The sequence below is a fragment of the Microcoleus sp. AT9b-C3 genome (genome assembly GCF_036705485.1).
Classification (GTDB): Bacteria; Cyanobacteriota; Cyanobacteriia; order Cyanobacteriales; family Microcoleaceae; genus Microcoleus.
In genome coordinates this window covers 1-115,343 of record NZ_JAUBUR010000022.1, presented here as the reverse complement: position 1 = coordinate 115,343, position 115,343 = coordinate 1, and the positions used below count along the sequence as shown (strand labels likewise).

Genomic DNA, 115,343 nt, shown 5'->3' with positions numbered 1-115,343 from the left:
ATTGGGAGTAGTCATACATAAGTAATGATGCGATTTGATGTAAGCCGCTTTGTGGAGATGAAAGGCCAAAATCACTACTTGTTTCCCAACTACCAATTCCCCATTCCCCATTCCCCATTCACCATTACTACTCACAAATTTCCAATTCCCAATTACTACTCACCAATTCCCAATTAGAGATAATTAAATCTAATTCTTAACTTTTTAGCTAAACATACGGGAATCCCCACACGCTTGTCGCTTCGATTAGTGTGGGATGAAAGGCGCGTTTCGCTGTGGATGACGAGACAAACAAACTCTTTATTCGACGGCTCTATTTTGTCCTTCAATATACTTTTTTAAGTATTCCACTGTGATGCCACCACAGGAAGCAATAAAATATCCATTTTTTCCATAAAATTATTAAAGATATCCTTAAGTCTTGCTAGCAGTGAATCAGTCAGCACTTTCCGTCGATACTTGGTGGTAAACACTGGCACTTGAGGTTAGAAACCTCTCTGGCTTTATGGATAAAATGTTCACTCAGGTACTTGACACTAAATAAGGTGTTCTGGTACAGTAACACTAATTGCTGAGTAGCGACTGCAATTTAATATTTGCCACTCAATGAGAACTTCTTATCAGTATCGATTACGTCCAACAAAGTTACAAGCCATGGAGATAGACAGATGGCTGTCAATGTTGTGTGCACAATACAACTATTTGTTAGCAGATCGATTTAATTGGTACGAGCAAAACCGTTATTCCATCAATGCGTGTCCGCTAGTTTGCTACTTGCCTGAACTGCGAGACAATCCAGACTACTACAGTCAGAAAAAGACGTTACCTAAACTCAAAAAAACTCATCCTTGGTATGCCGGAATTTATTCTCAAGTCCTCCAAGATGCAGTTAAGCGAGTCAAGGTAACTTTCGATCGTTTCTTAAAAGGTGATAGCGGAAAGCGTAGTGGTAGACCTAGATTTAAACCACGCAGTCGTTACCGCACGTTCACTTATCCTCAAGTTAAAGACGGTTGCTTACAAGATAGCTTAATCAACTTGCCGATGCTGGGAAAAGTTAAAGTTATTTTACACCGTTCCATACCTGATGGATTTAAAATCAAAACCGTCTCTATTACCAAAAAAGCTGATGGCTACTATGTGACTCTCAGCTTGGAAGATTCAACAGTCCCTGAGATCAAACCAGATTTCAATCCTCAAAAGATTGTGGGAATTGATGTTGGGCTGAAGGATTTTTTGACAACATCAGAAAACGAGACTGTTGCAATTCCTCAACATTACCGCAAAGCTCAAAAACGCCTGCGAACTATTCAGAAGCGAGTCTCGCGTCGCAAAAAAGGCAGTAACCGCAGGCAAAAATCAGTTAATCAGCTAGGAAAGTGTCATAAAAAAGTAGCGGACAAGCGTAAAGACTTTCATTTCAAAACCGCTAACAATCTCTGGAAAAAATATGATGTTGTTGCAGTTGAAGACTTGAATGTCAAAGGACTTGCTCGTACAAGACTAGCTAAATCTGTGCTGGATGCTGGGTGGTCAAGTTTTCTGTCGATTCTAACAAATAAAGCCGTAAATGCTGGTTTGTTGGTAATTCCAGTAAGCGCTCATAACACTTCACAAGATTGTTCTAGTTGCGGTGAAAAAGTACCAAAAAAGCTGCATGAAAGATGGCATGACTGCCCGAATTGTGGATGTAGTCTTGACCGCGATCATAATGCGGCTATCGTGATTAAAAATAGGGCGGTGGGTCATCCCGTTCTTAAAGCTCAGTCAATGTCCGAAGCAATAGCTGGAGTCGCTGAGAAGCCTGCACCATACTGTACTCAGTTGGTGTAGGAGTATGTCACATAATATTGTTCTGCTTCCGACCAATTCAGTTGCAGCAACCAATCATCTCCCCATGTCAGCTTGAGACTCGGCTTAATTGCTTCCACGCCCAAAGCGGTAATAATCTGCGCTGCTACAGCTTTCGCCAGTAGCGGCGGTACAGAATTTCCGACTTGGCGAAAACCGTGCCATTTTGTAACGTGAAATCTAAACCAGTCAGGATAGGAATGCAGTCGCGCAGCTTCCCTGACTGTAATGCACCGAGGGGCGATCGGGTGAATCGGCCTCGGCGAAGTATAAGCCCCCCTCGCCCTGTCGGTTCCAGCCCTGAGAGTGTTGCAAACTCCGTCGGGGTGAAGCTTGTAAAAACGGCTGATCGGCTCTTTTTCCCCGTGTTTAGCCGCCTGAAACCTTTCCCTACATTCCAGAGAGTGTTGAGTTCGCAAACTACAAGAGAGGATTTGTCGATCGTACTCGCGATCGTAGGAATAATCATCATCCAAACCATCAATTCCGCGCATTATACTCGCATAAGTGCTGCACTTTCCGTACTCGGCCATCACCCAATCTCGGTGCAGCAACTCGCTGTACTTTTCCACATCCGGCAAATCTCCAATCGCATCCCAAACTGTCGGGACAGCAGGTAAGTTAACTTTTTTATAGCGTTTAGGAATTTTAATTTTCGGCAGTATCGTAGTTTGCTGAGGGTATTTTGGTAGCTCATAACCTGCTTTGCACCCAATCAGAAACAAGCGTTTGCGAGCTTGAGGCACTCCGTAGTTAACGGCGTTGAGAACTTGATAGTTTTCTTCTACTTTATAGCCTGCTTCCATAAAAGAGCTGATTAAAATATTCAGGAGTTCTTTGTGTTCTCCTGACGCAATTCCCGGCACATTTTCCATTACAAAAAACTTGGGTTTTAGCTCCACAACTAAGCGCTTAAAGTGAAAAATTAGAGAATTTCGCGGGTCATCCACATCGCGCTTGCCCATCATGGAGAATCCTTGACAGGGCGAACCGCTGATTACTACGTCTATCTCGCGCCGCCCGATCGCCGATTTTTTCCGAATTTCTGAACCCGTAAGCTGTGTGACATCTTTGCACAGAATAGAACACAGCGGGAAATTAAACTCGTGTGTGGCGCAGTGAATAGGGTCAATTTCGACTGATGCAAGTACATCAAAACCTGCTTGTTCAAAGCCCAGAGTCATGCCACCCGCACCTGCAAATAAATCAACAGCGATCGGTCGCTTTTTCCGATTGCTTGGCATAACATTTCAATAACAAAGTTGCTTTAATAGAAATTAAAAAAATTAACCGGGTTTTTGGTAATACATCTTGGGTTTGTCAAGGAGCCATCCACAAAGAAACCGGGTTTATACATAACCTTTCAATACCACAATTGCTTTAAGAAGCTGTATTTAATGTGACATTTTTCATTATTTCCGCAGCGGCCCGATCGCACACGCCCACATCTCCGAGACTTTCGCGCATTTCCCGATAACCTGCCAAAGTTTGCTGGCGTCGATCGGCATTTTGCAGCAATTCCAGTGCGTGATTCACTATATTTTCCGCAGTCGCCTCGTCTTGCAGCAACTCCGGGACGATCGGCTTCATTTGCACCAAATTGGGCGGAGACATAAAAGGAATCGAAAATTTCAGCACGTGGCGAGCAATAATCGCCGTAATCGGACTGACGCGATAGAGGACAACTTGCGGAACGTCGAGCAAAGCTAGCTCCAGATTAACAGTACCAGATTTAGCGATCGCCAGATCGGCAGCGGCTAATATTTCCAGAGTTTGATTTTCTAACAAAGTAGCCCGCAAACCGTAATTCTCGATCGCCTGTTCGATTTTGCTGCGAAAAGCTTTGTTAGCAAGCGGAATCCAAAAATGAACTTCCGGCAATTTAGCTTGAATAATTTGAGCTGCCTCAAATATAACCGGCATCAGGTACTTGAGTTCTTGGTGTCTGGAAGCGGGAATTAGGGCGATCGACACGTGTTCGGGCAAAATTCCCAAAGTTTTGCGGGCAACTTCCCGGCTGGGCGCAGATTGCATTCTATCCACCAAAGGATGACCAACCCAACTCACTTGGGCTCCTTTTTTTTGATAATAACAAGCTTCTTCGGGGAAAATTGCCAAAAGTTGGTCGCAAATATTGACAATCAGATCAGTATTGCGAGAAGAAATCGACCAAACCCATTCTTGAGGTGCGATGTACCAAACCACCGGCAAATCAGGCAAACAGCGGCGGATATAGCTGCCAATACCGAGATTTGGAGTCAAATAATCAATCAATACAACAGCATCGGGGCGGAATTTTTTGAGATATTGTTTAGCTTTTTCCTGAACTTGTATCGTTGGCCAAATATAGGGTACAGATTCTATAAGGCCCATAGAACCAATGCCCACAGTATCGCCTAAAATAGTAGCCCCAGCTTCTGCCATACGAGGCCCGCCCAATCCTGTTATTTCTAACTCTAAACCAGCGGCGACAGCGTGACGTTTCAAGGCTGCAACTAACAACGCTCCTTGCAAATCGCCAGAAACCTCACCAGTGCTGATAAAAATTTTCATATTCTGACTTTATACAGGTGAGATGTTTGCTAATAACTCGGTAACAGCATCATATTGATCTGGCATATTAGCACAGCGTAGCAGTAATTCTAAGTCCAGATCGGGAAGGAATGTACTCCGGCAACTCTCCTGATAATTTTCACCTGTTAAGTAATAGAGAAATAACTGACTATTTTGCCAAAACCAGACTTCCCGAACCCCCAATCTTTTGTAGAATTCTAGAGTATTTATCCCGCCACTGGTAATTACCACTTCAATAGCAATATCTGGGACTATTTTTTGGGTTCCTATATCATAGGAATCATCTGGCTCTTTTCTAGCGCCTAATTCTCTGTTACCCAAAGTCGGCCCGCCCTTGCCGTAAAATCGAATCCCATTTGCTCTCATATATGCCTCTAGCAGCATACAGAGAGTTTTCTTGATTATTTCGTGTTCGGGCGAGACAGTCATAATTTGCAGTAGTCGATCGAGATAGAAAAATTTCACACCTCTGACATCTTTAAAAGCTGCTTCTATCGCTTCAAATTGCTGCCAACTAACATCTGAGAACCTGATGCAGCCATCTTGTTCTGTTTCAGGGGATGTAGATTTGACTGAAGTATATATATTCATAGGACAACAGTCGCTTAGTTCATAGATTTATTCTACCTCATTTACTTTTTGCCAGGAATCAAACCGCGCCGCCCTTTGGTTATAGACTGCTGCACAAATCTCTGCAGGTGCTGCAAGTGGGGGTTTTCCGGCAACAAATCCAACTGTTCCAAAGCTTGATTTAGAGTGTAGCCAGAATGGTATAGAATACGAAAAGTTTTCTTCAAAACTAGCAAATCTTCTTCTGTCAAACCAGCGCGTTGGAGACCGACTTTGTTGATTGCTCGCACTCTCGAAGGATTGCCCTCGACTAGCATATAAGGAGGTACGTCTCGATCGATCCTGCTCAAGCCGCCCACCATAGACAAGCGGCCGATGTGGACAAACTGGTGAACGCCCAAAACACCGCTCAATCGGGCTTGAGACTCAATTTTAACGTGTCCGGCTAAGGCTACAGCATTGGCGATAATTACTCGATCGGCGATCGCGCAATTGTGTCCCACATGAACATAAGCCATCAATAGATTATGATTGCCAATGGTCGTGCTTTCCCCCGCTCCAGTAGCGCGGTTAATTGTCACGTATTCCCGAATTTGATTGCTGTCGCCAATTTTCACCCTAGTCGGAGAACCCTCGTATTTCAAATCTTGAGGTTCCAAACCAATCGCCGCACCTGGGAAAATTTGATTGCGAGCGCCTATTTCTGTTAGCCCGTCGATAATTGCATGGGCGCCAATCTTAGTATCCGGCCCGATTTTCACTCTTTCCCCAATTACAGCATAAGCTCCCACTTCTACAGTCGGGTGAAGTTCAGCACCGGGATGAATCACAGCAGTTGGGTGAATCAAAGTAAGCATTTGTCAGTTGTTTTGCTGGTAAGTGGGAATGAAGAAGGAAGAAGGAAGAGGGAAGAAGGAAGAAGGAAAAAGGAAGAGGGAAGAAGGAAACTTTTTAATTTTAAGATTGCTTGGTTCCTCGCAACGCTTTGCGGTTTCAAGTTAAATTCAAAACTCAAAAATCACAACTCACAATTACCCGCAAACTTACCAATTCCCACATTTAATCTACCATCGAAAACGTCAATTCTCCTTCACAAACTTTTTGTCCGTCTACTTCAGCCAGAGCCTGCATTTTTGCGAAGCGGCGGCGTTTTACCCACAGCAATTCTACAGTCATCAGCAACTGATCGCCCGGTACAACCTGACGACGGAACTTGACTTGATCGATTCCGGTAAACATCCACAATCCTTGCTTGATGTCTGGCAACTGAGCGAGAACAATACCGCCAACTTGAGCCATAGCTTCAACAATTAATACCCCAGGCATAATTGGCCGTCCGGGAAAATGCCCTTGAAAATGTGGTTCATTGAAAGTCACATTTTTAATTCCTACAGCCTTCTCGGACGGCACGTAATCAACAATCTTGTCAACCAGTGCAAAAGGATAGCGATGAGGCAATAATTTCTGAACTTCTTCGAGAGTAAAAGTAGATTTAACCGCTGGAGAATCTTCACCGTTTTTGGTGGGGACGGATTCAGAATTAGCAGTATTGAGGGTGTTAACTTCAGTCAGCGTGGACATTGCTTGAAGACTTTTGAGTGTGGTATGGCAGAAGGAATATGCAATCTTAACAGATCGCGTGTTTTTTCCTAACTTTTATCTAGCGTAGCTAGAGCTTGCGATTGCAGGGCTTGGGCGAGTTGGACGTGCAGGTTGTGACTGGCTTTGTAAGCCAAGTAGTGAGCTTTTGGCCAAGTTCCGAGCAGACTGAGGTCGCCTGCTAAGTCTAGGATTTTATGGCGCACTGGTTCGTTGGCAAATCTCAAAGGCGGGTTGAGCCAGCCGGATCGATCGCAAACTAGGGCGTTCTCTAGGGTACCACCTTTGATCAAACCTGCTTGTCGCAATTGGTCAACTTGGCGAGCAAGTCCAAAAGTGCGGGCTGGGGCGATCGCCGTCGCAAAACTTTCTGCCTCTGGCGACCAACTGTACCATTGATTGCCGATCGCCTGTTCCTCAAAATCAATTCCGTAACTAAATCGAGTTTCCGCTGAAGGTAAAGCCGCGGCAAAAGCATCTCCGTGGCGCACCCAAATTGGCTGTTCTACGACGAATGAGGAAGTGGGGTCTTGCTTCGATTCTTGAGGAACTAACCCGGTATGGGCGATCGCCTCTACCCAAACCTGAGCCGAACCGTCCAGCAGGGGCAATTCCGCCCCATCAACCTCAATTCGAGCATTATCCGCTCCCATCCCCGCCAAAGCGGCTAATAGATGCTCTACAGTGCGAATTTGAGCATCGATACCTGCGAGTTCAGTTGAAAGTGCAGTCTGGCAAACCGCCTCAATTTTTGCAGGAATTATCGGAGCACCAGGCAAGTCAATTCTGACAAAATAGCGGCCTTCCCCAACCGACGCAGGCAAAACTCGGGCGCGAGTTTGTGTACCGCTGTGCAAACCGATTCCCGACAGTTCAAATTCAGATTTTAAGGTACGTTGAATAGTCATTAGTTAGTAGTCATTAGTTAGTAGTCAGTAGTTAGTAGTTAACAGTCAACTGCCAACTGTCAACTGTCAACTGTCAACTGTCAACTGCCAACTGCCAACTTAGAATCGCTCACCAATTCCAAAGTGAATTTGATTGTCGCCAGTGTCGTTGATACCGTAATCGATCCGGATCGGCCCTAAAGGAGATTGAATCCGCACGCCAAGGCCGTAACCGTAACCGCTACCGGGCTTTTCGCGGATACCTGCAGGGTCGCCCGGGACATCTTTGCCCGTGCCCAAGTCAGTGCCAGCATCCAAAAATAGCGCTCCGCCGATAAACGAAATAATCGGGAAACGGTACTCAACGCTGGCTTCTAGGAAGCTGCGACCTGCTCCCATGTCGCCTTCGTCGTATCCGCGCACCGAGTTGGCGCCGCCCAAGGCAAAGGCTTCGTAGGGAGGCAAATCTCCGAATACGGTGCCGCCTCTAAAGCTGAATGCCAGGGTTTGAGGGCCGGGGGTAAAGTTAGTGTACTTGACTGGTAGGTACAAGCTGTAGCTGGCCCGCAGGCGGTTTAACAGGATGCTGCCGGAACCTACAGGAATCGATTGTTCCATCCCAAACCTGAGCAGAGAACCGCTAGTGGGGCGGAGGGGGTCGTTGCGCCGATCGCGCACAACACCTGCTTGCAAAGTTGTCAAGTCATCCGAACCCGAATCGCTAAAACTCAACTGGTTGCCGAGTTCGTCCTCGGATTCGCGCCTGCCTTTGCGATCGGTAATTGAGACTCGTTGGTACTGCAAGCCGAGTGAAGCAGTCCACTCAGGATCGGCAAAAGGATTGCGCGACAGAGGACGGGTGAAATTGATGCCGGCCCCGGTGCGATTGATGCGGGGTCGATCGTCGTTGGGCAATCTGACTTCCCGTTCGCCACCGTCAAAAATCACGCTAATCGATCGTCTTCTAAACGCATTAATCGTATAAGAAGTCCGGTAAGGATCGCCCGCAATCCAGGGATCTGTAAAACTCACGTCAAACAGATTTTGGCGTTCCCCGATTTGTATTTCAGCCCCCAATTTCTGGTTCCTACCTCTCAAGTTTTGCTGCTGGTAACTCACCGTACCGAACAAACCCGTCGCGGAACTCAAACCCGCACCGGCCGCCAGAGAACCGGTATTTTTCTCAATGACGTTGACAATTACCCTTGCCTTGCGGGGGTCAGTCGTTCCCGGTTCCAAGGCAAGCCGCACGTCTTCAAAAATTCCCAAACCAAACACTCGTCTCAAATCCCTTTCCGCCTTGGTGCGGTTAAAGATGTCTCCGGGCTTGAGTTCTACTTCGCGGGTGATGACAAACCGGCGGGTGTTGCCTCCGATCGGCTGACCCGTGGCATCTGTTGCCTCTCCCTCCTTGTTCAGGAAGCGGACATCAACGGATTCGATCTGGCCTTCTGCCACTACCAGGGTGACAGTGCCGTCGTCTGCTACTTGCGGGGCATCAGTGATTTGGCCCAAAACATAGCCGTTCTCTTGATACCACGCATTAATTTTTTTCACTCCCTCTTCAAAGCGGCGGAGGTTGAGAATTTTGCCGTATTGATCGCGGAAGCTTTCGTCAATTACGCTTTGGGGCAGCACTTGCTGACCGGTGATTGTCACTCCCCGCAGCACCGGATTTGGCTGGACAATAAAAGTCACCCGGACGCCCAACGGGGTGTCTTCGGGTACTGCCCGCACGTTTCTGAAAAAGCCCGTGGCAAAAATGGCGTTGATGTCTTGTTGCAGTTGGCTGCGGTTGGTTGTGCGTCCCGGTTGGGTGCTGATGACTCGGTAAATTTCGCTTTCCAAGTCTCCCGTCGCCCCGGTGACTGTAACTTCTGCAACTAGCACTTGCGGTTCTGCCGCCCCGGCGGGTGCGGGGGTTTGTCTCGGCTGCGGTGCTGGGGCAGGGGGCAAGGTGGGAACGGTGTTAGTCGGCGGTCTGGTCGGGGTCGGTCTGGGGGGAACTTGGGCGTTTTGAGCGATCGTCCCTGATTCCTCTGGTTTCCCTAGCTCTGCTGCGATCCAGGCGGGCGTTACAGCCGCTTCCGATGGGGGGAGCGAGCTGTCCTGTTGCGCGTCTGGCAGGGCGTTTTGGCTGCTAGAGGCGGGGGAGGGGTTGGATGCTAGCTCGGGTTTGAGTTCAAGGATCAGAGGTGAAACCGGCGAAGGCGGTTCTGTGACTCGATCTGGGGGTTGGTCGTTGGGTTCTCCTCTGGTAGGGGCATCCGCTATTTTTAGGGCTTCCGCTTTGCCGGTTTTAGCGGCTTTGCGGTTTTGAGGAGGGTTTGGGGTTAATTCTGCAATGGGGCGATCGGGTAATTCGATCGACGGGGCGGGTACAACGGCAGCCAAAGCTTCCTCTGCTGATTCAGAGTAGGATGTTTGGCCCGAAGCAGAATTTGATAACCCGAATGTTGCTGAGGCAGTAAAAACTGCCACCAATACAGCAGATAAACGCATTTTTGTTCACTTTTTTGGAATCCACACACCACATTAGTCATTAGTCATTAGTCATTAGTTATTAAGTCGGTTGAATTTCGCGCTGATCGCTAATTGATGACTGTTGACCGCTGATTGTTGACATCGAAAGCAGAAGGGTAACAAACTGTGCAATTCTAGCGCATTACCAAGGCCTCTAGACTTTCTGAGCGAGAACCCGTTGGAGAACTTGCTGGTAAGCAGTTTCTACCGATCCTAAGTCGCGGCGGAATCGGTCTTTGTCCATAACACGGGCGTCGGGGTCGGCTTCTGCGTTGTCCCACAGGCGGCAGGTGTCGGGACTGATTTCGTCGGCGAGGATCAGATTTTGATGTTGGTCGATACCGAATTCTAGTTTGAAGTCTACCAGGGTGATGCCACACTGGCTGAAAAATTCTTTGAGTATTTCGTTAATTTCGCGGGCGGCGATTTCTAGTTGGTCTACTTGTTCGGGGGTGGCTAGCTGCATTAGCAGCAGCCTGTCGCGGGTCAGCAGCGGGTCTCCCAAATCGTCGTTTTTGTAATAAAACTCCACCAGCGGCGGATTTACAATTGTGCCGAGGGCGAGTCCGGTTTGCTTGCAAAGACTGCCGGCGGCAATGTTTCTGACTACGACTTCCAAGGGCAAGATTTGGACGCGACAGACTCGCATTTGGTTGGGGGCCGGCGTGTCGATGAAGTGGGTGGGAATGCCTTTGGCTTCTAGCATCCGAAACAGGTGCGCGGATACGCCGCAGTTGATCTCGCCTTTGCCGACGATGCTGCCGCGTTTCTGGGCGTTAAAGGCTGTGGCGTCGTCTTTGAAGTGGGTCAGCAAAATTTCGTTGTCTTCGGTGGAATAGAGGATTTTGGCTTTGCCTTCGTAGAGTTTGCGATCGGCTGACATGGCGATTAATAATGTAGATGAGTTTTAGATTTTACCGTAGCTCGATCGGGCGTTATTGGCGAGTTTTTGGATCTCCGATGCCCCGCTCATTCTCTGACAAGCGAATTTCTTGAGGGTACCCGCCACGTGATTTATCCGTGGAATCAATCCAAAATCGAAAATCGACAATCCTCAAGCCCCCGCATTTATCCGTGGGCTCAATCCAAAATCTAAAATCTAAAATCTAAAATCGAATGAGGGGCGAGTACACCTGTAGGTAGATCCCGCGAGCGGCCCCGGCATAAATGATTCTGGACAAAGGACAATAGAGATTAAACCTGCTGGGTTCGCGATCGGTGCTGACTAAACCTCGCAAACGAGAGGGGTGCTTAAAAAACATCTATAAAATGGCTGATTTATGCAAGACAAAAAAATTCATATTCTCTTGGTAGAAGATGATGAGGTTGATGTGATGAACGTCCGGCGAGCTTTTAAAAAAAATAACATCGTCAACCCCCTCTACATTGCTGCCAATGGATTAGAAGCTCTAGCTATATTGCGTGGAGAAGGAAAAATTGATCCTCCCATGCCTCAAGCGCGCCGGTTGATTTTGCTGGACTTGAATATGCCGAGAATGAGCGGGATCGAGTTTTTGCAAGAATTGCGACTGGATGAATGTTTGAGGTCGATTCCGGTAATCGTCCTCACGACTTCTAATGAAGATAGAGATAAAGTAAAAGCTTATAATTTGAATGTAGCTGGCTATATTCTTAAACCTGTTACTTTTTCTAACTTTGTGGAAGTGATGGCTACCCTAAACAGATACTGGATGCTAAGCGAAATTCCCTAAAACTGGGGAAATTTAATAAAAAATTTATTTTTTAATGTGGCTTGGTGATTTTTCAGCAATGCAGTTGTTTTAATTCATTTTTCCAGACTGCTGCTTTTTCGGAGTAATCCACAATTCGTTGGTTATGGACAAAATTCTCACAATTCTGATAGTTGATGACGATGCAGTCGATCGAATGGCGATCAAACGCTCGCTCAAGTCCGCTGGTGTTTCGGCAGAAGTTACTGAGGCAGAAGACTGCGCGGATGCGCTGGCTAAACTCTCGGTCAGCAAAAATTATACTCAGGCTACAGCTAAACCCTCCCAACAAAATAAATTTCAACCTTTAAGCGAGGTTGAGGAAAGAGGAAATGGGCTGCTATTAAATCAAATATTTGAGTGCAAATTTGACTGCGTATTGCTCGACTACGGGTTGCCCGACGGAGACGGACTCAGTTTGGTAAAAAATCTACGAGAAGCTGGGCTGAAAGTTCCCTTAATTGTGCTAACAGGTCAAGGCGACGAACAAATTGCTGTGGAATTAATGAAGGCTGGAGCTTCTGATTATATTGCTAAAAACAAGCTTTCTCCCGATAGTCTGTCTCGCAGTTTGTACAATGCTATGCGCGTTTACCGCGCCGAATCTCAGGCGTTTCATACCAGTCAAAAACTCAAGGAAAGTGAGGAGCGATACAGGTTAGTTTTAGAGGGAGTGAACGACGGAATTTGGGATTGGGATTTAAGTAAAAATGAGGTTTATTGGAACGATCGCCTTTTGGAAATTATCGGTTTGTCGCGAAAGCAATTTGGCAGGACGATGGACGCTCTATACAACCGCCTGCACCCCGATGACAAGGAGGGAATCGTCGCGGCGATCGCAGCTCACTTGGAACAAGAAATAGACTATAATGTAGAATTCCGCCTGCTACACTCGAACGGTCTTTACCGCTACTGCACTTCTCAGGGAAAAGCTCAGCGCAATTCCCAAGGAAAACCGCTGCGAATGGCCGGTATGATTAGCGATATTACTGAGCGCAAACAAGCGGAAGATGCTCTGGAAAGGGAACGGCAGCAACTGAGACAAATTATTACTTGCGTGCCTGTAGCAATGGCGATGTTTGATACACAAATGCGCTATATGGCTAACTCTAAAAAATGGGTTAGTCAATTTAATTTGGACTTGCCGTCCCTGAATAATCTCAGCCATTACGAATTGTTTCCAGATACGCCGAATCGCTGGAAAGTAATGTACCAACAAGCGCTCACAGGTCAGGTAGTTTCTGTGAGCGAAGATGCCTGGGAACGAGCCGACGGATCGGTTCTGTACCTGCGGTGGGCTGCTCACCCTTGGTACGATCCAGACGAGAAAGTCGGGGGAATCGTGATGGTTGCCGACAAGATTAATGAGTTGGTGGAAGCGCGGGAAACTGCCTTAGAAGCGAGCCGGGTGAAGTCGCAATTCTTGGCGAACATGAGTCACGAAATTCGCACTCCGATGAATGGAGTTTTGGCAATGGCTCAATTGCTGCTGCGCGCTCCTCTGGAACAGAAACAGCGGGACTGCGCTCAGACTATTTACCGCAGTGCGGAACATTTGCTGAATGTTATTAATGATATCCTCGATTTCTCTAAGATTGAAGCTGGAGAAATGCGGCTGGACAAGGCTAATTTTGATTTGGATAGTTGCGTTGAGTCGGTAATAGAAATTATAGCACATTTAGCGGAAGAAAAAGGTATTGAATTAAATATTTTAGTTGACAGCTCAGTTCCGAGAAAGTTGGTGGGCGACGCGGGCAGATTGAAGCAAGTTTTGCTGAATTTGACGGGGAATGCCATAAAATTTACCGATCGCGGTCAAGTTCTAGTTCACGTAACTGTCAAACAGGGCAACCGACTGGCAGACGGTAGACAACAAGCAAGATTGCTGTTTTCCGTGCGGGATACTGGCATTGGAATTTCGGCCCAAGGGCAAACAAAGCTATTCCAATCTTTTTCTCAGGTAGACGATTCTCCTACTAGGCCTTACGGCGGGACGGGTTTGGGTTTGGCTATTTGTAAGCAGTTAGTGGAGATGATGGGAGGGGACATTGGAGTTCGCAGTTTGCTAGGCAGTGGTGCTACTTTTTGGTTTACTGTACCTTTGGAAAAACAGTTGCAAGTTGAGCCTCATGAGCCCGAAGTTGCGGGCAAGAAGCTGTTAGTAGTGTCTGGAAGCGCTTTGAGGAGGGCAGCAGTGCGATCGCTCGTTCAAAGTTGGGGTGCCCGCTGCGACGAGGCAGAAACTGCTGTTGAGGCTTTGAGTTGGTTGAAAAAGGGCGAGGGCGGGATTTCTCAACATTCGGGGGAGGGGGAAAAAAGCTGGGATGTGGTGCTTGTGGACTTGCAAATGCCGGAGTTGGATGCGGAGGAATTTGCTAGGAAAGTGCGATCGACCTCTATAGTGGGCTCGTTAATCGCCATGACTGCTTTGCGGGAACAGCCGAAGGCTGAATCGCTTTGCAGTCGGGGTTTTAACGGATATTTGATGGAGCCGGTGCGGCCAAGCCGCCTGCTTGAGGCAATGCTTGCGCAGGTGAAGGGAACAGGAGATTTTGGGAGAGTGGAGGCTGCTAATACTTGCAAGTTGCCACCAGTTAATTCTCAATATGTTACTCCCAATTCGCCGTCATCGCTGAGAATTTTGGTGGCGGAAGACCACCCGATCAATCAACAAGTTCTTGTCGAACAGTTGGCAGTTTTAGGCTATCAGGCTGACTGCGTGGTCAACGGTCAAGAAGCGCTGGAGTTGCTGGCAAAAAAAAGCTATGATTTAGTGCTGATGGACTGCCAAATGCCGGTACTTGATGGTTACAAAGCGGCGCAAAAGTTGAGGCAAATCGAAGGAAGCGATCGGCATACTTTTGTGATGGCTTTAACTGCTCATGCTATGCCGGGGGAACGAGAAAAGTGTCTGGCGGCGGGGATGGACGATTATCTCAGCAAACCTGTAGATTTAGATGCTTTGGCGGCGGCCCTGAAAAAGTATGAAGCCCTAAATGTTCAGGGTGAAAATAAGTATGGAGTTAAAAGTATTAATTCGGAAAATAAATCTCAATTAGCAACAAATTATACGGAAGTTGTGGAAAAAGCGCAGGTTGTGGCTGGGCCGACACCAAGGGCGATCGCACTTCAAACTTGGGAACATAGAGACTACGACGGACTGTTCGACAAGAGCAGATTGGAGCAACTTGGACGAGTTAATATTAAATTGCCAGAGCGACTTTTGCAAGCTTTTGTGGCAGACGCCCAAGCTGATATGGCTGCTGCCAAACTAGCTCTAGAAGCTAAAGACTGGCAAGCTGTGGAATATCAAGCCCACCGTCTCAAAGGAACTTCGGCTAATGTGGGAGTTGCTCTGATGTCGGATTTGGCCGCACAATTGGAGCATCAAGCGCGAGGCTTTCAATCTAAACCATCAGAGGTGCAATTGTTAAATATTCAGAGGGTGGAGAATATATTAGTGAGTTTGTCTAGTCATTTAGCCCGGGTTCAAGAATTTGTGGAAACTCGAATGTTTGGTTAATATCTTACTCGCTCGTAGTCGATATTAGTCGGCGATTAAAATCGCCCTTACAAAAACGAAGTCCCTCTCTAAAAGACTAATAAATAAAGCGGTAAGCTGTTGGGCATTTAAATTGTCTGTCAAAAAAAATTAAAGTCTTGTGGGGTAGGCGTCTCGCCCGCCCTGAATATATAATTTAAATGTGCGACAGCTTACGGTACGGAGTGTGCATCCTACATATAAAAAATCTAGGAAAATTTTGTTTGTTTCTTCACTCCGTGTCCTCTGCGTTCTCTGCGGTTAATTAAAAAAAATAATTAATTTAGCTATGAATTACGATACCAGTACAAACACAATTTTAGATAGCAATTCATTAGAAAATGATGAAAAACTGCTAACGCCTATGATGATTTTTGCTCAGGAAGTTTTATTGTACGAAAACGACGCTATCTCTGAGCATGATTCTGTAAATGCTGTGCCGTACCCGCTCGATGAAATCAATAATTTATGTGTAGACAATCTCCTAGCAAAAGTGGCTCGCTGCTGTCGGGAAAGCAAGGTGGGAAAAAAATTACCGACGGCTTTTTACGTTCACGTTTCGGCTTTGCCCACACTCAACCCAGTCATCGGAATCTACGAAAATTGTGCCAGGCGCAGTCTGGAAAATATTGATGAAGCAACTTTAGTTAAAATTTCACTCCATCAACCTAAAATATCTTATCTTTTTTACCCAGATTTCGATACAGATGCTCATCCTGCTTTGCAAACCAGCATCCAGATTAATCTAGCAACAGGGGAAGTTAAATGTTTTGATTACAGCAACAGCGAAAATCCCCCGGTTTTGCACCGTAAGGAAACTTTTGTAGCTGCGAATTATCCCCATTACGAAAAGTTTTCGAGGCTGACTCGCTGCGAGGAAAAGTGGGGACTGCTTGACAATACTAGCGTTATCGGCACTCGCGAGGGTTGGCTCAAATATTTGGGATATTGCGGTGTACAAATCCAAGATCATACTGTTGTCGAGCGTTTGAAACAAGAGAATAGTGAAGTATCAATTCCTAAGATTGAGCGCCACAAAGCTGCAATGGTACGCAATTCGCTTTCTAAACCTCTGCGTCTGGTTTTAGAAGCTGATTTAGTGAGGGACGGGGCGACTTTTTTTGACTACGGTTGCGGTTACGGCGGGGATGTTAAATATATTGCACAAGAGGGTTATGCTATTTCTGGTTGGGACCCATACTATCAGCCGAATACTCCGCGAATTTGTGCTGATATTGTGAATATTGGTTATGTAATTAATGTCATTGAATCTTTGGCGGAACGCCGAGAAGCTTTGCTGAATGCTTGGGAATTAACTAAGAGTTTATTAGTTGTAGCGGCTCAGGTTTTGATTGATGATAGTGATCGAGGTCAAATTGCTTACGGGGATGGGGTGATTACTTCTCGGAATACTTTTCAGAAGTATTACGAACAAGAAGAGTTGAAGGTTTATATTGACCAAGTTTTGAATGTTGATGCAATTCCTGTGGCTTTGGGGATTTATTTTGTGTTTCGGGATGCTGCGGAGGGTGAAGGTTTTCGCGCTTCTCGGTTTCGATCGCACTTATCGACTCCCAGGGTGCGATCGCAAGTTAAGCGATTTGAGGATTATGCGGAAATGCTGGCTCCTTTGATGGCTTTTGTGAGCGATCGAGGTCGGCTTCCAGTTAAAGGCGAATTAGCGGAAGAATCGCCAATTAAGGAGGAATTTCACAGTTTTAATCGCGCTTGGAGGGTGATTTTGCAAGCAACGGATGCGGATGATTGGGAGAAAATCGCCGACAAGCGCCGCCAAGATTTGCTAGTATATCTCGCTCTCAACGGTTTGGGCGATCGGCCTTCGATGCGCCGACTCCCGGCTCAAATCCGCAATGATATCAAAGGTTTGTTTGACAATTATCAAAAAGCTTGCACTTTGGCAGATTTAATGCTATATAGTCTGAGCAAACCTGATATTGTGGCTGACTGTTGCGAAGATAGTGCGATCGGCTACAAACAGCCCGGTACTCTTTCAGTTCACGTCTCTGCATTAGAAGAACTAGACCCTTTGCTCAGGCTTTACGAAGGCTGCGCCAACCGCACAATTGGCAGACTTGACGGCGCGACAATCATCAAATTTTACGCCCGCAAGCCTCAGATTTCCTATTTATTTTATCCCGATTTTGACAGTAACCCGCATCCAGCTTTGCACACTTCTATGCACATAGATTTGCGCGACCTTTCGGTCAGCTATCAAGACTTTTCTGATGTGTATAATCCGCCAATTTTAGTTAGAAAAGAAGCTTTTGTTACTGCTAGTTATCCGCATTATGACAAGTTTGCGAAACTTACCCGCCAAGAAGAAAAGTTAGGGATTCTCGATAGGGGGGCCGTTAAGAAACATCGGGAGTGGGTGAAGTGTTTGGAGGAAAATTGCGTTAAAATTAAGGATCATAAGTTGTTTTGGCGATCGAATGCTGACCCAGAAAAGTTAAAAATGCTGCAAAAAGCTGCGTCGGAACGTCAGCAGAAAAAGATTGAGGTTAATGGGGGAAGGATTGAACAAACCGCAGAGGGCGCAGAGGGTACAGAGGATGGAAAGGTTACTGGCTAACACACTTCAAATTTGTTGGTGAGGCGTTTACAATTGAGACTATAGCGTTCCTAGCGGTTGACATGGAAGAATACTTGAAAGTGAGTGAAGTTATTGATTGGCAGCATCACGAAATTATGGAATGTGCTAAACAAATCGCATCGGGATATGAGACACCAACGGCGATAGCTAAGGCTTGCTTTGAGTGGGTACGAGATGAAATTCGTCACAGTTATGACTATCAAATGAGTCCTGTGACCTGTCGAGCTTCAGATGTACTTCAGCACAAAACAGGATATTGTTATGCGAAAAGTCACTTGCTAGCAGCGTTACTAAGAGCAAATGACATTCCAGCAGGTCTTTGCTACCAGCGGTTAAGTATTGATGACAAGGGTGCGCCGTATAGTTTGCACGGTTTCAATGCCATCCATCTACCTGAATTTGGTTGGTATCGGGTTGATGCAAGAGGTAACAAAGAAGGAGTCAACGCTCAGTTCACCCCGCCCCAAGAGCAATTAGCATTCAAGATTCAGTTTTCCGAAGAGGCAGATTTTCCAGCCATATTCTCAGAGCCGCTTCAAGTCGTTATAGAAGCATTGCAAGCACAGAAGACATGGGATGATATGCTTCGTAATCTCCCAGACATTTCGTTGGAGTCTGCCAAGAGTTATATTGTGTTATGACGGATAATAATTGTATGCCAGCCCGCTAACACGACGTTGAAGCCATAATCAGAGTCATGTCGTTTAGTTTTTGTGATATTTGTCGCCACTCAATTTAGCAGTTAAGCATCATATGAATATTTTCCAAAGTATGATTTAGAAGGAATAGTTAGGGAAACAGAGTATGATTTTAGTCAGGGTAAGCGAGGGGCGATCGAGCCAATATTACCTGGGAAAACTCGGATATCAGCTATGACAAGTTTGACGTTCAAACGTGAAGTTATGATTAATCTACGCTCCGCGACCTCCGCTGATTTGGATCTGTTACGACACTGGGATGAGCAACCTCACGTAATTTCGTCAGATCCTAACGATGAGTGGGCTTGGGAGGTGGAACTTGAGCGCGCGCCCGATGGGAGGGAGCAATTGATTGCCGAAATCGATTGTCGTCCGATCGGATTTGTCCAGATTATTGATCCGGCACGTGAGGATAGCAACTATTGGGGTGATGTCACGGCGGATCTTCGTGCAATTGATATTTGGATTGGGGAACAAACCGATTTAGGCAAAGGCTATGGAACACAAATGATGCAGCTTGCAATTGCCAGATGTTTCGCAGATCCGGCGGTGAAAGCTGTCCTCGTCGATCCGCTTGCCAATAATACTCGCGCCCACCATTTCTATGAACGTCTTGGCTTTCAATTTATCGAGTACCGAAAGTTCGGTGACGATGATTGCTTTGTTTATCGTCTGAACCGAGTAGATTGACACCATGAATTGAGAAGGCATCGCTGTAGTAGCAGTCCGTGAGAGGCACAAATCTACAAGTTTTTTTTTGAGCCGTGATTTGAGAATATTAGATGTTCCTTGACGTAATAGATTAGAAAGTTGTTGTCATAGTCGCTAAAAATTAAGCTAAATTCAGGAATGATTGAACGAACCGTAGAGGAAGCAGAGGAGGGGAAAGAAGATGGAAAAAAGGTTCTGATTGAAGCAGTTGAGCGTGGTTAGGATTGATATAATGACCTCAGCGATCGTTAGAGTCGATAAAAAGTAGCAGGGCAAAGAAAGTCAGCACCCCGGTTTAATTTTAGGCAGTTAAAACCGCTATCTCGCTTTCCTCTCAGTTCTCGCATAGATTGAGTTTCTAGCTTCGGAGGTTTCTCATGAAAATAATTTGGGAAAGAATTCATAATTGGCTGGCAGCCAATGCACATCAAGTGCTGAAAAGTCTCAGACCGGGCGCTACTGATGAGGAGATTTATCGCGCAGAAGCATTCTTTGGTGTAGATGTTCCCGAAGATTTCAAGCTGTCTTACCGCGTGCATAACGGTCAGGATGAAGAATCTTATTCCCTGTTCCCCCACTTGGAGTTCCTCTCTCTCGAAAGCGCGATCGAAATATCTGAAAAATGGCAGGATTGTTCAGACGATAATTTTAGGTGCGATCGTGAAAATATTTTTGAAGGAATCTGGAACGGTTGGTGGAACCAGAATTGGATTCCATTCACAATGGAAAGCAATGGTGCTTGCGAATGCGTAGATTTAGCCCCAGCAGCAGGCGGAAATGTTGGACAAGTCATTATTGTTGAGTGGCAGGAGCCTACTAGAGGGCTTATTGCACCTAATATTTCGCGTTTATCTGGAGACCTTTGCAGATGCACTAGAGCGAGGAGAATATTGGTTCTCTGACAATGGTTATGGGTTAGTCGTAGTTGACTTTGAAATACTCGATCGTGCAGTTGATAGTGCTCGATAGCGTCAGTCAGTCAAGTGTCAAGAATCAACGTTTATTGAGAGGGGTGAGTATGTCAAAAATAATTTGTTACTGTACAGTAACAAACCTGAAACTATTGATGTACAAAGCTGTGAGAGTAGTGCGGATAAAAGGACTTGAACCTTCACTCCTTTCGGAACCAGAACCTAAATCTGGCGCGTCTGCCAATTTCGCCATATCCGCATTTAGACATTCAATTACTCTAGCACACAACAGAGCGATCGGTCAATCGATTTTAGATTTTAGATTTTAGATTTTAGATTGAAGGAAGCGACCCACTGATAAATCCGCAGGGTGATGAGCAAATTGCTCGATCGCCCAACATCGAGAAACCCGGTCATTTTTGGACACCGGGTTCAATCATGAGTTATCGCCACAGCAATTTTCCGTATTTTTCAATTGTCACTTACTTTTGGCCGAGCGCCTTCCAGGTTGTTTCGTCCACCATGCCGTTAGCCATTAAACCCTTATACTCCTGAAAGTTCTTGACAGCCGTAGCAGTGCGAGCGCCAAAAATGCCGTCGATGGGGCCCGGATCGTAACCCTGTATTTCCAAACGCACCTGTAGCGTCTTCACCTTGGAACCGACAGCGCCTTTATTGAGAACAGTTGGAGGATTGCCGGGAACAGCAGCATTGCTCAGAATTGGAGGATTGCTCTGCACAGTTTCAGAAGCTGATGCCGGATCTGCTGCTAAAGCTGTCCAAGTTTCTTTGTCCACAATGCCATCTGCCCTCAAACCCTTAGACTGCTGAAAGGCACGAACCGCCGATGTAGTGCGAGAGCCATAGGAACCGTCGATCGTCCCCACCTTGAAACTGTGCACCTGCAAGCGCTGCTGTATGGCTGCCACTTCTGGCCCGTCAGCTCCCGCCGAGATAGTTTTTTCCTTTTTCACTGGCGCCTGCTCGCCCGCGTAAAAAGGCTTGTTAAACATATCTCCTTGGGAATTTCCTTCGGGCGATGCTGACGCACCCGGATCGGCGGGAGCCGTAAAGTCTCTGCGGTACTGTTCCTGCACCAAGGGTTCCGAGTCGAAAGCAGCAGTTGCCTTTTTGGTCAACGCGGGAACGAGCAGAGCAATCAAGCTGAAAATCGTAACAGTAGTCACACGCATAAATTTCATCCTGTTAGTGAGGTTTGACAAGGTTTCGCTGTTTTCATGTTTCTAAATCTAATTGTATTACCCGGACTGCTTTCTGAGACATATAGCAAAAGGAAGAAGGAAATTCGGCAACGGATTCGCTCCACGGATGTAACGGATGTAACGGATGTAACGGATGTCCGTCGGAAGAAGGAAGAAGGAAGAAAGCCCTTCGACGAAGCTGAACGGGTAACAAGAAGTCCGACAGAAGGGGTAATAGACCGCATTGGTTGGGGCCATTAAGAAAGTTCTAAACGTCTGGCGCGGTTGCTATATCTGCTGCAGCTTCTAGAAGTTCGGCAATGGGGACAGACGCACTCAGGATTTACGAGTTGGAAGTTACCTGTTATATCGTTTCCGGTTGCCTCGGAATAATAAAATCGAGTTGACTGTCAACAGTGAACAGTCAACAGTGAACAGTCAACAGTGAACAGTCAACAGTGAACAGTCAACATCATTCCGGTGTAACCGGAAATGATATTAGAAGTAGGGCCGGTTCGCACTATTCCTCATAAACCCGGTTGATTCCGAGATGTTTTGTTACTAAAGCCAATATTTTTCCTAGAAACCGCCTTTCTTAGCCTCATTCCTATTGTAAAAAACCTGCTATCATTCACCAATCTTTACGGGCGGGTTGTGTCAAAAGTTGAGCCATGAAAGACCAAGTTTTTCCTTTCAACCAGCCCGTAAAAACCAAAACTCGGCCGTTATCGGTTCGCGTGTTCTGCCAATAAAGCCTTCGCTTTCGGCTTGTAAATCAGATAAAACAGCGATTCTATGTAGCGGAGCATATCTTCGCGGTTTTCCTTGGAAGAGTAGTTCCAGAAACCGTAAGTCCGCGCCAGTGTCAGCAGCTTGGTAGTGTGAATTTTCCAGGTATACGTGCTGTAAACTCGGTCAATTCCTCGCGTTGAAATTTCATACCAATAGTTGGGATTGTGTTCGCATTTCGATAAAAAATCGAGAATTTTTTGGGCGGTATCCTCGTGGTTGGTCGGGTTGATATAAAACCCATTTACGCCATCTTGAATAATTTCCAGCGGACCACCAAACTGCGTCCCGAAAGTCGGAATACCGGTAATCATTGCTTCGAGAATTGTCAAGCCGAAAGCTTCAAATAATGCTGGCTGAACAAATATACCTTGGGCGTCGGCTATTACCCGGTAGATTTCGCCGGACAGGCTTTTGGATAACCTCACTCCCAACCAGCGAATTTTACCGTGAAGGTTGTATTGGTCGATAATTGCGTAGAGCTTTTTAATTTCTTCTGCTTCTTCGTAATCTTCGGTTTCTTCGACCCGCAGCTTGCCAGCTACTAGAATTAAGTTGCATTTTTGTTGCAATTCCGGGCTTTTTCCGAACAATTCTGCTAAGCCTGTCATGTTTTTAATGCGATCTAGCCGCGCCATCGAAAATAAAGGGCGCTTGTGCGGGTCGTCGAGTTTGCCAAAGACTTGTTCCGGGTCTTCTAGAGTAAACAGCAGTTCGTTGAGTCGATCGCGATCGCCTTGCACCCGGTCTTCGATCCGCGTGTAGGGAAAGTAGACACTTTCGTTAACTCCCGGCGGCACGACGTTGAATTTAGGGCTGAACAGTTCAATCCCGTTCACAACGTGGTACAAATCCGGCATCGTAAAACAATGGTAAGATTCGTACTGCCCGACACTATCGGGTTGGCCCACAATCTCTTGATAGGTGCTGCTGACAATACAATTAGCTGCATTCATGGCAATTATATCGGCCGTAAATTGCAGCGAAAAATGGTATTTTTCCTCTGATTCTTGCCAGTAGAGATTGCTGAACAAATATTTAGATTTTTCCAGCGCATGGGCAATATTGCACTGAGTAGTTTTGAGTTTTCTAGACAGCAAAAATGCTACCAAGTTCCCATCGGAATAGTTACCCACAATTAAGTCGGGCTTGCCCTGAAACTCAGCCAATAGTTCTTTTTCTGAATCGATCGCGTAAGTTTCCAAATAAGGCCAAATCTCGAATCTAGAAATCCAATTTTGAGTCAGTTTGGGATTGAACTCCCGGAAGGGAACCCGCAAAATCCAAGCATTTTCTGTGGCATGAACTTTTTCCAAACGTTCGTTGCAGCGCGTACCGTCGCTGTTAGGAATTAACCGGGTGAGAATAATTACTTTAGGTTTGACTCCTAAACTATCGAGACCGGCAAGATGAATGTCTTCTTGCAGTTGTTTCTCTAAACTCTTGGCTTGATCGAGGACATAAACTACCTGACCTCCCGTATCCGGCCGCCCCAAAACTCCTTCTTGGCCGAACCAGCCGTGAGGAGAAACTAGGACAATTTTGAAAATCATGGGGATGCGAGAAATAAATGCTTCTAGGGTTTGCGGATCGGGGGAATCAATTAATTCGTCAAGAATTCCTAGGGTTTCTTGTACGCGGGCGGCGGTATTGCCCCAACCTGCCTCGAAACCCATCAATTGCAGCACCAGTCGAAATCTTTCGTAGGGTTCTTCTTCCGAAAGATCGCTGACGAAGGTGAGGGCTTTTTTAACTTGTTCGGAAAGTTGTTCTTGGGATTTTATGCGATCGTTAATTAGTAATTGTACGCCGTTGTAGCGGTGAATTCGCAAAAAATTAAATAGACTTTCCTGCCACTGTCTGGCGTCTTGAAACAGTTTGCTGGAAAGGAATCGGTTGAGGAATTGCACTCCCTTGCCGATGTTTTTGGGGTCGCGAATTGTGGGGGAATAATCGTAAAAAGGGCCGAAATCTAGTTCGAGGATGTCGCCTTCTTGGGGGTGAAAGTGGTTGACGTAGCGATCGCGCACATCGAGCAATTCTTGGACTGTCATCTGCTCAACAGTCAAGTCGTCTGCAACTCGCACTATTTCCATACTAGCAATTTTTGGTCGCAGCAAGACGCAAAAGCTGCCATCTTCGAGAATAATTTCCTGAACGTAGTAAATCAGTTTGCTTAAAAGAGAAGATTGATGGAACTGTTCGGGCTTTTCGTATTTGGTGCAGTAGGCGGCAAAAGCGTTAACTATGTCGTTTCGCAGTAAATATTTATTCCCCAAAACCCGCAACTCGCTGGTAAACTGACGCAAGTCGGTTTTTTCTTCGCTGGCGATCACAGCCTGAAAGAGTTCAGACATACATACTCCCTTATTTAAGACTTTTGATTTCCGCTGTGAAATGAGGCGATACTCAAACAGTATCGCCCTTTATTTTAAGCGGCTACTTTTTTTGTCATTTTAAAGTCTGCAAAGTTAAGTTGCTATCCCTCAAATGACATAAAACTCCCCGTATTTGTGGCGAATGTAGCGAATAAATGGATCGATAGTTAAAGGTGAACCCGTAACACGATCGATCAATTCGACAGCAGTGTATTTGCGGCCGTGCTGGTAGATGTTTTGTTTTAGCCAGTCGTGGAGTACGGTAAAATTGCCCCTTTCTATTTCTACGGGAATTTCAGGATTGATTTTTACTGCTGTTTCGTAGAATTGGGCGCTCATCAAGTTGCCGAGGGTGTAACCTTGGAACATTCCGCCGATCGTACCAACATACCAGTGAACATCTTGCATCGCGCCTTCACTGTCGGTGGGGGGGACAACGCCGAGGTCAGTTCTATAACGTTCGTTCCAGGCTTCGGGGAGGTCTCGCACTGCTAGTTTTCCTTCTACCATTGCCAATTCCAGGTCAAAGCGGATGGCGACGTGGAGGTTGTAGGTTACTTCGTCGGCGTCGGTGCGGATGAGCGATCGCGAGACTTTGTTAATTGCCCGGTAAAATGCGTCAGTGGATACGTGTCCCAACTGTCGCAAAAATATGCCTTGGAGTTGCGGGTAAAAACATTCCCAAAAACCGCGGCTGCGCCCGACCAAATTTTCCCAAAGTCGCGACTGACTTTCGTGCACGCCGGAGGAAATGCCGCCTGCAAGCAGCGTGCCTTCAAATTCCGGGGAATTTCCGAGTTCGTAGAGGGCGTGTCCGGCTTCGTGGATGCTGCTGAACAGTGCTTGATCCAAGTGGTCTTCATAGACGCGGGTGGTAATTCGCACGTCGTCTATGGAGAAATTGGTCATGAACGGGTGCAGGGTGGTGTCTTGCCGTCCCCGTTGGAAGTCGAACCCCATGCGTTCTACAACTTTGCGAGTGAATTCTAGTTGTTGCAATTCGGGGAAGTCTTGGTGCAAGCAGGAGTCGTCGGCGGGAGGCTGCGAGGTGATGGCTTCGACTATCGGCACTAATTCTTGACGCAGCTTGGCGAAAAGCGGGCGCAGTAGAGATACTTTCATGCCGTAGTCGCTACGATCGATCAAAGGATCGGCGATGTGTTCGTAGCCAGGGAAAAAGTCAGCGTATTGCCTGCTTAATTCTAGGGTTTTTTCGAGATACGGCTCGACGGCTGCGAAGTTGTTCGCTGCCCTGGCTGCTGCCCAAGCTTCGTAGCTGTCGGCTTGGTGGCGGCAGAGTGCTGACATGAAGGTTGCGGGGACTCTGGAGGCGCGATCGTAGTCTCTGCGGGCTATGCGGATCAGGCTGGCTGCGGTGGAGTCGTAGGGGAGGGTTTGTTCATAGAAACGCAAGTCTTCTAGGAGTTCACCTATTTTTGGATCTGTAAATTTTTCGTGGGATATTTGTTTGAGAGTAGCCAACTGGCGGCCTCTGGCATTTGCACCTTTGGCCGGCATATAAGTTGATTGATCCCAATGCAGCAGCGACGAGGCTGATTCGATGTCGTTAACTTCTCTGAGGTGGGCTGCCAGTTGAGCGAATTTTGCTTGAGTTTTGTCTAGGGTTTGCATGATTGGGGTTTATGGTGCTGTTTTGCCTACAAAGGTTGCAGTGCGGCATCCGTCTCCATCAATCATAGCTACCCTGAAATCAAGCTAAAAACCGCACTTCTTCCCGTATTGTACGCAATTTAGAGTCATTTTTGCACAATTTCCGGTATTTATGCGGATTGAGTTCGATCGCCTTGGATAAGTTTTCGATCGCCAGCCGGATGCTGGTGGCTACAAGTTCGGGGCTGTTTGTGAGCTCGCCTGCTTGTTTTTCCAGGGCGTACACGCAAGCTTTTTGATAGTACAGGTTGGGCTCGTCGGGTTTGAGTGCGATGATTTTATCGTAGGAGGCGATCGCGTCGGTAAATCGTTGAATTTTTTTGAGGGCGATGGCGCGGTTGTACCAGGCTTCGATGTTGTCTGGCTGCAACTCTAGGGTTTTGTCCCAAGAGGCTATTGCTTCTTCAAAGCGCTGTAAGTTGGCGAAGGCTAAGCCGCGGTTGTAAAAGGTTTCGCTGTCGTTGGGCTTGAGTGCGAGGCCTTTGTCCCAGGATGCGATCGCTTCTTCAAATTCTCCCATTTGGGCGATCGCCGTGCCGCGTTTGTTCCAGGCTTCGGCGGAATTCGGCCGCAGTTGCAGGGTTTTGTCGTAGGAGGCGACGGCTTCCGGGTAGAGTTTTTCATCGGCTAGGGCTAAGCCGCGGTTGTACCAGGCTTGATGCAAGTCGGGTTTGAGTTCGATCGCTTTGTCGAAGGAGGCGATCGCCGCTGTATTTTGGTCGGATTTTCTCAGGGCAAATGCTTTGTTGTACCAAGCTTCGCAGTAGTCTGGTTTGATGGCTATGGCTTTGTCGTAGGAGTCGATCGCTTCTGACAATTTTTCTAAGCTGACGAGGCTGTTGCCGCGGTTCGTCCAAGCTTCCGGGTAGCTGGGGTTGAGTGCGATCGCCTTTTCGTAGGATGCGATCGCTTCTGAGAGTCTGTTGAGCTTCCGCAAAACGTTGGCGCGATTATACCACGCTTCGGGATTGTTGGGTTTGATTTGTAGGGATTTGTTGTAGGCTGCGATCGCTTCTTCTAGCTGGCCCATTTTTTTGAGGGCTACGCCTTGGTTGTACCAGGCTTCATAAAATTTTGGTTCAAGTTCGATCGCTTCTTCCCAAGATTCGATCGCAGCTTGGAATCGTCCCATTGCTTCTAGGGCGTTGCCGCGATCGTAAAATGTTTGAGCCTTTTGGGTGTTGACTGCTATGGATTTTTCCCCTGAGTCGATCGGCTTTTCTATGCTGGCTAATTTTTGCAAGGGGTTTCACCTCTTTATTTTCTGTCTAATTGATTCTTTTCTTTTTTATATGCGATCTTTTTCGCCTGTGAGTGCTTTCGATCGCGACTCTTTGGTTATTTAGGGCAATTTTACAGGAATTTGGGAGCTTTTTCAATTTTTTTCATTATAATTCTAGAGCTGGGATTTGTAGGTATAGATTAATACTATTTTTTTCTATGACTGCGTATAAAAGAGGAAAGGGCGATCGTACTGAGGTGTGACAAACCTCATCCAATATCTAACAGAACTTACACATCCACCCTATTTGTAGTGCATTGTGGCCCTTATTGCTACGGGTAGTGTAAAAATTTAAAAGTTGCATAAGTCCTGATATAAGTTTCACCTATCGGCGATCACTGACTTAGCAAATTGTAGAGCTTTTCAGCAATTTGATCCTGTGTATCTGATGACAATTCACCTAACTCACGCTGAACAACCACTGTAGAAACAGTTACCAGTTGATGCAGCCTGATAGTAGATGGCACCCGCAGCCCTGAAGCCTGAAAGTCGAGATGAGAAGCATCTAATACGATATCTGTTTCCAGTAGATTTGTTGGCAAGCGACTTGTAATATAAGCAAGAATAACATGACGCCGCGCTCCCAAAGGGTTAGTCAAACAAGCTGCTGGACGCAGTTTGTTTGCCGATAAATCATCATAGGGAAACGCTACTAGGAAAATCTTACCCTTCGTCATGGAATGGTTTACCGTCAGCTATGGTATAAATGTCTTCTTCGGGGTCTAGGATCGAACCAAAATGAGGCTCGATTGCTACTGTTTTAATCCATTCAGGGTCGTGGAATGGCAAGCCATCAGCTAAAGTGTAGATATCTTCCGCTGAGTCTCTCAGAGAATCAAAAGCCCGATTGCGGATCGCAGCTTTTAGCCATTCATATTCTTCTAGTTTTGCTTTGTTAATTAGGGCAGCTTCTAGGGCTTCCAGTCGCTTCAGGTCTGCATAAGTAATGATAGCAGCGATCGCCCTTCCTTCCTGTTCTATGACAATTCGTTCTCCAGTATCCTCGACATGGGCGATGAGTTCGGGAAATCTGTCATTGGTTAGATTGACATTTAGTTGACTCATCTTTTACCTCGCTATTAATTCTCCTATTATATCGTGTCCATTAGCTTCGTTGAAAAGTGTTTTTGATGCTATAGCGGCGGGTTTTACCAACAATAATTGCCTAAAACCAACAATCTCATAAACCCGCCCCGCCCAAGGGCAAATCCCTATTCTTGAATCAAGGCTTGAAACCGAGTATGCGATCGAATGCTGTCAAAAACTGAGTCAGTTTTTGCCAGTTCTCGGTATTCGTCAGGATTCATATTGATGGCTTGCTGCAAATTCTGAATCGCTTGGTCAATCTGACTCTGTAAGGCATAGCAGCAAGCTTTATTATAAAATGCTGCGTGATAATCTGGTTTGATTTCTAAGGCTTTGTCGTAGTCGGCGATAGCTTCTGAAAATCTGCCTAAATTACCCAGTGCAACGCCCCGATTGTGCCAGGCTTCGTGATAATTTGGTTTGAACTCTAAGGCTTTGTCGTAGTCGGCTATCGCTTCTGAAAATCTGCCTAAATAAACCAGTGCATTGCCCCGATTGTTCCAGGCTTCGTGATAATTTGGTTTGAACTCTAAGGCTTTGTCGTAGGATGCTACCTCCTCTTCAAATCTGCCTAAATCATCCAGTGCAATGCCCCGATTGTACCAGGATTCGTGTTTAGCTGGTTTGATTTCTAAGGCTTTGTCGTAGTCGGCTATGGCTTCTGAAAATCTGCCTAAATTAAGCAGTGCATTGCCCCGATTATGCCATGCCTCGTGATAAGTTGGTTTGATTTCTAAGGCTTTGTCGTAGTCGGCTATCGCTTCTGAAAATCTGCCTAAATTAACCAGTGCAACGCCCCGATAGTTCCTGGCTTCGTGATAATTTGGTTTGATTTCTAAAGCTTTTTCGTAGGAGGCTATAGCCTCTGTATATTCTTGAGCAGATTCATATGATACACCTTGTAAAAAAAACAATTCGGCTTTTTGTTCGGGCGTTTGTCCATCAAGATTAATCAAAATTTGAATGATCGCCAGTTCCGGGTTTTGTTGGGCATTTAAAGTTTGTTTGTTTTCGATATTCATCATTTATTCCTCTTCATCAAACTTTCATTTTTCCAAGTATAACCGTAGGGTGCATCATGGAGAAATCCTTGAGTAAGTGGTTAAAATATTCGACTATGACGCACCTTACAATTACTATTTTATCAGGTGCCCTGCTATGAGATTGTCGAAATTTAGTTAAGAATTTTTCATGGCGACACACTCTACTGCTAAGCTAATAATAGCCGATCCGCCGTCAGCACTAATTCTGGAAAAGTGGGTGAAACAATTTGTTCGTTATCTTTAAACTGAGTGTCCTGATATTTGCCTTCATTATTTAGCGAAAAAACAAATACCGTCGGAATTTTCGGGTTTCCCAAATACTCTCTTTTTCCAATTGCTAAATAATCAATAATCCAGTATTCAGCAATGCCCAAGCGTTCATATTCATCTAGCTTATCAACATAATCATCTTCCCAATTAGTTGATACTACCTCGACAGCTAACTGAATCGGCGATTCCAGTGCGGCATAAGCTTTGCGTTCAGCACGCCACCAAGTGCGATCGATAACACTGACATCAGGAACTCGCCCTTGTTCCGTACCTTCTTTTGTGGTAGTTTTGATGGTGAGACCTCGTTTTACTACATAGTTGAGTTTCAGGCGATAGATATCTTGATAAAAGTGTCTGTCTGTAAATTCACCAATATCATCATGATTTGTGGTAATTGCTATTTTGACAATCTCTCCATTCACCAATTCTTAAAGACTATCTTCCGGGAAAATGGCAAGAAATTCGTTAAAATTAAATTTTTGTTGGGTGGTTGCAAACATTTTTTAAATAATCCCTAAAGTTGCAGCCATATCATCCGGTTCTGCGTTACCAGGCTTTGCTTGGAAACGATTAGTTTCTTAGTCTCGCGTTGCGCGGAATTTGTTTGTGTAGTAGCGATTCCCAATTATTTTTCAGCATTTACGCACTACGACCAAAGAAACCGGGTTTTTTACCGAATCTGCGGGTTACAACGAATAATTTTGGTAAAAAACCCGGTTTCTGAACTCCTATGCGTAAGTCCTAAGAATGCTGCTGCACCCTATTTTTAAGCTTGATATTTTTTCAGAATGGCAACTTTTTCGGGGAAGATTTCGATCGCCATTTTGTCATCATCACGAGTCGCCAGCGATCGCCTCACTTCGCCCAAAAACAGCGGCTGCGACAGCCCTGGTTCAGGATGTACAACTGTACGAACCCGGATTGTCATGTAGTCTCTACCCCGCCCAGAGCGCCCTGGAGAGTACAAATCCGCAGCCGCTTGCCGCATCGTTGCTTCTAATTCCGATTCGGTGATCGTAGGTGGCACAGTAACTACTGTTTGAGCGCCGCCTGTATCGTAAACTAAAGAATAGCGAACCGCACCCGGAATTTCTGTACGGGAAAACAGTCCCAAACCCAGACCGAATATACTCGCAGCAATCACGCCCATAAAGCTTGTCACTCCTACCAATCGGAAGCGAAAACCCCATTTGAAGATAAATGCTATAACTGTTAGAATAGCTAAAGCTACTGTCAGAATTCCCGCCCATTGGGCGTACATTAAAAGGTTAGAATTTACGCTCATTTGTCAATTTGGTAATTGGTCATTTGGTCATTTGTCATGAGGCGTTTCGGGCCACAAGCAGATAAGTCATCATATCGCCTTTCCCCTTCACTGGAATCACGCCGCGCTCCTCAAAAACGTACTTACCCCGCAGGCGTTCGTAGGTAGCAACTGTCACCTGAATGCTGCCGGGGACGCCTTGAGATTCCATCCGGGAAGCTGTATTTACCGTATCTCCCCACAAATCGTAAGTAAATTTTTTAGTACCGATTACCCCAGCTTCTACCGGACCTGTGTGGATGCCAATGCGAATGTTGAGCGGCTGACCTCCCTTGGTACGAATCTTAGTCATTGCTGCTTGAATTTCCAGCGCCATTTCGGCGATCGACTCGGCGTGGTCGTCGCTGGGCGTCGGCAAACCGCCAACCACCATATAAGCATCGCCGATCGTCTTAATTTTCTCAAGTCCGTAGCGCTCGGCCAACTCGTCAAAAGCCGAAAAAATCTCGTTGAGCAACTCCACCAATTGGGCCGGCGATAAATGAGACGAAAGCTTAGTAAAACCGACCAAATCGGCAAACATCACTGTTACCTCAGCGAAACTGTCTGCGATCGTAATTTCCCCGTGTTTCAGGCGCTGCGCGATCGCCTTCGGTAAAATATTTAACAGCAAACGCTCGGACTTTTCCTTTTCCTGAGCCAACTCATGTAAATACGCCTGTTCCTTATCCCGCAGTCGCTTCTTTTCCAAACAAGCGCTAATCCGAGCCTTGAGCAATACCGGATTGAACGGTTTAGAAAGATAATCCTCCGCCCCCAACTCTATACACCGGACAATACTGTCGATATCGTCCACCGCCGAAATCATAATCACCGGGATGTAGCGCAAATTCTCGTCCGCCTTCAGACTTTCGAGCACTTGATAGCCGTTCATTTGCGGCATCATAATGTCGAGGAGAACCAAATCAAAAGGCTCTGTTCGCAACATTTCCAGAGCTTGCAGACCATCTTCAGCAACAGTCACCAAATGGCCTTGACGCTGAAGTCGGCGGGCCAGCAAATCGCGGTTTACCTCATTGTCGTCAACAACCAGCACGCTGCCCTCATCACCTTTCATGTCAGGGCCTCTTTGAGAAGCGTTTCAATTTTACCTAAAAGTCGGGGAAACTCCACCGGTTTGGTGTCGTAGTCATTGCAGCCGGCGGCCAGACACTTTTCACGATCGCCCGCCATTGCGTGAGCCGTCAGCGCAATCACCGGAATCCTGCTAGTTTCAGGAGCCGCCTTAATTTGCTGCGTTGCTTGCCACCCGTCGAGAACCGGCAAACTCATATCCATCAGAATCAAATCCGGTACTTTCGCGAGCGCCATCGACACTCCCTCAGCACCGTCAACAGCAATAAAGACCTCGTGTCCCTTGCGGGCCAGACGCCTAGAAAGCATATCCCTGTTCATTTCGTTATCTTCGACCAACAGGATTTTAGCCATTGGTGTTCTCCTTGCCTTTCGAGTCGTACCTGCGATCGAACCTGTCATTGACTATAGAGCGAACATCGCGCAACAAAGTATCGCAACTGTAGACTCCCTTTTGTAGCACCCGCTCCACGTAGCCGTTTAGTTGCTGGCTTTCGGCCGGTGTCAAGTTTTTCCCCGTGATCACAACAATCGGTATAGGATCTTCCGAATGGGATTTGCGAAGTTCACCGATCAACTCAAAACCATCCATTTCTGGCAACATCAAATCCAGTAATATCAGGTGCGGGCGAGCAACTTTTAGCCGATCGAGAGCAGCGCGTCCGCTGTCAGCTTCCGTTACTGCCCAGCCTTGTGTTTCTAGTACGCATCGCAGTATTTCGCGCGTGGCAACGTCATCTTCCACAATTAGAATCTGACAGGTCAAATTGTTACTTGCAACGCCGTCTTGGTCGCGTCGGTACTTGTTCAACAAGGCAGCCAGCCGTTTGCCGTCCACTGGTTTGGTGAGGTAGTCCGAGGCACCCAATGCAAAGCCGAGGCTTTTGTTGCCCACAAAGGATAGCAGGATTACGGGAATTTCGGCAAGGTCAGGATCGGCCTTCAGCGCTGAGAGTACCGCCCAGCCGTCCATTCCGGGCATGATCACGTCCAGGGTAATGGCGTCTGGCCGTAGTTGCTTAGCGAGCCGGAGAGCTTGCTCGCCACTGCCGGCGACTTCTATGTGCAGTCCTTGGCGACTGAGGGTGCGCTGAATTAAATCCCGCGATATTGGGTCGTCGTCCACTACCAGCACCGTGCCCACAGCGGGGGCGTGCGGAGGGCTAGTGCTGTCGTGGACTTTGTTGGGGATTTCCGGCTGTTTGATCGCTTTGGGCAAGAGCACGGTGAAAGTGGTGCCTGCGCCCAAGGTGCTGCTGACCTCAATGCTGCCGCCCATCATCTGACAGAAGCGCTGGCTGATTGCTAGTCCCAAACCGGTGCCACCATACTCGCGGGTAGTCGAGGCATCCGCTTGGGTGAAAGGTTGGAAAACTCGCTCCAATTGCTCTTGTGTCATGCCGATGCCGGTGTCGGCGACGCGGAAACTTAAAAATTCGGAGTTGGAAATTAAAATTTGGGAAGATTCCTCTTGATTTTTCATTTTTAATTGTTCATTTTCAATTCTTTCCACTCCGATCGCAATTCTCCCGTTTTTTGTGAACTTGGCAGCGTTGCTGAGCAAGTTAAGCAGCACTTGCCGCACTTTTGTCATGTCCGCGTGCATGGTGTCGAGGTTGTCTGGACAGTACACTTCTAGGGTATTACCGTTTTTCTCGACCAGTGGCCTGGCCGTGGCAACAGCACTTTCAATTAAGTTATGGATGTCGAAGCTTTCTAGGTAGAGATCCATTCGGCCTGCTTCAATTTTAGAAATATCTAGGATGTCGTCAATCAGGGACAGCAGATGTTTGCCGGCGCTGCAGATTTTTTCTAGGTCGGGGACGGATTCGCAACTCCCCAATTCTTCGGCTTCTTCTTGAAGCATTTCGCTGTAGCCGATGATGGCGTTGAGTGGTGTGCGAAGTTCGTGGCTCATGTTGGCGAGAAATGTGCTTTTTGCCCGGTTTGCTGATTCTGCTGCTTCTAGGGCCAACTGCATGGCGGATTCTGCCTGTTTGCGATCGGTGATGTCTTGGACTGTGCCTTCGTAGTACAAAACGCTGCCGTTTTCGTCGCAGATGCTGCGCGCGTTTTCGGAAATCCAAATCGTGCTACCGTCTCGGCGGTATACTTGGGATTCAAATTTTGACACTTGGTGGCGCGCGCGCAATTGGGCCATAAACTCGGCGCGCCGATTGGGGTTAACGTAAAATTGACAGTTTATATCGGTGAGTTCGGCAAGCATTTGGGTACAGGATTCGTAGCCGTAAATTCTAGCTAGTGCGCGATTGCCGCTGAGGTAGTGCCCGGTCGGCGTTGTCTGGAATATTCCTTCGACTGCGTTTTCAAAGATGCTGCGGTATTTTGTTTCTGATTGTCTCAATGCTGCTTCTGCTCGCTTGCGCTCTAGGACATTGGCGAGCATTTCTCCTACCATTTTTAGCTGTGTGGATATTTCGGTTGCTCGACTTGCTGTTTGCTTTAAGCCATCGAATCCGAGAAATCCTACTAGGTTTTTACTACAAATTAGGGGAATAATTATCAGCGATTGAATATTTCTTAGCTGTTTTTTAAATTGTAAATTATTGAGGGAAGCGCCAATCGAAGGTATTGAGGTCGTTTCTGTTTGATTGACTGTTTGGGATGGGGAGTCTGTATGGAATTCGGTTGAATTTTGATCGATAAAATACGCTATTTCGGCGATTGCTGGGGGCGGGAGTTCGCCGATTTCTGGAATATAAAGGCATTCCGCGCGATCGAGTTTTTCTGCGATCCAAGGGATTTGTGCGATGTCTATTTGTTTGTCGGTGCTGTCTTTGACTGCCAAAATGCTTTCGCCGCACCACTCGTAGGTTTTGTCGGCGCGGGTTTTGTCTTCTGATAACAGGTAGATGTAACTGCGGTCAAACCCGCTCAAGGTGGCTATCGCTTCCAGGGTTTGAGCGATGCCTTTGTCTATTTCTGATAAGGGCTGGGTGATGAAATGGGTTGACAAACCGGCAATCAACTGAGCGAATTCTATTCGATACTGCAAAGATTGTTCTAGTTTTTTGAGTTCGGTAACGTCTCGAAAGCTCCAGACTCTACCGACTGTTTTCGCTCCTACTTTTGATGGCAACGAATTTAATTCAAGAATTTTTCCGTCTTTAAATTCTAATAATTCGCTGATTTGAGTATCTGAATCTGCCGACACTTTAATCACGTTTTCGAGAAATCTTTGCGGGTATTTTAATTGTTCCCTGTCGAAGGGGAATCCTGTTTTGAGCGTATTTTTGAGTGTGCCCAAGGTCGATCGGCTCAACTTTCCTTGGCTGGCGGACAAACCCCACATCTCTAGAAATTTCTGATTATAATTACATATATTGCCGTTTCTGTCAACCGCCAGAATTCCTGCATCTGTAGATTTTAGAACTGCTTGCAGTATCGAGAGCGATTGCTTGTGTTCTCTAATCTCAAAAATGTCAAAAAACACCAAAACTGATATTTCGCTGCCCTCAACTGCGGGATGGAAAAAATAGGAAACGGGTAAAATCTTGCCGTCGCGACACAAAAACTCGTCGTCCCAGTTGTTGCAAGGTTGACTGGAAGCGATCGCCTCTTGTAAATCTAGTGTAGGTGCGATCGGCCTATCTTCACTCTTGCTGGGCGACTGTTTCGGAGCCGTCAAAACTTGGGATTTGTTGCCTTTCTTTTGCTTCCCGATGCGATCTAGCAGGGAAACGCCTGCAAGTTCCGATTCTCGCCACCCCAGCAAGCGTTCTGCCTCTGCATTCACCGAGATTACACAGCCCTTCGCGTCAAGGATACACAATCCCGCCCCCAAACTGTTGACACTCGCCCGCAGTCGATCGAATTCTGAAGCGGTTGGAGAGTCTTGAGGGGACTGGGGCGAGTCAGTTAAATCCTTTAATGCCACCGTCTCCAAGTTACAACAATCTTCCTGCTGAAGTTCTTGTTGACTCTGAACTCGGTCATAGCTACAACTTACCTGCTCTAATAAAAGCTGCCACTGCTCAGCAGTGGGAGGAGGAGACTCGCCGACTAAACCCAGGTGTTCGAGTTGGCGCTGGAGGTGGGGGTGCATATTTTCTGGCGCTTTGTAGGCAACTTTCTACAGTATATCTTTTTAATTAATAGTATATATACGTAGGTATACCGTTAGGGGACAACTACGCGATCGAAGTCTATCACAGGTTTTATTGATAAGCCGAGGGATCATGTCTCCTCTCCCACATCTTTCAAACTGCGCTAATTCTATTAATTCTCAGAACTTTTAAGGCTTGTCAACCAATTAATCCTCTGAATGTCGGCAGCACGCTCAAAAATAATAATATCATCTTATCAAGTCAATACTCAGGAAAGTTTTGGTAACGATACTACACGCTTACGCGGGGCAACGAGCATAAAAAAATCGAATTAAATGCAAGCCACGGGTGGAGATGAGATTGATTTAATTATCCACAGTCGATCAAAGTCGGGAGCATCTCATATTTGTAAAAACTATTTGTAAAAATACTTCTTCTGGCTCCTTCCTTCTTCCTTCTTCCTCTTTTCTCCTGGCTCCTGACTCCTGACTCCTGACTCCAATTTTGGGCTTTGCTGCTTTCATTGAGATGATCCCATCAAAGTCAAGCGATAATCAGCCAGTGGGTCATAGAAAAACTGTTCGGAGTATTAATCAAGTGACCTTAGCCTCAAAAACTAGGTGGCAGCCAAAAAACGCTCGCGGGCGCGGGTACTGGACAGGAAAATTTCTTATTCCCATGCCAGGAGAAACGATTTCAGCAGTTTTCGTATTTACTCATAAATTAATTAGGGTGATCTAACCCCCCCTAATCTTCTACCTCTATAGCAATTCTAAATTGTGTGGTAATTTATTACTCCCTCAGAGCGGGTGCGGGGAGAGTTAGGGGGGTGTAAAAATTTTATTTACGACTCATTTAATCTTACTCTATTTTAGAAAAACCTAGTAAAATAACTGAGTTTATAATGTGATAAATTATGTGCAATATCTCCCTAACGGCTCGTGCAATAATCAGCAACTAGCGGAGGAAAAGAAAATTGGCAGGAAGCGAAAAGAAGTGTCCAAAGAATATTATTCGTCAGACTTTTCGGTTGAGATTGAAAGGTCGGTGAAAATAGCTGGCAGCCGAATTGTAAAAGTAGAACCTTTGTCCACCTCGCTTAAGGCAGAAATGTCTCCGCCCATCATTTCGCAGAATTTCTTAGTAATCGTCAGCCCCAAACCAGTGCCGCCGTACTTCTTAGTAGTTGAAGAATCGGCTTGCGTGAAAGGCTCAAAGATTCTGGCTAACTGTTCGGGACTCATGCCAATGCCGGTATCTTTAACCGTAAAAATGATCCAATCTTGAGCGGAAGATAATAGAGACAAGCTATTTTCAGCTTGGCCACCTCCTCTATACGCTCCAAGTTTTTTGCCTTTGTTTGCAGCGTCGGCGGGGATTTCGACGGATCGGGTAACGGCGAAGGTAATCGCGCCGGAGCAAGTAAATTTCGCGGCATTGCTGAGGAGGTTGAGCAGAGACTGCCGGAGTTTAGTCAAGTCGGTCTGCATCGAGCCAATATCCTCGGGGCATTGTATTTCTATGATATTGCTATTTTTGTCTGCCGTCGGCTTGATCGTGGCAACTACTTCCTCAACCAGAGTTGAAATGGTGAAGGTTTCGAGGTCGAAGTCGATGCGGCCTGCTTCTATTTTGGTCAAGTCGAGAATATCTTTAATCAGCGCTAGTAGATGTTGGCCGGCCGTGTTAATTCTCTGGAGGTCGTCGATGAACTCTTCGGCACCAAGGTCTCGCGCGTCTTCTTGCAGGATCTCGCTGTAGCCGATGATGGCGTTGAGGGGGGTTCTGAGTTCGTGACTCATGTTGGCGAGAAAAATGCTTTTGGATCTATTTGCAGCTTCGGCGGCTAATGCGGCCCGGCGGAATTCTTCGGAACGCAAGCGTTCGGTGATGTCGGTGGTCATGATTAAAACGCACTGAGTGCTGCCGAGGTGGATGAGTTCCACTGACAGCAGCCAGTCGCGCACTTCGCCGGCTTTGGTGCGAATTTTGATTTCTTGGTTGCTGATCGAATTTTGTGATTGCAAAATCTGGGCGAGCCGCCCCCCGTCTTCTGAATTGACGAATATTCCTAAGTCGTTGGCGGTGCGGCCGATAAATTCGTGCCGCAGCCAGCCTAATGAGCGCAAAAAGCTTTCGTTGGCATCGAGGAAGCATCCATCTGTGAGGGTGCAGATGCTGATCCCGACTGGGGAGGCGTGAAAGGCCTTGGAAAATCTTTCTTCTGAAGAACGCAGGGCGGCTTCGGCTTGCTTTCTGTCTGTGATGTCTTGGACGGTGCTGGTGATGTAGAGGGAGGTGACGGCGGCTTGTTCGTAGACTGTGCGGTTGCTGCCGTCGGGGAGTATAAGCCTGTAGTCGATGCTGTAAGGCTGTTGCTGAAATAAAGCGGCTTCGATCGAGGTTTTGACTAATTCTCTGTCTTCAGGGTGCACGTATTCCAAGAAGGCTTCCAGGCTGGGTTCAAAACTTCCCGGTTGCTGTCCCAGGATGCGGTAAATTTCCTCTGACCACCGCAATTGCTGGGCGTTGCGGTCCAAGTCCCAGTTGCCTAGCTGGGCGATGCGCTGGGCGTTAGCGAGGCTGGCTTCGCTGGCGCGCAGGGAGGCTTCTGCTTGGTGGCGTTCGGCGACGGTGGCAGCTAAGACTAAGCCGGTGACGGCGATGACGGCGATGAAGGCTTGCAGGGATAACAGTGCTTGGGGGATACTGCTGGCGTGTTTGAGGAAGGGGCCGCTACCTCGGGCTATGCCCCAGATGGCGAAGCCGCAGAGGATGAAGTTGGAGAGGGCGGTGTAGCGCTGACCGAATCGAAAGGCAGCCCAAACTACTAGGGGAAATGGTAAGTATTCGAGGGGATAGCGGGCGTAGGCGGCGCGGGTGCGGGAGCAAAAGACGAGCCACCCGACGGCTAGTAGCAGCAGCAGCCAAATCGCTCGTTCAACTATCTGTTTGCGACGATGGCTGGGGACTTTGGGCAATTGTTGCCACGTCAGCAGCAGCGGGGCGACGAGTAGAATTCCCATAGCGTCTCCCACCCACCAAGTCCCCCAAATCGTGCCAAAATTGCTCCAGCTAGATAAACCGGTCAGGCATACGACGATGCTGCCGATGGTGGAGTTGATCAGGGTAGAGCCCAAGGCTGCTAGTCCGACTATTCCTAAAACGTCTTTGAGCCGATCGAGCCTGGCGCTAAAGTTCATGCGCTGTAGCAGATAAGTTCCTGTCCACGCTTGCAGGGTTCTGGCACCTGCCGAGATTAATGCCGTGCCGATGTTGGCCGTCGGTACGCTCATGCTGAACAGGAAGCCTCCGATCGCGATTCCCGGCCACAGTTGCCGCCCGAACAGCAGCAGGGCGACTTGGGCAATTCCTGCTGCTGGCCACATCGGGTAAATTTCTGAACTGAGGGTGAGGGTGGAAACTGCGAATTTCGACGCCCAATAGTAGACCAGGGCGATCGCGCCTACTGCGAGGAAGTACCGCCAGGAATGTCCTTTGATTGCGTTAAGGAACTTTGTCTGCATTGTCGTTCGGGGAAAAGGTGGACGGTTGTTGGGGGCTCAGTAGGCGGCACGGGACAGGCAGAGGGTAGAGAAAATGTTTCTATTAGGTGATGGTAGGTCATGGGTGGTAGGTAGTGGGAGAAGCTTTTGAGCTAACTTTTTGTGGTGCCGTTGAGGGAGGGTTTTTTTTGTTCGATCAAATCTGCCCATGAATTTCGGGAGTATGGCTTTTTTGTAAATATATCTCTAATGGCTAAGCAATTGGTTTGTAAATTTTTGGTTTTTGTTAAAAATTTATTACCGAGCGAGAGCGGGTGTCTTTTTGTGTCGGGCGATCGTAACTCAATTCAGCCTAACATCTTGCACCATGCTCAATAATACCTAAAATACCTAAAATACCCATAACAGCAACGTAAAATCTCTGCTTTTAGGTGATTTTGAGGCAAGCAACACGGTTTTTGATTAGAAGTGCAGACTATAGTGATTTTCACTAGATTTTCAACCAATCAATCGAGGCTTTAAGTCTTTGGCTCGAAGACAGTGAAAGCGGATAATTTCCAGCTAATAAAAATATTTATTCTTGTCTATTTCTCTTTGGCTGTTGCAATATCTAAGGTTAGTGCCAAACGCTCTTGAGATTCTTTAAGGGCGTCTTGGGGGTTGCGACCGAGAAGGGTTGCCTCTATGGCGCGACCGAGGTTTTCTGAGAGGCGGGAGTAACCTGATATAATGGGTCGCGCTCTGGCTGAGTTCATTTGCTCTAAAAATACTTGTAAAAGAGGGTTTTTTTCCACAAAGCTTTGATAAGCTTGGCTCTGTCTCGATTTTAAGTTAATGGGTAAATAACCTGTTCCCAATGCCCATGCTGTTTGGAATTCTTCACCTATAACGTATTCTAAGAATACTAGGGCTGCTCGCTCTCGTTCTGGTGAGGTTTTCATTAAAAATAGGTTTTCACCCCCCACGACGGCTGCGGGGCGTTTGAGAATCGGTAAAGGCATTGCTGCGTAGTCGATCGGGCTTTGCTGCAACTGTGCTAGCGTCCACGGCCCGGTGATTTGCATGGCGACTTTGCCGGCGATGAAGTTGTCGAGTTCGTAACCGCGTTCGGGTGCTGACAATACTGCTGAACCTTCTTTTAACAAGTCGCTCCACAATTCTAAGGCGGCATGAGAACCGGGATTATCTATTTGGGGTACAGGACTTTGAGGTATTTTGCCTTTGAGTTCGCCGCCTGCGCTGAACATGAATGGCAGCCAGGTAAATACTGTCCATTCTCCTTTGCCTAGGGGGAGCACTATGCCGTGTTGGTCTGTGCGGCCGTCTCCGTTGGTGTCTTGCGTGAGCGATCGGGCTACTTGCTTTAATTGCGCCCAATTCTGCGGCACTTTTTTGATTCCTGCTGCTGCAAATAAGCTGGGACGGTAAAAGATGGCGACGTTATTTGTCGCTAGGGGAACTGACCAAGTGTGTCCGCCGAGTTCCATTGACTCGAAAAGTGCCGGGTAGATTTCGGCTTTTAGGGGCGATTTGTCGAGCCAGTTTTCTAAGGGTTGAATTGCGTTTAGTTCTGCTAGTTTTCCTGAAATTGTGGCAGCATTCCAAAGCAAATCCGGCGGTGCGTTGCCAACTATTGCTGTTAGTATTTTTGGCAATTGTTGGTCTGGCTGGCCGATGTAAACTGGTTCTACTTGGATGTTGGGATGTGTTTTATTGAATTTGTCAGTGAGAGTTTTAAATACGTCGCGATTGGGCGGGGGATTAATGCCGTGCCACAGTGTAATTTTTATTGGTTGGGCGTTTTTGGACGCGGGTGTGGTGGTGTTTTGACAGCCGCTTAATATTAGCAGATTTAAGGTAAGTAAAATGCAGACAGCTAGTTTGAGTGGCCTTTTAATTGCTTTAGATAATTTGGATAATATCATTTTTTAGGTGGATTCAGGGAAGAATATTTTTTTAAGCGCCGATGAACGCGGATGGAGGCGGATAGTTAGAGGTACGTAAAAAAAGCTAAATCTCGAAAATCTGCTGGTAGCTGATTTCTCTCTCCATCCAAGGTGTTTTGAAACAAAACGGTGAAAGCTCCTGCTCCTAGTCTATCTTGCGGCCACATCCGATAGCAAGGAATTTCTGTCAGGTGCGATCGATATTTTTCTAAATGAGGAACAGTGACTGGCCGAAATTCGGGGAATTTACTTAACAGCCATTCGCTGACTTGTTCATTTTCTGCGGTTGAATAAGTGCAGGTCATGTATGCAAGATAACCTTGCGACGCTACAATTTTAGCAGAATTGGCTAAAATTCTTTTTTGGCGGTTGGCATTGGTGTTGATGGTGACATGATGAAAGCAGCCGGGTGCTTTTTCTCCTTTTGCTAAGAGGGATTGACCAGTACAAGGAGCATCTACTATTACTAAATTAGCCGTTTGTGGCATCTTTTCGGCAAGTATTTTTGAATCGACGTTGGCGGCGGCGGATGGGCGAATTTGGCAGCGTCTTAAATTAGAGATCAGCATTCCCATGCGTTTGCCTATGACTTCGTTGCACAACAGCAATTTTGGGTTTAATGTTTTCCAGGCAAATATACTTTTTCCTCCGGGGGGGGCGCACATATCTAAGATTAGTTTGATTGGTGGGGGTATTGTTAACAATGTGGAGGCGGCGAAGATTGAGGAAAAGTCTAGACAGTAATAATGTCCTGCTTGATGTAAGGAATGTTTTCCCGGCTGTGATTCTAAGGCCAGTCTATCTACAAATTCTGGTTGCCAAGCAACTGGAATTTCGACAGTAAATGGGTTTTGTTTTGGTTTTGGTTGCACCCACAAGATAGCAGGATTAAAAGCTTGGGGATTGGTGACGGCATGAATAAACTTTTCTTGTTCGGCGGTGTCGGCAAATAAGCTGCGGCTGAGTTTAAGCAGGAGATTCGACGGTTTTTCCATGTTCGAGGGGATATGATAAGATTGAGATTAGCAGTGACAAAGGTAAATTAGATGATAATTATTAGTGTAGAACAGTTATAGTTAACTTGGGAAGAAGGGATGTAAATGTTGTTGCGTCTATCAAACCCATTGCTTTTGAGCGTTCGAGTCTGGCTGCACCTGAGTATCAATCGAGATCCTTTTTGCCGATCGCACAACTCGGAACTCTTCTCGAAGTGTATAATCTAGGAGCAAACTACTATTATTTAATTGAGAAAATAAAAATTACATGAGCCCGGCGGCTGAAAACACTCCTAACTCCCTTGTATCATAGCTGCTAGGCGCTCAATAGTCTCTACAATATACTATGGTTTTTTGCCATCACCTACTTGATGGCTAATGAGTAATGACTGAGGACTACTTACTAATAACGAACAATCTATGAAAATTGTCTTTTTTGGCACTCCCGATTTTGCTGTTCCTACTTTATCCAGTTTGCTAAGTCACCCAGAATTTGAGGTTGTGGGTGTGGTGACTCAGCCGGATAAACGTCGGGGAAGGGGGAATCAATTGATGCCTTCACCTGTAAAAGATGTGGCTTTAAATCACAGTCTCCCGGTTTGGCAGCCGCAGCGAATCAAGAAAGATGCTGAAACAATTGCCAAATTGCGGGAAGCGGAGGCGGATGTTTTTGTGGTGGTGGCTTATGGCCAAATTCTTTCTCAAGAAATTCTGGATATTCCTAGTTTGGCTTGCGTTAACGTTCACGGTTCAATTTTGCCGAAGTATCGCGGTGCAGCACCGATTCAACGCTGTCTTTTTGACGGGGAAAAGACAACAGGAATTACTACTATGCTGATGGATGCTGGGATGGATACTGGGGCGATGCTATTGAAGGCTTTTGCTGGTATTTCACTGTTGGATAATGCTGATTCTTTGGCGGATAGGTTGGCGGAAGTTGGGGCTGATTTGTTGATAGAAACTTTGGTGAAATTGAGGGATGGGGAAATTGAAGCTGTTGTTCAAGATGATGCTGAGGCGACTTATGCGCCGATGATTAAGAGTGCGGATTATGTGCTGGATTGGTCGAAAAGTGCGATCGACCTTCACAATCAAGTTAGGGGCTTTTTCCCGGATTGCACGACGACTTTTCGCGGCAATTCTCTGAAGGTGATAGCGACAGTGCCCGTCGGGCCGGAATATTGGCTGCAAATGCCAGCAGATTTGAGAGTTTTGGAACGCGAATGGCCTGTTTTAGCCCAGTTGTCGGGCGCAAATGGGGAAGTTGTCAAGGTTGTGAAGGGTTTGGGGGCGATCGTCCAAACCGGTGATGGTTTATTATTGTTGCGGGAGGTGCAGTTAGCGGGGAAAAAGGTGCAGTCTGGGGTAGATTTTGCCAACGGAACTCGGTTGGCGGTGGGCGAAATTTTTGGGAGTTAAATAGTATATTTAGGGCGGGCAGGATACCCACCCTACAATATTTGGCAGCAAAATCATCCTGTAGTTAGATGCGCGATTCTTGACCTAAAATTCGACCAAAACTTCCTCCGCATCGCCCAACAAACCCTGCGCCGCCTCCAACATACTCTCCGCAACATCTTTCAAATCTTCGCGACTTGCCAGATAAGTTTTCAAAGCTTCTAACGGTTCTATACTATTATTAGTATTCAATTCTGGCAACCGCGGCCTCGCTAGCTGACTGACTAATTCTGGTTGAATTGTGTAGCTGTGCGCTTCGCCCAGAAGTGCGTGCAATTCTCCGTTGTCGATTAAATCTAATTGTTCCGATCGCAATTGGTAAATTAATCTCACCACCGCGTCTTGGATTTCCTTCTTCCCAATAGCTTTAACTAACTCGGCTTGCGGGTTTTCCGATTCGGAAACATTCACTTTAATAGTCTGAAACACCCGCACTGGCAAAGTGCAAAATTCCCACTCTGCTTTCCCCCGTTCCAAATTAACTAACACAAAACCTTTATCTTCTTTCTCTTCGCTAAAATCAACTCGTTCGATACTTCCCGGATAAATTACGGGCGGATTGTTGGAAGCATTGAGATTTTGATGTTTGTGTACGTGGCCGAGAGCAACGTAATCAAAACAAGGGCGAGTTAGCATGGAAACGGGAATGTTAAAACCTTTGCCAACTGCTAAAAAACGTTCGGCGCCCAGACTTGCTTTATCTGCCATTAAGTGCGCTAAAAGTACGGTTGGTATGTCGGGGTTGAGGCGGCGGATTTCGCCTTCCATTGCGATCGTCAGTTTTTCGGTTAATAATTGGTTAACATCGCCCATAGAAAGGCTTTCAGTCTCGGAACGTGTCATTAAGGTCGATCGAGTCAACCAAGGCAATGTTACCACCTGTACCGGCCCGCTGCGGGTTTGAATCAGGTGAGTGTCCAGGCGATCGCCTACAATAAACTTAGGTATTCCCAAAGTCCGGTAAATCCCCAAACTCGCGCCACCTTGTCCCTGAGAATGCTGATCGTGATTTCCTACTAGCAAAACCGTCGGAATTTGCGCGTCAACCAAGCGGCTGAATTGGCAAGCAAAAGCCTCTTTGACAAACGGTGGAGGCGTCGAATCCGGGAAAGCATCGCCGCCGAATATGACTAAATCTACGGGTTCAGAAATTGCTCTATCCATACATTTACTCAGCGTCGCCGCGAAGTCTTCCAGCCGCGTATTTAAACCGGTTTCTGGATTAATCCGGCCGTGAGAAAAGCCACTGCCCATGTGAATGTCTGAAAGGTGTAAGATTTTAATCATTGTTTTTTCTATTTGTTAGTTATCGTTTCGATTCCTAGTGAGGACTTCAGTCCTCAGAAGAAGGATTTGCATTCCTGACTGTGAACCAAAGAAAGTTTTTTTTCATACATCACAATATGATGCCGGGTACTTTTTGATAAATTTCGCTAATTGCACAACTAAAATTCGCACTAACCAATTCTACTCTATCTCCTTGTCGGTAAGTCTGAGAAACCCAATTTCCCTCAGCATTGAGTCTAAAACATTCAATTTTGATTTCCGATTGAGTGATTAACACGTATTCTTCTAAACTCGATGCAGTTTGGTAATCGACAAATTTATTGCCCTGTCAAAAGATGCAGTTGAGGGAGATAGCACCTCAATAATTAGAGATGGATAGAGAATGAAGTCTTCGGTTGAACTTGTATCTCTTTCGTCGCAAGTCACCGCTACATCAGGATAGTAATAACAATTCGCCTCTTCCAGTCGGACTTTTATATCTGATGAAAGAACTAAGCAGGCACTCTCGCGGAGATGATTGTTAAGCAAACTTGCTAAATTTACTGAAATAACAATATGAGGTTTTTTTGCCCCTGTCATTGCATAAACGTGTCCGCGTCTGTATTCGTGTTTGATGGGGCTTACTCGTTCGCCCTCTAGGTACTCTTCTGGAGAGATGTAGAAATTATTTTTGCTAACAAACATTGATTTTTTCACCGATATTTTTCTTTGCCACTATTGGTTAATAATCGGATACCCGGCTGGGAAACGGCACTGCCGTTTCCCTACAAATTTAACAAAACTCCAAAAATCGGGCGTGCCACAGTTTGCCACTTTCTGTCAAACCCTGCGATCGCACTTTAATTTTGACACTTTTGGGGTTAGCCTCGTAGAGTCGGGCAATTTCCTGCATTTCCTCCCCGCTAAACCCGGTTCCCACGGTTCCTACTGGGACTAATTTGCCATCAATTGCTTGCGCTACTTTGACGGCGCTAAACGGCCGCCCCGCAACTTTTGTCGCCGTCAAACCCACAATAAACAAATCGTGTTCTTGACAGTATTTAGTTCTCACCATCGGATATTTCTTAACATCTTTGCCGCCGACATACTGGCAGTTGTGCAACACCCAAACTTCGCCTTCTCTATTTTCAGATTCCTGCTGATTTGCCAGGACGAGTTTTTCGGCGGTGGTGCGAAATGTCGGTACAACTTCAAAGGCTGGGGATAAATTCGCCAGCACTTCGCCAACTTCAACTCCCGCTGCAATTCGTTCGGATTCTGCCACGGTAGTTAAATCATTGCCTTTGAAAAACAAACTTTTAAAAATAGCATAAATTGCGTTGGGCTGGATTGTCGGAAAACCGTTTTCAATATTAACAGTAGCAGCTTGCGCCCCGGTGCGGTGTTCGCTGCCCGTACAGCTTTTGTAATAGAGTTCGCCGTCTAAAACAAAGGTGCCAATTTTAGCGGCTGTGTCGATTAATGTGCGATCGATCTCAATCGATGCTTGTTGCCGCAGGTTAGTCGATCGCGATTGGTAGTATACTTTATCTGGCGTCGCAATGACCACTACTCGATTGCCGTCGCGCTTTGGCTGTCCCCAATAATCGGGATTTTCGATGTAATAAGAACGATCGCTCGGCGCGTCAACCGGCTGCATGGTGACAATCCTTCCCGGCTGTAAGTGCGGCGGCAATTCGGGAACAATCGGATGGTAGACAGTTTCTATTTTTGGGGCGGAAGTTGAGTGTTTAGCAGCAGCGATATCGGCGGTAGAATTGTTTGGAGTATTGAGGGCGATCGGCTTTTCTCCCGTTTCCAATTCAAACGCTCTTTTCCAAAAGCCGATCGCCATTTCCGGGTATCCTTCCGACTCCGCGCACAGTGCAAAACCAATAACTTTTGCCGTACCAATTCCGCGCCCGTAATCAGCTAAATACTGCACGGCCCCCGCTTCTCCCATCAAGTGCAATCCTCGCGTCACGATGCGATTGTTCCAGCGTTCTCGAATGTCGGCGCTAATTTTTTTGGCTGCTTTTCGCTTTGCTTCTGCGTATTCGGTGCAGTCCATACTGCCTCCTTTATGTAGGGCTATTTATACACTATACTAAAAATTGATTTATTAGTCAAGGTTGAGTTTACAATTAGGTGATGTGAATAAATTTAACTCTTTCATTGGTGAACTAGATTTATTTTTTCACCCCAGAGGCGCAGAGGGCACAGAGGAAGAGAAGAAAGAGATAGTCAAGCGCGGTAATCTGTTCGCTGCCAATGCTAAGATAACTTCGATCGCGCATTGCGACCAATAAAGCAGGGAGTTACGTCTTACTCGCGTTGAGTTCGCCAACTTGCGATCGGACATTTCAGAATTTAAGATCGAGTTTAATCTTACTGTTATGATGCGATTGATTTTGTACAGCAAACCCGGATGCCACTTGTGCGAAGGGTTGCAAGAAAAACTCGAACAGATTGAAAGCCTCAAGTTTCAACTCGAAGTCAGAGATATTACCGAACAGGATGACTGGTTTCAAGCTTATCAGTACGAAGTTCCAGTTTTGTTTAAAGTGCAGCCCCAGCCCAAAAATTCTGTTGGCGAGGCTGCATTCTCCGCTGAAGAACTGTTACCCCGTCCTTCTCCCCGCTGCAGTGTCGCCCAATTGGAGCAAATGTTACAGAAATATTTGCAAATCGATCCGTCACAATAATACGATTTACCCAAAAACTCAGGTTTTAATCCTGACCTCGGGGTGCTCGGTGTGCAGCTTAATCTAGGCCGATAGGTTTTACACCGCGCATAAAAAAAACCTAGGGTTTGCACCGCACACAGCAAAAACCTGTAGAGATTGGCTCAAACAATGTGTTCCGCCAGTCATATTCAAGACATTCAAGCGAGGAGTTTTTCCGATGAAATTGAGAGAATTATTAGCAGCAGTTCCCAGCATTTCCTTTGACGCACAACATCCCGCCCTCGATGCCGAAGTCAAGGGTTTATCCACTAATTCCCACGCTTGTCAGGCGGGCGATTTGTTTTTGGGAATGCCGGGAACTCGGGTAGATGGGGGAGATTTTTGGCAAAGTGCGATCGAATCTGGTGCACTTGCCGCCATAATTTCCACCCAAGCAGCCGAGAAAACACCTTCGGAAGACGGGGGTACTTGCGTCATCGCAGCAGCCGATATGACTCAAGTTTGCGGTCAAATAGCAACTGCTTTTTACGGCAATCCTGCTAGCAAATTAAAACTTGTCGGCGTTACCGGGACTAACGGAAAAACTACAACAACTCATTTAATCGAATTTTTGCTCAATGAAATGCAGTTGCCGACGGCGATTTTTGGCACGCTTTACACTCGCTGGCCGGGCTTCCAACAAACTGCACTTTACACCACACCTTTTGCGGTTGACCTGCAAAAGCAATTATCAGAAGCTGTAGCAGCCGGATGCAAACATGGCGTGATGGAAGTCAGTTCCCACGCTTTAGCGCAGCAGCGAGTTTTGGGGTGTAATTTTGAAGTTGCTGTCTTTACAAACTTGACTCAAGATCATCTCGATTATCACCGCGATATGGAAGATTATTTTGAGGCTAAATCGCTTTTATTTGGTTCGGATTACCTCGCAAATCGCGCTGTAATTAATATTGACGACCCCTACGGGCAGCGGATAGTTGAAAATTTAAAGTCCGACCGAGTTTGGAGTTACAGCACTGTTCTGAAAACGGCAGATTTGTATGCTTTTGATTTGGAATATCAGCCGAATGGAGTTAAGGGAATGCTGCACACTCCGAAGGGCGAAACTGCTTTTTCTTTGCCTTTAGTCGGTCAGTTCAATTTATCAAATATGTTGGCGGCTGTCGGTGCTGTTTTGGAATTGGGTTTAGATTTGTCCGCAATTGTGGAGAAATTATCTCAGTTTTCGGGAGTTCCGGGACGGATGGAACGGGTGCAAATTAGTCCCGACCAAGATATTAGCGTTATTGTCGATTACGCGCACACTCCCGACAGTTTGGAGAACTTGTTGAAGGCGTCGCGGCCGTTTATTCCGGGTCAGATGATTTGTGTGTTTGGCTGCGGTGGCGATCGCGATCGCACTAAGCGGCCGATAATGGGTAAAATCGTTGCAGAATTAGCCGATTTAACTGTTGTTACTTCCGACAATCCGCGCACGGAAAATCCCGATCGCATTTTGCAGGATATTTTAGCAGGAATTCCCGCCGCAGTAAAGCCGATCGTTTTGTGCGATCGAGCGGCTGCAATTCGCACTGCTATTATGGAGGCTAAACCGGGAGATGGCGTGCTGATTGCAGGAAAGGGACACGAAGATTATCAGATTTTGGGCACTGAAAAAGTCCATTTTGACGATCGAGAACAAGCGCGAGATGCCTTGAAAGCCAGAATGAATTCGGTTAACTGAATTCGGTTAACTGTTAACGGTTAACTGCGAACAGCTAACCGTTAACGGTTAACTGTTCGCGGGCGGCGAAATTTGTTATATTTTTAAGTATTAATACGAAGCTAGAATCTGATTTGCACTAGATTATAATAGTAAGACAAAATATTTTAACAGCAAAATAATTATTGTTATGATAGAACTAACTGGCTATCAAATTCTCGCTCGAATTTATTCAGGCACTCGCACCCTAGTTTATCGCGGAATTCGCCTCTGGGATCAAAAACCGGTCGCCATCAAAGTCTTGCGGAACGAGTATCCTAGCTTCAGCGAACTCTTGCATTTTCGCAATCAATACACGATCGCCAAAAACCTGAATTTGCCCGGAATCATCCAAACCTACAGCTTGGAACCCTACCGGAACGGCTATGCGCTGATTGTGGAAGACTTCGGGGGAATTTCTCTAAAGGAATGGACGGGGAAAGGAAAAACCGTGCCATCTCTGGTTGATTTTTTCCAAATTGCGATCGACCTAAGTAACACATTAGATATACTTTACCGCCACCGCATCATTCACAAAGATATTAAACCCGCCAATATTTTAATAAATCCTGAGACTAAACAAGTCAAACTCATTGACTTTAGTATTGCATCTTTGCTGCCGCGAGAAACCCAAATAGTGATGAGTCCCAACGTAATTGAAGGAACACTTAGCTATATATCTCCCGAACAAACAGGAAGGATGAATCGCGGCCTTGACTACCGCACAGACTTTTATTCATTAGGTGTAACCTTTTACGAACTGCTGACAGGAAAATTACCATTTCAATCCAGCGATCCAATGGAATTGATCCACTGTCATATTGCCCAGCACCCGCCATCTGTACGTGAAATAAATCCCAAAATTCCCCTTGTCCTCTCGGAGATTGTCAGCAAATTGATGGCCAAAAATGCCGAAACTCGCTATCAGAGTGCATTAGCGTTAAAAGCCGATTTAAAAACTTGTTTGCAACAACTCAATGAGACAGGTAAAATTGAGAATTTTGCCATTGGGCGGCGAGATTTTTGCGATCGCTTTATCATACCAGAAAAACTCTACGGCCGATCAACCGAAGTCGCTGCGTTATTAGCAGCATTCGAGCGAGTAGCAAACCCCTCTAAATCTCCGTCACCAAAAGAGCCTAGAACCGATAGAAATGATGTAAAAGAAGACCTCCTCTTGATTAAGGAGGACGGGCGTGACTCGAATTTATCCCGCAGCGAAATGATGCTAGTTGCCGGATTTTCCGGCATTGGGAAAACCGCTGTAGTCAACGAAATTCACAAACCCATAGTTCGCCAACGCGGTTATTTTATCAAAGGCAAATACGACCAATTTCAACGCAACATTCCCTTTAGTGCTTTTGTGCAAGCCTTCCGAGATTTAATGGATCAATTACTCTCAGAAAGCGACGCTCAGCTCGAACAATGGCAAAGGAAAATTATCAAGGCTCTTGGCGAAAATGGTCAAGTTATTGTAGAAGTAATTCCCGAGTTGGAACGAATTATTGGCAAACAACAGCCTGTCTCTGAACTTTCGGGAAGTGCCGCAGAAAATCGTTTCAATTTACTATTTCAAAAATTTATCTCTGTTTTTGCCACCCAAGAACATCCCTTAGTGATTTTTTTGGATGATTTGCAATGGTCAGATTCAGCATCCCTGAAGCTGTTGCAAGTGTTGATGAGTGAAAAAGATAGTCAGAATTTGCTGGTAATTGGGGCATATCGAGATAACGAAGTATCCCCGGCTCATCCATTTATGTTGGCAGTAGCAGAGATGGAAAAATCCCAAGTAAGGGTAAATACTATTACCTTGGAACCTCTAAGTCAAGTCGATATTAACTATTTGATAGCAGATACGCTCTCGTGCGAGATCCTTCTTGCTCAGCCATTAACTGAGTTAGTTTATCAAAAAACCAAAGGCAATCCATTTTTTGCCACGCAATTTCTCAAGGCGCTACAGGAAGATGGGCTGATTGCGTTTGACCCCACCCCCCTTTCATCCCCCCTTATCAGGGGAGGACAAACGGGGGTAACAGGGGGGTGGCAGTGCGATATTGCCAAAGTCAAAGCCCTAACTATCACCGATGATGTAGTGGAGTTTATGGCAGTGCAATTGCAGAAGTTGCCGCCAGAAACTCAGGATGTGCTGAAGTTGGCTGCGTGCATAGGAGCGCACTTTGATTTGAATACATTGGCGGTAGTCAGCGAGAAGTCGCCAGAAGAAACTGCTGCGGATTTGTGGAAATCATTGCAAGAAGGATTCATCTTACCAACCAGTGAAATTTACAAGTTTTATCTAGGAAAAGAAGAGCGGACAACCAGCCCCGCATTGCCAACTACAGCAGCTCAATTACCTCACTACAAATTTCTACACGATCGAGTTCAGCAAGCTGCTTATTCATTAATTCCTGATGACCAAAAGCAAGCAACCCATCTCAAAATTGGACAGTTACTTCTTCCAAATTTTTCCGAAGTGGAAAGAGGAGAAGAAGTGTTCGATATTATTAATCATTTTATCATTGGGTCGGCGCTAATAACGCAGCAAGAAGAACGCACCAAGCTCGCTAAGATTAGCCTTTTTGCAGGGCATAGAGCCAAACTATCAACAGCTTATGAATCTGGGACAAAATATCTCGCCTTTGGCTTAAATTTTCTACCGAATAATAAATGGCAATGTGCCTACGAATTGACCTTTAGTGTATATATAGAAAGTATTGAGACTGAGTTTTTGGCCGGAAACTTTGAGCAAGCTGAAAAATTAGTACAAATCGCGTTTAGCCATGCCAAATGTAGTCTCGATCGAGCCAAAATAGTTGCGATTCAGCTAACTCATTATCAAAATAACGCCCTGTATCAAAAGGCGATTCAGGTAGGAATCCAAGGGCTGAAACTGTTAGGCTTAGAACTGGCGGTTATACCAAATGAAGCAGAGTTAGAAGGGATGGCTCGCGAAGTTAAAAAAACCTTAAATCAGCGCGCAGTTGCAGAACTAATCGACGCACCACTCATTGTCGATGAAGAACGCCAGATGCTGATAAAACTGCTAATGAACATGGTACCGCCCACTTACCTGACTAATCAGGAGTTATTAGTGTTGGTTGTTTTACACATGACCAATCTCTGTTTGCAATACGGGAATACCAATGTGGCGGGTTTTGTTTATGTTTGGTATGGCACAATTCTCTGCCAACGCTTTCAAGATTATGAATTGGGTTATGAGTTTGGAATTTTAGGGTTGAAGGTGAATGAAAAATTTAATAACACCACCCTGAATGGCAAAATTTATATGTCGTTCGGCAACTTTATCAACCATTGGCGCAAGCACGTCAGTTCTAATCTTGTTCTGCAACAAGCTGCTTATCAGGGAGCAATGGAGGTAGGCGATTTTTCTTGGTGTCATCACAGTGCTCTGTTCAGTTTTTGGCAGCAGGCGATCGTATCAAGCGATATTCACAGTTTGCTGGCTCGACATGAAAAGTACATCAGCTTTGCCGAACGGACGGAGATTACGACAGCGTTTGCCCTAATTCTTCAGTGCAAACTCCTAGAGAATTTGCAAGGGCTAACGATAGGGAAGTATAGCCTTAGCTCTGAAACATTTGATGAAGAGTCGGCGCTAGCAACATTCAATGAAATTGGCTATGGCTATGGCAGTAGTACATACTATTTCGCTAAAGCCTTTTTGTTTTTCACCTATGGTGAGTATGCTAAAGCTTATGAAATGTTAGTAGCTGCCGCAGAGTTTTCTAATACACTTTATGGACAATTTCAACGTGTTATGCATTGTTTTTATCAGTCTTTGACTGTATTGCAACTTTCTGGGGGAGCACCGGAAAAAAAACAAAAAGATTATCAAGAAGTTGTTCAGAAGAATCGGGAACAACTTCAAATCTGGGCAAACAACAGTCCTGAAAACTGTCTGTCCAAATTTCTGCTTTTAGAAGCGGAGATGGCTCGTGTTGCTGAAGAAAAATGGCAGGCTGCTGATTTTTACGATCGCGCCATTCAACTCGCCCAAGAAAACCAATTCCTCAACGAAGAAGCCCTCGCCCACGAACTCGCAGCTAAATTCTACCTCGACTGGGGCAAAGAAAAAGTCGCCGCAGGCTATATGCAGGAAGCCTACTATTGTTACGCCCGCTGGGGAGCCAAAGCAAAAACCGATGACCTAGAAAAACGTTATCCCGATCTGCTGCGCCCCATCTTACAACAGTCCGGCAAACCCATCACTATTTTAGAAACCCTATCGACACTCACCAATCCCAACTACTCAATTCATTCGAGCATCCCCCACAGTACCTCAAGCACCTCCATCAACCATGCTCTTGATTTTACGACCCTGCTGCAAATCTCCCAAACGATCTCCAGCACGATCGACCTGCATGAGTTGCTGCAAATTCTGAGCCAAACCATGCTACAAAACTCTGGAGCCGATCGCTGTGTACTGATGCTCTGCCAAGATCAACAATGGCAAGTGCGGGCGATGGCTACCTGGGAAAACATTAGCCTGCAAAGGCAACCCCTAGATAACAATCCCACCGTTCCTGTTAAATTAATCCAGTATGTCAAAAACACCCTAGCAGCAGTTGTCATCGATCACCTCAAAACTGATCTGCCTGTGATTGACGATTATTTAGAGTATCACAAACCAGAGAGTTTGCTGGGTTTGCCAATTCTAAATCAGGGGAATTTGGTCGGCATTTTGTATCTAGAAAATCGGATAACCAGTGGGGTGTTTAGTCGCGATCGCCTCCTAGTGTTGAATTTTCTCTCTAGTCAAGCGGCGATCGCTCTAGAGAATGCCCGTCTCTATCACCAAGTGCAGCAGACTTTGAATGAACTTCAGCAAACTCAGATGCAAATGATCCAAAGCGAAAAGATGTCAGCATTAGGTAATCTAGTGGCAGGGGTTGCCCATGAAATCAACAACCCCGTTGGTTTCATTGCCGGGAACATTAATGAAGCTCATGCTGGAGTCCAAGACTTAATTGATTATTTGCGCCTCTATCAAGAAAAGTATCCTCCATCGGAAGCAGAATTAATTAATAAAGCAGAGGAAATAGATTTAGATTATCTAGTAGAAGATTTACCCAAAATGTTGAGTTCCATGAAAATAGGATGCGAGCGTATCAAAAACATTAGCACATCTCTCCGTACTTTCTCTCGCGCCGATACGGCTCATAAAGTTGAGGCGAATATCCACGAAGGTCTCAATAGCACTTTGATGATATTGCGCCATCGCCTGAAAGCGAACGACAAGCATCCTGAAATTAAAATCATTAAAGAGTACGGCAAGATTCCCAACGTAAAATGTTATTTGGGGCAATTAAACCAGGTATTTATGAATTTGTTAGCAAATGCGATCGATGCCTTAGAAGAATCGAATCAAGGACGGAGTTTTGCCGAAATTCAGGCCCACCCCAATCAAATCACTATTCGGACAAAAGTAGAAAGTGAAAAGGTAAAAATTTCCATCGCCGATAACGGAAAAGGAATGTCAGAAGATGTGAAAAATCGTATCTTCGACCATCTATTTACCACTAAAGATGTGGGCAAAGGAACTGGGTTAGGACTGGCGATCGCACGTCAAATTGTAGAAGAAAAACACGGCGGAAAACTGAGTTGTTTTTCTTCACCAGGAGAAGGAACCGAGTTTGTCATTGAGATTTTAATTGATTAATGCGATCGGGCTGTAGGGGCGGGTTTTACCAACAATATTTGAGGCTCACAAACAATTTATAAAAACCCGCCCCCACCCAACCAATAACCCAGATTAACATGAGGTTCGATCCCCTCCAAAAAAGATCAATTTGGATTTGTCGTAGAGCTAGGGCGGGTTTATGATATTGTTCGTTTCTGACATTGATGGTTGGTAAAACCCGCCCCTACCGATTTGGTCAATAATTAATAACTATTGCAACGGCAAAAATACCGTCATCACCTCGCCCTTTTGGGGCCGCTGGCGAATTACCAACTTCCCGCCAGCAGCCCGAAATAAATTCTTAGTCACGCTCAAATTTAAACTCAAACTTCCCGTCTCCGGCTGCACCATCAACAAAGGCCCGATCGATCGCAAAGGACCATTCGCCTTAGCTGCAAAAGTCGAGGCGCCATTATCTTCAGGTAAGTGTTCCGATTCCAACTGCAACTTTAACTGATCGCCCGCCAATGTCACCTCCACCTGAATGCGACTCCCAGAGGGCAAAGTTCGAGTAAAATTCTCAATCAAATTAGTTAAAACCTGATCCAGCATCGTCGGATCGCTCACTACCGCAGGCAACTTTTTCGGCACAATAACTTCCAAAGTGTGGTTTCGCACAGCGGCCTGTTTTTGCCAGCGGGGAATGCTATTTTGTAGCACTTCACCGAGAGACATTGCTGTTAGCTGCACGCCCGAATTTTTAGCTTGCGACATTTCCAATTCCACGGCGCGGAAAATTAAACCGAAGCGATCGATCTGAGCGGTACACTCAGCATCAATCATTTCCAAACGCTTGACCACAACAGGATCGAGCTTGGGACGTTTCAGCAACAATCGAGTCAGCGTGCGGATAGTAGCCAAAGGTGTGCGGACTTCATGGGCGATCGCCTGTAGCAATTCCACCTCTTTAGTGGCCAGAGGAATTGGAGATTTGCAGTTGATATCTGTAGCCGATAACTTTTTATGCCTCGGACTCAAACCATCATCAATTCTTTCATCCTTTATCCGGCCTGCTTCATCTTTCCCAACCGGCAAATTATGCAACAGCAAGCGACTGAACTGCATCACTGTTTGATAATTTGGCTCCACAGGTAAAAACTGCTGGAACAGCGCGTCTAATTTAGTAGAATTATTAGTTAACTGGCTAACTGATAAATTGAAACTGCCGTCAGAATTGGCAAGCAAACATTCGCTTTCAGTCACCCTGCGCCGCAAAACCTCCCAAGCTTTGGCGACTACTTGCGGATCGAAAGAAAATAGAAAAGCCGGAATTCCTGCCGAATTTTCACCCAAAACCATCACCAGGCTAAAACTAGCAGTTAAAACCAAACAAAACTGCTCGTGCGCCAAAGGATCGCCACTTGCCAAAGCCAAAGCCGGGGCCGCCGCAGGCACTGATGTTTGCACATCAGCCGCCGGCATTAAAGCTAAAGTTTGTCTAGCCCGAAAAGACCACAAAGCTGCATCGTTGTCTGGAATACTGGTAAAAATCCAATTGGCAAAGCCGTTGGCCAAAGCGGGGTCAGTCAAAACCGAAGACGGGCCAGACAAAACCAATCCCTGGCAGGCATTGGGGATTGTCGATCGACAATTTGCTCGATCGACATCTGTTTTTTGTCCTGATTTTTGCCGATCGAGCATTTGATTCAAAGCTGCGATCGCCCCGTACCATTCCTGTTCAGCTTTCAGCCGAGAAGCCCCACGGCTTACAGGACACCGATGGCGGTTGTTTTCTCCCGCCAACTTAAGATTAAAGAGACTCAGGTCATTTTCTTGGCCTTCGGAGGCTAAAATTTCGCTTATTGTCGGTAAAAAGTAAGTATTCACAGTTATAAACCCACCTTCGGAGGCATGAAGGGTGAAGTATTTATGTATAGGAAAGTTCAGGAGTTAGGAGTCAGTCGATTTTAGATTTTAGATTTTAGATTTTAGATTTACCCCACAGATAAATCTGGGAGCTTGAACTAGGGTCTAAAATTTTTATCTTTCCACGACTTAAGTACGTGGCACGGTATCCGTTTTTGGGCTGGGTCAAGCACCAGCACGATCGAAAAATCCCGCATAATTTCTTGCGCCTTCCTCCTAACTCACAGGATATCCACATTTGTCAACTAACGATATTGGCAGAACCGTACCAATAAGTCGCAATCTCCGCGCTTGGGGCGATATTTTGCACGATCGCCCTAACAAAAGTGCAAAATGAAGTAAGTTAAACACCGTGCTTTCCTTATGCCCACCTCGATCGCCGACTCGAAAAATCTGCTGTCCGACTTAATGGCACGCTACCGTCACCAAGTCGATTATCTGGCAATTCGACTGGAAGAAGCCGAAGGCACCGACATCCTGCTGCGGGGCGAAAAAATTGAAACCCTCAGCGAAGGAGTCTCAATTGGCGGCCAAGTCAGAGCTTGTCACAAAGGTGGCTGGGGCTTTGCCAGTTTTAACCGACTTTCCACCCTCGCCGAAAGAATCGAAGAAGCCATTGCCGCGGCAAAACTGATCGGCGAAGAAGAAACGATTCTGGCACCTGTCACCCCAATACAAGACATTTGCTTGCTGCCGCTGACAGGAACAGACCCCCGTCTGGTTCCCCTAATTGACAAAAAGCAATTGTGCGATCGCTACGCGGCCATTCTCCGCAGCATTGACCCCCGTATCGCCACAATCTCCGTGCGCTACGGCGACAGCACCCAGCGGATGATCCTCGCCACCTCCGAAGGCACCATGCTCGAACAAGGTTGGGCAGACATGGAAATGCGCTTTGCGGCCACAGCCCGCAGCGGGGAAACCGTACAAACCGGCCGCGAAACCACTGGTTCCCGCAAAGCTTACGAAGACTTAACCGATCTCGATGTTCAAGTTCGCAGCGCAGCCCAGAGAGCAGTAGATTCCCTAGCCTTACCCCCCGTCCAAGGCAACACCTACACCGTCGTCATCGACCCAATTTTGACCGGATTATTCGTCCACGAAGCCTTCGGACACCTTTCCGAAGCCGACATGGCCTACGAAAATCCTGACATTTTGGAAATTATGACCCTCGGCCGCCAGTTCGGTCCCAAAAACTTGCAAATTTTCGACGGTGCAGCGCCAGAGGGACACCGGGGCAGCTATTTCTACGACGACGAAGGCACTCCTGCGACTACTACTCAGTTAATTAAAGACGGCGCTTTAGTCGGGCGACTGCACTCGCGGGAAACGGCGGGCAAATTGGGAGAAACGCCTACTGGCAATGCTCGCTGTTTGAATTATCATTATCCGCCGATCGTCCGCATGACGAATACTTGGATCGAACGGGGTGACACGCCAGTTGCTGACTTATTTTCTGGTATCAAAGAAGGAGTTTATGCGCGCAATTGGCAAGGCGGCATGACTAACGGCGAGATGTTTACTTTCAGTGCCGGCGAAGCTTGGATGATCCGCAACGGAAAACTGGACAATCCGGTGCGGGATGTTACTCTTTCGGGTAATGTTTTCAGCACTTTAGCCGATATTGAGGCGATCGGCGACGATTTCTACTGGGATGAATCCGGCGGCTGCGGCAAGGCAGGACAAAGCGGTTTGCCCGTCGGCTGCGGCGGCCCGAGTTTGCGGATTCGCGATGTCGTTGTTGGTGGCGAAGCTGCGGAAGAAGATTAAAGCTGCAAAAGTTTAAAAAATAAAGGTAAAGCGCCAGATTCCTACTCGCGCTTTACCTTTTTTTTTGAGTGCAACATTTCGGGCCCGTTTGTGGTGTCTGATATTTTGACGATATTGGGCAAAAAAACCGGAATAGCGAACAATTAGGGCTTGAGTCGTCAAATACCGCTGAAAAATCGGTTTTTTTGCTACGCAGTACGTAAGTTCCCAATTAATGGCTCGAAATCTTCAATTTTTCTCTTATTCTCCCAATTTTATATTCTCCCATTATCCCCCTAATTCCCTGCAATTATCGCTTTTTTCGGCTTTATCTCCCCTGGCCTCGTTTTGGTGGCTTATTATCTTCATCTTTATCGTACGAGCTCGGAGTGTCAGCTAGAACGGTTAAAATTTCGGAAGCAGAGTTGTCTTGAGCAAAAAAGGTCGATCGATTTTCTAAGCTTTGAGCGTTAACGGCAGTGCCACTCAGTAACAGGCTTGACATCAGGATGGAAGAGTAAACGCGCATCATAAATTTTGGTGTTTGTATTTTCCCCTTCTTGATACGCAGTCTGTACTCTGCTATCAGGATAAAAAAATAATTGCGGTGAACTCATCAATTAGTAAGTAAGGGCACTTGCAATTTTTTTGAGTTTTGGTTAAAAGCGCGTGAAATCCATCATCTAGCTCGCTTGTTCGCTGATAATTTCTAGTTCTCTGCTACTTGCGGGCAACCAGCAGAATTCAAGACCATGTTCAAAAAAATCATGCTACTCTTGTATGCCCGTCTTCCCAACCTTGGTAGTTATAAATTATTCCCCAATCTAAAATCTAAAATCTAAAATCTAAAATGCTATGACCCCTGGAATCCTCTGGAAACGCTCTTCCAACAAGGAAACAAAAACCACCAATTGTAAAGTTTTACTACTTTTATGATTAACTGCATAATTATTGAGGTGAAGCGGCAACCCGGAGATTAAAGAAACAACAGGAGAGTACCGAGGCGCGCCGTCCGCACGTTACATATACATATCTTGGTGAATGAAATTCCTTAAAGCGGGCAATGCCTAATTTTTTACATTAACTTCATAAATGGTTGCTATTGTATTTTTAAATAAATTGTGAACCTTTGATTTTTTCTGATCTTTTCTGATCTTTTTTGATCTTGCTTTGTGAGAAGAGCGCTTACGCGCCACTCCGAAGGAGGAGTCGAAAGCGGTTGGGGAAAAAAGCCCGTTGACAAAATCGTGGAGTCAATATCAAATCTCAACTCTCAAATCGAACTGGCGCGCAGGGAGTAAAAAAACTGGTTTTAAAACTGATATCGCGGAGTCAATCTCAAATATCAAATCTCACAGCGACTGACTTGCACATCTACCTGCTGGAATAGCGAGTCGAGCGTTGAGGAGTTGTCCAAAATAACATCAGCTTGTTGACACTTTTGAGCTAGCGGCAACTGGGCGTTAATGCGGGCATTAGCTCGATCGTAACTCAAGCCGTCTCGCTTCATTAGTCGTTCTAACTGCACTTCGGGTGAACAGTACACCACCCAAATTTCGGTACACAAGTCAGTCATGTTAGCTTCAAACAGCAGCGGCACTACCAAAACCAAAGTCAACGTGTCAGCCGTGGCGCAGAAACCGGTTTTTTTTTCAGCCATACTTCGTTCTAGCTTTTGGTGAAAAAAGCCGATTTCTTGAGTCTTTTTACCTAAATCCTGTGTGTCTTGGGATACCAAACTCGATGCAGCAATGCAGCTTTGAGTTTCCTCAACAAATCGGCGGCGCACGTAAGGGTGAATCTGTTGTTCCAACCACTGCCGCTCGTCTGCGTTACAAAAAATAATACTTCCCAACTCTGGCCGATTTAAATTGCCGTCCGGGAGCAAAATACCGGCGCCGTATCGTTCTACAATAGAGTCAAGTATTGGCGAACCGGGGTTCACAGCTTCGCGGGCGTAAATATCGGCATCTAAAATCGGAAATCCACAGGCATCGGCCAGATAATTAGATATAGCGGTTTTACCGGTGGCGATGCCCCCAGTTAAACCGATCAGACGCACAATTCGATCCCTCATAATTTTCTCTGTTTAAACTTCCTGTGTTTCGACACTTACTGTCAGTCTTTGCTATGTTGGTGACACAATCAAATTTCGACTTAAAATTTAAGATTTGCGATCGAGAGTGCGCGTTAGGAAGTGTCAGCATTGGGGTGCGATCGACTCTTTTTTACCTAAAATCTCAATTTTAAACTCGAATTAAGGTCTAGACCGAGGCAAACTTATGAATGCTCAACGTGCTGTGCGGTCGATTCTGGCAGCAATTCCCCTTGCTGGATTTTTGATAGTAGATTTTTTACCCAACCTGGTTTTCCTCAAAGAAAACAGCAGCGGATGGGTACTCGTGGCAATTTACCCCCAATCTCAAATTGCTGCGGCACAATCTATTACTCCAGCCCCAGACGGCACCGGAACCGCTGTCACCGTCCCAAATCCAGGGTCGCCCCCTCGCTACGATATTAAAGGCGGCACCCCCTCCAGAGACGGAGCAAATTTGTTCCACAGTTTTACTCGGTTCAATCTGAATTCTGGCGAAACTGCCAATTTCATCTCCAACCCAAGCGTTAAAAATATCCTCGGCCGCGTTGTCGGTGGGGACGCTTCGTTAATTAACGGTCTAATTCAAGTTACTGGTGGCAATTCTAACTTGTTGCTGATGAACCCCGCAGGCATCATCTTCGGAGCAAATGCCCGACTCGATGTGTCCGGGTCTTTTTTGGCTACCACAGCTAGCGGTATCGGTTTTGACGACCGTTGGTTGAACGGTACAGGGGCGAACGACTACGCAGCCCTAGTCGGAACACCGAATGCTTTTGTTTTTGGGCCACAGCCCGGAAGTATTGTCAATGCCGGTAACTTGGCTGTCGGAACCGGGCAAAATTTGACTTTGCTGGGCGGTACGGTCATCAGTACAGGGCAACTTTCAGCCCCAGGCGGTCAAATTACTGTGGCGGCTGTCCCCGGTGAAAATCTGGTGCGGTTGAGTCAAAACGGACTTTTGCTGAGTTTAGAAGTTTCTCCGGCAGCCGGAGTGTCGGGTTCCGAAGCGGTTCCCTTCTCTCCCCAGAGTTTACCAGGGCTGCTTTCGGGCCCCGGCGTGGCTAACGCTACGGGTATAACTACGAACGCTCAAGGTGAAGTCGTGCTCACAGGTGGTCAAACAGGGCATACTGGTGCTGGAACTGCGCTGTTAGCGGGTTCTGCGGACGTGTCTGCCAGGGGGGGCGCGGGAGGAAGCGTCAACGTGTTGGGCGACAAGGTAGGGCTGTTGGGAGCGAAGATTGAGGCTTCGGGGCCCGACGGCGGCGGAACGGTGCGGATCGGGGGAGATTACCGAGGCGAGGGAACTGTGCCGAATGCCAGGATGACTTACGTGGATGGCAAAAGTTCGATCGCTGCCAACGCAACTGAATCAGGCAACGGCGGTAGAGTTGTGGTCTGGGCTGACAACACAACAGCATTTTTGGGCAGCATCAGGGCAAATGGCGTTTCTGCAACAACCACCGCAGGTGTTGGCGGGTTTGTGGAAGTTTCGGGCAAGCAAAGATTGATTTTTAACGGTACTGTTGATACCTCTGGGACAAACGGTTTGGGGACTTTGCTGTTAGATCCAGAAAATATTTTAATTACAGATTCCCCAGAAGAGGCGGGCGATGCGGAAATAATTGCCAACAATAATATTTTGGCAACAGGAACGCTACCAGGACAGGAAAACAATTCTGAGCCTTCGCTGACAATTTCGGCTACAGCTTTGGAAAGTATGTCGGCGACTGCAAATGTGGTTCTCGAAGCGATCAATGATATTACAATTGCTGATTTGGCGGACAATCAGTTGAGCTTTCAAGCAACTACTGGTTCGGTAACATTGAGAGCAGATGCCGATCGCAATGGTGCGGGTGCTTTTTCGATGAATTCTGGAGATACAATTAGCACGGCTGGCGGTGCGATCGCCATTTCGGGAAGTCAAATTACTGCGGGCAATTTGTCGAGTAACGGCGGAAATATTAGTTTAATTAGTCCGGGAACAACCGTTGCAAACAATATTTATTCATCCAATTCCAGCATCGGCAGCAGCGGGAATATTGTTCTCGAAGGCCTGAATGTAACGGCCCAAAAACTTGATGCCAGCGGCCCGGAAGCGACGGGAAATGTAACTGTGACGGCTCGGAATGTTCTGGGAGTGAGCTCGATCGCGGGGGGTTCTGGAAACATTACTTTGACTGGTGATGAAATTAATTTTAAAGGCGACAAAAATTCTGTCAGCGGTACTGGCTTTTTGGTACTGCAACCTTGGAGTCCCGGTCAAAATATTGCGATCGGCGGTTCTGGAGATGTCGGTACTAATATTTATTTGAATCTGACGGCAAGCGACCTCGGAAGTTTGGAAAATGGGTTTGCTGGAATTACGATCGGCCGCAGCAACGGTATCGGTTCAATTCTGATTGCCAACGATTTCACATTTTACGATCCGCTAATTATTCAGTCGCCAGCGGGTTTGGGAACAATCACTACCACAAATTCCTTGACCGCGGCCGACAATGCCTCAATTACTCTCAAAGCTGATGGCAATATCAGAACCGGAAATATCACTACCAACAATCAGGAAATTCGCATCGTCAGCACCGCAGGCAATGTCACAACCGGTCAGCTACTTACTGGAACTGCCCGCACCATCAACACTTCTGTCAATTCTTCCGAAGATACAGGCAATTCGGCGGGAGATGTTAGTGTTACCGCACAGGGCACGGTGACTGCCGGGGCGATCGACACGAGGGGCGATCGCGCGGGGAAGGTGACGCTGACGGGGCGCAATGGAGTCACTGCGGGGGCGATCGAAGCTGGTGGCGCCCAAACAGGGGGAGATATTACCCTGACGGGCAACGAAATTGACTTGACAGGTGACAAAAATTCGATCGCCAGCAACGGCAATCTGGTGCTGCAACCGGCTGATCCGAGTCAAAATATTATAATTCAAGGTTCTGGCGATACAGAAGCTCTGAACTTGACTGCTGCGGAATTGAACACTTTTCGGAATGGGTTTGCTTCGATCGCGATCGGACGTTCTGACGGTAGCGGGGCGATTTCGATTCCTTCTGAAACTCCAAATTCAACGCCAAATTCAACGCCAGCGGCGGTGACATTTCAAGATCCGACGACGATTCGATCGCCCAATGGCGCAGGCGCGATCGTGGGAACGGGTGCGATCGTCGGCACTGATAACGCCACGATCTCTCTGATGGGCGGTACTGTAGCCGTCGGAGACGTTACCTCGACTGCGGGGATTAACATCACTAGCAGTCAAGGCAAGTTGACTGCGGGTACGGTTTCATCTCGCTCAACTTCCGGGGTGGCGGGCCCTATCAATATTCGCAGCGCCGGTGCGGTAGAAACAGGCAACATCGATGCTTTTGGTGCTAGAGGCGGGGGAGATATTTCGATTGCGGCGCCGGGCCGGATCGTTACAGGGGTGATCAACTCGAGTTCGCAATCGGGAAGTGCCGGTTCGAGCCAAATTATCGGGCAGAAAGATGTTGAAGTTGTTTCGATCAAAGCTCGCGGCAATACGGGCGGCGATGTGGCAATCGAGGCTGGGGGAGCGTTTCGGACTCCGGGAACAGGAACGGCTGCAGAGCGCGCCGAGGTCAGCATTTCTACAGACGGGCTGGCTCAATCGGGTTCACAGACTCTACTGCAAAGCACTTGCCCGTCGGGAACCTGCACGGCGGCGGCTGTTGGGACGGGAAACTCGAAGTCGAACACTGCCACCTCCTCAACTGCGATCGGGCCGCTGGCGATCGTGCCGAGTCCGGCACCAACTACCAGCGTGGAACTGCAAACTACAGACAATTCTCAACAAATTGTGACTCAGGTGAGTCTTGGCACCACAGCGTCGGTGCCCAAGGGCAGTACCACAAATGTCTCGCCAGAACCTGCTGCTACCTCTGTTGAGGCGCGGCAGAACGAGAATGCTAGCGGCCCGGTACTGCTGTCGCCGTCGATGTTAAAAGACAATTTGGGTACGCCTGCGACGACAGAAAACGCCAGCGTGGCAACAACTCCCCAGAAGCCTGCGAGTGCGGTGAGTACAGAAAGTATCGGGAATGTGAGAGTTCCTGAGATTTCTAGAGCGAGTTCGATCGCGCAAATAAGTCCGATCGACGCAGTGCAGCAAAGGGATAGAACTCAGGGCCGGGAATTTGAACGTTACTTTGGGGGCAATCTCACTGAAAAGTCAGTCACGCAGCAAAGTATTCGAGATACTCTCAGCAGCGTCAATCGGTTGACTGGGGTTAAACCCGCCATCCTTTACGTGTGGGCGAAAGAGAAACATTTAGAACTTGTGTTGTTATTGCCAGACGGCAAAAGTGTTTTTAAAAGCGTGCCTGCAAGCCGCCAGACTGTGCTGCAAGTTGCTAAAGAATTCACTAATGCTATCAGAACTCCCAGGAGATTGAACGCTGCTGACTACAAGCAACCTGCCGAGGAACTTTACCAGTGGTTAATTGCACCGCTGCAAGCGGACTTGGAGGCTAACAAGATTGACACTTTGGTGTTTTCGATGGATGCCGGTTTGCGAACTTTGCCTTTGGCTGCTCTTTACGACGGCAAGCAATTTTTGGTAGAAAAGTACAGTTTGGGGCTGATTCCGAGTTTGAGTTTAACTGATACTCGCTATGCCGATGTTAAGGGTTCTGAAGTGTTAGCGATGGGTGCGTCGAATTTTCCTGCCAAATACGATCAAAATCCTTTGCCTGCGGTGCCGTTGGAAATATCGACAATTGTGGGCAAGATTTGGCCGGGTTCGTCTTTTCTCAATGAAGCTTTTACTTTGGCAAATTTGAAGGACAAGCGCAATCAACCGCAATACAAAATTATTCATTTAGCTACTCACGGCGATTTTCAGCCTGGGGGGGCCCAAAATTCTTACATTCAGTTTTGGGATACTAAGTTGCGGTTGAATCAGTTGGCTCAGTTGAAGTTATCTAACCCGCAGGTGGAGTTGTTGGTTTTGAGTGCGTGTACTACGGCGGTGGGAGACGAACAAGCTGAGTTGGGGTTTGCGGGGCTGGCGATACACGCGGGGGTAAAATCGGCTTTGGCGAGTTTGTGGTATGTCAGCGATGTCGCTACTTTGGGGCTGATGACTGAGTTTTACCAGGAGTTGCGTACAGCGCCGATTAAGGCTGAGGCTTTGCGGCAAGCGCAGTTGGCGATGCTGCGGGGAGAAGTGCGGTTGCAAGATGGTTATTTGGTGCGATCGGGCAACAATCAAGCTCTGCCTTTGCCGTCGGAGTTGACCGCTAGGGGCGATCGAAATTTCTCGCATCCTTATTATTGGGCTGCTTTTACCATGATCGGTTCGCCGTGGTAATTCTGAAGGAACAGGGTGCGATCGGCAATAAAACCGGGAGAGAACAAGTCGCAAAACTCGGAGGATGGGAATACCTAAAAAAGTGCGGTAACTCACACTAGAGACCGCGACATCAACATCGAAAACGGGATAAAATCGAACAATAAAAATAAAAAAGACTCAACTGCTAGCGCCAGAAATATTGATTGTATACAAGTCTTTACTAAAAAATTTTAGTTCAGATCAATTATGATAATTCGATAAAAAAGTTTCGATTACCCAACAACAATCGCTCTTTGTTATCAAGCCATAACACTCTGCGGTGAGAATAAACTTATTGGGAGCAACGCTTTCTCCGTTTTTGTCTAGCATTCTTAACAAAATTTCATCAGGCTCTAATGATTGATTAGAGGTAATAGAGCCAATTTTTTGGAAGTAGAGACAAAAACGATTGGTTTCTAACGCACGGCTGATTTTGGAAATCAACTGCCTCTCACCACGTTGTCTAATTATATTAGTTCGCCCTCGTCTCGACGATAAACATGAACACAGTTGCGACCTTTGCCTTTGGCAGCATAACAAGCTGCATCAGCCGCCCCCATAACCTCCATCAAATCTTGGCTGGCTTGGTTAATGGCAACAACTCCAATACTGACCCCGATGATAAAGGTTTTCCTATCCCAACTAAACCGAAACTGATGCACTAGGTCTTTGAGGTTTTCCGCAATCTGAGCTGCTTTAGAGAGGGGACATTGATTAAGCAAAAGACCAAATTCATCACCTCCCAAGCGAGCCAGTATGTCATTAGCGCGGACTCCCTTTTGTAAAAGTGTAGTGATTTGGCGCAGTAGCTCATCGCCAGCACAATGACCTGCGGTATCGTTAACGACTTTGAATTTATCTAAATCTAAATAACAGAGGGCGTGCTGTTGATTGCTATCTTGAACAGAGGCGATCGCCTCAATTAGTCGCTGCTCAAATCCTCGACGGTTGATTAAACCCGTCAGATCATCGTGACTGGCTTCCCAAGACAGTTGACGAGCAAGATTGCGCGATTCGGTAACATCATGAAAGACGATGACTGCCCCGATAATTTGACCTTGGCAGTCTCGAATTGGTGCTGCTGAGTTCTCAATGGCATACTCCGTCCCATCGCGCGCAATCAGTTTAGTATGGTTAGCTAAGCCCACAATTCGCTTCTCCAACAAAGCCTTGTCGATCGGATTCTCTACTGGCTTTCGCGTTACTTCATTGATAATTTTAAAGACTGTAGACAGGGGGAGTCCCTGAGCCTCATGAGCCTTCCAGCCTGTCAGTTGCTCAGCGATAGGATTGAAAAATCGCACATTACCTTGAGCATTGGTAGTAATAACTGCATCACCAATCGATTGGAGAGTCACTTGAGCGAGTTCTTTTTCGGCAAAGAGGGACGCTTCGAGACGTTGGCGTTCTTCCATTTCTCTCAAGAGACGTAAATTCTGCTCTTGGAGGCTTTGTTGCAACCGTCGGATGGTTAGGTGAGTTTCGACACGAGCTAATAGTTCTTCAACTTGAAACGGCTTAGCAATATAATCTACGCCACCAACAGCCAGCCCCTGAACCTTATTGAAAGTTTCATTTAGAACACTCAAAAAAATTATCGGAATGCCTGTGGTTTGCTCGTCAGATTTTAATTGTTTACAAACTTCATAGCCATCCAAATCGGGCAATTTAATGTCGAGTAAAATTAGTTCCGTCCCTGGCGATTGGGCGGCTCGGATCGCCATTGCGCCTGTTGTGGCACAGCGAACTTTATAACCATGTGCGCTCAAAGTACGGTCCAGAAGACGCAGGTTATCAGGCAGATCGTCAACAATTAAAATATTGCCTCGGTAGTTGGTAGCTGGATCGCTAACTATATCGCTAGTTATATCGAAAATCCTACTGCTTTCCATACTTTTCTGGTAGAGGACTACAACCCTATGAACAAGAGTATACTTTAATTATTAGGTTATCCACTCACTTGACGTAGAAACAAGTGATGCGATCGCAGAGTTCTAGGAGTGGCACGCTGGCACAGCCCCTACAATATCTGACTTGTTGAGGTAGGGATAATCTCCCCGTGGTTGCCCTTATTCGTTTCGGGTAACATGAGGAGAAGATTTTTTCAACCCAAGCAGCCGATTTATGAACAAGCACATTTCTTAAAGGGCAAGTCTACTCGTCATTGCGATCGGATGTCTTGTGCTGCTGGGTTGGCAATTTGACATCTCCCTACTCAAAAGTGGTTTTCCCGGTATGACTTCGACCAGGAAGCGGGCAATGGCAGAACTCAATCGCTCAGCACTTCAGCACTCATGAATAATGCAGGTTAGATATGATTACACAATTTTTTGAGACGGGAGGATTCATTCCTCACGGTCACTGCTATCTCTGGCAAACAAACTTAGTAGGATTACATATTTTATCCGATGGTTTAATTGCTTTAGCTTACTACTCCATCCCAATCATGCTAATCTACTTTGTGCGACAGCGCGAAGATACTCCATTTCAGAAAGTATTTTTTCTGTTTGGCGCATTCATAATTGCCTGTGGTACAACTCATATCATGGAAATTTGGACGCTTTGGTTTCCTACTTATTGGGTTTCTGGAGGACTTAAAGCTATTACTGCTCTGATTTCTATCTATACTGCATCTGAGCTAGTGTTTTTAATTCCATCAGCCTTAGCTTTACCTAGTCCAGCTCAACTTATTGTGGCCAATCAAGCCTTAGAGAAGGAGATCAACGAGCGCAAGCGGGCTGAAAACGAACGCAAACAAATTGAGGTGGCATTACAAAACAGTGAAGAGCAGTTTCGCAATGCCTTTGAAAATGCGTCTATTGGAATGGCGATCGTTTCACTTGATGGGCACTGGGTTAAAGTCAATCCTGCCTTATGTCAGATTCTTGGCTACTCCTCAGAAGAGTTGTTAGGGTTAACTTTCCAAGACATTACCCATCCCGACGATTTAGACCTGGATCTTAGCTATGTACATCAGTTATTAGCAGGAACAATTTCAAATTTTCAAATAGAAAAACGGTATTTCCATAAACAAGGACATATAATTTGGATTCTTCTTGATGGCTCGCTAGTACAAGATGAACAGGGAAATCCACTGCATTTTATTGCTCAAATTCAAGACATTACCGCTCGAAAAGAAGCTCAAAAAACGCTAGAAATTCAGAGTGTTATTATGAATAACATGGCAGGTGGAGTGTGTTTAATTAAAGCCTCAGATCTCAGGCTAGTCTACACCAATCCCAAATTTGACGCTATGTTTGGCTACACAGATGGCGAACTCGCAGGTCAACCTGTTGGTATCTTGAATTATGTGGATACAGAGGTTACACCAGACGCAAGCGTTCTAGATATTGTCACTCAAATTGAGCAGAAAGGAGAAGCAAAATATGAAGTCTACAATAAGAAAAAAGATGGAAGACTTTTTTGGTGCAGGGTTCATACATCTAGGTTTGAGCATCCTGAATATGGAACCGTATATGTTGCGGTTCAGGAGGATGTGACAGAGCTGAAACAAGCTGAGCAAGCTTTGCAGGCTACCACAAATCGCCTCAACTTTCTGCTGAACTACAGCCCCGTCGTTATTTTTAGCTGTAAACCTGATGGCGATTATGGAGCAACTTTCATCAGCGAAAATGTCAAAGAGGTATTGGGCTATGAAAGCAGGGCGTTTTTAGAAGATTCTGAATTTTGGGTGCATAACTTACACCCAGATGATTTAGAACGAGTAGTTAATAGCTTAGCCAATCTATTCGTCAATGATTTTTATTTCCATGAATACCGTCTGCGTCGCTCAGATGGGGTTTATCGCTGGATACTCGGTCAACTCAGACTAATTCGAGATCCGGCAGGTAGACCAGTGGAAATGTTGGGCTATTTAATTGACATTAGCGATCGCAAACAAGCCGAGTTGGAACTTCAGCAAGCTAAAGAAGCAGCAGAAACAGCAAACCGAGCCAAAAGTATGTTCCTGTCCAATATGAGCCACGAACTCCGTACTCCTCTCAATGCTATTTTGGGATTTACGCAATTGATGAGTTACGATCCGGTTCTGACTCCCGAACTCCAACAAGATCTGGCGATCGTCAATCGTAGCGGCACACATTTATTGGAATTGATTAACGACATTTTAGATTTATCCAAAATTGAGAGCGGACAGATGACACTCTCTGTTGCTGACGTTGACCTCAAGTTTTTGCTGATTTCTCTTGAAGAAATGTTGCAAATTAAAGCCCAATCGAAAGGATTGAAACTAATTGTCGAGCGAGATCCCAATCTTCCCCAATTTGTGCAGCTCGATGAGAAAAAACTGTATCAGGTCTTAGTCAATCTGCTCGGTAATGCGATTAAGTTTACTAATCAAGGAAGCGTCACCCTACGAGTAAGATCAGAACATATCGACCCAACGTCCTGTCGCCTCTGTTTTGAAATTGAGGATACTGGAGTGGGAATTGCTCCAACAGAAGTTGACAGCTTATTTAAGGCGTTCGTGCAAGCTGAAGCTGGGAAGAAATTGAATCAAGGTACTGGTCTAGGTCTAGCTATCAGCCAAAGATTTGTCCAACTCATGGGTAGTCAGATTCGGGTTCAAAGCACATTGAATCAGGGCAGCATTTTTTACTTTGAACTGGGGGTAAACTTACCTCAAGCAGTCTGCCTTGCCTCAGAATTTCTTAAACAAAGAGTGATTGGTATAGATCCAGGACAACCAACTTACCGCATCCTTGTGGTTGAAGATGTAGAGGAAAATCGCCGCTTATTGGTCAAACTCCTTACCTCAGTCGGTTTTGAGGTGCGCCAAGCAACACAGGGAGTTGAAGCACTATCCCTGTGGGAAAGTTGGTCTCCACACCTGATTTGGATGGATCTACGAATGCCGGTCATGGATGGCTACACAGCTACTAAACGCATTAGAGAACACCCTCATGGACAAGAGACTGTCATTATTGCTTTAACTGCCAGTGCTTTTGAAGAAGAACGAGAGAAAGCTCTTATGGCTGGTTGTGACGACTTTATGAGCAAGCCATTTCAGGAAGAGATCGTCTTTGACAAACTCGCTCAACACTTGGGAGTAGAGTACATCTACACAGTTGTAGGCAAAGATTCCCAACAACTATTTGTTGATTCTTTATCAGCAGAAGATCTAGCCGTGATGTCTTCTCAGTGGTTAGAAAAAATGTCTCAAGCTGCCTACTATGTTGATCCTGAAGTCATGAACGAGCTAATAAAACAAATTCCCGCATCTGAATCAACCCTTTCCAGGGCGCTAATTGATTGTGTGAATAACTTTAACTATGACCAAATTGTGGAGTTAATTCGACCTCTGCTCCCTAATCCAGTTTAGTTATCGAGTTTACAAACAAAGAAGCTATATTGCTCCAATAAATCTCTCCCATAATTCCCAATCTCTTTACCCGCTGGGTTTGCTGCGGACACCTTAAATTTTCTGCAGCAAACCCACGCTTAAATAATGGTTTCAACGGTTCATCAATAATACAAAGTGCGGGTTAATTATCTCTTTTATAGATAAGTAAAAAAATAGCCTACGTATTATTTTAACACACCCAATATGTGGTAAAATTTAATAAAAACTGTCACGAACTATAGTAAGTATGCTGTAACTAGGTTTGTCCGGGTTGGGATTTGCCAGCATATAAGCTAAGATTTGCGCCAAGCCCACTTCGATCGAAAACAAAACTTCGATTCTATTACCATCAGCCAAAACTGCTCTTTTAAAACTCAAGTGTCAATGCTGCCTTTGATGATAATGCCTTCATCTGCTTCGGAAATTTAGACTAATTTTTTGGGTTTAATGTAGAAAGGATGCAGATAAAACTCGCCGACCAATAACAGCGGATAGACGATCGACAAACTAATGGTTTTTTCCAGCATCGGCGGATACGACCACATGTTGAAGTAACCCGCTTTAATATGATATAGCTGTCGTTTTTGAAAGTCGGTAATTTCTGGTAACTCCTCTTGCCATTCTCTGAAAAATTGGTCGTCTGTGACAAGTTGAAGGTCAAAAAGTGTTTTTAATTCTTCTAATGTGACATTTTTAGCTTGAATTGTTTGAACCATAATTCTAGCCTGTTAATTTTATGGGTAATTACAATTTTATCAAATTTCCCGATAATATGATGTCTCGTCGAACTTTCATAACAAAATTGGTTCGTAGTGAGAACCCAGAGTCCTAATCCAACTCGCTCGGACTTGCATTCCTCACTAGGAAATGGTAACGGTTATTTTATTGAAGATGATATAATAAGTCAAAATTAAATTCTGCTAATTCCAAATTTTTTGCAAATTGAGAACAAATCCCGGCAAAACATTTTCCCCAGAAAGGGTGAGAGGAGATTGTAAAACTTCCACATCTTGACCGGGGCGATAAATTTCAACTTCCCGTTTTTTCCGGTTAATCAGCCAACCCAAACGGCAGCCATTTTCCATATATTCTTGCATTTTTTCCTGAGTCTTTTTTAGGCTGTCGCTGGGCGAGACTAATTCAATGACAAAATCGGGACAAAGCGGGATGAATTTTTCTCTTTGTTCGGGCGTCAAAGCTGACCAGCGGGATTTTTCTACCCAAGAAGCATCGGGAGAGCGATCGGCTTTGTTGGGAAGGGTAAACCCTGTGGAGGAATCAAACACTTCTCCGAGTTCGGTTTGTTCGTTCCACACATCCAATTGTGTAGTCAATTTGACATTGCGTTTCCCTGTTTCTCCTCCGGTTGGCGGCATGACAATTAATTCTCCGTTGGCGTTCCGTTCAAGTTTCAAGTCTGGGTTTTCTTCGCACAGTTGATAAAACTGTTCTGAAGTTAGTTTTATAATGGAATTGAGGTTTAAGGTGATAGCAGTCATTGTTATTTACCTGCTGTTTTTATAAACGACATTAAGAATTAAAAATGGGATTAGTCATTTTTAATTCTTAATTATTAACTTCTCATTCTACTGCAATTGTTTGATTCTGCTGAGCGCGTCTTGATAGGCGCTGGTTCTGCCGCCTTGCTTGTAAAGTTCTGCTGCTTTTTGAAAGTCGGCAATTGCTTTGGGTTGGTCTTTGCTGTCGAGGTAAGCTAAAGCTCGGTTGTAGTAAGCGTCGGCAAAACCGGGATTGGCTGCGATCGCCAGCGTGTATGCTTGAATAGCAGTGGCACCGCGTGTGGGTTCGAGTTGGGCTAAGCCGGCGGTGATGAAAGTGCGGGCATTACCGATATTAAAATACAATTCAGGGGTATATTTGGGCTGGAAAGCGAGTGCTCTGTTGAAATCCGCGATCGCCTCCCAAGCATCTCCTTGATCTAACAGCGAAAGTCCTCGAAAATAATAAGCTTGAGCATCTTGCGGATTGGCGGTGGATACCGGGCCGCTGGTTGGGGGAGTGTTGTCTACTTTCAACTCGGATTTGTTTATTCCTGCAGCCACCAGCTTCGCGATAAATGTATTGATTGGAACTGCTGCGTTAAATCCGGTTTTAATCGGGGCGACTTCGCCGGAACTGGTTTGCGCGAAACCGAATTCCCCTTGTCCGTGTAAACCGATGACTCGGCCTTCGGAGTCAAAAACTGGGCCGCCACTCATGCCACTCCAAGTTACGGCCTGATACCGCAAAGTGTAACCTTCCGGGCGGTTGCCCGGGCGGCTGGTAACGAGTCCGGGAGAGAGTTCGGGTTCTCGTTGGGCGCCGAAAAGTCCGCCGGTAGCGGGATAGCCGTAAACAAAGATTTGAGTGCCGATGACGGCTTGATCGGAATCTGCGATCGTCGCGACAGGATATTCTTCGGGGCTTTCAAATTTGACTACGGCTAAATCCGGGTCAGTTTCGGCGGTTTGCAAGCGGGTGACTGCAGTTGCTTGATAGTTTTTGCCTTTAGACGTGCGAACGGTGTATTTCACGTCTGCTTTCTCTACAACGTGGTTGACTGTTAAAACTGTGTAAGTTTTGCCGTTTTTGGCAATAATTACACCAGAACCGTCTCCGAGGGAACTGTTAATTTGTACTGTCAGCGGCCCGGCAATGCTGGCGACTTCTTGGGGCGTTTTGGCGATCGCCGGTTGGCTGATGACTATGGTTAAGGCTGCGGTAGTTCCTGCTAGCAGGGTGGTTAAGGTGTCGTAACGAGAAAAATTTATATTCATGGCTATTGCTAATTAGTAGTTGGGTAGCGGGATTTGGCGGAGAAAGGGCGATCGGGGGTTTGTGCTTTTTTGTGTTTAGTTTTATTACTGATTTGACGCAAAGGATCTCGGCTTTGTTCTTTAGTGATAACTTTACTCGCTTTTTTGTTCCGCGATTCGCTATTTCAATGTAGCGTGAGTACGCCGCACCTTACTTAATCTCAATGAAGGCTGCCCAACTTACTTATTCAAGCTTAAAAATACATGACTCGATCTCGGTGGTTAGTTCTTCCTTAGTCATGGTTCCCCGTGCGACTCTCATAACTAAATCATATACTTCATCGTCCGTCAAATTCAGAGCGCAACTATTCAAACGCAAAAAAGTATCCATCACCGCAAAAGCCGTTCGTTTATTGCCGTCAATAAATGGATGATTCATCGCTATGTGATAGAGATAGGCGGCCGCTTGTTCGCTAATTGTTGGATGCAAAAATTGACCGCCAAAAGTTGCTTGTGGCTGAGCCAAAGCCGACTCCAACAAACCTTCGTCTCTGACACCGGGAGTGCCGCCAAATATCTCTATCTGTCTGGCGTGGATACTTAAAACCATACTTGTGCTGACAAAATTAGGAATTTGCAAGGCGACGGTAAACCTCCTTTCTTTCGCGTTCTGAATCTAGATATGCCTGCCATGCTTTGGCTTCTAATTGTTGTTCTTCTTCAGTCTTTAAGGAACGGACAAATTCAAGCACTTTCAGCAGCACGGGTTCGGGTACTTGGTCTAGTTCTTGAAGAAGTTGGTCTTTTGCGGTCATATTTACTCCTCGTTATTTTACAACTATTTTATCCTAATTCATCAAATTATTGCGACCTATAGATTAACTGGTTCCAAAGCTCTGCCTTGGAACCCAGATCACTCTTGCTCTGCCTCGGCTGGAAAAAATGAAGACGGCGGTTGAAACCGCGTTTATACAAACGAAGTCTGCCTCCGCAGACTGAAGAGTAGAGGAAAGTTATAAAGTTTGAGGTTTTGTTGTCCATTCAACGATCGCTTCAGTCAATCCGTCTAACGTGTATTCTTTGGCTTCCACCTCTAACTTACCCAATAAATTCTGACAGCTTTTGGAAGTTTCCGGCCCAATGGATGCGATGCAAACGCTTTCCAACCAATCCTGAGATCGGGACAATTCCGGGCTTTGTTCTATGAGCTTGCAAAAATTTTGTACTGTTTTGGAACTGGCAAAAGTTATGATATTTACGGCTTGATTTTGGAGTGCGGATAGGGCGATCGGATCGATTGTTTCGGGACAGCAAGATTGGTAAGCTGGCACTTCTATTACTTGTGCTCCTTTGGCGGTAAATTCTTTTACTAAAACTTCTCTGCCGCCGCTTTCTACTCTCGGAAATAGGATTTTGCAGTTTTGCAAGTTATCGGGGAAGTTCTCGACTAGGGAATCGGCGACAAAGTTGGGGGGAATAAAGTCTGGTTGTAGAGAGTGCGATCGCAAACTTTCTGCTGTTTTTTTCCCGACAACTGCTATTTTAATGCCAAACAAACTCCGGGCGTCTTTGCCTTTTACTTGTAATCGTTGAAAAAAGCAGTCTACAGCGTTGTGGGAAGTGAGAATTAACCAGTGAAAGCTTGACAATTGTGCGATCGCACTGTCTAATGGTTCCCAAGTGGACGGTGGCCCAATTACCAAGGCGGGCATTTCGATAACGCGGGCTCCTTGTTGCTGGAGTCGATCGCTAAATTCAGCAGACTGAGAAACGGATCGCGTGACTAAAATGGTTTTTCCTGCTAGTGGCAATTTGCTGTTGTTAGCGGTGACTGGTGTATCGATCATATTTGTGCTTTCTGGCTGGATTAAATATTCGCGCAATCTAACTACTTCCCCAATTACGATCACGCAAGGCGATAGAGATTGACCTGCTGTTTGCTGTACAATGTTGGAGAGAGTGCCGAGCCAAATTTGCTGTTCGGGGCGGCCGCAATCTCGGATAATGGCGATCGGAGTTTCGGGCGATCGTCCATGCTTTTGCAATTGCCAGATGATCTCGCTTAAATTGCGCCCTCCCATCAATATTACCAAAGTTTCTATCTGCACTAATGCTTCCCATTCAAGAGCATCAGGTTCGTGGGCGCTCATCACTGCAAAACAGCGACTCATTACCGGATCGGTGAGGGGAATTCCTGCTAATAAAGGTGCGGCTAAGGCGGAAGAAATTCCGGGTATTACTTCAAACTCGCAGCCCGCTGTGATTAATGCTTGAATTTCAGAACTGGAGCGACCAAAAATAAACGGATCGCCGCTTTTTAGCCGCACGATTTGTTTTCCTAGTTTGCAATTTTCTACCAGCAAACGGTTAATTTCTTGCTGCTGGGTGGAAGGTTTGCCGCCACGTTTGCCGACTTCTATTTTCCGACAAGTTGCTGGAATTAATTCCAGTTGCGGGATGTCGATTAGAGCGTCGTAGATTAAGACTTCGGCTTGGGATAGCAGTTTGTGCGATCGCACTGTCATCAAGTTACAATCTCCGGGTCCCGCACCGACTAGATAAACTTTCCCTTTTTGGTTTTTCACAATTCCTCCTCGATCGTCTCGATAGTATAGTTTTATGAATATTGGGCTGCTTCAGTGCACCCTACCCTACCCTATAATTTAATCAGATTTTTCAAGCAGCCTGTAGGGGCGGGTTCACCCCTTGCCCTCAACGGTGCAAACAGGTTAAATAAACCCGCCCCCACTATTTATGCAGATTATCATCATCACAGCCGCCGATGCAAATTACTTTGAATTGGTGCGAGGTACTATTTTATCGGTGCGGGAAAAACCAGAGGGTGAAAATGTGGCGATCGGCTTTTTCGATCTCGGCTGTACTCCCGAACAGTTGCAGTGGCTGGAAACACAAGTTAATATCATTAAAAAGCCCGATTGGGAATTTGACTTTCCGGGCAGAAATGAAGCTCCCGAACATTTAAAAGGATTATTAGTTAGACCTTGTTTGCGAAAATACTTTCCCAATTTTGATATATACCTTTGGATTGATGCGGATGCTTGGGTTCAAGACTGGAGAGCAATTAATTTGTTGGTTGAAGGAGCATCGCGCCGAGGACTGGCAATTGTTCCCGAAGTTCACAGGGCGAGCTTGCAGCAGTACGGGCAACTTCCTAAGTTTTGGCAGTGGGTTTATCAACAATACGAAGCTAATTTTGGTGAAGAAATTGCTAATAAATTCTACAGTTATCCGATCTTAAATGCCGGAGTTTTTGCCCTCCGAAAAGATGCTTTGCATTGGGACATATGGGCTGAAAAACTCCATCAAGGATTGCAGAGATCCGGCTGTGTCATGACAGACCAATTTGCCCTCAACCTGGCTGTTTACAGTGGCGAATTGTTCAATCTGACTGAAATGCTCCCAGCTTGGTGCAATTGGATATTCAACGGTTTTCCGGTTTGGGACAAGCAGCGAGGCTGTTTTGTGGAGCCGTACTTGCCGCAGGAGGCGATCGGCATTTTGCATTTAGCTGGCCGCCAGCAGTTTGACCGAGTACAATTGATGGCAACTGACGGCGATATACTGGAAATTAGCCTCCGTTATCAACCTAAACAACAGGCAGCAATACCAATATTTCAAGAACCCAAAATGACTTACCAACAACCTGAACTAAGCAAAAAATTATTACAACCAGGCGATTATGTTTCCCCAGGGTTCCAAATAATTATACCTGACTCCTATTTCCCCAATATGATTATTGCCGATCCAAATACAAGTAATTGGCCTTATTTGCGCCGGGAAATCCCGCATAATTGGTATGCAGACAAGCGCTATCCATTCATCGGCTTTTTGAATCGCGACGAAGCGCACATCCTTTACAATACAGCTCTGCAATTCAAAGGTAAAAAAGCATTAGAAATAGGTTGCTGGCTAGGTTGGTCTGCTTGTCATTTAGCACTCGCCGGAGTTGAGTTAGATGTCGTCGATCCGCTGCTAGAAAGAGACGACATCAGGCAAAGCGTCATTGATTCAATTCAAGGAGCTCTCAATGCGTCGGGAGTTCAAACGACCGTCGAGCTAATACCCGGCTACAGCCCCCAAAGAGTCCAAGAATTTTCCGCTCAATTCAACCGCAAATGGTCGTTAATTTTTATTGACGGAGAACACGGAGAACCGGGGCCGTTAAATGATGCCATTGCGTGTGAAAAATTGGCGGAGGAAGATGCAATAATTTTATTTCACGATTTAAATGCTCCTGATGTTGCTCAAGGTTTGGATTACTTAAAGCAAAGGGGATGGAATACTGTAATTTATCAAACAATGCAAATTATGGGTGCGGCTTGGCGGGGAAATGTCGAGCCTGTAAAACATCAACCCGACCCCAATATTTCCTGGCAGTTGCCAGCACATTTGCACGGTTACAATATTAGCAGTTTAGAAACAATTAATTCTCAAACAGCCAGCCAAATTAATCAAAACCAACAGTCATCTTATACAAGAGATTTTCACCAATTAATCGGAGAAGGAACTCGCACTTCTGCTATAGAAATTATTCCCCTGCTGTTAGACTTGCTGCAACCCATTTTACCTAAAAGTGTGGTAGATGTGGGCTGCGGTACAGGAAGTTGGTTAGCTGCGTTTCACAAGTTGGGAATTGCTGACTGTTTGGGAATAGATGGCGATTATGTCGATCGCACTATTTTACAAATTCCGTTAAATCAGTTCCAATCCGCCGATTTAAAGCAACCGCTGCAAATAAACAGAAAATTTGACTTAGCAATTTCTCTGGAAGTTGCCCAATATTTGCCGCCTACCTGTGCCGAAAACTTTGTTAATTCTCTCACTCAACTAGCACCGCTGATTCTGTTTTCTGCTGCGATACCATTTCAAGGAGGCGTCGAACACGTTAACGAACAGTGGCCACAATATTGGGTTTATTACTTTCAGAAAAACGGCTATGCAGTTATTGACTCCTTGAGGAAAAAATTATGGAACAATGACAAAGTAGAGCCTTGGTACGCTCAGAATATCTTGATTTTTGTTAAACAAGAATACTTGTCGGGATATCCGAGGTTAGTAAATGAATATCAAAATACCGATCTGAATCAATTAGCCATCGTCCACCCCAAGATTTATTTTTACAGCTTGCAAGCTGCTAGAAATTCGGCACATAATTTACACTCAGAAAGTGTCAAACAAGTTTCAGCATCGCCACAATTGGCCGATCGGCCTTTGGTATCTGTGATTATTCCCTGCTACAATCAATCTCATTTTTTGCTGGAAGCAGTAACTAGCGTGATTAATCAAACTTACAAAAATTGGGAAATTATCATTGTCAATGACGGCAGCTTAGATACTACCAGTACAGTAGCAAAAAATGCGATCGCAGCAAATCCCCAGCATCAAATTAGGCTAATAGAACAAGCTAATCAAGGGATATCAAGGGCTAGAAATACTGGCATATCGGCAGCAAACGGCGAATACATAATGCCCTTAGATGCCGATGATATCTTAGCTCCAAATGCCTTGATGTGTCTTTTAGAAATATGTCTAAAATCCCAAGTACCTTGCATAGCATTTGGTTCTTATCAACTTTTTGGGGGCAATGAAAATCACACAATACCCAGTTATGATTTATATTCACCCAAAAACATCAAACAATTTAATATGATTTGCACGTCTTCATTGTATCACAAATCAGTTTGGAATTTGGTCAACGGTTACAAAGCAGAGATGAAAGAAGGTTATGAGGATTGGGAATTTTGGGTTAATTGTCACAAACATAGCGTTCCTTTTTTTGGAACGAGAGAAATAGTTCTTAATTATCGTACCGTTCATGGTTCTAGGAATGCAACTGCTCAACAATATCATCACAAATTGGTCGCACAAATTGTTTATTACAATCCCGAAATATACGACATGGAAAGTGTAAACAGTGCTAAAAAACTATTGGAATCAATCGCAAATTAAATTTTTTTATAATGACTAAAGTCTTTACTACGAACAATTTTACCAAATTTTGTAGTCAGGACTGTAGTGTTATCTACATATCGGCAATCACATCCAAAAAACGCTTAACCTGTTTTTCCCAAGTCCAATCCAGCATAAAATTAGCCGCAGCTAAACCACGACGCTTAGATTCTTCGCGATTAGTATAAACTTGTTCCAAAGCCTCGAAAACTTCTGCAACCTCAGACTCTCCCCAACCTTCTACACCGGAAAAAGGAGCAGTAAGTTTAACTCGTCCTTGACTCCATAAAGGATAGCAAATGTTGCTGTAAATCAAGTCTAAATGACCAGTGTTTGCTGATAAAATAGTCGGAATTCCGCAGGCCATACTTTCCATCGCGACTAAATTAGTGCCACCTTCGCAGCGGTTGGTGAAAACAGCGCAGTCGGCTTCTCGCAAAATTTGTCCGGCGAGGTGATTGGGAATTAAGCCGATGTCGATAAAAGAGTCAACTGGCAAACCATTAGCCACTAACCATTGGGAAATTCCTAAACTTCCGTCGCGGTTGATATTGGGAAGTCCCGCAACGTTTCCGGTTTGTTGGATTCCTAACATATACTGAGGCCAGAAGTTGTGCCATGTTGTTAGTAACAAAGCCTCTGGATGTTTGGCGCGAAATTGTTTGAAAGCGGCAATTACAATATCTTGACCTTTGCGATATTCCAGTTTGCCGCCGGAGAAAATGACGAAGCGATCGCCAAATAGATTAGATTTAGGTGCAGGATGGAAAATTGTTGGGTCAATTCCTTGATGTACCATCGCCACATTAGTCAAGCCGCGGCTTCTCAAAACATCGGCATTCCAGTTGGAACCTGCGACAATCGCGCTATATTTTTTGGCTGTTTCTAGCGCTTCTGCAGTGATTCGCGTGTCTTCAAAAAATATGACTCCTATTTGACAAGCGCTGGTAATTTGATTGTCAACTCCAGAGGAGGCTAAATTATTCCCCAAAGCGTAAAGTACGGGAAAATTACAACTGATTTGTTTGTCGGAATTAGCTGCTACTAATTCCTGAAAAGTTTTATGCTTTTCAATTACAGGTAACAACAGCGATTTATGCAGCGGATTCATCGATTCTGAGGTGATTGATGGCGGTGCTAAAAGTGCAACTTCCCAGGCGGGATTTTGCCGCAGTTGTAGGGTTAAATTCAGGGCGTAAATTCCCCAGCCGCTGGTTATACTGAGGGGCCAAGTAATGCCGATTCCGGTAATTTGTGCGGGAGTTTCTGGGGGTTGGATTTGAGGCGGAGTATCAGAATTTGCGTTAGCAGTTTGAGGCTGAGAACGAGTAGATTGTAGGGGCGGTGTCCCCGTGCCCGCCCTCTCTAGCAAGGCTGCTTTTATACGATCGCACACTCCATCCCAATCACCGGCTTTTTGCTGCCTAAACAACCGTGCAGTGGGATACCAAGGGCTATCTTCGCGATCGAGCATCCAGCGCCAATCGGGAACAAAAGACAGCAAAATCCAGATGGGTTTGCCCAAAGCACCGGCCAAGTGTGCGACAGAAGTATCTACGCAAATTACTAAATCGAGTTGCGAAATAATTGCTGCTGTGTCGGCAAAATCGACGCAATGTTCGCTTAAATCTTCAATTTGGTGTTGCTTTAATAAAGTACGCACGGCGCAGCTATCTTGTAAGGAATCGCCCGCTGACAAATCTTTCTGAAGACTGTAAAAACTCACTCCCGGAACATCTACAAATTTCAGAAAATCGCTCAATTTACACGATCGCCGATGATTGTTGCGGTGCAGCGGGCCGCCCGCCCACACAATACCTACTTTGAGTTTATTGTTCGGCTGTAGGGAAAATTTAAAGTCCTTTGGCGGAGCTAAATAAGGAATATTTGCCGGTATATTTTCCAAAGTCGTTCCCAGAATTCGCGGCAAACTTAGCAGCGGGGCTTGCACTTGAAAATCTATCAAATCGCTCGGCCGGACTCCTACTCGATCGACTCCTGCAATTCCTTCAAATAAACGCTTCAGCAACACATGACAAGCAACAATAACTTGGCCGCCTTTTTGCTTGACTAAAGGTGCGTAGCGGATAAACTGTATCGTATCCCCAAAACCTTGTTCGGGGTGCAATAAAATTGTTTTTCCCTGCAAATCAGAGCCGTCCCAAAGTGGTTGCTCAAAAGAGCGCTGATCCAATTGTTGAGTTTGCCAGCGCGATTCGTACTCCGCAAAACCCGGCTCATAATTTCCAGTTAAAAGCAAAGCTAATGCTAGTCTCAAGCGCCAATTTGGCGAGTTGGGACGTAGTTGAATTGCTTTATTGTAGAAGTCGATCGCCTCTGCGACTTGTCCCTGTTCTTCGAGTGCCGAACCCAAGTATAAGTTTGTTTCGCTCAGGTTGGGATTGGTTTCTAGCGCTTGTTTGTAGTGCGAAATAGCCTCGCCTATTTGCCCATTTTCCTGTTTGAGATAACCTAAATAACTGTGGGCTTCGGCGTGGCTGGGTGAGGCGGCAATTACTTGTTCGTAATGAGCGGCTGCCTCTGCTTTTTTACCTTGTTTTTCTAAGGCCTTTGCTATGTGAAATTGTACCTGTGCGGGCGATAAAGAAAATCGAGGCGGAGCCTCTGGATCTGCGTTACCAGGCACAGCCTGGTAACGAATAGAGATTAGGTGTTTTAAGGCTATTTTTACCCGATCGAATACTTCTTCCCAATCGCCCGGTTTTTGCTGCCGAAACAGCCGCGCCGTCGGATACCAAGGGCTATCTTCGCGTTCCAACATCCACCGCCAATCCGGCATAAAACACAGCAAAATCCATACGGGTTTACCCAAAGCACCAGCTAAGTGGGCGACAGCAGTATCCGCGGAAATTACTAAATCTAATTGCGATATCACCGCCGCCGTATCGGCAAAATCGTTCAAATTGTCGCTCAAATCTATCACGGGAATTTGAGTTAACAAACTACGATTGTCTGCCGATAAGTCTTTCTGAAGACTGTAAAAACTTACACCGGAAATATCTAATAATGTCAGGAAATAGCTTAAATCGCTCGATCGCTGAAAATCCTTCAAATGTTCCGAACTTCCCGCCCACACAATCCCCACTTTAAAATTGCGATCGCAATTTAGGGAAAATTGCCAATTCGGCGGCCCAGCTAAATAAGGAACCTTTGCCGGTATATTTTCTAAATTTGTTCCCAGAATATGAGGCAAACTCATCAGCGGTGCTTGCACTTGGAAATCGGGCAATTCATCCATCCGAACAGCCACTTGTGCGATGCCAGGAATCTGCTTAAATAAACGCTTCAGTTCTTGATAGCAAGAAATGATTACTTTGCCGCCTTTTTGCTGCACAATTGCCGCGTATCGCACAAATTGAATGGCATCGCCCAAACCTTGTTCGGATCGGAGCAAAATAGTTTTGCCGTTCAAATCTGAACCGTCCCACACTGGTTGGTCAAAATTCAACCGTGGCAATTTTTTCGCCTGTTCTGTTTGCCAGCGCCACTCGTATTCAGCTAAACCGCGCAGCCAGTCCCCAGTTAACAGCAAGACTAAGCTTAAATTGAAATGAGCTTTAACACAATTTGCATCAATTTCTATAGCTTTACTATAACAAAAAATTGCTCGATTCACGTCTCCTAATTGTTCAACAGCACTGCCTAAATTAGTAATAGCTTCTATATAATTAGGGTTTAAAGATATTGCTCGTTCCAAGCTAGAAATTGCCTGTTCTATTTTGCCTGCAGCCAAGCATAACGTTCCCAGGTGATAGTGTCCTGTAGGATTGTGCGGTTCTGCTTCAATTGCACGCTCGTAAAGGCGTTCAGCCTCGGCTAGCTGAGATTGTGTTTGCATCGCCGCACCCAAATTTACCAGCGCTGGCGCATAATTGGAATTGACAGAAAGTGCTTGATGAAAATAGGCGATCGCACTCGGCAACTCGCCCTGCTGCTGGAGTATCGCGCCGAGATTATTGAGAGCTTTGACGTAAACGGGATTCAGGGCGATCGCCTTTTGAAAGCAAGATATAGCAGCCATTATATTGCCTTGATCTTGCAGCAAAATACCCAAGTTATTGTGCGATTGAGCGCAATTAGGATCGATTTCGATCGCGCGGTGGTAAAAGGCGGCAGCTTCGGCTAAATTGCCTGTTTGGTGCAGCGTCACTGCCAAATTAGTGGTAGCCTCTACCGAATTCGGCTGCAAAACCAAAGCATTTTTAAAATAAGCGATCGCCTCGGAAAAATTTCCTTGCGATTTGAGAATATTTCCCTGAGTGAACTGTTTTTGAGATAGTTCAATATTAGTCTGAGTTTCTATTGGCGGTAGAGCTTCTTGATGCTGACAAATTCTTTCTCTCAGCGCCAAAGCAGCTTCTTCTAAAACTCCTTCCCAATCTCCCGCTGTTGACTGGCGAAACAGCCGCGCCGTGGGATACCAAGGACTATCCTCGCGTTGCAACATCCACCGCCAATCCGGCACAAAACACAGCAAAATCCACACGGTTTTGCCCAAAGCACCAGCCAAGTGTGCCACACAAGTATCTACAGAAATGACTAAATCCAGAGCGGAAATTGCCGCCGCAGTATCCGCCAAGTCGTGCAAATAAGAGCTTAAATCTGTTACTGGCATTTGCTCTAACAAAGCGCGATCGTCTGCTGTCATTTCCTTTTGCAAACTGTAAAAATCTGCTCCAGGAATATCTAACAGTTTTGTCAACAAATTTAGGGGTAACGATCGCACCTTATTTTGGGAATTTTTAGGATTTCCAGACCACACAATCCCTACTTTCAAATTAGTAGTTGGATTGAGAGTAAATTCCCAACCGGGCGGCGGAGCTAAATAAGGAACTTTGGCCGGTATAGTTTCTAAAGTTGTTCCCAGAAGGTGAGGCAAACTCATTAGCTGCGCGTGAACTTGAAAATCCGGCGCCTCCTCTGGATTAACTATTAACCCATCGATTCCCGAAACTTGTGCAAACAAGCGCTGCAAGTGCGGCAAACACCAAACAATTACCCTACCGCCTTTTTGTTTAACTAAATCTGCATAGCGGATAAACTGAATTGCATCGCCTAAACCCTGTTCCGGGCAAAGCAAAATAGTTTTTCCCTGCAAATCTTTGCCATCCCAAAGCGGCTGAATAAAGTTGTGGGAGCGGAACTGTTTTTCTTTAACTAGGAGTCGCCATTCGTACTCGGAAAAACCGCGTTGAAAGTCTCCCGCCAGCAGCAAAGCTAAACCTAAATTTAGGTGAGATTCAGGATGGCCGACATTGAATTTAACTGCTTGGCTGTAGCAGGTGACAGCATCTGCAAAGAAGCCGCGATCGTGCAAAGCAGTTCCCAAATTGGTGAGGGGATTGATATAACCGGGTTTGAGTTCGATCGCCCGACGGTAACAATCGATCGCCTGTGCCATTTTTCCCGATTCCTCAAAAGCTTTGCCAAGATTGTTCAAAGCTTCAGGAAAGTCTGGTTTCAGGCTCAAAGCTTGCTGATAGCAACCGATCGCATCTTCAATTTTGCCCTGTTTCTGCAGGACAATTCCCAGATTGCAGCGAGCCTGTGCACTGGCTGGCAATTGCTGAATCGCCTGCTGGCAAACAGCTAGAGCCTCATCTAACTTGTCTTGCTGTTGCAGGGAACTCCCCAAACCGATCAGAGTTTCTGCTACATCCGGTTGCAGTGCAGTCGATCGCTCGTAGTATGCGATCGCGCGGTCAATTTGGCCCTGTCGGATCGAGGCGTATGCTAAGTTGTGCAAGGCGTCCACATAATTTGGGTCGATCGCGATCGCCCGTTCATAATTCGCGATCGCCTGTTCGTAATTCGCGCCCGCTTCCTCCCCTTGTGCCTCCAAAGCAATTCCCAAATTCAAATAAGCCACCGCGCAATTAGGATTGACTTGAATCGCTTGCTCGTAGCAGCTTATAGCCTCCGCCACATCCCCTTGAGCTTCCCGCAACAGGCCCAAATTAATCAGCGCTTCCGCGCAATTCGGGTTCAAAGAAAGCGCCCGCTCATATTGTGCGATCGCCTCTTCAGTCTCCCCTACTTCGGCGAGCGCGCTGCCCAAATTGCTCGCAGTTTCCGCCAAATTCCCGTCAATTGCTAGCGCTTGTCGGTAGTGCGCGATCGCCTCTGTTAGCCGGCCCGCTTGTTGTTTGACAACACCTAAATTGCTGTGCGCGGCTGCGTAATTAGGATCGATCGCGATGGCTCGCTCATAACATTCGATCGCACCGCCAAAATCGGCTTGCTGCTGCAAATCCACGCCCAACCGAAACTCTGCATCCGCCGCATCCGACGGCACAAATGCTGCTGCAACCGCGCCTAGAGCTTCCGCAACCCGATCGAAAACGTCCTCCCAGTCGCCCCGCTGATCCTGCCGGAACAGCCGCGCCGTCGGATACCAAGGACTATCTTCACGCTCCAGCAGCCACCGCCAATCCGGCGAAAACGCCAGCAAAATCCACACTGCTTTGCCCAAAGCGCCCGCCAAATGGGCGACAGCGGTATCCACACTAATGACTAAATCCAGTTTGGCGATCGCAGCCGCAGTATCGGCCAAATCGCCAAAATGCGGGCTCAAATCTACGATCGACGTTTGATTCAACAGCGCGCGATCTGCCTCAGAAACCTCTTTCTGCAAGCTGTAAAAACTTACCCCCGAAACCTCCAAAAGCGGCAGAAACTGACTTAAACTGCACGAACGCTGCTTGTTTTTGCGGTGTTTTGGATTCCCCGCCCAGACAATGCCAACTTTCAAAGTGCGATCGGGCAGAAGCGTAAATTCAGCACCCGCTGGCGGAGATAAATAAGCAGTATTTGCCGGTATTGTTTCCAGATTTGTACCAAGAATATACGGCAAACTCAACATCGGCGCTTGCACGTCAAATTCCGGCAGTGGCTCGCCTTTAACTATTAGCAAATCAATGCCGTCAACCGTGGCAAATAAACGGTGCAATTGCGGGTAACAGCCCACAATGACCGTACCGCCTTTATTTTTGACGATCGCAGCGTAGCGAATAAACTGAAGCGAATCACCTAAACCTTGTTCGGCGTGCAGCAAAATAGTCTTTCCCACCAAATCAGAACCGTCCCACAGCGGCCGGTATTCTCTCACCGAAACAGTATTATCCTGCCCCGTCCAAAAAGAGGAATGACCCGTGTGAAATTCTTTGATTTGCCAGCGCCACTCGTATTCAGCAAGACCATTTTCCAAATCTCCCACCAACAGCAAAGCCAAGGACAAATTCAGGTGAGCGCTAGCGTGATTTGGACTTAAATGAATTGCTCGTCTGTAGCAGGATATCGCATCTTCTACCGCGCCTTTTTCCAGAAACGTCCTGCCTAAATTGTTGATAGCTTCCACAAAATCCGGCAGCAATTCTAGAGCTTTGTGATAATACTCCAGCGCATCTTCTAAATTGCCCTGTTCTTGCAACACTGTTGCCAGATTGTTGTAAGCTTCCCAGCTATGCGGATTAATTTCCAGCGCTCGCCGATACAGATCGATCGCCCTTACAAGTTCACCTTTTTCTTGCAGCGCCACCGCTAAATTAATCAGTGCGGGTACGAAATCCGGTTGAGCTACAAGAGCTTGCTCGTAATGTGCGATCGCCTCGGACACTTGACCTTGTTCCTCAAAAATCTTTGCCAAGTTGTAAGCGGTTTGAGGAATATTTGGATCGATGGCTAAAGCTTCTCGGTAATGCGGGATAGCGGCCTCTAATTCGCCATTTTCTTGTTTGAGAAAACCAAAATTAATCCGCGCTTGAACGCAATTTGGCTCAATAGATATAATATGTTCGTAAAGGGCGATCGCCTCTTCCCGATCACCTGTTTCCATTAAATGTTCTGCTTGTCGCAATAAATCCTCTAAAACAACCGGGTTATCCCCAGCCGTTTCGATCGCAACCGAGGTCTCAATCCCCTGCGATTGCTTAGCTGCGGAGCATTCTGCTAACCCTTCGCTCGCCATCCCAAATATTTGTTTACTCTCTTGAAGCACGCTTGCACCTGTCATTTGGAGAGCCACAGAATCGAGGTCAGGCGTATGATTAGCAGTCATTGCGAGTGAAACGCAGTCAAGCCGATCGTGGGCAGAATCCTCGGAATAACTAGCAGTATTGGCGATCGCAAATAAGCTCAAAGCCGCCTGTACTTCCTCCAACAATTCTTGCCAACTTTCCGGCTGACTTTGGCGGAAAAGCCTCGCAGTTGGATACCAAGGATTATCTTCACGATCCAGCAGCCAGCGCCAGTCAGGAGCAAAAGAAAGCAGCACCCAAACCGGTTTTCCTAAAGCACCGGCTAAGTGCGCCACAGCCGTATCGACACTAATGACTAAATCCAGTTGAGATATAGCCGAAGCGGTATCAGCAAAGTCGTTCAAATGCGGAGTTAAATCCGGCACTAAGTGTTGGTTCAACAAAGTGCGATCGCTCTCAGACAAGTTTTTTTGTAAACTATAAAAAGCGATTCCCGGAACATCCAAAAATCGAATAAAATCGCTCAACCTGCAAGAACGCTGATTGTCTTTCCGGCGCTGCGGACTACCGGCCCAAACAATCCCTACCTTTAATTTGGCCTCAGAAGAAAGCGCAAATTTGCACTCAGCAGGCGGATATAAATAAGGAACATTTGCCGATATTGTTTCCAGAGTTGTCCCCACAATTCGCGGCAAACTCATCAGAGGTGCGTGAACGTCAAATTCTGGCAAACCTTCGAGACTAACTGATAAATATTCAATACCAGGAACTGTCGCAAACAACCGCATCAGTTCTGGATAGCAAGCCACCATAACTTTAGCGCCTCGGCTCCGAAGAATTGGGGCGTAGCGAATAAACTGAATAGAATCGCCAAAGCCTTGCTCGACGTGGAGTAAAATAGTTTTCCCCTGCAAATCCGAACCATCCCAAATCGGCTGTTTAAATTGCCTCGGTTGTAGTTGCGGAGTGCGCCACCGCCACTCATATTCAGCAAAACCGCGCTGAAAATCTCCGAACAATAGCAAAGTTAAACCTAATTCTAGGTGGGCGATGGCATTGTCGGGCTGCAATTCCAAGGCTCGACTGTGACAAGAAAAAGCCTCCTGAAACTCTCCTAAATCGACCAAAGCGTGTCCGAGATTGTTAATAGCCTCCACGAAGTCTGGCTTTAAGTTTAATGCTTGTCTGTAGTGGGATATTGCTGCTTTTGCATTGCCTTGTTCGTGAAAAAATGCTCCTACATTGTTATGAGCTTCGGGATTGTCGGGGTCAATTTTTACCGCTTGCTGGTAGCAGTTGAAAGCTTCGGCTAATTTCCCCTGCTGCTGCAAAGCTGTTCCCAATCCCATCAGGGAATATATCAAATTGGGATTAATTTTTAAAGCGTGGAGGTAATAAGCTATCGCCTCGTTTAATTGATTTTTTTGTTTAAATATATGTCCTAAGTTATGTGCTGTTTCGTGCAGGTTTTGGTCAATTTGCAGGGCTTTTTGGTAATATAAAATAGCCGAGTCTATTTCGCCTAATTGCTGTTTAATCCACCCCAAATTATTGTAAGCGAGTGCGGAATTTGGCTGGATTTTGATTACTTGTTCGTAACTGGCGATCGCCCTTTGATACTCGCCTACATCCAGCAAAAGATTAGCCTTATTTAAATGTGCTTCTACAAAATCGGGGTTTTGGGCGATCGCCTGTTCGTAAAAGTCGATCGCTTCGGCAATTTTTCCCTGCTGTCTCGCCGCGATTCCCAACAAACACAGCACGTTTGCTGATTCCGGCTGCACTTCTATTATTTGCCGGTACAAATTCTCAGCTTCTAACAAACGGCCCGCTTGGTGATGTTCCCAAGCTAATTTCAAAGAGTCTTCGGCATCCAGTGTACAGGCAGATTTTCGCGATTTTTTTTGAGAAGCCATAGCTATCTTTAATTAATCCGTGTATCCGTGTCAAAATCCGTGTAGTGCCTTCTTTCTACCCCAACAAACAAGCTGCCGGAAAAATCAGATATTCTAAGAAAAACAACTTCCAGATAAACTGATAAAATCCAGCAATTTCTATTTTATCGTCCAAATCAACTTTCGTGCTCCAAAACCACATCAAACCCAAAGCCGCCAAATGAGAAACTGCCAGAAACACTAAATTAACATTAGACAATACGATCGCTCCCGCCAAAGTCGCGCCCAAATAACAAACCGTCAACACCCAGCGAGATAAATTAAAGACGGCCGGCTTGCCCAGCTCAATCGTAAACGTAGTAATATTATATTGCTTGTCCCCTTCCATGTCGGGGATATCTTTAAAAATGGCGATCGCAAACGTAAACACCACAACAAAAACCGTCAGCACCCAAACTTCCGCAGGAATCCGAAAAGACACACTCTCCAAATTCCAGCCAGAAAAAGCGCTTTTCGCCCTTCCCAAACCCAACACCCAATTAAAGTGTAAAAATAACCCTAAATTTACGATCGCGCCCCGCACCGTAAAAATGCACAGCGCCGCCCAAAAAGGAAACCGCTTTAGGCGAATTGGCGGCAGAGAATAAGCAGTCCCGATCGCCAAACTAACGCCAACGGTAGCCAGCAAAAACGGGCCTTGTAAAACAGCAGTCAAAATTGCTATAATTCCCGTTGCAATTACAATTAATTCCCCGGTTTTCCGAGAAAATACTCCCGATGCGATCGGCAAATACGGCTTATTTATTTTATCAATTTCAACATCTTCTAACTGGTTCAATCCCACAATATAAATATTGCCGCAAATGCAAGCCAGCCACGCAAAAGCTAGGGCCCCAAATACAGGATTCACAAACAGCCGCGGGCTTTGGGCGATCGCGTACAAAGCCAATACACTCAAGCTAGTACCCACAATTGTGTGCGGTCGAGAAAACTCCCAAAATGCCCTCAGCCAGATTTGCGGAACCGAGCCATTTTTATCAATCCAAGACTTGCCAATCGAATCATTGCCCATAAATCTCACACCCGCACCACACAAATAATATTCCGTAGGTGCGTAATACGCACCTTACTCATCAACTCAAGACTCAAAACTTCTCTGATCTATCCCTGTTATTTTACAGCACAAATCATCCCAAAACGAATCAACCCGCTCTGATATCCACGGCTCATCAATCCGAGAGCCAGTGCTGCTTGAATAGTCGTCCAACCGCTCGTTAGCAAACCCCAAATCGCGCTCGGATTCAAAGCAGAATCGATCACCACATCCCAAAAAGGAGCAACAGCTTTTGACCAATCAGCCGTGCGAATACTTGTCAAAGGCAAACTGCGGACAATTTCCTCGTATTCCGGCAAAGAAATCACATAAGGCAAAGCATAAACCCGGTAAATTTCTGCCAATTCCTTTCTCTCTTCATCAGTTAATTCACCCGCCGTTTCTCCCACCGGGCGGTGACACCAAGTTGCCAAAATCAAAGTTCCTCCCGGCTTGAGTACGCGGCAGCATTCCTGCAAAAACTTAATTTTGTCGGGCATATGTTCGCCACTTTCGAGCGACCAAACCAAGTCGAAGGACTCGTCGGGAAAAGGCATATTCAAAGCATCGGCCACCAAAAAGTTCACATTGCTTTCTAGTCCAGCAATTTTAGCGCGTTCGGTCGCTCTGTTGGCCTGTACCGGACTCAGAGTAATCCCGGTCGCTGTAACGCTAGCGCCCGTTTTGTTTAGTTCGGGCGATTGGCTACGCTCTCGATCGACCTCGCCATCCAACTTTAAATTATTTTGAGCGATCGAACTAAACTTTTCGGTCAAATACAGCGTGCTGCCGCCGATCCCGCAACCGACATCCAGAATGCGGTAAGATTCACACAGTGCCTTCTCTGACGGTACTCCAGCCCAGCCCAGCAGTTCTTCTATCAAATCAATCTGAGCCTGTCGGCGCTCTTTTTTCAAATTGCCATCCGGGCCGTAGTAACCGTGGTGCATATGTTCGCCCCACACCTGCTCCCACAAGCCGCTAGAAGCGTCGTAAAGTTGCTGAATTTGCTGGTAAAGTGTTGATGTCATCGCCGGATCGCAAGTTATTAAAGGAATTCTACCGTTATTTTCCCGCTGTTGTCATAGAATTTGGCGATTGAGTTCGATCGGTCTCCGGTCTTCGCCAGAAAGAGATGTCCTGATTTCAAGCCCGATGATCTATTTGTGGGTTCCTTCTCAAACCTCAAATCTCAAATCGATTTGTGGGTTCCCTCTCAAATCTAAAATCTAAAATCTAAAATCTAAAATCGAATGACTGTCTCGCGAACCATTGCTTTAGGCTTTCTCGCTGTCATCCTCGCAGGTGCTTTATTACTGATGATGCCTTTTTCCACAATTGATGGAACTTGGAGCGATCCAATAACAGCACTGTTTACCTCTACTTCCGCTGTCTGCGTCACGGGCTTATCGGTTGTAGATGTGGGAAAATATTACTCTTTTTGGGGGCAACTGTGCCTAGTTTTACTGGTGCAAATAGGAGGCTTGGGCTACATGACAGCCACTACTTTCTTGCTCTTGTTATTAGGCCGCCGCTTTGGCTTGAAAGACAAAATTGCCCTGCAACAATCTCTCGACAAATCCGGGCTAGCCGGCGTAGTACAACTCGTGCAGTCAATTCTAGCAACAACGCTTTTGTTTGAATTAACAGGAGTGTTTTTGCTGATGACGGTTTTCGTCCCCCAATACGGATTTAAAGAGGGTGTGTGGTCGGCTATATTTCACAGCATTAATTCCTTTAACAACGCGGGTTTTAGCATCTATTCAGAGAATTTGATCGGCTACATTAGTTCGCCTATGGTTAACTTCACAGTCAGCGGTTTAATCATATTTGGGGGAATCGGCTATCAAGTAATTATGGAAATGTACCTGTGGCTGCGCGATCGTTTCAACAAAAGCCCGATATGCACAGTTTTTTCCCTGAACTTCAAAGTCGTTACCACTACAACGGCGGTCCTTTTAATTTTAGGAACGCTAGCCTTTTTGGTGCTCGAATACGACAACCCAAACACTTTCGGCGCTCTAAATTTTCCTCAAAAGGTGATGGCAGCTTGGTTTCAATCTGTTACTCCCCGCACGGCGGGGTTCAATACAATTAGCATTGGCCAAATGAGCGAAGCCTCGCTATTTCTGACGATCGCGCTGATGTTTATCGGCGCCAGTCCTGGCAGCACCGGCGGCGGAATCAAAACCACAACTTTTAGGATATTGTTTTGCTGTACCACCGCAGTTCTCGAAGGCCAGGAAGATGTGGAGTGCTATCAGCGTCAAATCCCGCCAGCAATGATACTGAAAACCATTAGCGTACTCTTTGGTTCCCTGTTGGTCGCGTTCACATCTGCAATTTTAATCGAGCTGACCAATCCCGAAGTAGAATTTATCGCAGCCCTGTTTGAAGCAGTTTCAGCTTTTGCCACCGTCGGTCTTTCCACAGGGATTACACCCACACTTTCAGCGGTCGGTAAGTTGATTTTGATTGCTACAATGTATATAGGTCGGGTTGGGGTGCTGCTGCTGATGAGTGCTGCATTCGGCGATCCAAAACCCAGGTCTTTTAAGTATGCTGAGGAAAGTTTGTTAGTGGGATAAAAAAATCCTGCCTACTTGCTGATAATCTAAACAATGGGTGACAACCCAAATCAACTTTTACTACTTACCTAAAAACCAAAAGGAGGCGGCGCTGTCTCTGCTAAAATTTAAACAGCAAGACGCTCAGCGCTGGATATTCAGTGAACCTGTCATCTTTAAATTTTTTTCGCACTTTGCGCGCCGACAACAAGCAGTTTGCAGTTATTGGTTTGGGACGCTTCGGCAAAGCTGTGTGTTCTACTCTGCACGGTTTGGGTTACGAAGTCCTGGGAATTGACACCGATGAAAAAAAAGTAACTCAAGCTTTGAGCGAGCGCATTGCTGCTCACGTTGTGCAGTTAGATTCTACTGAGCCTAGCGCTCTTGCGGAAGCGGGTATATTTGAATTTGAAACAGTGATTGTGGCGATCGGCAATTACCTAGCAGAAAGCATTACCACCACCCTAAATCTTAAGGAAGGCGGGGTAAGTCACGTAATAGCCAAAGCTTCTTCGGAAACTCACTTAAAACTGTTGAAAAAAGTGGGTGCAGATCATGTAGTTTTTCCCGAACGAGAAATGGGCTGCTCTGTGGCCCGCCTTCTTACAAAACCCAGCATTTTAGAACGCTTTGACCTCGACCCCGATCACAGCATTGTTGAGTTGCTTGTTCCTGAAAAGTTTGACGGTAAAACTATCTCCGATTTGGAACTCCGGCGCCGGTATGGTTTGAACTTGTTAGCAGTCGGTCGCGCCGAAAAGTTCGAGATTAATCCTGAGCCAAGCGAACGCTTGAGAAAGGGCGACGCCATGGTAGTAATTGGTTCTAATAAAGATATCAATCGCTTGCCAATTTAACAGCTCGCCATTTTACGCACATACAGCAACACTCCTGGACTCAGAAACCGGGTTTCTTGTGTTCCGAGTTTCTAAGTCCTAAGCAATTCTTGCGGGAGGTGTGAAAATTTCACCCCCCACAAACCCGGTTTATCTTAGATAAACCGGGTTTCTCTGTCAATCTGTATGTTCTAATTTTTAACTGAAATATTTAAATTGAATTTCACCAGTTCAGGGGTTAGTTCCGCCTTTGCGACCCCCTCTGAGAACCTAGCCAGACAAATTGCGAAAAATTTTAACAAAGTAGCAGCACTCGATCGCGCTCCCGCAAATCATAGGAGCGCTAGCCCTGAAAATTCAGCCGACTTTCAAGATTTTTTGCAAATAAGCTTTGCCCAAAACCAGCACCGCCAACACTAGAGCGAGTTCAACAGGCCAAGGACACACCGCCACCAACCAAATTAACGAACACATTCCAATAATTGCAGCTATGGGAGCCGGAATTCCGTCTAGCGTTCTGTTGTCAGTCCCGGCAGTCACCCACCAAGCAATCAAGCATACCGTCAGCGGAATCAAGCAACTTGTGATCATGATTTTTACCCCATCAATTTTTTGACATATGGCATCTGAGCATATTGTAACAATACATCAAAGATTCGGAAATGCACCCTTAATTACGATAAAATTTAAGATTAGGTAATTCATACGCTGGGGTGATAAATTTTAAAAATTTTTAGCTTCGCCTCTCTCCGAAGGCAGAATTAGGCGGGCATCAAGCATGATTTAGGAATTTTTATTTCTACAGAAGTGCATTTGCTTTCTGCCTTGAGATGAATTGCGATGCGCTCATCTCTGCAAGTTATACTCAGGATTGCAGTCAGTTACTGTAGAGCGTGAATCAATGCTGGGCAAATTTTTTCGCAAGCCAGAATCAGAAAACATCGATCGCGTCCCCCCAGGTCAATACCTTGCCAACGGCTTTCCTGTGCTGACCTACGGCGATACACCCTCCGTCAGCATTGAGAGTTGGGAATTTAAAGTCTGGGGATTAGCACAACCAAAAACCTTCACTTGGTCGGACTTCCAGGCCATGCCCCAAAGTAACTTTACTGCGGATTTTCACTGCGTCACTCGGTGGTCAAAACTCGACGTGCAGTGGACGGGAGTCAAAGTCACAGATTTTATGAACTACATAGAAGTCGATCCAAAAGCTCTGCACGTCATGGAACACTGCTACGGCGGCTATACTACCAACATTGCGATCGCCGACTTCCTCCGAGAAGAAAACTTTTTCGCCCACACCGTCTTCGGCGAACCTCTGTCAGCAGACCACGGCGGCCCAATGCGGCTCGTAGTTCCCCACTTGTACGCTTGGAAAAGCGCTAAATGGATTAACGGCTTGGAATTTACAGAAACCGAAGAACTCGGTTTTTGGGAACGCAACGGCTACCACCAGCGGGGCGAACCTTGGGCCGAGGAACGCTACAGCGGTCTTTTTTGATGCGGGCGATCGGGAGCAAGGACGGGGCCACAGCTTCTCTATACAATCTTTGTTGAGGAGCAATCCGGTATTTTACCGCTTCAATCTGCGGAAATTGCCTCTCCTCGATCGCATCTTGGGGATATCTCACGCCACGGCCTCTATTTAATTCAACCAAAATACGTAGCCCCCACGATCGCATTTTGTAGGTAATTTACCCGATAGATAAACTACTTTAACTCCCCTGTACAAGTCCCAACAAACAAATATTCCCAGTTTCTGGTTAATAGAAAACTCCTTTAACTGTCAGTACACACGAATATGACCGTATTTATACTTAAGTATCTGATGTTGAGGATTTAGACTTAATAATATAATAAAAAATTAGCATAAGCCCGATCCAAATCAGTTTGGCTCACCCGCCCCCCCATGCCCGGTAATGCAAGGTTTCAAGCCACAATATTTATAATTATTTAGTGGGTATTTTTAGCGAGCGATCGCCCACCGCCAGATGTGATCGACAGCATTTATGAAGGATATGTAAAGGCTTGATAAAGAATATGTCAAACTTTACCTAAAGTCCCCCAAATACAAAAAAGTATCGCATAATGAAATTATTAAGACCCTCGCACAAAAGGAACAGGTTATGAATACCAAACTCTTATCCGCCTTAACAGCTACCGCCGCCGCCACAGCTCTGTTTGGCGCCGGAGCTCCAGCTCAAGCCTTCTCTTTTGGCACCAACGGCATCACATTCAGCCAAGATACAAGCGTCAAGTTTAGCTTCAAAGAATCTCACGGTATGTACCAATCCTCTTTGGGGATATACAGCGTGAATGACTCGGCGGTCTCTCTAGTTAGCACCCTGTTTTCGGAAACTAAATCCTCAGACAACCAGTGGGCAGACGAATGGAAAGGAACTCTGGGCAATACAGTCGTGGGTTCTGGCTCGGTAGTATTCACCTTCCTGGCAAATCAAATTTATACTTTGGGGCTCGACAGCGGTTGGGGTGGCAGTGTCTACTCGACCTCAGCCTTGAACAGTGGCAGCCAACAAGCGGTGTTTGGGGCGCAAACGCAACTGTGGGACGCACTCGGCAAAGAAACCACGAACGTCTTCCAAGCTGCGGGACAATTCACAAACGGCACAGGTTCTCTGTTTAATGGAGGCACGCTAATCTCCTTCGACGATCGCGGTAACAACAACGACGCAGACTTCCAAGACTTCGCAGTGAGCGCAGAAGCAGTTCCAGAACCGATGACAATGACTGGTTTGGCTCTAGGTTTAGGTGGCTTGGTTGCAGCACGCCGTCGTCGCGCTAGCAAAACGACTTCATGATTTGTTTCAACCGGAACAATCTCCTCATTTACGTTTTACAAAATAAAATTCAATTAGGAGGCGCGCTAATGAGAAATCGGCTCGCCTTTTGCTTGATTTGAAAAGTCAGAAGGGAGAAGTCATATTAATTCTGGTTGCACTCCTCATAATAGTTGACTGTGGACTGTTGACTGTTGACGGGCGGGTCGCCAAACTGAATGATGGTTGAGTGTTGGATGTTGACTCGATTTTACGCTCGACTGTCGAAGCGCGGATTTGATATCAGAGGGAAGTTCGGCAACGCTCAGTGTACGGGATTTAACGGGTTTAACGGACGGGTGTTTAGGGAAAAAGTCAAGCGTGAAGCAAGAGAATTTTTCCCACTCCCCCACTCTCCCACTCTCTCCCTCTCCCAACTCAAAATTCAAAACTCACTCACGGCAAATTGTTCGATCGTACAAAGTCACCGCTACCGATTGAAGAATTTTAATGTCCGCCCAGACGTATGCTACTTTAATCGCCACCACAACCACGGTTTTTGTCCGTCGCACCTGTGCTTGTTACGGCAGCTTTCAATAGGGGACAATAAGATGCAAAGAATCTTGGTTAATGCCTGAAATATCAACTTCTGGAGTTGTTTGGGACAAAACGCCTTCGACTTCGGAAATAGCTTTAACTAAGGTTTCAATTGCTCAGGAAAGCCGATATCGTAGGCTAAAATTAAACGCAGGTTGGTTGGCCTGTGGGTAATGGTTTTTAGTACCCGCACCGAATTGGTAAATACGATCGCCTTCGGCACGATAACTGGCTCTCCCCGATCGCTAATAATTTGAGTTGAACGCCGCAAAATCTTTTCAACCGTACCTCCAAAGCCTTCTACAATCGATCCGATCGCCCAATTGAAACGATTCCTGCAACAGCAACAATATTTCCCATAAAAAGTATTTGAAGATGTCTTGGAACGCGAAACTAATCGCTACTCAACCAAGTCCTAACCCATTGATGATATCTGCAGGCCGCCAAGCTGGGAACGCAATCACGCAGGCGCTCAAACTGCCAGCAGCCCAAGTGAGAATGTCAAATAATTCCAGAACGCCACGCTAACACAAAAGATTGAGCTCGATCGGCTGACAGGAATGTTTGACTCTCAATGTGGGGGTGACTCCATCGACTCGTTCGCTAATCATTAAAACACAATCAAAATTTAAGATGAGCAGCGCCGACCCCGCTCAAGTAAAATCACAGCACTTGCCCGCCGATGACTTAATCTGCTAAAACTAACAAAGTTTGATGATTTCTGAGAAATAACATACATGGTTGCTACATCCGTCAAGATTAAACACGAAGTCAAAGACTTGTCCCTCGCCCCCTTGGGAAAGCAACGCATCGAGTGGGCCGGCCGGGAAATGCCCGTTTTGCGGCAAATTCAAGAACGCTTCGCTAAAGAAAAGCCTTTCGCTGGCATTCGCTTGGCTGCTTGCTGCCACGTAACCACAGAAACCGCTCATTTGGCAATCGCCATCAAACTCGGCGGTGGCGACGCCGTACTGATCGCCAGCAACCCCTTGAGCACTCAAGATGACGTAGCGGCTTGCTTAGTTGAAGACTACGGCATTTCCGTCTTCGCCCTCAAAGGAGAAGATGCGGCTACCTACGAACGTCACGTCTACACAGCCCTAGACCACCGCCCCAATATCATTATCGACGACGGCAGCGACGTGGTAGCCGCACTGATCCAGCACCGCCCGAACCAAATTTCCGACTTAATCGGAACTACCGAAGAAACTACCACAGGCATCGTGCGCCTGCGGGCCATGTTGAAAGACGGCGTGCTGACTTTCCCCGCAATGAACGTCAACGACGCCGACACCAAGCACTTCTTTGACAACCGCTACGGCACCGGCCAATCTACCCTAGACGGGATTATCCGCGCTACCAATATTTTGTTAGCCGGTAAAAATATTGTGGTTGCAGGTTACGGTTGGTGCGGCAAAGGCACGGCACTGCGCGCCCGCGGCATGGGTGCTAACGTAATTGTCACCGAAATCGATCCGATTCGGGCGATCGAAGCAGTGATGGACGGTTTCCGCGTGATGCCGATGGACGAAGCAGCAACAGTCGGAGATATATTCATTACCGTTACCGGCAACAAACACGTCATTCGTGCCGAACATTTCGAGACAATGAAAGACGGCGCAATTGTTTGCAATTCCGGTCACTTCGACATTGAAATTGACCTCAAATCCCTCGGCGCAAAAAGCACCGACGTGAAAACAGTCCGGTCTTTCACTCAAGAATATCACCTCAATAATGGCAAGTCGATTATTGTGTTGGGCGAAGGCCGTTTGATCAACTTAGCAGCCGCCGAAGGACACCCAAGCGCCGTGATGGATATGAGCTTTGCTAACCAAGCTTTAGCCTGCGAATATCTGGTTACGAATAAAGGCAAACTAGAGCCTGGTATTCACTCAATCCCCGTGGAAGTTGACAAAGAAATTGCCCGTCTCAAATTGGAAGCAATGGGTATTCACATTGATACCTTGACCGCCGAACAAATTGAGTACACAAACTCTTGGACTTCGGGCACTTAATCATCGTTTATCGTTTCCACGCTGTGCCGGGGAATGAATACAAGGAGGCTCTGCCTCCCTCATGGGGAGTCGAGGCAGAGCCTCTAGATATGTGTTCCCAGACAGAGCCTAGGAACGAGCAAGGACTAATGACTTCTTCTTACCAAATTATTAAATAAAAATGGTTGAATGGATAACTAACACAATGCAGTCGATGGGCTATCTCGGAATTGGCCTGTTGATGTTTTTAGAAAATCTTTTCCCGCCCATACCCTCAGAATTGATTATGCCGCTGGCAGGATTCACGGCATCAAAGGGTGATGATATGCAGTTAGCACCGGCGATCGCAGCAGGAGTAATCGGTACAATTCTGGGTGCGCTTCCCTGGTACTATGCGGGTAAATTATTGAGCGAAGAACGCTTGAGGAATTTAGCCGACAAATACGGTAAGTGGATCACAGTATCGGGCGCGGATATTGACAAAGCAAATAGATGGTTTAACAGACACGGCAACAAAGCCGTGTTTTTGTGTCGCCTAGTACCCGGAGTTCGCACCCTAATTTCCCTGCCCGCTGGCATCAATAATATGCCTTTAATTCCTTTTTTACTATACTCAACAGGCGGCACTCTTTTATGGGTAAGTTTCCTGACTTTTGCCGGATATAAACTAGGGGAAAATTATACACTTGTAGACGATTATCTGGGCCCTGTTTCCAAAATAGTTGTGGTGATTATAGTCATCTGGTGTATTTTGTGGGTTGTCAAAAAGAATATGCAGAAGGAAAAATATCGCAAATAAATGCAAATTTTGTGAAAATAATCTCCGTTTATTTTCGGTTCATCGGCGGCTACAATCATTATTCTGAACCCGCCCAAAAACGCATACAACTTTCCGACAGGAGTCGTGATTCGCCCAAAATTTTAGACTAAGGTTCAACCTCCCAGATTCATCTGGGGAGTAAATCTAAAATCTAAAATCTAAAATCTAAAATCCACTGACTTGTTTCCAGCATATTCTCAACCGTAGCGCTGAAAGATAGAGAGGGAGATTTGATAGAAACTTCTGCTATCTTTGCTACTTTTTTAAATTAACTTTTAAATTGGCGATCGCCCAAAAGTCACAGTGACGGGCAGCCTATCGCCCAAAAATCCCACTTAAGTTTATACCAATATTTAGGATTGGTTGAGGTTTAGGCAGACAATCGTGGCAAAATAGGGAACATTCCTATCCCCACTGTTAAGATATGTACCAAAAGATTGTAGCCCCGACAACTGGTTCTAAAATTACTTTCAAAGATGGTTCGCCGATCGTCCCCAATGACCCGATTATTCCCTTCATTCGCGGCGACGGTACCGGCGTTGACTTGTGGCCTGCCTCCCAGAAAGTCATGGATGCTGCGGTAGAAAAGGCTTACGGTGGCGATCGAAAAATCAACTGGTTTAAAATCTATGTAGGCGACGAAGCCTGCGATGTCTACGGTACTTACCAATATCTGCCCCAGGATTCCTTAGACGCCATCAAAGAATATGGAGTTGCCATCAAAGGACCGCTGACAACCCCAATCGGGGGCGGCATTCGATCGCTAAACGTAGCTTTGCGGCAAATCTTTGACCTTTACGCCTGCGTGCGGCCCTGCAAATATTATGCTGGAACACCATCGCTACACAAAACTCCCGAACTGCTAGATGTAATTATTTACCGGGAAAATACAGAAGATATTTACCTCGGAATTGAATGGGCCAAAGGCAGCGACATCGGCAAGAAATTGATTGAATATCTCAATAATGAGTTAATTCCGGCAACACCAGAACATGGCAAAAAACAAATTCGCCTCGATTCTGGAATCGGAATTAAACCCATTAGCAAAACAGGTTCTCAGCGTTTAGTAAGGCGCGCTATTACCCACGCTTTGCGGTTGCCAAAAGATAAGCAGCAAGTGACTTTGGTACACAAAGGCAACATCATGAAATATACCGAAGGAGCTTTCCGAGATTGGGGTTACGAATTAGCAACCACCGAATTTCGCGCTCAGTGCGTAACGGAAAGAGAGTCTTGGATTCTGGGCAACAAAGAAAAAAATCCAGACATTAGCTTAGAAGATAATGCTCGCCAAATTGATCCGGGATACGATGCTTTGACCCCAGAAAAACAAGCCAAAATTCGTCAAGAAGTCGCCGACGTTCTGTTTGCAATTTGGGAGACTCACGGCAGCGGTCAGTGGAAAGAAAAAATCATGGTCAACGACCGAATTGCTGACAGTATTTTCCAACAAATTCAAACCAGGCCGGCCGAGTATTCGATTTTAGCGACAATGAATCTGAACGGGGATTATTTATCCGATGCGGCCGCCGCCATTGTGGGTGGATTGGGCATGGGCCCCGGTGCGAATATTGGTGATGAATGTGCAGTTTTTGAGGCGACTCACGGCACTGCACCTAAACACGCTGGTTTGGATAAAGTCAATCCTGGTTCCCTGATTTTGTCCGGGGTGATGATGTTAGAATACATGGGATGGCAGGAAGCAGCAGACTTGATTAAGAAGGGTTTGGGAGCGGCAATTTCTAACGGTGAAGTTACTTACGATTTGGCAAGGTTGATGGAGCCGCCGGTGCCTGAGTTGAAGTGTTCGGAGTTTGCTGAGGCGATTATTAAGCATTTCGCGGATTGAGTTTGAGGGCTTTTTTTGAACGGGCTAGAAGCCCGTTCCACAACCAGTAAACTTGCTTTGTGGGCCGTTGCTCCTAGCCCGCCCGCTGTTTATTAACAACGGGCTAGAAGCCCGTTCCACAAAAGTCAACTTGCTTTGTGGGCCGTTGCTCCTAGCCCGCCCGCTGTTTATTAACAACGGGTTAGAAGCCCGTTCCACAAAAGTCAATTTGCTTGTGGGGTGGGCTTCTAGCCCTCCCGAAAATACAATTTAGATGCGGGGTTTATAATGATGGAACAGCCATTCCGCGCTCAACTGCGGGACGCTTCTGCAAGGTTTCTACCCAACGTTTGAGGTGGGGATGATTGTCGAGGCTTAATCCTTGAAATTCGTAAATAGCAACCCAGGGATAGGTAGCAATGTCGGCTATAGAATAGTCGCCGCAGATGTATTCATATTTTGCTAGTTGAGTGTCTAATACTCCGTAGAGGCGCAAGGTTTCTTTTTCGTAGCGCCCAATCGCATAGGGAATTTGTTCGGGTGCAAAGCGTTTGAAGTGGTTTAGCTGACCAAACATCGGGCCGACGCTGGCCATTTGAAACATCAGCCATTCCATAACTTGAAAGTATTTTTGTTTGTCTGTGGGCAGAAATCTGCCACTTTTTTCGGCAAGATAGATTAGAATAGCGCCGGACTCGAAGACGGTGATCCCGTTATCTCGATCGACTATCGCCGGAATTTTGCTGTTGGGGTTGATTGCGATGAACTCTGGGCTAAATTGGTCGTTTTTTGTGATGTCGATGACGTGCACGTTGTAGGGTAAACCTATTTCTTCGAGCATGATCGAGACTTTGCGACCGTTCGGTGTGGTAAAAGTGTAGAGGTCAATCATAGTTGTGATGTTAAGTTGAAAGTTGGCAAGGCAGGAAATAACCCGATATACTATCACAATTTGGACGAGAATGGCGGATTTTTGCTCTCTTGTGTTAAAATTATATTCTAATAATATAAGAATAACGCTCGCTCGAAATGGACATTATTGAAATTCTCAAAGACGATTATCAAAGATTTCCCGATAATCAGACTTACAGCATCTATGCAAAAGATGTTTATTTTGAAGATCCGGTGAATCGATTTACAGGAGTCGATCGCTACCGCAAAATGATCGGGTTTATGGGGACTTTTTTTCAGGATGTAAATCTCGATTTGCACGGGATTTCGCAGTCGGGAGATACTATAGACACTCGCTGGACTCTTAGTTGGATCGCACCGTTACCTTGGAAACCGAAAATGGCGATCGCCGGTAGGAGCGAACTGAAAGTCAACAGCGACGGTTTAATTGTTTCTCACATCGATTACTGGGACTGTTCGCGGTTGGATGTGCTCAAACAGCTTGTATTTCCTCGGAAAACTAATGTTTGAGAATTGTTCTTAGGTTTGTTAGCAATAAAAAATGGTTTTTCAAGAGCGAGAACCCTTTTTTAACCGCAGATATTAGCAGATAAACACAGATGAACGCTGATGGATTTTTATACGCCGCCAGTGATATTTGAAATAAATAATTTTAACTAATCTTGACATTTCAGCAATTTCGTGAATCACAGGAAATGCGCTGTGTTCAGCGGCTGCTTGTCGCCCCAATTAATTCCCCTAGCAAATTAATTTTTGTTACATAACGTTACAATATAAGAGTAAACTACTTTCAGGCGAGCTAAACAATCAATGCGCTTAATATTAATGACCGGAAAAGGCGGCGTCGGCAAAACCTCCGTAGCCGCTGCGACTGGGCTGCGATGTGCCGAATTGGGATACAAAACCTTAGTGCTGAGCACTGATCCCGCTCACTCCTTAGCCGACAGCTTTGACATGGAACTCGGACACGATTCGCGGCTGGTGAAACCGAATTTGTGGGGAGCAGAATTAGACGCTCTCAGGGAATTAGAAGGCAATTGGGGAGCAGTTAAGCGATACATTACTCAAGTCTTGCGAGCCCAGGGGCTCGAAGGCGTGCAAGCTGAAGAATTAGCCATCTTGCCAGGAATGGATGAAATCTTCGGCTTGGTGCGGATGAAGCGGCATTATGACGAAGGTGAATTTGATGTTTTAATTATCGATTCTGCCCCAACTGGCACTGCATTGAGACTGCTAAGTTTGCCGGAAGTTGGCGGCTGGTACATGAGAAAATTTTACAAGCCGCTGCAAGGCATATCAGCCGCCCTTAGACCTTTAGTTGAACCTATTTTTAGACCAATTGCGGGTTTTTCTTTACCAGACAAAGAGGTGATGGATGCACCTTACGAATTTTACGAACAAATCGAAGCTTTGGAAAAGGTTTTAACTGACAATACTGTGACTTCGGTAAGGTTAGTTACCAATCCCGAAAAAATGGTAATTAAAGAGTCTCTGCGCGCTCATGCCTATTTGAGTTTGTACAATGTAGCTACCGATTTAGTAGTAGCTAACCGGATTATTCCGGCAGAAGTAACTGACCCATTTTTCAAACGGTGGAAAGAAAGCCAGGAACAGTACCGTCAGGAAATTCACTCAGATTTCATGCCGCTCCCAGTTAAGGAAGTGCCACTTTATTCTGAAGAAATGTGCGGTTTGGCAGCTTTGGAACGGTTGAAAGAAACGCTTTACAAAGACGAAGATCCAAGTCAAGTTTATTACAAAGAGAATACGATTAAGATCGTGCAGGAAAACAATCAATATAGTCTTGAACTGTATTTGCCCGGAATTGCTAAAGATCAGATCCAGTTGAGCAAAACGGGAGATGAGTTGAATGTTCGGATTGGGAATCACCGCCGTAATTTGGTGTTGCCACAAGCTTTAGCGGCGCTGCAACCTTCGGGGGCGAAGATGGAGGAGGATTATTTGAAGATTAAGTTTGCTTAACCTGAGATGTTTCACAATTTTCAATAAGCCTTTTATGGCCGCGCTCTCCTGCCCACCCCAGGAGAAATATACTCTTTGTAGAACAGGCCGGAAAGCCTGTTCTTGAAAAGGGTGCAATGCGCGTTGTTATGTGGCGTTTTCGCGAATGACAATGTTGCATTCAAGTGCCTATTACATTGTGCGCTGACTGAACCTTACAGCACTTTACTTAACGATTAGGTACAATAGTCAGGAGATATGTACCTCGAAGTGTACAGATAGTAGAAAAACTATTGGAATTGGGAGTGCAATTATGTTCAAGTAAGCAAATATAAAATTATTTTGCTCACTGCTGTTACTGTACCTCTTAGTCATGCAAAGTGCTGTAACTACCGATACTATATATAAAAAAGCATCTTGAAGTTCTATCGGTTATGGAACAGTGGAATCAAAGATTAAACGAATAGGAGTCAGGGTGAAACTATCAGGAGCGCAGTGGAATATCGAGAGTGTTTCCTAATTCCTTTCTCTTCGCTGTGCTTATCTTAATGGTCAACTTTCTGCTTGATGTATTTGCTTTCACTGAGATGCACCAGAGGTTAGTGATTCATAAGCATGACTTTATGTCAACTGAATTGAGATGCGTTTACGCTAGAACATCTACAATTAAAATATGGCGGAGTAATGCCGACAAGGGCGGAAATATACGAAATGTACGAAATGTCATAAAAATCGAAATCATCTGAAAACATCAGGGTTTCTGGTTTTCAGAAATTTTATTTTAATTTATACTATTCGGAGTATAAAAAATCTTACTCTTCAGCAATCACCTATGAATAGGGATTATTCGCGGTTTGATTCCCTCACCAGCATCCTAGCAGGAACGGTAACGGTAGCAGGAATAGTTGTTTTTGCAGCAGCACCCCTTTTCGCAAAAACTCCCCAAGAAATTGCCAAATTAGCGATTTCTGCCACCGTTCAAATTAATGGAACAACTGGTCTAGGTACAGGATTTATTATTGCTAAACAAGGTACAACCTACACTGTCCTGACAGCTAACCATGTTGTTGATGATACTAAAGCTACCTATACGATTCGCAGTCATAGGGGAAAAGACTATCCAGTAACCCGTAGTGTATTATTACAGAAAGGCCAGAATGCTCCCGATTTAGCAGTCGTAACATTTAAGAGTACGGAATCTTATCCTGTTGTAACTTTAGGCGATTCCGAACAAGCGACAGTTGGAACAGAAATTTTTGTGTTTGGTTATCCAGGTGTTCCCGCTAGCAGAAAAGACCAACCCGATCGCAATTTTGAGTTTTCACCCGGCTATGTTACCAGCCGTCTCCCGACTCATTCAGACGGCTATACTTTGCGCTACAATGCTGTCACGAAAGGGGGCATGAGTGGAGGGCCTGTATTTGATGGAGAAGGGCGTGTAGTTGGGATTCACGGAGAGGGCGATCGCGATTATGATCGTGTCACAGACGGAAAAGTTATGACAGGTTTAGCGTTTACTAAAACCGGGTTTAATTCTGCGATTCCTATTAACACTTTTATAGCTAAGTTGTCGGATGCAGGTTTAAATCGTTCTGCTATTTTGGTGAATACTTCCACCGCCACTAACGCACCTCTAAAACTGAACAATCCGCAAGATGCTAAAACTTATTACGTTCGAGGTTTAAGTCGGTTTGACAAGGGAGATTTGTCAGGGGCTGTTGCTGATTTTAACCAAGCAATTCAAACTCAATCTGATTACGCGGAAGCTTATTTCTATCGATCCCTCGCTTATTCCGATTTGAGACAAATGCCCAAGAGTATCGCTGATTATAGCAAGGCGATCGCCCTAAATGCCGGTTATGTTGACGCTTACTACAATCGGGGGCTGGTTTTGTCGGTAATGGGAGATAAACCGGGGGCGATCGCAGATTATACTCAAGTCATCCGCTTGGATAGAAACTTTGCAGCGGCTTACAACAACCGAGGATTAGCACTTTCGGATTTAGGCGATCAAAAAGGAGCGATCGACGATTTCAATCAAGCCCTGCAAATCAATCCCGGTCGCGCTAACACTTATTTTAACAGAGGATTGGCGCTGTTTCGGATTGGGAACGATCGCTCTGCCTTAGCTGATTACACTCAAGCAATTCAGCTCAATTCCAATTATGCTAAGGCTTATGCTAACCGAGGCATTACTTTAGCGAGAATGAGGGATACAAAAGGGGCGATCGCAGATTTGCAGCAAGCCGCCCGTTTATTTAGGGATCAAGGAATGAACGATGATGCTCAAAAAGCATTAGATTTGATTGCTCAACTGCAAAGGTAGTAAACTTGATGATATAATCGACTATAATATTGCTATTAATCCTGTAGGGGCGGGTTTACCAACAATATTTGACACAAACAAACAGGTAAAATAAACCCGCCCCGGCGCTATTCGTGTGTGGGGGCGGGTTTATAAATACCCTGGATGTGAATCAGAAATACTGGTGAACCCGCCCCTACAGGATTGTCGTAATGCTGATTTTCCCCTAAAACCTCACCGTCACCAAAATCACCCGCCGAGGCTGATCTTCCGCTTCAATAGTAAACTCAACACGCCCAAAACCTTTGGGCCCCGGTTCAACTACATCGTAGCGAGATGTCACCGTACCGGCGGCTGTATCGTATTGAGCAAAAACAGCACCAGGATTTCTACCAGCAGAGGCATCGGTATCACCTCCCCACGAGCCCCAATCATCCAACCTTGAGCGAGTTGGCAATACAGAAGCGGCGATTTCTGGCGGTGTTAATCTTTGGTCTGCTAAGACTCTTTGGGCGTTATCAATAGCGCACATTGTCGGCCCAGAAATTTTGGCATCGCTATATTGATCTTCCCACTTTTGTACGAAGCCAAATCCAACATTCGGGCCGACTTTATCCTGTCTTTGCCGCCCCCACAGCCGACTGGTATCTGATGCAAAATTAGAACCGCTGCCAGTTACGGCTAATTCGGTTCTTTTGCTGGTAAAATTGCGGTTGACAAATTCTTTGTCTGCGGTGCGAATAGCGTTGGCTGCCGCTGGTTCTATTTTACTGCTAACATTAGTATTGCCTTGTACGATTGGTGAGAGAACACCGGGGATGGGCTGTGCTCCACAATATTTTTGAATACCGTTGAAAACGCGATCGGCTGATAAAGCACTAATCGGAAATTCTAGGGCATAAGCTTCGGCAGGTTTGGGGAAGAAGATGCCCGATGTTGCGGAAGCCGCAAAAGAAGCTCCACCCCAAATAATGATACGATTAAATTGACGGCGGCTAATACTCATAATTTATCGACTCCCTGGAGAGCTTGCCCCCGGCTCAAGATTAAATTTGAAGAAGTGGTAGGGTCTTCTGTTACAATTTTGAGCTGTGGAACAAGATATCTCAAGAGATAAACTTTTACCATTACTAACATCTACCAACATTGTGTTCATCCTCCCAGGCTTCCCAACCTGAGAAGCTACTTGATTTCCATCTACATAAACCTCGATTTTGGGGGGTGAAATCTGATCCTGATCTGCAACTCCATACTCCAATCGGAGAGAAGCACGACCGCCTGGAAGTTTACAAGTCCAACTGGCCGAGCGTACATTCATAATACTGGTATATATTTGTCTGCCTATGGAAAGGTCTGTAGGCTCCCTGTTAACATATTGTAAGTTGCCCCTATTATCAAGGTAACCCCCTGTAACAAGACATTGCAGGTCGAGTATATGGATCGGGCGCTGGGCCTGTGCCACCTGTGCACCAACTGTCGCTAAAGTAAAAGACAACACCCCAGCCGAGAACAAACCGCTGAGCCACCGCACTCGCTTCATAAAAATATCCTGCTAATACCTTAATCAATTAATATAAAGGATGAGCTGTGTAGGAAAAGTCCTGACTTTAGATAGATGACAAAATCAAAAATGTCTCAATTGTACGAAATGTCAGGTATAATGAATGGCGTAAACTCCAGCTTCTCCCTAATCTATGGATATTGCCGAAGTTTTGACACTGGCAGATGAGCTAATTTTTGCTAAGACGGGAAAGCATTTAGATTACGTGCAAGAAGCTATCCTGCGGGGAACTTTACAAGACACAACTTACACGCAAATTGCTCGAGAAGTTTACTCAAGTTCAAGTCATGTCAGAAATGTCGGATCGCAACTTTGGAAAATACTTTCTAAAGAATTGAAAAAAGATATTACTAAAAACAATTTTAGGACTGTATTAGAAAAGGCAAGTTTTTATAATTATCAATTGGCTATTGTTGAAAATGTTACAGGCGAGAATATAACTGTTAATCATAACGTTAACATTTGTCATGAAAAAGTGCGATCGCCCAAAACACCCCAAAACCCCCAACAAACAGCAAAACAGCCCCGCATCGACTTAGACGACGCACCAGAAATCTCGACATTTTTCGATCGCACATCAGAACTTTCCACCCTCAAACAATGGATTTTGGAAAACCGCACCCGTCTGATTACCATCTTAGGATTAAGCGGAAGTGGCAAAAGTGCGATCGCACTCCAACTAATCCAACACATTCAATATGAATTCGACTGTATAATCTGGCGAAGCCTCCGCGACGCGCCACCCCTCCAAACAGTCCAAACCGACTTAATTAAATTCCTATCGCAGCAGCAAGAAACCGAATTACCAGATTTAATCAACTATTTACGATCGCATCGCTGTCTCATCATCCTCGATGATGTGCAAACCATCTTCAGCAGCGGGCAACTAGCAGGAAACTACAAACAAGGCTATGAAAATTATGGCACTTTCTTCAAACAAATAGCAGAATCATGCCACAATAGTTGCCTAATTTTGCTGAGTTGGGAAAAACCCAGAGAAATTGCAGCATTAGAAAGCAACCCAAAAACTTGTCAAACATTGCAACTCAATGGTTTAGGCGAACCTGCGCGAGAAATATTCACAGAAAAAGGCCTAGCCGCATCGGAAAAATGGTCGGACTTAATAGACCTTTACCGAGGAAACCCCTTGTGGTTAAATACAATAGCCGCTACAATTCAAGACTTATTTAGCGGCAATGTTTCTGAATTCTTATCCTATGATAGCTTAGTTTTAGGAGACTTAGAATATTTATTACACCAACATTTTCAGCGCTTGTCAGACTCCGAAAAAAAAGTAATGTCCTGGTTGGCCAATCAAAACAAAGCAGTCGAAATCTCCAAAAAACCAGCCCTTCTGGAATTATCTCCTTCAGACTTCCTCAAAGCCGTCGAATCCTTGAGACGTAGGTCATTAATTGAAAAAGTCGAAAAGGGCGATCGCACCCTCTTCACAGTCCAACCAGCGATCGCAGAATATGTAAAAAGTCACATCTTATAGCAGTTTTAGGAACAGGCAAGATGCCTGTTCCACAATATATGAATTTTAGGGCAACAGTTTTAGGAACAGGCAAGATGCCTGTTCCACAATATATGAATTAATTTGCTTGTGGGGTGGGCTTCTAGCCCGCCCTGAAAGGATTATTCAAAAATTAGCAAAACATTAATCCAAACATCCGCATTTAGCCTTAAAATTAAAAAGACTGACTAGCCAACAATGCCCTATGTTTGAAGCCCTCGCCGATCGACTCGAATCCACCTGGAAAAAACTGCGCGGACAGAATAAAATCTCCGAGTCCAATATCCAAGACGCCCTCAAAGAAGTCCGCCGCGCCCTCCTGGAAGCCGATGTCAACCTCCAAGTCGTCAAAAACTTCATCGGAGAGGTAGCGGCAAAAGCACAAGGCGCAGAAGTCGTTTCAGGCGTCCGTCCAGACCAACAATTTATTAAAATCGTCCACGACGAACTCGTCCGCGTCATGGGGGAAACCAACGTACCCCTAGCCACCGCAGAGTCCGGGCCCACAGTTGTCCTGATGGCTGGTTTGCAAGGAACCGGGAAAACCACAGCTACCGCCAAACTAGCGCTGCACCTCCGCAAACAAAATCGTACCGCACTGCTAGTCGCAACCGACATTTATCGACCAGCCGCGATCGACCAATTGCTAACCCTCGGCAAACAAATCGACGTACCAGTATTTGAATTAGGCAAAGACATTGACCCCGTAGAAATTGCCCGCCAAGGCATAGAACACGGCAAACAAATTGGCATTGATACCATCATCGTCGATACAGCAGGCCGCCTACAAATCGACCAAGACATGATGGCAGAATTGGGCCGCATCAAACAAACAGTACAACCCCACGAAACGCTGTTAGTTGTTGATGCCATGACCGGCCAAGAAGCAGCAAACTTAACCCGCACCTTTCACGAACAAATCGGCATTACTGGTGCAATCTTAACCAAATTAGACGGCGACAGCCGTGGCGGTGCAGCTTTATCAGTGCGGCAAATATCCGGCGCGCCGATTAAATTTGTCGGCGTCGGCGAAAAAGTGGAAGCATTGCAACCATTTTATCCCGATCGTATGGCATCGAGAATACTCGGCATGGGCGATGTCTTGACGCTAGTAGAAAAAGCGCAAGAAGAATTCGACATCGCCGATGCCGAGAAAATGCAAGAGAAAATGCTTACGGCCAAGTTCGACTTTACCGACTTTCTCAAACAAACCAGACTGCTAAAAAACATGGGTTCCCTCGGCGGCATTCTGAAAATGATTCCGGGGATGAACAAACTCTCAGACGAACAAATGCGGCAGGGAGAAGTGCAGCTAAAACGCACCGAAGCCATGATCAATTCCATGACAGTTGAAGAACGCCGTAATCCCGAACTTTTAGCAAGTTCTCCATCCCGCCGCCGCCGCATTGGCAAAGGCGCAGGCTACGCTGAAAACGACGTAACTAAGCTGGTCAGCGATTTCCAGAAAATGCGTACCATGATGCAGCAAATGAGTCAAGGCAACTTTACAGGAATGGGAGGATTGCCGGGAATGCCGGGAATGCCTGGAATGGGGGGCCCCGGAATGCAGCCCGGTTCCCGTGGCTATATGGGGGCCCAGCAGAAGAAGAAAAAGAAAAAAGATAAGCCTAAAAAAGGTTTCGGACAGTTGTAGAAAACGGGCGGGGGTTTCACTAATAATTGCCTAAAACCGATAATCTCGTAAACTCGCCCCCACAGCTAGATTGCACCATGAGCAAAAATTTGTAGGGCGGGTTTCACCAACAATAATGACCAAAAATCGATAATCTCGTAAACCCGCCCCACCCAGCCCAAGATTCCTTTATTAGTATTGGTGGAATATGTAAGAAATATCAAACTTTAACTCTTTTCTTGTTGCTGGGGTAACAACCATGCTGAAACAAAGAGGGAGTAAGGATTGAGCCAATCCGCTGCTCAAAAAAGATAGGCAGCAACATTGTTATACGCTTGCCTATTCAAAAAATAATGATACCAACATTTTACCGCATTCCTGAGAGAAAAAAAACTAACGTTAGCTCAGTTTAAGCTGATTGAAATCTTGTTACCCGTGATACAATCAGAAAAACAAATCTGATTAGAACGGCTCTCCCGCGTATTTCCCTCTCTAATTACCAGCGAAAGTCGGCGACGTAAGTTACAAAGATTTTTGGATTTGCCAAACTTAACTATTTCATTAATTTGGTTCCCATTAATTAATTAGGGCTTGCTGAATAAGTTAGAAAAAATCGCGCTCGCGTAGCTAACCGCAGACATCGCACTTGATGGGCAATTCAAGCTCGGCGAAACATAACTTTTTGTTGACTATAACTTGCCCAGTTCTAGCTTTTAATAATCAGTGAACCATAAATAGGTGTGATTTTCGGTTGGTGACATAAAAACGCACAAAAAACCCCTCTTAACCAGGTAGAAAGGTTCATCACTAAAAAAGTAATAGCAATGGCTGTTTCCGAAGTATTATCAAGTTTTGCTGAGGGGGTGACAAACATAGCTAGGAACCTTGCCTGATCAAGGTTACAGCCTTGAACCCATGTCGATAAAAGTGACGTTTATTACGAGTTAACTTCATTAACTCTTCTACAGGCTCAGCATATTTTTCGAGATAATTGAGCCACTGTTGGCTATCATTCCCAACCCCGAAGGTACTACGTCGGCGATAAGTTCTTTCGGGTTCCTTGCGACGACACACATATTTTTGTACATTTTTTCTTTTGATGATAGTGCCTTCAATAATGTCATGACTGTAGGAGATTGTCATCAATAAAATCATCTTAATTAGTCGGTTTCCTGTTAACCCGGTTCCTTCTAAATTATAGCCTCCACTTTTACAATCACGGAACATTTCTTCAATTCCCATCCGTTGTTTGTAGGCGGCTATCGCCTGCGGTAAATTGCCGAGATTAGTTAGGATAAACCAAGCTTCATCAACTGTCCACCCTTGGTAGTTACGTTTCCATTTGCAGGCTACATCAAATCCCGCAATCGGTTTAGTCTTTCTGACTTTTACTCCTTGAAAGTACACAGAGGTTCCTGGCATAATTCCTAACTTATCTAACCTGACCCAAATCCTATTTTCGGTTTCGATACAATGATTCCGTTTGAGTCGTAAGCAAAAATACACATTCTTCTCCCTCAACCAGTTTGCCAAATCTACTGAACAAAATTCTCTATCTCCCAGCACAATGATTTTGTAATCTTTGAATAAGGGTAAAATGTCTGAAAGGGCTGCGCTCTGTTCATCGATATTACTGCTGCCTCGTTTTGGTAATAGTGACCAAGATAAAGGAATTGCTCTTTTCTCCCAAATCAGACTAACCATAAACAGATTGATACAGCCCCATTGACTGCGATCGAGCGCTAAAGATAGCTTCTGTCCCGCTTGGCAGTAAGTTGTTAACCAATAGCTAATTACAGGAAACCACAGATAAGTTATGGTGAGCTGGGGTAAGTCCAGAAATCTTTGTAGCTTGCGGCGACGACTTTCAGTAGTAATGGGGTAGGGAAATACACGCGCAAGTCGCTCTAATCTCACTTGTTTTTCTGAGCTTAAGAGGTTAAGGATAATTTCTAGGACTAAAAACTGAGAGCGGGATAGTTGTGTTTGAAAGTGAGTCTGATAGAATTTAGGTAACATATATTCTGATAGGTCGAGTGTAACTTTCATCTCGCCTATCTTTTTTTAACATAAATCGGTCAACTCTTTGCTCTGTCTGGGTTTCCGGCGGGGTTGTCACCCCGTCAGCAAGTTTTGTCATCACCCGATTCAGGCTAAATCTTCTTTTTCCTTGTCCAAATTTGCCCTCAATTGCATTTCTAACT

75 protein-coding genes, 1 tRNA gene and 2 pseudogenes (1 of these 78 running past the window's edge) are annotated in these 115,343 nt (G+C 45.9%); 30 read left to right on the top strand and 48 right to left on the bottom strand.

All coding sequences use genetic code 11. The features are described from left to right. A protein-coding gene (locus QUB77_RS31825; RefSeq protein WP_445251764.1) for a hypothetical protein crosses the window boundary here: on the top strand, positions 1-11 show its final stretch. 157 nt of this gene lie to the left of the window's left edge; only the last 11 of its 168 coding nucleotides appear in the window; the start codon falls outside the window, past its left edge; the stop codon is at positions 9-11. Positions 12-338: 327 nt separating this feature from the next. Here the strand turns inward: QUB77_RS31825 and QUB77_RS31820 are convergent, their stop codons facing one another. Beyond that, positions 339-446: a hypothetical protein gene (locus QUB77_RS31820; protein ID WP_445251765.1), complete on the bottom strand. Its 108-nt coding sequence runs from the start codon at positions 444-446 to the stop codon at positions 339-341. Positions 447-606: 160 nt separating this feature from the next. On the opposite strand from QUB77_RS31820, the gene QUB77_RS19885 reads away from it, so the two are divergent. Beyond that, the gene (locus tag QUB77_RS19885; RefSeq protein WP_333176769.1) at positions 607-1,833 is read left to right on the top strand and encodes a transposase; all 1,227 of its coding nucleotides are present in this window, start codon (positions 607-609) and stop codon (positions 1,831-1,833) included. Here QUB77_RS19885 and QUB77_RS19880 read toward each other — a convergent pair. The 8 genes from QUB77_RS19880 to purC form a co-directional block, all read right to left on the bottom strand. After that, on the bottom strand, positions 1,821-3,095 hold the full coding sequence (locus QUB77_RS19880; protein ID WP_333176768.1) for a DNA cytosine methyltransferase: 1,275 nt from the start codon (positions 3,093-3,095) through the stop codon (positions 1,821-1,823). The genes QUB77_RS19885 and QUB77_RS19880 overlap by 13 nt on opposite strands. A 136-nt stretch (positions 3,096-3,231) precedes the next feature. Next, positions 3,232-4,404, bottom strand: a complete 1,173-nt coding sequence (lpxB, locus tag QUB77_RS19875) for a lipid-A-disaccharide synthase (RefSeq protein ID WP_333176766.1) — start codon at positions 4,402-4,404, stop codon at positions 3,232-3,234. 9 nt (positions 4,405-4,413) lie between these two features. Beyond that, entirely contained in the window at positions 4,414-5,016 is a 603-nt protein-coding gene (locus tag QUB77_RS19870; RefSeq protein WP_333176763.1) for a Uma2 family endonuclease, read from the bottom strand. Between the two features lie 41 nt (positions 5,017-5,057). Further along, positions 5,058-5,852: an acyl-ACP--UDP-N-acetylglucosamine O-acyltransferase gene (gene lpxA / locus QUB77_RS19865; protein WP_333176343.1), complete on the bottom strand. Its 795-nt coding sequence runs from the start codon at positions 5,850-5,852 to the stop codon at positions 5,058-5,060. Between the two features lie 202 nt (positions 5,853-6,054). Continuing rightward, positions 6,055-6,576, bottom strand: coding sequence for a 3-hydroxyacyl-ACP dehydratase FabZ (gene fabZ, locus QUB77_RS19860; RefSeq protein WP_333041219.1), 522 nt, complete (start codon positions 6,574-6,576; stop codon positions 6,055-6,057). A 68-nt stretch (positions 6,577-6,644) separates the two neighbouring features. Next, entirely contained in the window at positions 6,645-7,502 is an 858-nt protein-coding gene (gene lpxC / locus QUB77_RS19855) for a UDP-3-O-acyl-N-acetylglucosamine deacetylase (protein ID WP_333176759.1), read from the bottom strand. A gap of 99 nt (positions 7,503-7,601) precedes the next feature. Next, positions 7,602-9,983, bottom strand: coding sequence for a BamA/TamA family outer membrane protein (locus QUB77_RS19850; RefSeq protein ID WP_333176756.1), 2,382 nt, complete (start codon positions 9,981-9,983; stop codon positions 7,602-7,604). A 175-nt stretch (positions 9,984-10,158) separates the two neighbouring features. After that, complete coding sequence (purC, locus tag QUB77_RS19845) at positions 10,159-10,887, bottom strand: phosphoribosylaminoimidazolesuccinocarboxamide synthase (protein WP_333176753.1); 729 nt, start codon at positions 10,885-10,887, stop codon at positions 10,159-10,161. A gap of 397 nt (positions 10,888-11,284) precedes the next feature. Here purC and QUB77_RS19840 point away from each other — a divergent pair, with 397 nt between their 5' ends. The 6 genes from QUB77_RS19840 (at position 11,285) to QUB77_RS19815 (ending at position 20,200) form a co-directional block, all read left to right on the top strand. Next, positions 11,285-11,716, top strand: a complete 432-nt coding sequence (locus tag QUB77_RS19840; protein WP_333076249.1) for a response regulator — start codon at positions 11,285-11,287, stop codon at positions 11,714-11,716. A gap of 124 nt (positions 11,717-11,840) precedes the next feature. After that, complete coding sequence (locus tag QUB77_RS19835; RefSeq protein WP_333176750.1) at positions 11,841-15,257, top strand: response regulator; 3,417 nt, start codon at positions 11,841-11,843, stop codon at positions 15,255-15,257. 307 nt (positions 15,258-15,564) lie between these two features. Continuing rightward, a complete protein-coding gene (locus tag QUB77_RS19830) occupies positions 15,565-17,868 on the top strand; it encodes a DNA phosphorothioation-associated putative methyltransferase (protein ID WP_333176748.1) in 2,304 nt (767 codons plus the stop codon). 62 nt (positions 17,869-17,930) lie between these two features. Then, positions 17,931-18,530, top strand: a complete 600-nt coding sequence (locus QUB77_RS19825) for a transglutaminase family protein (protein ID WP_333176744.1) — start codon at positions 17,931-17,933, stop codon at positions 18,528-18,530. A 231-nt stretch (positions 18,531-18,761) separates the two neighbouring features. Beyond that, on the top strand, positions 18,762-19,277 hold the full coding sequence (locus tag QUB77_RS19820; RefSeq protein ID WP_333176742.1) for a GNAT family N-acetyltransferase: 516 nt from the start codon (positions 18,762-18,764) through the stop codon (positions 19,275-19,277). Positions 19,278-19,675: 398 nt separating this feature from the next. Beyond that, on the top strand, positions 19,676-20,200 hold the full coding sequence (locus QUB77_RS19815) for an SMI1/KNR4 family protein (RefSeq protein WP_333176740.1): 525 nt from the start codon (positions 19,676-19,678) through the stop codon (positions 20,198-20,200). A 186-nt stretch (positions 20,201-20,386) separates the two neighbouring features. Here QUB77_RS19815 and QUB77_RS19810 read toward each other — a convergent pair. Continuing rightward, positions 20,387-20,468, bottom strand: a tRNA-Leu gene (locus QUB77_RS19810). Positions 20,469-20,691: 223 nt separating this feature from the next. Next, entirely contained in the window at positions 20,692-21,402 is a 711-nt protein-coding gene (locus tag QUB77_RS19805; RefSeq protein ID WP_333176738.1) for a peptidoglycan-binding protein, read from the bottom strand. 45 nt (positions 21,403-21,447) lie between these two features. On the opposite strand from QUB77_RS19805, the gene QUB77_RS19800 reads away from it, so the two are divergent. Further along, the gene (locus QUB77_RS19800; protein WP_333176735.1) at positions 21,448-21,672 is read left to right on the top strand and encodes a hypothetical protein; all 225 of its coding nucleotides are present in this window, start codon (positions 21,448-21,450) and stop codon (positions 21,670-21,672) included. A 464-nt stretch (positions 21,673-22,136) separates the two neighbouring features. Here QUB77_RS19800 and QUB77_RS19795 read toward each other — a convergent pair whose 3' ends face one another. The 14 genes from QUB77_RS19795 to QUB77_RS19730 form a co-directional block, all read right to left on the bottom strand. Beyond that, positions 22,137-24,557: a sucrose synthase gene (locus QUB77_RS19795; RefSeq protein ID WP_333323332.1), complete on the bottom strand. Its 2,421-nt coding sequence runs from the start codon at positions 24,555-24,557 to the stop codon at positions 22,137-22,139. 129 nt (positions 24,558-24,686) lie between these two features. After that, a complete protein-coding gene (locus tag QUB77_RS19790) occupies positions 24,687-26,210 on the bottom strand; it encodes a carboxypeptidase M32 (RefSeq protein WP_333323329.1) in 1,524 nt (507 codons plus the stop codon). 79 nt (positions 26,211-26,289) lie between these two features. Next, positions 26,290-27,492, bottom strand: a complete 1,203-nt coding sequence (locus QUB77_RS19785) for a tetratricopeptide repeat protein (protein WP_333323327.1) — start codon at positions 27,490-27,492, stop codon at positions 26,290-26,292. Positions 27,493-27,866: 374 nt separating this feature from the next. After that, complete coding sequence (locus QUB77_RS19780) at positions 27,867-28,208, bottom strand: type II toxin-antitoxin system PemK/MazF family toxin (RefSeq protein WP_333323325.1); 342 nt, start codon at positions 28,206-28,208, stop codon at positions 27,867-27,869. Next, positions 28,195-28,596 (bottom strand): type II toxin-antitoxin system Phd/YefM family antitoxin, encoded by a 402-nt coding sequence (locus QUB77_RS19775; protein ID WP_333323323.1) that lies wholly within the window; start codon positions 28,594-28,596, stop codon positions 28,195-28,197. Before QUB77_RS19775 ends, QUB77_RS19780 begins: the two co-directional genes overlap by 14 nt. Positions 28,597-28,742: 146 nt before the next feature. Continuing rightward, positions 28,743-29,642, bottom strand: a complete 900-nt coding sequence (locus QUB77_RS19770; protein ID WP_333176721.1) for a tetratricopeptide repeat protein — start codon at positions 29,640-29,642, stop codon at positions 28,743-28,745. Between the two features lie 185 nt (positions 29,643-29,827). Continuing rightward, positions 29,828-30,352, bottom strand: coding sequence for a Uma2 family endonuclease (locus QUB77_RS19765; RefSeq protein ID WP_333323320.1), 525 nt, complete (start codon positions 30,350-30,352; stop codon positions 29,828-29,830). 344 nt (positions 30,353-30,696) lie between these two features. After that, positions 30,697-31,215: a Ycf51 family protein gene (locus QUB77_RS19760; RefSeq protein WP_333176716.1), complete on the bottom strand. Its 519-nt coding sequence runs from the start codon at positions 31,213-31,215 to the stop codon at positions 30,697-30,699. Positions 31,216-31,249: 34 nt separating this feature from the next. Next, positions 31,250-32,311 (bottom strand): adenylate/guanylate cyclase domain-containing protein, encoded by a 1,062-nt coding sequence (locus QUB77_RS19755; RefSeq protein ID WP_333323318.1) that lies wholly within the window; start codon positions 32,309-32,311, stop codon positions 31,250-31,252. Next, positions 32,308-32,682: a response regulator gene (locus QUB77_RS19750; protein WP_015177895.1), complete on the bottom strand. Its 375-nt coding sequence runs from the start codon at positions 32,680-32,682 to the stop codon at positions 32,308-32,310. Before QUB77_RS19750 ends, QUB77_RS19755 begins: the two co-directional genes overlap by 4 nt. Next, positions 32,675-36,394, bottom strand: coding sequence for a response regulator (locus QUB77_RS19745; protein ID WP_333323316.1), 3,720 nt, complete (start codon positions 36,392-36,394; stop codon positions 32,675-32,677). Before QUB77_RS19745 ends, QUB77_RS19750 begins: the two co-directional genes overlap by 8 nt. Positions 36,395-37,405: 1,011 nt before the next feature. Further along, positions 37,406-39,922 (bottom strand): MASE1 domain-containing protein, encoded by a 2,517-nt coding sequence (locus QUB77_RS19740; protein ID WP_333176707.1) that lies wholly within the window; start codon positions 39,920-39,922, stop codon positions 37,406-37,408. Positions 39,923-40,485: 563 nt separating this feature from the next. Then, complete coding sequence (locus QUB77_RS19735) at positions 40,486-41,826, bottom strand: ABC transporter substrate-binding protein (RefSeq protein ID WP_333176704.1); 1,341 nt, start codon at positions 41,824-41,826, stop codon at positions 40,486-40,488. A 65-nt stretch (positions 41,827-41,891) separates the two neighbouring features. Further along, positions 41,892-42,842, bottom strand: a complete 951-nt coding sequence (locus tag QUB77_RS19730) for an RsmB/NOP family class I SAM-dependent RNA methyltransferase (RefSeq protein WP_333176701.1) — start codon at positions 42,840-42,842, stop codon at positions 41,892-41,894. Positions 42,843-43,262: 420 nt separating this feature from the next. Here QUB77_RS19730 and fmt point away from each other — a divergent pair, with 420 nt between their 5' ends. Then, a complete protein-coding gene (gene fmt / locus QUB77_RS19725) occupies positions 43,263-44,261 on the top strand; it encodes a methionyl-tRNA formyltransferase (protein ID WP_333176697.1) in 999 nt (332 codons plus the stop codon). A gap of 84 nt (positions 44,262-44,345) precedes the next feature. Here fmt and QUB77_RS19720 read toward each other — a convergent pair whose 3' ends face one another. The 3 genes and pseudogenes from QUB77_RS19720 to QUB77_RS19710 form a co-directional block, all read right to left on the bottom strand. Next, positions 44,346-45,587, bottom strand: coding sequence for an exonuclease SbcCD subunit D (locus tag QUB77_RS19720; protein ID WP_333176695.1), 1,242 nt, complete (start codon positions 45,585-45,587; stop codon positions 44,346-44,348). A 109-nt stretch (positions 45,588-45,696) separates the two neighbouring features. Next, positions 45,697-46,271: pseudogene (locus QUB77_RS19715) on the bottom strand (Uma2 family endonuclease). An 88-nt stretch (positions 46,272-46,359) separates the two neighbouring features. Continuing rightward, entirely contained in the window at positions 46,360-47,637 is a 1,278-nt protein-coding gene (locus tag QUB77_RS19710; protein WP_333176692.1) for an ATP-dependent DNA ligase, read from the bottom strand. 328 nt (positions 47,638-47,965) lie between these two features. On the opposite strand from QUB77_RS19710, the gene QUB77_RS19705 reads away from it, so the two are divergent. The 3 genes from QUB77_RS19705 (at position 47,966) to QUB77_RS19695 (ending at position 55,671) form a co-directional block, all read left to right on the top strand. Then, positions 47,966-48,271, top strand: coding sequence for a glutaredoxin family protein (locus tag QUB77_RS19705; protein WP_333176784.1), 306 nt, complete (start codon positions 47,966-47,968; stop codon positions 48,269-48,271). 199 nt (positions 48,272-48,470) lie between these two features. Next, complete coding sequence (locus tag QUB77_RS19700) at positions 48,471-49,973, top strand: UDP-N-acetylmuramoyl-L-alanyl-D-glutamate--2,6-diaminopimelate ligase (protein ID WP_333176689.1); 1,503 nt, start codon at positions 48,471-48,473, stop codon at positions 49,971-49,973. Positions 49,974-50,142: 169 nt separating this feature from the next. Beyond that, complete coding sequence (locus QUB77_RS19695) at positions 50,143-55,671, top strand: AAA family ATPase (RefSeq protein WP_333176686.1); 5,529 nt, start codon at positions 50,143-50,145, stop codon at positions 55,669-55,671. A 231-nt stretch (positions 55,672-55,902) separates the two neighbouring features. On the opposite strand, the gene QUB77_RS19690 is transcribed toward QUB77_RS19695, so the two are convergent. After that, positions 55,903-57,519, bottom strand: a complete 1,617-nt coding sequence (locus QUB77_RS19690; RefSeq protein WP_333176683.1) for a HAMP domain-containing sensor histidine kinase — start codon at positions 57,517-57,519, stop codon at positions 55,903-55,905. A 402-nt stretch (positions 57,520-57,921) separates the two neighbouring features. On the opposite strand from QUB77_RS19690, the gene QUB77_RS19685 reads away from it, so the two are divergent. Beyond that, positions 57,922-59,328, top strand: a complete 1,407-nt coding sequence (locus QUB77_RS19685) for a TldD/PmbA family protein (RefSeq protein WP_333176681.1) — start codon at positions 57,922-57,924, stop codon at positions 59,326-59,328. A 307-nt stretch (positions 59,329-59,635) separates the two neighbouring features. Here the strand turns inward: QUB77_RS19685 and patX are convergent, their stop codons facing one another. Together patX and coaE are read right to left on the bottom strand one after the other, a co-directional pair. Further along, the gene (patX, locus tag QUB77_RS19680) at positions 59,636-59,839 is read right to left on the bottom strand and encodes a heterocyst-inhibiting protein PatX (RefSeq protein ID WP_333296059.1); all 204 of its coding nucleotides are present in this window, start codon (positions 59,837-59,839) and stop codon (positions 59,636-59,638) included. Positions 59,840-60,652: 813 nt separating this feature from the next. After that, the gene (gene coaE, locus QUB77_RS19675) at positions 60,653-61,384 is read right to left on the bottom strand and encodes a dephospho-CoA kinase (RefSeq protein ID WP_333176678.1); all 732 of its coding nucleotides are present in this window, start codon (positions 61,382-61,384) and stop codon (positions 60,653-60,655) included. Positions 61,385-61,589: 205 nt separating this feature from the next. On the opposite strand from coaE, the gene QUB77_RS19670 reads away from it, so the two are divergent. Then, positions 61,590-66,737, top strand: a complete 5,148-nt coding sequence (locus QUB77_RS19670; protein WP_333176675.1) for a CHAT domain-containing protein — start codon at positions 61,590-61,592, stop codon at positions 66,735-66,737. A 488-nt stretch (positions 66,738-67,225) separates the two neighbouring features. Here QUB77_RS19670 and QUB77_RS19665 read toward each other — a convergent pair whose 3' ends face one another. Then, positions 67,226-68,650, bottom strand: a complete 1,425-nt coding sequence (locus tag QUB77_RS19665; protein WP_333176672.1) for a diguanylate cyclase domain-containing protein — start codon at positions 68,648-68,650, stop codon at positions 67,226-67,228. 422 nt (positions 68,651-69,072) lie between these two features. On the opposite strand from QUB77_RS19665, the gene QUB77_RS19660 reads away from it, so the two are divergent. Then, positions 69,073-72,099, top strand: a complete 3,027-nt coding sequence (locus QUB77_RS19660) for a PAS domain S-box protein (protein WP_333176669.1) — start codon at positions 69,073-69,075, stop codon at positions 72,097-72,099. A 237-nt stretch (positions 72,100-72,336) separates the two neighbouring features. Here QUB77_RS19660 and QUB77_RS19655 read toward each other — a convergent pair whose 3' ends face one another. From QUB77_RS19655 to cobA, 7 genes are all read right to left on the bottom strand, one after another. Continuing rightward, a complete protein-coding gene (locus QUB77_RS19655; RefSeq protein ID WP_333176666.1) occupies positions 72,337-72,498 on the bottom strand; it encodes a hypothetical protein in 162 nt (53 codons plus the stop codon). Between the two features lie 47 nt (positions 72,499-72,545). Then, a complete protein-coding gene (locus QUB77_RS19650; RefSeq protein WP_333176664.1) occupies positions 72,546-72,836 on the bottom strand; it encodes a hypothetical protein in 291 nt (96 codons plus the stop codon). 204 nt (positions 72,837-73,040) lie between these two features. Next, positions 73,041-73,619 carry a Uma2 family endonuclease gene (locus tag QUB77_RS19645; RefSeq protein ID WP_333176661.1) on the bottom strand — a complete coding sequence of 193 codons (579 nt, stop codon included), beginning with the start codon at positions 73,617-73,619 and terminating at the stop codon, positions 73,041-73,043. An 87-nt stretch (positions 73,620-73,706) separates the two neighbouring features. Further along, the gene (locus tag QUB77_RS19640) at positions 73,707-74,897 is read right to left on the bottom strand and encodes a tetratricopeptide repeat-containing serine protease family protein (RefSeq protein WP_333176659.1); all 1,191 of its coding nucleotides are present in this window, start codon (positions 74,895-74,897) and stop codon (positions 73,707-73,709) included. 223 nt (positions 74,898-75,120) lie between these two features. Further along, positions 75,121-75,486, bottom strand: coding sequence for a type II toxin-antitoxin system death-on-curing family toxin (locus QUB77_RS19635; RefSeq protein WP_333176656.1), 366 nt, complete (start codon positions 75,484-75,486; stop codon positions 75,121-75,123). A 16-nt stretch (positions 75,487-75,502) separates the two neighbouring features. Beyond that, on the bottom strand, positions 75,503-75,691 hold the full coding sequence (locus QUB77_RS19630) for a DUF2281 domain-containing protein (RefSeq protein WP_333176653.1): 189 nt from the start codon (positions 75,689-75,691) through the stop codon (positions 75,503-75,505). 198 nt (positions 75,692-75,889) lie between these two features. Further along, positions 75,890-77,461, bottom strand: a complete 1,572-nt coding sequence (cobA, locus tag QUB77_RS19625) for a uroporphyrinogen-III C-methyltransferase (RefSeq protein ID WP_333176652.1) — start codon at positions 77,459-77,461, stop codon at positions 75,890-75,892. 169 nt (positions 77,462-77,630) lie between these two features. On the opposite strand from cobA, the gene QUB77_RS19620 reads away from it, so the two are divergent. Next, positions 77,631-80,846: a glycosyltransferase gene (locus tag QUB77_RS19620; RefSeq protein WP_333176649.1), complete on the top strand. Its 3,216-nt coding sequence runs from the start codon at positions 77,631-77,633 to the stop codon at positions 80,844-80,846. A 73-nt stretch (positions 80,847-80,919) separates the two neighbouring features. Here QUB77_RS19620 and QUB77_RS19615 read toward each other — a convergent pair whose 3' ends face one another. The 3 genes from QUB77_RS19615 to QUB77_RS19605 form a co-directional block, all read right to left on the bottom strand. Continuing rightward, positions 80,920-90,759, bottom strand: coding sequence for a tetratricopeptide repeat protein (locus QUB77_RS19615; protein WP_333176647.1), 9,840 nt, complete (start codon positions 90,757-90,759; stop codon positions 80,920-80,922). A gap of 55 nt (positions 90,760-90,814) precedes the next feature. Continuing rightward, on the bottom strand, positions 90,815-91,810 hold the full coding sequence (locus tag QUB77_RS19610; RefSeq protein WP_333176644.1) for a homogentisate phytyltransferase: 996 nt from the start codon (positions 91,808-91,810) through the stop codon (positions 90,815-90,817). A 98-nt stretch (positions 91,811-91,908) separates the two neighbouring features. Continuing rightward, positions 91,909-92,862, bottom strand: a complete 954-nt coding sequence (locus tag QUB77_RS19605; RefSeq protein ID WP_333176641.1) for a methyltransferase domain-containing protein — start codon at positions 92,860-92,862, stop codon at positions 91,909-91,911. Between the two features lie 222 nt (positions 92,863-93,084). Between QUB77_RS19605 and QUB77_RS19600 the strand changes: the two genes are divergently transcribed. Both QUB77_RS19600 and QUB77_RS19595 read left to right on the top strand, forming a co-directional pair. Then, on the top strand, positions 93,085-94,419 hold the full coding sequence (locus QUB77_RS19600) for a TrkH family potassium uptake protein (protein ID WP_333176640.1): 1,335 nt from the start codon (positions 93,085-93,087) through the stop codon (positions 94,417-94,419). A gap of 140 nt (positions 94,420-94,559) precedes the next feature. Then, the gene (locus QUB77_RS19595) at positions 94,560-95,255 is read left to right on the top strand and encodes a TrkA family potassium uptake protein (RefSeq protein ID WP_333176637.1); all 696 of its coding nucleotides are present in this window, start codon (positions 94,560-94,562) and stop codon (positions 95,253-95,255) included. Between the two features lie 336 nt (positions 95,256-95,591). Here QUB77_RS19595 and QUB77_RS19590 read toward each other — a convergent pair whose 3' ends face one another. After that, entirely contained in the window at positions 95,592-95,825 is a 234-nt protein-coding gene (locus QUB77_RS19590) for a hypothetical protein (protein WP_333176634.1), read from the bottom strand. Positions 95,826-96,135: 310 nt separating this feature from the next. Between QUB77_RS19590 and QUB77_RS19585 the strand changes: the two genes are divergently transcribed. The 3 genes from QUB77_RS19585 to QUB77_RS19575 all read left to right on the top strand — a co-directional run bounded on the left by QUB77_RS19585 (position 96,136) and on the right by QUB77_RS19575 (position 98,649). Further along, the gene (locus QUB77_RS19585; RefSeq protein WP_333176631.1) at positions 96,136-96,735 is read left to right on the top strand and encodes a sulfite oxidase-like oxidoreductase; all 600 of its coding nucleotides are present in this window, start codon (positions 96,136-96,138) and stop codon (positions 96,733-96,735) included. A gap of 625 nt (positions 96,736-97,360) precedes the next feature. Continuing rightward, positions 97,361-98,053: a PEP-CTERM sorting domain-containing protein gene (locus tag QUB77_RS19580; protein ID WP_333176629.1), complete on the top strand. Its 693-nt coding sequence runs from the start codon at positions 97,361-97,363 to the stop codon at positions 98,051-98,053. Positions 98,054-98,268: 215 nt separating this feature from the next. Further along, positions 98,269-98,649 carry a hypothetical protein gene (locus QUB77_RS19575; RefSeq protein WP_333176627.1) on the top strand — a complete coding sequence of 127 codons (381 nt, stop codon included), beginning with the start codon at positions 98,269-98,271 and terminating at the stop codon, positions 98,647-98,649. 59 nt (positions 98,650-98,708) lie between these two features. On the opposite strand, the gene QUB77_RS19570 is transcribed toward QUB77_RS19575, so the two are convergent. Beyond that, positions 98,709-98,879 carry a hypothetical protein gene (locus QUB77_RS19570; protein WP_333176625.1) on the bottom strand — a complete coding sequence of 57 codons (171 nt, stop codon included), beginning with the start codon at positions 98,877-98,879 and terminating at the stop codon, positions 98,709-98,711. Positions 98,880-99,345: 466 nt separating this feature from the next. On the opposite strand from QUB77_RS19570, the gene ahcY reads away from it, so the two are divergent. The 3 genes from ahcY to QUB77_RS19555 all read left to right on the top strand — a co-directional run bounded on the left by ahcY (position 99,346) and on the right by QUB77_RS19555 (position 103,271). Further along, positions 99,346-100,623: an adenosylhomocysteinase gene (gene ahcY, locus QUB77_RS19565; protein ID WP_333047387.1), complete on the top strand. Its 1,278-nt coding sequence runs from the start codon at positions 99,346-99,348 to the stop codon at positions 100,621-100,623. Positions 100,624-100,783: 160 nt separating this feature from the next. Continuing rightward, entirely contained in the window at positions 100,784-101,401 is a 618-nt protein-coding gene (locus QUB77_RS19560; protein WP_333176622.1) for a DedA family protein, read from the top strand. 445 nt (positions 101,402-101,846) lie between these two features. After that, positions 101,847-103,271: an NADP-dependent isocitrate dehydrogenase gene (locus QUB77_RS19555; RefSeq protein WP_333176620.1), complete on the top strand. Its 1,425-nt coding sequence runs from the start codon at positions 101,847-101,849 to the stop codon at positions 103,269-103,271. A 262-nt stretch (positions 103,272-103,533) separates the two neighbouring features. Here QUB77_RS19555 and QUB77_RS19550 read toward each other — a convergent pair whose 3' ends face one another. After that, positions 103,534-104,142, bottom strand: coding sequence for a glutathione S-transferase N-terminal domain-containing protein (locus QUB77_RS19550; protein WP_333176617.1), 609 nt, complete (start codon positions 104,140-104,142; stop codon positions 103,534-103,536). Between the two features lie 137 nt (positions 104,143-104,279). Between QUB77_RS19550 and QUB77_RS19545 the strand changes: the two genes are divergently transcribed. The 3 genes from QUB77_RS19545 to QUB77_RS19535 all read left to right on the top strand — a co-directional run bounded on the left by QUB77_RS19545 (position 104,280) and on the right by QUB77_RS19535 (position 108,450). After that, positions 104,280-104,672, top strand: a complete 393-nt coding sequence (locus QUB77_RS19545) for a DUF2358 domain-containing protein (RefSeq protein WP_333176614.1) — start codon at positions 104,280-104,282, stop codon at positions 104,670-104,672. A 300-nt stretch (positions 104,673-104,972) separates the two neighbouring features. Then, on the top strand, positions 104,973-106,145 hold the full coding sequence (locus tag QUB77_RS19540) for a TRC40/GET3/ArsA family transport-energizing ATPase (protein ID WP_333176612.1): 1,173 nt from the start codon (positions 104,973-104,975) through the stop codon (positions 106,143-106,145). An 811-nt stretch (positions 106,146-106,956) separates the two neighbouring features. Then, entirely contained in the window at positions 106,957-108,450 is a 1,494-nt protein-coding gene (locus QUB77_RS19535; RefSeq protein WP_333176610.1) for a tetratricopeptide repeat-containing serine protease family protein, read from the top strand. A 205-nt stretch (positions 108,451-108,655) separates the two neighbouring features. Here QUB77_RS19535 and QUB77_RS19530 read toward each other — a convergent pair whose 3' ends face one another. Next, positions 108,656-109,435: a Tat pathway signal protein gene (locus tag QUB77_RS19530; RefSeq protein WP_333176608.1), complete on the bottom strand. Its 780-nt coding sequence runs from the start codon at positions 109,433-109,435 to the stop codon at positions 108,656-108,658. 688 nt (positions 109,436-110,123) lie between these two features. On the opposite strand from QUB77_RS19530, the gene QUB77_RS19525 reads away from it, so the two are divergent. Together QUB77_RS19525 and ffh are read left to right on the top strand one after the other, a co-directional pair. Next, positions 110,124-111,488, top strand: coding sequence for an NB-ARC domain-containing protein (locus tag QUB77_RS19525; protein ID WP_333176605.1), 1,365 nt, complete (start codon positions 110,124-110,126; stop codon positions 111,486-111,488). A gap of 223 nt (positions 111,489-111,711) precedes the next feature. Further along, on the top strand, positions 111,712-113,160 hold the full coding sequence (ffh, locus tag QUB77_RS19520; protein WP_333176603.1) for a signal recognition particle protein: 1,449 nt from the start codon (positions 111,712-111,714) through the stop codon (positions 113,158-113,160). An 855-nt stretch (positions 113,161-114,015) separates the two neighbouring features. Here the strand turns inward: ffh and QUB77_RS19515 are convergent. Both QUB77_RS19515 and QUB77_RS19510 read right to left on the bottom strand, forming a co-directional pair. Continuing rightward, positions 114,016-115,158, bottom strand: a complete 1,143-nt coding sequence (locus tag QUB77_RS19515; protein WP_333176601.1) for an IS4 family transposase — start codon at positions 115,156-115,158, stop codon at positions 114,016-114,018. A gap of 103 nt (positions 115,159-115,261) precedes the next feature. Then, a pseudogene (locus QUB77_RS19510) lies at positions 115,262-115,343 on the bottom strand (transposase); the annotation flags it as partial.

What these genes read in the sequence shown, in the direction of transcription:
- QUB77_RS19885 (WP_333176769.1), top strand. Translation starts at nt 607, where the DNA reads ATGAGAACTTCTTATCAGTATCGATTACGTCCAACAAAGTTACAAGCC.
- QUB77_RS19880 (WP_333176768.1), bottom strand. Translation starts at nt 3,095, where the DNA reads ATGCCAAGCAATCGGAAAAAGCGACCGATCGCTGTTGATTTATTTGCA.
- lpxB (WP_333176766.1), bottom strand. Translation starts at nt 4,404, where the DNA reads ATGAAAATTTTTATCAGCACTGGTGAGGTTTCTGGCGATTTGCAAGGA.
- QUB77_RS19870 (WP_333176763.1), bottom strand. Translation starts at nt 5,016, where the DNA reads ATGAATATATATACTTCAGTCAAATCTACATCCCCTGAAACAGAACAA.
- lpxA (WP_333176343.1), bottom strand. Translation starts at nt 5,852, where the DNA reads ATGCTTACTTTGATTCACCCAACTGCTGTGATTCATCCCGGTGCTGAA.
- fabZ (WP_333041219.1), bottom strand. Translation starts at nt 6,576, where the DNA reads ATGTCCACGCTGACTGAAGTTAACACCCTCAATACTGCTAATTCTGAA.
- lpxC (WP_333176759.1), bottom strand. Translation starts at nt 7,502, where the DNA reads ATGACTATTCAACGTACCTTAAAATCTGAATTTGAACTGTCGGGAATC.
- QUB77_RS19850 (WP_333176756.1), bottom strand. Translation starts at nt 9,983, where the DNA reads ATGCGTTTATCTGCTGTATTGGTGGCAGTTTTTACTGCCTCAGCAACA.
- purC (WP_333176753.1), bottom strand. Translation starts at nt 10,887, where the DNA reads ATGTCAGCCGATCGCAAACTCTACGAAGGCAAAGCCAAAATCCTCTAT.
- QUB77_RS19840 (WP_333076249.1), top strand. Translation starts at nt 11,285, where the DNA reads ATGCAAGACAAAAAAATTCATATTCTCTTGGTAGAAGATGATGAGGTT.
- QUB77_RS19835 (WP_333176750.1), top strand. Translation starts at nt 11,841, where the DNA reads ATGGACAAAATTCTCACAATTCTGATAGTTGATGACGATGCAGTCGAT.
- QUB77_RS19830 (WP_333176748.1), top strand. Translation starts at nt 15,565, where the DNA reads ATGAATTACGATACCAGTACAAACACAATTTTAGATAGCAATTCATTA.
- QUB77_RS19825 (WP_333176744.1), top strand. Translation starts at nt 17,931, where the DNA reads ATGGAAGAATACTTGAAAGTGAGTGAAGTTATTGATTGGCAGCATCAC.
- QUB77_RS19820 (WP_333176742.1), top strand. Translation starts at nt 18,762, where the DNA reads ATGACAAGTTTGACGTTCAAACGTGAAGTTATGATTAATCTACGCTCC.
- QUB77_RS19815 (WP_333176740.1), top strand. Translation starts at nt 19,676, where the DNA reads ATGAAAATAATTTGGGAAAGAATTCATAATTGGCTGGCAGCCAATGCA.
- QUB77_RS19805 (WP_333176738.1), bottom strand. Translation starts at nt 21,402, where the DNA reads ATGCGTGTGACTACTGTTACGATTTTCAGCTTGATTGCTCTGCTCGTT.
- QUB77_RS19800 (WP_333176735.1), top strand. Translation starts at nt 21,448, where the DNA reads ATGTTTCTAAATCTAATTGTATTACCCGGACTGCTTTCTGAGACATAT.
- QUB77_RS19795 (WP_333323332.1), bottom strand. Translation starts at nt 24,557, where the DNA reads ATGTCTGAACTCTTTCAGGCTGTGATCGCCAGCGAAGAAAAAACCGAC.
- QUB77_RS19790 (WP_333323329.1), bottom strand. Translation starts at nt 26,210, where the DNA reads ATGCAAACCCTAGACAAAACTCAAGCAAAATTCGCTCAACTGGCAGCC.
- QUB77_RS19780 (WP_333323325.1), bottom strand. Translation starts at nt 28,208, where the DNA reads ATGACGAAGGGTAAGATTTTCCTAGTAGCGTTTCCCTATGATGATTTA.
- QUB77_RS19775 (WP_333323323.1), bottom strand. Translation starts at nt 28,596, where the DNA reads ATGAGTCAACTAAATGTCAATCTAACCAATGACAGATTTCCCGAACTC.
- QUB77_RS19770 (WP_333176721.1), bottom strand. Translation starts at nt 29,642, where the DNA reads ATGATGAATATCGAAAACAAACAAACTTTAAATGCCCAACAAAACCCG.
- QUB77_RS19760 (WP_333176716.1), bottom strand. Translation starts at nt 31,215, where the DNA reads ATGAGCGTAAATTCTAACCTTTTAATGTACGCCCAATGGGCGGGAATT.
- QUB77_RS19755 (WP_333323318.1), bottom strand. Translation starts at nt 32,311, where the DNA reads ATGAAAGGTGATGAGGGCAGCGTGCTGGTTGTTGACGACAATGAGGTA.
- QUB77_RS19750 (WP_015177895.1), bottom strand. Translation starts at nt 32,682, where the DNA reads ATGGCTAAAATCCTGTTGGTCGAAGATAACGAAATGAACAGGGATATG.
- QUB77_RS19745 (WP_333323316.1), bottom strand. Translation starts at nt 36,394, where the DNA reads ATGCACCCCCACCTCCAGCGCCAACTCGAACACCTGGGTTTAGTCGGC.
- QUB77_RS19740 (WP_333176707.1), bottom strand. Translation starts at nt 39,922, where the DNA reads ATGCAGACAAAGTTCCTTAACGCAATCAAAGGACATTCCTGGCGGTAC.
- QUB77_RS19735 (WP_333176704.1), bottom strand. Translation starts at nt 41,826, where the DNA reads ATGATATTATCCAAATTATCTAAAGCAATTAAAAGGCCACTCAAACTA.
- QUB77_RS19730 (WP_333176701.1), bottom strand. Translation starts at nt 42,842, where the DNA reads ATGGAAAAACCGTCGAATCTCCTGCTTAAACTCAGCCGCAGCTTATTT.
- fmt (WP_333176697.1), top strand. Translation starts at nt 43,263, where the DNA reads ATGAAAATTGTCTTTTTTGGCACTCCCGATTTTGCTGTTCCTACTTTA.
- QUB77_RS19720 (WP_333176695.1), bottom strand. Translation starts at nt 45,587, where the DNA reads ATGATTAAAATCTTACACCTTTCAGACATTCACATGGGCAGTGGCTTT.
- QUB77_RS19710 (WP_333176692.1), bottom strand. Translation starts at nt 47,637, where the DNA reads ATGGACTGCACCGAATACGCAGAAGCAAAGCGAAAAGCAGCCAAAAAA.
- QUB77_RS19705 (WP_333176784.1), top strand. Translation starts at nt 47,966, where the DNA reads ATGCGATTGATTTTGTACAGCAAACCCGGATGCCACTTGTGCGAAGGG.
- QUB77_RS19700 (WP_333176689.1), top strand. Translation starts at nt 48,471, where the DNA reads ATGAAATTGAGAGAATTATTAGCAGCAGTTCCCAGCATTTCCTTTGAC.
- QUB77_RS19695 (WP_333176686.1), top strand. Translation starts at nt 50,143, where the DNA reads ATGATAGAACTAACTGGCTATCAAATTCTCGCTCGAATTTATTCAGGC.
- QUB77_RS19685 (WP_333176681.1), top strand. Translation starts at nt 57,922, where the DNA reads ATGCCCACCTCGATCGCCGACTCGAAAAATCTGCTGTCCGACTTAATG.
- patX (WP_333296059.1), bottom strand. Translation starts at nt 59,839, where the DNA reads ATGATGCGCGTTTACTCTTCCATCCTGATGTCAAGCCTGTTACTGAGT.
- coaE (WP_333176678.1), bottom strand. Translation starts at nt 61,384, where the DNA reads ATGAGGGATCGAATTGTGCGTCTGATCGGTTTAACTGGGGGCATCGCC.
- QUB77_RS19670 (WP_333176675.1), top strand. Translation starts at nt 61,590, where the DNA reads ATGAATGCTCAACGTGCTGTGCGGTCGATTCTGGCAGCAATTCCCCTT.
- QUB77_RS19665 (WP_333176672.1), bottom strand. Translation starts at nt 68,650, where the DNA reads ATGGAAAGCAGTAGGATTTTCGATATAACTAGCGATATAGTTAGCGAT.
- QUB77_RS19660 (WP_333176669.1), top strand. Translation starts at nt 69,073, where the DNA reads ATGATTACACAATTTTTTGAGACGGGAGGATTCATTCCTCACGGTCAC.
- QUB77_RS19650 (WP_333176664.1), bottom strand. Translation starts at nt 72,836, where the DNA reads ATGGTTCAAACAATTCAAGCTAAAAATGTCACATTAGAAGAATTAAAA.
- QUB77_RS19645 (WP_333176661.1), bottom strand. Translation starts at nt 73,619, where the DNA reads ATGACTGCTATCACCTTAAACCTCAATTCCATTATAAAACTAACTTCA.
- QUB77_RS19640 (WP_333176659.1), bottom strand. Translation starts at nt 74,897, where the DNA reads ATGAATATAAATTTTTCTCGTTACGACACCTTAACCACCCTGCTAGCA.
- QUB77_RS19635 (WP_333176656.1), bottom strand. Translation starts at nt 75,486, where the DNA reads ATGGTTTTAAGTATCCACGCCAGACAGATAGAGATATTTGGCGGCACT.
- QUB77_RS19630 (WP_333176653.1), bottom strand. Translation starts at nt 75,691, where the DNA reads ATGACCGCAAAAGACCAACTTCTTCAAGAACTAGACCAAGTACCCGAA.
- QUB77_RS19620 (WP_333176649.1), top strand. Translation starts at nt 77,631, where the DNA reads ATGCAGATTATCATCATCACAGCCGCCGATGCAAATTACTTTGAATTG.
- QUB77_RS19615 (WP_333176647.1), bottom strand. Translation starts at nt 90,759, where the DNA reads ATGGCTTCTCAAAAAAAATCGCGAAAATCTGCCTGTACACTGGATGCC.
- QUB77_RS19610 (WP_333176644.1), bottom strand. Translation starts at nt 91,810, where the DNA reads ATGGGCAATGATTCGATTGGCAAGTCTTGGATTGATAAAAATGGCTCG.
- QUB77_RS19605 (WP_333176641.1), bottom strand. Translation starts at nt 92,862, where the DNA reads ATGACATCAACACTTTACCAGCAAATTCAGCAACTTTACGACGCTTCT.
- QUB77_RS19600 (WP_333176640.1), top strand. Translation starts at nt 93,085, where the DNA reads ATGACTGTCTCGCGAACCATTGCTTTAGGCTTTCTCGCTGTCATCCTC.
- QUB77_RS19590 (WP_333176634.1), bottom strand. Translation starts at nt 95,825, where the DNA reads ATGATCACAAGTTGCTTGATTCCGCTGACGGTATGCTTGATTGCTTGG.
- QUB77_RS19585 (WP_333176631.1), top strand. Translation starts at nt 96,136, where the DNA reads ATGCTGGGCAAATTTTTTCGCAAGCCAGAATCAGAAAACATCGATCGC.
- QUB77_RS19580 (WP_333176629.1), top strand. Translation starts at nt 97,361, where the DNA reads ATGAATACCAAACTCTTATCCGCCTTAACAGCTACCGCCGCCGCCACA.
- QUB77_RS19575 (WP_333176627.1), top strand. Translation starts at nt 98,269, where the DNA reads ATGTTGACTCGATTTTACGCTCGACTGTCGAAGCGCGGATTTGATATC.
- ahcY (WP_333047387.1), top strand. Translation starts at nt 99,346, where the DNA reads ATGGTTGCTACATCCGTCAAGATTAAACACGAAGTCAAAGACTTGTCC.
- QUB77_RS19560 (WP_333176622.1), top strand. Translation starts at nt 100,784, where the DNA reads ATGGTTGAATGGATAACTAACACAATGCAGTCGATGGGCTATCTCGGA.
- QUB77_RS19555 (WP_333176620.1), top strand. Translation starts at nt 101,847, where the DNA reads ATGTACCAAAAGATTGTAGCCCCGACAACTGGTTCTAAAATTACTTTC.
- QUB77_RS19550 (WP_333176617.1), bottom strand. Translation starts at nt 104,142, where the DNA reads ATGATTGACCTCTACACTTTTACCACACCGAACGGTCGCAAAGTCTCG.
- QUB77_RS19545 (WP_333176614.1), top strand. Translation starts at nt 104,280, where the DNA reads ATGGACATTATTGAAATTCTCAAAGACGATTATCAAAGATTTCCCGAT.
- QUB77_RS19540 (WP_333176612.1), top strand. Translation starts at nt 104,973, where the DNA reads ATGCGCTTAATATTAATGACCGGAAAAGGCGGCGTCGGCAAAACCTCC.
- QUB77_RS19535 (WP_333176610.1), top strand. Translation starts at nt 106,957, where the DNA reads ATGAATAGGGATTATTCGCGGTTTGATTCCCTCACCAGCATCCTAGCA.
- QUB77_RS19530 (WP_333176608.1), bottom strand. Translation starts at nt 109,435, where the DNA reads ATGAGTATTAGCCGCCGTCAATTTAATCGTATCATTATTTGGGGTGGA.
- QUB77_RS19525 (WP_333176605.1), top strand. Translation starts at nt 110,124, where the DNA reads ATGGATATTGCCGAAGTTTTGACACTGGCAGATGAGCTAATTTTTGCT.
- ffh (WP_333176603.1), top strand. Translation starts at nt 111,712, where the DNA reads ATGTTTGAAGCCCTCGCCGATCGACTCGAATCCACCTGGAAAAAACTG.
- QUB77_RS19515 (WP_333176601.1), bottom strand. Translation starts at nt 115,158, where the DNA reads ATGTTACCTAAATTCTATCAGACTCACTTTCAAACACAACTATCCCGC.